The organism is Mesotoga sp. Brook.08.YT.4.2.5.2., assembly GCF_003351125.1.
In the GTDB taxonomy this organism is placed as follows: domain Bacteria; phylum Thermotogota; class Thermotogae; order Petrotogales; family Kosmotogaceae; genus Mesotoga.
On the sequence record NZ_JPGZ01000040.1, the window covers coordinates 115343 to 228320 of the forward strand.

Annotated in this window: 96 protein-coding genes and 3 pseudogenes (1 of these 99 only partly in view); 44 read left to right on the forward strand and 55 right to left on the reverse strand. The window is 44.8% G+C overall.

Annotation, left to right across the window (positions count from 1 at the left end):
- From Q502_RS10815 to Q502_RS10820, 3 genes are all read right to left on the reverse strand, one after another.
- Positions 1 to 273: the 5' portion of a 3'-5' exoribonuclease YhaM family protein gene (locus Q502_RS10815; protein WP_099829848.1), read on the reverse strand. Its footprint begins 765 nt before the window's first position; 273 of the gene's 1038 nt are visible here — the first part of the coding sequence; it begins with the start codon at positions 271 to 273; the stop codon falls past the left edge of the window.
- A gap of 73 nt (positions 274 to 346) precedes the next feature.
- Positions 347 to 478, reverse strand: a complete 132-nt coding sequence (locus tag Q502_RS14845; protein WP_258001940.1) for a hypothetical protein — start codon at positions 476 to 478, stop codon at positions 347 to 349.
- Between the two features lie 14 nt (positions 479 to 492).
- Positions 493 to 1590, reverse strand: coding sequence for a sodium ion-translocating decarboxylase subunit beta (locus Q502_RS10820; protein ID WP_099829849.1), 1098 nt, complete (start codon positions 1588 to 1590; stop codon positions 493 to 495).
- Between the two features lie 216 nt (positions 1591 to 1806).
- On the opposite strand from Q502_RS10820, the gene Q502_RS10825 reads away from it, so the two are divergent.
- From Q502_RS10825 to Q502_RS10855, 7 genes are all read left to right on the forward strand, one after another.
- Complete coding sequence (locus tag Q502_RS10825; protein WP_099829850.1) at positions 1807 to 3138, forward strand: GH1 family beta-glucosidase; 1332 nt, start codon at positions 1807 to 1809, stop codon at positions 3136 to 3138.
- A 136-nt stretch (positions 3139 to 3274) separates the two neighbouring features.
- A complete protein-coding gene (locus Q502_RS10830) occupies positions 3275 to 4135 on the forward strand; it encodes a DegV family protein (protein WP_099829851.1) in 861 nt (286 codons plus the stop codon).
- Between the two features lie 392 nt (positions 4136 to 4527).
- Complete coding sequence (locus Q502_RS10835) at positions 4528 to 5769, forward strand: MFS transporter (RefSeq protein WP_243392317.1); 1242 nt, start codon at positions 4528 to 4530, stop codon at positions 5767 to 5769.
- Between the two features lie 101 nt (positions 5770 to 5870).
- Positions 5871 to 7109 carry a peptidase T gene (pepT, locus tag Q502_RS10840; RefSeq protein ID WP_099829852.1) on the forward strand — a complete coding sequence of 413 codons (1239 nt, stop codon included), beginning with the start codon at positions 5871 to 5873 and terminating at the stop codon, positions 7107 to 7109.
- An 811-nt stretch (positions 7110 to 7920) separates the two neighbouring features.
- Complete coding sequence (locus Q502_RS10845) at positions 7921 to 9573, forward strand: phosphoenolpyruvate carboxykinase (ATP) (protein WP_099829853.1); 1653 nt, start codon at positions 7921 to 7923, stop codon at positions 9571 to 9573.
- A gap of 455 nt (positions 9574 to 10028) precedes the next feature.
- A complete protein-coding gene (locus tag Q502_RS10850; protein ID WP_243392328.1) occupies positions 10029 to 11231 on the forward strand; it encodes an ATP-utilizing protein in 1203 nt (400 codons plus the stop codon).
- Between the two features lie 200 nt (positions 11232 to 11431).
- Positions 11432 to 11866: a hypothetical protein gene (locus tag Q502_RS10855; protein ID WP_099829855.1), complete on the forward strand. Its 435-nt coding sequence runs from the start codon at positions 11432 to 11434 to the stop codon at positions 11864 to 11866.
- On the opposite strand, the gene abc-f is transcribed toward Q502_RS10855, so the two are convergent.
- A complete protein-coding gene (gene abc-f / locus Q502_RS10860; protein WP_099829856.1) occupies positions 11861 to 13678 on the reverse strand; it encodes a ribosomal protection-like ABC-F family protein in 1818 nt (605 codons plus the stop codon). The genes Q502_RS10855 and abc-f overlap by 6 nt on opposite strands.
- A gap of 141 nt (positions 13679 to 13819) precedes the next feature.
- On the opposite strand from abc-f, the gene Q502_RS10865 reads away from it, so the two are divergent.
- From Q502_RS10865 to Q502_RS10885, 6 genes and pseudogenes are all read left to right on the forward strand, one after another.
- Positions 13820 to 14404, forward strand: a complete 585-nt coding sequence (locus Q502_RS10865; RefSeq protein WP_099829857.1) for a hypothetical protein — start codon at positions 13820 to 13822, stop codon at positions 14402 to 14404.
- A 142-nt stretch (positions 14405 to 14546) separates the two neighbouring features.
- Positions 14547 to 15836: a hypothetical protein gene (locus Q502_RS10870; protein ID WP_099829858.1), complete on the forward strand. Its 1290-nt coding sequence runs from the start codon at positions 14547 to 14549 to the stop codon at positions 15834 to 15836.
- 18 nt (positions 15837 to 15854) lie between these two features.
- Positions 15855 to 16339 (forward strand): annotated as a pseudogene (locus tag Q502_RS15120) (SDR family NAD(P)-dependent oxidoreductase).
- An 86-nt stretch (positions 16340 to 16425) separates the two neighbouring features.
- Complete coding sequence (locus Q502_RS15125) at positions 16426 to 16641, forward strand: SDR family oxidoreductase (protein WP_099829861.1); 216 nt, start codon at positions 16426 to 16428, stop codon at positions 16639 to 16641.
- Between the two features lie 3 nt (positions 16642 to 16644).
- Positions 16645 to 18342 (forward strand): DUF4910 domain-containing protein, encoded by a 1698-nt coding sequence (locus tag Q502_RS10880; protein WP_099829863.1) that lies wholly within the window; start codon positions 16645 to 16647, stop codon positions 18340 to 18342.
- Positions 18339 to 19034: a hypothetical protein gene (locus Q502_RS10885; protein ID WP_099829864.1), complete on the forward strand. Its 696-nt coding sequence runs from the start codon at positions 18339 to 18341 to the stop codon at positions 19032 to 19034. Before Q502_RS10880 ends, Q502_RS10885 begins: the two co-directional genes overlap by 4 nt.
- Here the strand turns inward: Q502_RS10885 and xpt are convergent.
- The gene (gene xpt, locus Q502_RS10890; RefSeq protein WP_099829866.1) at positions 19031 to 19636 is read right to left on the reverse strand and encodes a xanthine phosphoribosyltransferase; all 606 of its coding nucleotides are present in this window, start codon (positions 19634 to 19636) and stop codon (positions 19031 to 19033) included. The two genes, Q502_RS10885 and xpt, sit on opposite strands and share 4 nt — an antisense overlap.
- 279 nt (positions 19637 to 19915) lie before the next feature.
- Here xpt and Q502_RS10895 point away from each other — a divergent pair, with 279 nt between their 5' ends.
- Complete coding sequence (locus Q502_RS10895) at positions 19916 to 20437, forward strand: hypothetical protein (protein ID WP_099829867.1); 522 nt, start codon at positions 19916 to 19918, stop codon at positions 20435 to 20437.
- Between the two features lie 26 nt (positions 20438 to 20463).
- Here Q502_RS10895 and Q502_RS10900 read toward each other — a convergent pair whose 3' ends face one another.
- Positions 20464 to 20589 carry a desulfoferrodoxin FeS4 iron-binding domain-containing protein gene (locus Q502_RS10900; RefSeq protein WP_099829869.1) on the reverse strand — a complete coding sequence of 42 codons (126 nt, stop codon included), beginning with the start codon at positions 20587 to 20589 and terminating at the stop codon, positions 20464 to 20466.
- A gap of 72 nt (positions 20590 to 20661) precedes the next feature.
- On the opposite strand from Q502_RS10900, the gene Q502_RS10905 reads away from it, so the two are divergent.
- Complete coding sequence (locus tag Q502_RS10905; protein WP_099829870.1) at positions 20662 to 21096, forward strand: hypothetical protein; 435 nt, start codon at positions 20662 to 20664, stop codon at positions 21094 to 21096.
- Here Q502_RS10905 and Q502_RS10910 read toward each other — a convergent pair whose 3' ends face one another.
- The 6 genes and pseudogenes from Q502_RS10910 to Q502_RS10935 all read right to left on the reverse strand — a co-directional run.
- A complete protein-coding gene (locus tag Q502_RS10910) occupies positions 21097 to 22050 on the reverse strand; it encodes a D-glycerate dehydrogenase (protein ID WP_099829872.1) in 954 nt (317 codons plus the stop codon).
- Positions 22051 to 22110: 60 nt separating this feature from the next.
- Positions 22111 to 24498 (reverse strand): ATP-dependent Clp protease ATP-binding subunit, encoded by a 2388-nt coding sequence (locus tag Q502_RS10915; RefSeq protein ID WP_099829873.1) that lies wholly within the window; start codon positions 24496 to 24498, stop codon positions 22111 to 22113.
- Between the two features lie 56 nt (positions 24499 to 24554).
- Positions 24555 to 25004 (reverse strand): Hsp20/alpha crystallin family protein, encoded by a 450-nt coding sequence (locus tag Q502_RS10920; RefSeq protein ID WP_099829875.1) that lies wholly within the window; start codon positions 25002 to 25004, stop codon positions 24555 to 24557.
- Between the two features lie 37 nt (positions 25005 to 25041).
- Positions 25042 to 26886, reverse strand: coding sequence for a molecular chaperone DnaK (gene dnaK / locus Q502_RS10925; protein ID WP_099829877.1), 1845 nt, complete (start codon positions 26884 to 26886; stop codon positions 25042 to 25044).
- A 241-nt stretch (positions 26887 to 27127) separates the two neighbouring features.
- The gene (locus Q502_RS10930; protein WP_099829879.1) at positions 27128 to 28327 is read right to left on the reverse strand and encodes a threonine synthase; all 1200 of its coding nucleotides are present in this window, start codon (positions 28325 to 28327) and stop codon (positions 27128 to 27130) included.
- Between the two features lie 21 nt (positions 28328 to 28348).
- Positions 28349 to 28633 (reverse strand): annotated as a pseudogene (locus Q502_RS10935) (GNAT family N-acetyltransferase); the annotation flags it as partial.
- 635 nt (positions 28634 to 29268) lie between these two features.
- On the opposite strand from Q502_RS10935, the gene Q502_RS10945 reads away from it, so the two are divergent.
- The 5 genes from Q502_RS10945 (at position 29269) to Q502_RS10965 (ending at position 36574) form a co-directional block, all read left to right on the forward strand.
- A complete protein-coding gene (locus Q502_RS10945) occupies positions 29269 to 29496 on the forward strand; it encodes a hypothetical protein (protein WP_099829884.1) in 228 nt (75 codons plus the stop codon).
- The gene (locus tag Q502_RS10950) at positions 29489 to 30739 is read left to right on the forward strand and encodes a M24 family metallopeptidase (protein WP_099829886.1); all 1251 of its coding nucleotides are present in this window, start codon (positions 29489 to 29491) and stop codon (positions 30737 to 30739) included. The genes Q502_RS10945 and Q502_RS10950 overlap by 8 nt, the downstream gene beginning before the upstream one ends.
- Positions 30740 to 30752: 13 nt before the next feature.
- Positions 30753 to 31433, forward strand: coding sequence for a protease inhibitor I42 family protein (locus tag Q502_RS10955; protein ID WP_243392318.1), 681 nt, complete (start codon positions 30753 to 30755; stop codon positions 31431 to 31433).
- 59 nt (positions 31434 to 31492) lie between these two features.
- Positions 31493 to 33259, forward strand: a complete 1767-nt coding sequence (locus Q502_RS10960; protein ID WP_099829888.1) for a GGDEF domain-containing protein — start codon at positions 31493 to 31495, stop codon at positions 33257 to 33259.
- Between the two features lie 225 nt (positions 33260 to 33484).
- The gene (locus tag Q502_RS10965; RefSeq protein ID WP_099829889.1) at positions 33485 to 36574 is read left to right on the forward strand and encodes a S8 family peptidase; all 3090 of its coding nucleotides are present in this window, start codon (positions 33485 to 33487) and stop codon (positions 36572 to 36574) included.
- Positions 36575 to 37079: 505 nt separating this feature from the next.
- Here Q502_RS10965 and Q502_RS10970 read toward each other — a convergent pair.
- The 14 genes from Q502_RS10970 to Q502_RS11040 form a co-directional block, all read right to left on the reverse strand.
- Complete coding sequence (locus Q502_RS10970; protein WP_102819208.1) at positions 37080 to 39188, reverse strand: VIT domain-containing protein; 2109 nt, start codon at positions 39186 to 39188, stop codon at positions 37080 to 37082.
- Positions 39189 to 39388: 200 nt separating this feature from the next.
- Positions 39389 to 40351 carry an ABC transporter substrate-binding protein gene (locus Q502_RS10975; protein ID WP_099829892.1) on the reverse strand — a complete coding sequence of 321 codons (963 nt, stop codon included), beginning with the start codon at positions 40349 to 40351 and terminating at the stop codon, positions 39389 to 39391.
- A gap of 36 nt (positions 40352 to 40387) precedes the next feature.
- The gene (locus Q502_RS10980) at positions 40388 to 41362 is read right to left on the reverse strand and encodes an ABC transporter permease (protein WP_099829894.1); all 975 of its coding nucleotides are present in this window, start codon (positions 41360 to 41362) and stop codon (positions 40388 to 40390) included.
- Positions 41363 to 42856, reverse strand: a complete 1494-nt coding sequence (locus Q502_RS10985; RefSeq protein WP_099829896.1) for a sugar ABC transporter ATP-binding protein — start codon at positions 42854 to 42856, stop codon at positions 41363 to 41365.
- Positions 42857 to 42867: 11 nt separating this feature from the next.
- A complete protein-coding gene (locus tag Q502_RS10990; protein ID WP_099829897.1) occupies positions 42868 to 43860 on the reverse strand; it encodes a sugar phosphate isomerase/epimerase in 993 nt (330 codons plus the stop codon).
- A 15-nt stretch (positions 43861 to 43875) separates the two neighbouring features.
- Complete coding sequence (locus Q502_RS10995) at positions 43876 to 45039, reverse strand: Gfo/Idh/MocA family protein (RefSeq protein WP_099829899.1); 1164 nt, start codon at positions 45037 to 45039, stop codon at positions 43876 to 43878.
- Positions 45040 to 45482: 443 nt separating this feature from the next.
- Entirely contained in the window at positions 45483 to 46136 is a 654-nt protein-coding gene (locus Q502_RS11000; RefSeq protein ID WP_243392319.1) for an ABC transporter permease, read from the reverse strand.
- A 590-nt stretch (positions 46137 to 46726) separates the two neighbouring features.
- Positions 46727 to 47617 (reverse strand): substrate-binding domain-containing protein, encoded by an 891-nt coding sequence (locus Q502_RS11010; protein ID WP_099829903.1) that lies wholly within the window; start codon positions 47615 to 47617, stop codon positions 46727 to 46729.
- Positions 47618 to 47644: 27 nt separating this feature from the next.
- Positions 47645 to 48610, reverse strand: a complete 966-nt coding sequence (locus tag Q502_RS11015) for an ABC transporter permease (RefSeq protein ID WP_099829905.1) — start codon at positions 48608 to 48610, stop codon at positions 47645 to 47647.
- Between the two features lie 5 nt (positions 48611 to 48615).
- On the reverse strand, positions 48616 to 50109 hold the full coding sequence (locus Q502_RS11020) for a sugar ABC transporter ATP-binding protein (protein ID WP_099829906.1): 1494 nt from the start codon (positions 50107 to 50109) through the stop codon (positions 48616 to 48618).
- A gap of 3 nt (positions 50110 to 50112) precedes the next feature.
- The gene (gene rbsK / locus Q502_RS11025) at positions 50113 to 51057 is read right to left on the reverse strand and encodes a ribokinase (protein ID WP_099829908.1); all 945 of its coding nucleotides are present in this window, start codon (positions 51055 to 51057) and stop codon (positions 50113 to 50115) included.
- The gene (locus Q502_RS11030; protein ID WP_099829910.1) at positions 51050 to 51898 is read right to left on the reverse strand and encodes a BtpA/SgcQ family protein; all 849 of its coding nucleotides are present in this window, start codon (positions 51896 to 51898) and stop codon (positions 51050 to 51052) included. Before Q502_RS11030 ends, rbsK begins: the two co-directional genes overlap by 8 nt.
- A gap of 75 nt (positions 51899 to 51973) precedes the next feature.
- Positions 51974 to 52417, reverse strand: coding sequence for a D-ribose pyranase (gene rbsD, locus Q502_RS11035; protein WP_099829912.1), 444 nt, complete (start codon positions 52415 to 52417; stop codon positions 51974 to 51976).
- Positions 52418 to 52438: 21 nt separating this feature from the next.
- A complete protein-coding gene (locus Q502_RS11040; RefSeq protein WP_099829914.1) occupies positions 52439 to 53452 on the reverse strand; it encodes a LacI family DNA-binding transcriptional regulator in 1014 nt (337 codons plus the stop codon).
- A 381-nt stretch (positions 53453 to 53833) separates the two neighbouring features.
- On the opposite strand from Q502_RS11040, the gene Q502_RS11045 reads away from it, so the two are divergent.
- Together Q502_RS11045 and Q502_RS11050 are read left to right on the forward strand one after the other, a co-directional pair.
- The gene (locus tag Q502_RS11045; RefSeq protein ID WP_099829915.1) at positions 53834 to 54277 is read left to right on the forward strand and encodes a PspC domain-containing protein; all 444 of its coding nucleotides are present in this window, start codon (positions 53834 to 53836) and stop codon (positions 54275 to 54277) included.
- A gap of 4 nt (positions 54278 to 54281) precedes the next feature.
- On the forward strand, positions 54282 to 55154 hold the full coding sequence (locus Q502_RS11050) for a hypothetical protein (protein ID WP_099829917.1): 873 nt from the start codon (positions 54282 to 54284) through the stop codon (positions 55152 to 55154).
- Here Q502_RS11050 and Q502_RS11055 read toward each other — a convergent pair.
- Positions 55146 to 55586 carry a diacylglycerol kinase family protein gene (locus tag Q502_RS11055; RefSeq protein ID WP_243392320.1) on the reverse strand — a complete coding sequence of 147 codons (441 nt, stop codon included), beginning with the start codon at positions 55584 to 55586 and terminating at the stop codon, positions 55146 to 55148. The genes Q502_RS11050 and Q502_RS11055 overlap by 9 nt on opposite strands.
- A gap of 144 nt (positions 55587 to 55730) precedes the next feature.
- Between Q502_RS11055 and Q502_RS11060 the strand changes: the two genes are divergently transcribed.
- Positions 55731 to 57470: an IS1634 family transposase gene (locus Q502_RS11060; RefSeq protein WP_114794158.1), complete on the forward strand. Its 1740-nt coding sequence runs from the start codon at positions 55731 to 55733 to the stop codon at positions 57468 to 57470.
- A 47-nt stretch (positions 57471 to 57517) separates the two neighbouring features.
- On the opposite strand, the gene Q502_RS11065 is transcribed toward Q502_RS11060, so the two are convergent.
- From Q502_RS11065 to Q502_RS11110, 10 genes are read right to left on the reverse strand one after another with little or no spacing between them, the layout of a single operon-like run.
- Positions 57518 to 57994 carry a diacylglycerol kinase family protein gene (locus Q502_RS11065; RefSeq protein WP_099829919.1) on the reverse strand — a complete coding sequence of 159 codons (477 nt, stop codon included), beginning with the start codon at positions 57992 to 57994 and terminating at the stop codon, positions 57518 to 57520.
- Positions 57995 to 58043: 49 nt separating this feature from the next.
- Positions 58044 to 58820 carry an OAM dimerization domain-containing protein gene (locus tag Q502_RS11070; RefSeq protein ID WP_099829921.1) on the reverse strand — a complete coding sequence of 259 codons (777 nt, stop codon included), beginning with the start codon at positions 58818 to 58820 and terminating at the stop codon, positions 58044 to 58046.
- Complete coding sequence (locus Q502_RS11075; protein ID WP_099829923.1) at positions 58813 to 60375, reverse strand: lysine 5,6-aminomutase subunit alpha; 1563 nt, start codon at positions 60373 to 60375, stop codon at positions 58813 to 58815. The genes Q502_RS11070 and Q502_RS11075 overlap by 8 nt, the downstream gene beginning before the upstream one ends.
- Positions 60372 to 61745: a MutS-related protein gene (locus Q502_RS11080; protein WP_099829925.1), complete on the reverse strand. Its 1374-nt coding sequence runs from the start codon at positions 61743 to 61745 to the stop codon at positions 60372 to 60374. Before Q502_RS11080 ends, Q502_RS11075 begins: the two co-directional genes overlap by 4 nt.
- A complete protein-coding gene (locus tag Q502_RS11085; RefSeq protein WP_099829927.1) occupies positions 61742 to 62746 on the reverse strand; it encodes a hypothetical protein in 1005 nt (334 codons plus the stop codon). The genes Q502_RS11080 and Q502_RS11085 overlap by 4 nt, the downstream gene beginning before the upstream one ends.
- A complete protein-coding gene (locus Q502_RS11090; protein WP_099829928.1) occupies positions 62743 to 63153 on the reverse strand; it encodes a MaoC family dehydratase in 411 nt (136 codons plus the stop codon). Before Q502_RS11090 ends, Q502_RS11085 begins: the two co-directional genes overlap by 4 nt.
- Positions 63150 to 64418: a lysine 2,3-aminomutase gene (gene ablA / locus Q502_RS11095; RefSeq protein WP_099829930.1), complete on the reverse strand. Its 1269-nt coding sequence runs from the start codon at positions 64416 to 64418 to the stop codon at positions 63150 to 63152. The genes Q502_RS11090 and ablA overlap by 4 nt, the downstream gene beginning before the upstream one ends.
- A gap of 9 nt (positions 64419 to 64427) precedes the next feature.
- A complete protein-coding gene (locus Q502_RS11100) occupies positions 64428 to 65459 on the reverse strand; it encodes a zinc-binding dehydrogenase (protein ID WP_099829932.1) in 1032 nt (343 codons plus the stop codon).
- Positions 65456 to 66280, reverse strand: a complete 825-nt coding sequence (locus tag Q502_RS11105) for a 3-keto-5-aminohexanoate cleavage protein (protein WP_099829933.1) — start codon at positions 66278 to 66280, stop codon at positions 65456 to 65458. The genes Q502_RS11100 and Q502_RS11105 overlap by 4 nt, the downstream gene beginning before the upstream one ends.
- Positions 66273 to 66653, reverse strand: a complete 381-nt coding sequence (locus Q502_RS11110; RefSeq protein WP_099829992.1) for a hotdog fold domain-containing protein — start codon at positions 66651 to 66653, stop codon at positions 66273 to 66275. Before Q502_RS11110 ends, Q502_RS11105 begins: the two co-directional genes overlap by 8 nt.
- A gap of 233 nt (positions 66654 to 66886) precedes the next feature.
- Here Q502_RS11110 and Q502_RS11115 point away from each other — a divergent pair, with 233 nt between their 5' ends.
- The gene (locus Q502_RS11115; protein WP_243392323.1) at positions 66887 to 67891 is read left to right on the forward strand and encodes a mannose-1-phosphate guanylyltransferase; all 1005 of its coding nucleotides are present in this window, start codon (positions 66887 to 66889) and stop codon (positions 67889 to 67891) included.
- 11 nt (positions 67892 to 67902) lie between these two features.
- Positions 67903 to 69288 carry a dipeptidase PepV gene (pepV, locus tag Q502_RS11120; RefSeq protein WP_099829936.1) on the forward strand — a complete coding sequence of 462 codons (1386 nt, stop codon included), beginning with the start codon at positions 67903 to 67905 and terminating at the stop codon, positions 69286 to 69288.
- Between the two features lie 78 nt (positions 69289 to 69366).
- Here pepV and Q502_RS11125 read toward each other — a convergent pair whose 3' ends face one another.
- The gene (locus Q502_RS11125; RefSeq protein ID WP_099829938.1) at positions 69367 to 70698 is read right to left on the reverse strand and encodes an MATE family efflux transporter; all 1332 of its coding nucleotides are present in this window, start codon (positions 70696 to 70698) and stop codon (positions 69367 to 69369) included.
- Positions 70699 to 70835: 137 nt separating this feature from the next.
- Here Q502_RS11125 and Q502_RS11130 point away from each other — a divergent pair, with 137 nt between their 5' ends.
- From Q502_RS11130 to Q502_RS11155, 6 genes are all read left to right on the forward strand, one after another.
- On the forward strand, positions 70836 to 71279 hold the full coding sequence (locus Q502_RS11130; RefSeq protein ID WP_099829940.1) for a CGGC domain-containing protein: 444 nt from the start codon (positions 70836 to 70838) through the stop codon (positions 71277 to 71279).
- 44 nt (positions 71280 to 71323) lie between these two features.
- Positions 71324 to 71968, forward strand: a complete 645-nt coding sequence (locus Q502_RS11135) for a hypothetical protein (RefSeq protein WP_099829942.1) — start codon at positions 71324 to 71326, stop codon at positions 71966 to 71968.
- A gap of 370 nt (positions 71969 to 72338) precedes the next feature.
- Positions 72339 to 73637 (forward strand): adenylosuccinate lyase, encoded by a 1299-nt coding sequence (purB, locus tag Q502_RS11140; protein ID WP_099829943.1) that lies wholly within the window; start codon positions 72339 to 72341, stop codon positions 73635 to 73637.
- A 4-nt stretch (positions 73638 to 73641) separates the two neighbouring features.
- Positions 73642 to 74895, forward strand: coding sequence for an adenylosuccinate synthase (locus tag Q502_RS11145; protein ID WP_099829945.1), 1254 nt, complete (start codon positions 73642 to 73644; stop codon positions 74893 to 74895).
- 31 nt (positions 74896 to 74926) lie between these two features.
- Complete coding sequence (gene cysS / locus Q502_RS11150; RefSeq protein WP_099829946.1) at positions 74927 to 76315, forward strand: cysteine--tRNA ligase; 1389 nt, start codon at positions 74927 to 74929, stop codon at positions 76313 to 76315.
- A gap of 391 nt (positions 76316 to 76706) precedes the next feature.
- On the forward strand, positions 76707 to 77150 hold the full coding sequence (locus Q502_RS11155) for an OsmC family protein (protein WP_099829948.1): 444 nt from the start codon (positions 76707 to 76709) through the stop codon (positions 77148 to 77150).
- Positions 77151 to 77196: 46 nt separating this feature from the next.
- On the opposite strand, the gene Q502_RS11160 is transcribed toward Q502_RS11155, so the two are convergent.
- From Q502_RS11160 to ggt, 3 genes are all read right to left on the reverse strand, one after another.
- Entirely contained in the window at positions 77197 to 78840 is a 1644-nt protein-coding gene (locus Q502_RS11160; RefSeq protein WP_099829949.1) for a S8 family peptidase, read from the reverse strand.
- A 147-nt stretch (positions 78841 to 78987) separates the two neighbouring features.
- Entirely contained in the window at positions 78988 to 79440 is a 453-nt protein-coding gene (mscL, locus tag Q502_RS11165; protein ID WP_099829951.1) for a large conductance mechanosensitive channel protein MscL, read from the reverse strand.
- Positions 79441 to 79617: 177 nt separating this feature from the next.
- On the reverse strand, positions 79618 to 81300 hold the full coding sequence (gene ggt, locus Q502_RS11170; protein WP_099829952.1) for a gamma-glutamyltransferase: 1683 nt from the start codon (positions 81298 to 81300) through the stop codon (positions 79618 to 79620).
- Positions 81301 to 81461: 161 nt separating this feature from the next.
- On the opposite strand from ggt, the gene nadE reads away from it, so the two are divergent.
- Entirely contained in the window at positions 81462 to 82301 is an 840-nt protein-coding gene (nadE, locus tag Q502_RS11175; protein WP_099829953.1) for an NAD(+) synthase, read from the forward strand.
- Here the strand turns inward: nadE and Q502_RS11180 are convergent.
- From Q502_RS11180 to Q502_RS11190, 3 genes are all read right to left on the reverse strand, one after another.
- On the reverse strand, positions 82270 to 83364 hold the full coding sequence (locus Q502_RS11180) for a hypothetical protein (protein WP_099829954.1): 1095 nt from the start codon (positions 83362 to 83364) through the stop codon (positions 82270 to 82272). The genes nadE and Q502_RS11180 overlap by 32 nt on opposite strands.
- Before the next feature lie 454 nt (positions 83365 to 83818).
- The gene (locus Q502_RS11185; RefSeq protein WP_099829955.1) at positions 83819 to 86266 is read right to left on the reverse strand and encodes a hypothetical protein; all 2448 of its coding nucleotides are present in this window, start codon (positions 86264 to 86266) and stop codon (positions 83819 to 83821) included.
- Between the two features lie 54 nt (positions 86267 to 86320).
- Positions 86321 to 86785 carry a hypothetical protein gene (locus tag Q502_RS11190; protein WP_099829956.1) on the reverse strand — a complete coding sequence of 155 codons (465 nt, stop codon included), beginning with the start codon at positions 86783 to 86785 and terminating at the stop codon, positions 86321 to 86323.
- 134 nt (positions 86786 to 86919) lie between these two features.
- Here Q502_RS11190 and Q502_RS11195 point away from each other — a divergent pair, with 134 nt between their 5' ends.
- The 7 genes from Q502_RS11195 to Q502_RS11225 all read left to right on the forward strand — a co-directional run bounded on the left by Q502_RS11195 (position 86920) and on the right by Q502_RS11225 (position 95342).
- The gene (locus tag Q502_RS11195; protein WP_099829957.1) at positions 86920 to 87771 is read left to right on the forward strand and encodes an aminotransferase class IV; all 852 of its coding nucleotides are present in this window, start codon (positions 86920 to 86922) and stop codon (positions 87769 to 87771) included.
- Between the two features lie 137 nt (positions 87772 to 87908).
- Entirely contained in the window at positions 87909 to 89993 is a 2085-nt protein-coding gene (locus tag Q502_RS11200; RefSeq protein ID WP_099829958.1) for a peptide ABC transporter substrate-binding protein, read from the forward strand.
- 70 nt (positions 89994 to 90063) lie between these two features.
- Positions 90064 to 91440, forward strand: coding sequence for a M14 family zinc carboxypeptidase (locus tag Q502_RS11205; RefSeq protein ID WP_099829959.1), 1377 nt, complete (start codon positions 90064 to 90066; stop codon positions 91438 to 91440).
- Positions 91437 to 92423 (forward strand): ABC transporter permease, encoded by a 987-nt coding sequence (locus Q502_RS11210; protein WP_099829960.1) that lies wholly within the window; start codon positions 91437 to 91439, stop codon positions 92421 to 92423. The genes Q502_RS11205 and Q502_RS11210 overlap by 4 nt, the downstream gene beginning before the upstream one ends.
- 2 nt (positions 92424 to 92425) lie before the next feature.
- The gene (locus Q502_RS11215) at positions 92426 to 93358 is read left to right on the forward strand and encodes an ABC transporter permease (protein ID WP_099829961.1); all 933 of its coding nucleotides are present in this window, start codon (positions 92426 to 92428) and stop codon (positions 93356 to 93358) included.
- 5 nt (positions 93359 to 93363) lie between these two features.
- Complete coding sequence (locus Q502_RS11220; protein WP_099829962.1) at positions 93364 to 94347, forward strand: ABC transporter ATP-binding protein; 984 nt, start codon at positions 93364 to 93366, stop codon at positions 94345 to 94347.
- Complete coding sequence (locus Q502_RS11225; RefSeq protein WP_099829963.1) at positions 94344 to 95342, forward strand: ABC transporter ATP-binding protein; 999 nt, start codon at positions 94344 to 94346, stop codon at positions 95340 to 95342. Before Q502_RS11220 ends, Q502_RS11225 begins: the two co-directional genes overlap by 4 nt.
- A 73-nt stretch (positions 95343 to 95415) precedes the next feature.
- Here the strand turns inward: Q502_RS11225 and Q502_RS11230 are convergent, their stop codons facing one another.
- From Q502_RS11230 to Q502_RS11240, 3 genes are all read right to left on the reverse strand, one after another.
- Positions 95416 to 96696, reverse strand: coding sequence for a DUF3887 domain-containing protein (locus Q502_RS11230; RefSeq protein WP_099829964.1), 1281 nt, complete (start codon positions 96694 to 96696; stop codon positions 95416 to 95418).
- 141 nt (positions 96697 to 96837) lie between these two features.
- Positions 96838 to 98031, reverse strand: a complete 1194-nt coding sequence (locus Q502_RS11235) for an ABC transporter permease (protein ID WP_243392324.1) — start codon at positions 98029 to 98031, stop codon at positions 96838 to 96840.
- The gene (locus Q502_RS11240) at positions 98018 to 98767 is read right to left on the reverse strand and encodes an ABC transporter ATP-binding protein (RefSeq protein ID WP_099829965.1); all 750 of its coding nucleotides are present in this window, start codon (positions 98765 to 98767) and stop codon (positions 98018 to 98020) included. The genes Q502_RS11235 and Q502_RS11240 overlap by 14 nt, the downstream gene beginning before the upstream one ends.
- A 266-nt stretch (positions 98768 to 99033) precedes the next feature.
- Between Q502_RS11240 and Q502_RS11245 the strand changes: the two genes are divergently transcribed.
- The 3 genes from Q502_RS11245 to Q502_RS11255 are packed head-to-tail and all read left to right on the forward strand — an operon-like array spanning position 99034 to position 102421.
- A complete protein-coding gene (locus tag Q502_RS11245; RefSeq protein WP_099829966.1) occupies positions 99034 to 100464 on the forward strand; it encodes a TldD/PmbA family protein in 1431 nt (476 codons plus the stop codon).
- On the forward strand, positions 100464 to 101738 hold the full coding sequence (locus Q502_RS11250) for a metallopeptidase TldD-related protein (RefSeq protein ID WP_099829967.1): 1275 nt from the start codon (positions 100464 to 100466) through the stop codon (positions 101736 to 101738). The genes Q502_RS11245 and Q502_RS11250 overlap by 1 nt, the downstream gene beginning before the upstream one ends.
- 17 nt (positions 101739 to 101755) lie before the next feature.
- Positions 101756 to 102421, forward strand: coding sequence for a nitroreductase family protein (locus Q502_RS11255; protein WP_099829968.1), 666 nt, complete (start codon positions 101756 to 101758; stop codon positions 102419 to 102421).
- A gap of 76 nt (positions 102422 to 102497) precedes the next feature.
- Here Q502_RS11255 and Q502_RS11260 read toward each other — a convergent pair whose 3' ends face one another.
- The 4 genes and pseudogenes from Q502_RS11260 to Q502_RS11285 all read right to left on the reverse strand — a co-directional run bounded on the left by Q502_RS11260 (position 102498) and on the right by Q502_RS11285 (position 106923).
- A complete protein-coding gene (locus Q502_RS11260; RefSeq protein WP_099829969.1) occupies positions 102498 to 104555 on the reverse strand; it encodes a heavy metal translocating P-type ATPase in 2058 nt (685 codons plus the stop codon).
- The gene (locus tag Q502_RS11265) at positions 104536 to 104907 is read right to left on the reverse strand and encodes a metalloregulator ArsR/SmtB family transcription factor (protein WP_099829970.1); all 372 of its coding nucleotides are present in this window, start codon (positions 104905 to 104907) and stop codon (positions 104536 to 104538) included. The genes Q502_RS11260 and Q502_RS11265 overlap by 20 nt, the downstream gene beginning before the upstream one ends.
- Positions 104908 to 104974: 67 nt before the next feature.
- Positions 104975 to 106032 (reverse strand): annotated as a pseudogene (locus tag Q502_RS15130) (PhoPQ-activated protein PqaA family protein).
- A gap of 213 nt (positions 106033 to 106245) precedes the next feature.
- Positions 106246 to 106923 (reverse strand): hypothetical protein, encoded by a 678-nt coding sequence (locus tag Q502_RS11285; RefSeq protein WP_099829973.1) that lies wholly within the window; start codon positions 106921 to 106923, stop codon positions 106246 to 106248.
- Between the two features lie 128 nt (positions 106924 to 107051).
- On the opposite strand from Q502_RS11285, the gene Q502_RS11290 reads away from it, so the two are divergent.
- Positions 107052 to 107711, forward strand: a complete 660-nt coding sequence (locus Q502_RS11290) for an HAD family hydrolase (protein ID WP_099829974.1) — start codon at positions 107052 to 107054, stop codon at positions 107709 to 107711.
- Here the strand turns inward: Q502_RS11290 and ltaE are convergent.
- Complete coding sequence (gene ltaE / locus Q502_RS11295) at positions 107689 to 108726, reverse strand: low-specificity L-threonine aldolase (protein ID WP_099829975.1); 1038 nt, start codon at positions 108724 to 108726, stop codon at positions 107689 to 107691. The two genes, Q502_RS11290 and ltaE, sit on opposite strands and share 23 nt — an antisense overlap.
- Positions 108727 to 109179: 453 nt before the next feature.
- Positions 109180 to 109455, reverse strand: coding sequence for a DUF3795 domain-containing protein (locus tag Q502_RS11300; protein WP_165775364.1), 276 nt, complete (start codon positions 109453 to 109455; stop codon positions 109180 to 109182).
- 98 nt (positions 109456 to 109553) lie between these two features.
- On the opposite strand from Q502_RS11300, the gene Q502_RS11305 reads away from it, so the two are divergent.
- Positions 109554 to 110291 (forward strand): acyl-[acyl-carrier-protein] thioesterase, encoded by a 738-nt coding sequence (locus Q502_RS11305; RefSeq protein ID WP_099829977.1) that lies wholly within the window; start codon positions 109554 to 109556, stop codon positions 110289 to 110291.
- Between the two features lie 22 nt (positions 110292 to 110313).
- On the opposite strand, the gene Q502_RS11310 is transcribed toward Q502_RS11305, so the two are convergent.
- Together Q502_RS11310 and Q502_RS14335 are read right to left on the reverse strand one after the other, a co-directional pair.
- Complete coding sequence (locus tag Q502_RS11310; RefSeq protein ID WP_099829978.1) at positions 110314 to 111408, reverse strand: KamA family radical SAM protein; 1095 nt, start codon at positions 111406 to 111408, stop codon at positions 110314 to 110316.
- 377 nt (positions 111409 to 111785) lie between these two features.
- On the reverse strand, positions 111786 to 112978 hold a 1193-nt coding region (locus Q502_RS14335; protein ID WP_408949746.1), incomplete at its 5' end, for an Ig-like domain-containing protein.

Genomic DNA, 112978 nt, shown 5'->3' on the forward strand with positions numbered 1-112978 from the left:
ATCCATAAGATAGTCAGCAAGGCCCACATTACCTATCACAGGTTCCAAACAGCCCTGTTCACTTATCCATGCCTTTGCATCGATTCTGTTTCTGGAGTCTCCGACAATGCAGTCGTAGTAAGGACCTCTACTTCCTTCGACCCTTTTTGAACTGAAAATGAAGAAAAAGCCCTGCTTCGAGTTGACGAAATTCTCTATTCTGTCGAAGGAAGTATCGTATTTTCTAAGGATTTCGGAAAGCACAGGGTAAGTGCCGTTTTTTCCATCAATCATGGCAACTCTCCTTTTCGTGCTTTTTGAAGTCTCCAGGCGAGGTCTATTGATAAAAGAAACGTGCAGCAGCGACCTATTTCTCATTCCTTCTTGAGGTAGACTTCATTAGCAATTTTATCATTATGAAGAAGGCAATCGTAGCGACAAATATCGTAGGATAACCTTCAAGAAAAATCGCGATGCTCCTAGAGACTGCTTCACTCATTGTCTATGCTCCTTTCATCTTAAAAAGATCGCCAAAACTATGCTGCCGGCTAGAACGGAGCCGATCTGCCCGGCTACGTTCGCGCCTGTTGCGTACATTATTAAGAAGTTGTTTGGGTCTTCTTCGAGTCCCATCTTATGCACAACCCTTGCCGACATAGGAAAAGCCGATATTCCTGCTGCGCCAATCATAGGGTTAATCTTCTGTTTTCTAAATAGGTTGAAAACCTTTGCGAAAATGATTCCACCCATAGTGTCAAGTACGAAAGCAACTAATCCCATTAGAAGAATCAACAGTGTTCTGGAGTTCAGGAATGCGCTGGCCGTCATAGTAGAACCGATGGCGATTCCAAGAAACAAAGTGATGATGTTTGAGAGCTCGTTCTGAGCAGCATTACTCAACTTGTTCAGAACTCCCGATTCTCTTATCAGATTCCCAAACATGAGCATTCCGATCAGAGCTACACTTACAGGGGCGATGATACCGGCAAGAAGCGTAACAAGAATCGGGAAGAGGATCTTAACGTACTTGGGGACTTTTTCGGTTCTATTATCCATTCTTATTCTTCTCTCTTCCTTGGTAGTAAGCAGCTTAATAATGGGTGGTTGAACTACCGGAACAAGAGCCATATAGGAATACGCGGCGACTGAGATCGGCCCAAGCATGTGAATGGCCAATCTGCTTGCGACATAGATTGATGTCGGACCATCCGCGGTCCCGATTATCCCGATAGCGATCGCTTCTCTTATATCAAATCCAAGCAGAGCAGCCACAATTATCGTCAGAAAGATCCCCAATTGGGCAGCCGCTCCATAGAAAAACATGACCGGTTTTTGAAGAAGAGGTCCGAAATCGATCATCGCTCCGATCCCGATGAAGATCAAGGCAGGAAAGAGCTCATTTGCAATTCCAGCTTCGTATAGGATAGTTAGCACTCCATGTTCTCCAATAGCCGATGATCCCGGAATGTTTGTGAGTATTGCTCCGAAACCGATTGGAAGAAGCAACATCGGCTCGTATTCTTTCTTTATCGCTAGATAGATCAGAACTCCGCCAATAGCAAACATTATCAAGTTTTGCGCGGGAATAACGAAATTCGACAGTAGATTCATCAATGCTGCCTCCCAGAAATGAATTCAACTCCTAGCATGGAGAAATCAAGAACCGGCAAATTCGGAACTGCTTTCTTTATCAATACTAATACAAGCCGAAGGCTTTTGATCAGATGGGACAGATTTCCTGGTTCTTACCGACCTCTGATTCTACATGTTGGAATGAGTAATGTGGTAGGATTTGTAAAGTGAGAAGTTGGCTAGGAGGGGATCTCTTTGCGAGCAAGTTTTCCTGAGGACTTTCTTTGGGGTGTTGCAACGGCTTCTTATCAGATTGAGGGCGCAGACCTGCAAGAAGGTAAAGGGCCTTCGATATGGTCGGATTTCACCCATGAACCTGGACGAATAGATTCCGGGGAAAATGGCGATATTGCCTGCGATCACTACCACAGGTACTTGGAAGACATTGAGCTTATGACTAGGCTCGGAGTGAACTCCTACCGATTTTCCATATCCTGGCCAAGAGTGTTTCCTGAAGGCAGAGGACAGATAAACCAGATGGGAATCGATTTCTACGATAGACTGATTGATGAACTTCTTAAGAGGAGTATTCGGCCTGTTGTTACTCTATACCACTGGGATCTCCCTCTTAAACTGCAGAAAAGATTTAAGGGATGGGAGTCCCGAGAAATAAGGCATTACTTTGGCGATTATTCCAGCAGTATGTTCAGCAAATTCGGTGACAGGGTGAAGCTCTGGATAACTTTGAACGAACCGTATTGCTCATCCCACGTCAGTTACCTCTGGGGGGAACACGCACCCGGAAAGAGAGATTTGAGGATTTCACTTTCCGTTGCTCACAACCTTTTGCTTTCTCATGGTGAAGCGGTGAAGCGTTTTAGGGAGGAAGTAAGAGACGGCATGATTGGTCTAACCAATGTATCTGCTTTTGTTGAGCCTGCTAGCGATTCCGGAGCTGATCTTCGAGCGGCAAGACTCTATGATCAATTCGTAAACGGGTGGTTCTTTGAAACCCCAATCACTGGCGAGTATCCTTCCGAACTCTTCTCAAGGTTCGAGATTGCAGGAGTGAGCCCAACTATCGAAGATGAAGATATGGAACTAATATCCACGCCGTTCGACTTTTGGGGTGTGAATTACTATACAAGAAACCTTGTTAGAAGCCAAGAATCAAGCGTGCTTGGCAGCGAAGTTGTTCAGGGAGACCTCCCGAAGACCGAGATGGGATGGGAGATCTACCCAGAAGGTCTAGAAGGTTTTCTATTCAAGGTCTTCAAAGAATACGGAAGGAAACCGATCTATGTTACTGAGAACGGTATCGCAAGCAAAGATGCTTTGGTTGATGGCAACGTTGACGATGGCCCGAGAATTGATTACCTTAGAAAGCACTTTTCAGCTGCTCTTAACGCGATCAAGGGAGGAGTGGATCTTAGGGGCTTTTTTGTCTGGACTATGATGGACAATTTCGAATGGGCACGAGGTTACTCCAAGAGGTTTGGTTTGGTATACGTGGACTTCAAAAACGATCTGAAACGAGTTCCAAAGAAGAGTTTCAACTATTACAGGGATTTCCTTCGGTCTTTGTGAATCAGATTTTGGTAGACATAACTGACTTAGAAACGGTCGTTTCAACGTTTAACTCTTCGAACTGTGAACGCAGCAATCTAGACGCCGGTCTTAAAGAGAGGTATGTAATTAGCTTGTATGACAGGGGGTTTGCCAGATGATTGGAGTTATTGTCGATTCAGGTTGTGATCTTCCTGAACAGATGAAAGCAAGAGATAACGTTAGAGTTGTACCTTTGAAGATAATTCTGGATGGTAAGGAGTACAGAGACAACATCGACATATCCACACCCGATCTGCTTCACTATATGGAAGATAAGTTTCCCAAGACATCTCTTCCAAGACCGTCGGAAATCGGTGAGGCTTTTGACAGCCTTTATGAAAAGGGATTCAAGGAGATGCTTTATATTGGAATATCCAGCGGTCTGAGCGGAACGCTTGGTCAAGTGAAGACTTTTGTCAGAGACTTCTCCGAAAAGCACTCCGATGTGAAGGTCGAGGTAGTCGACTCAAAGAATATTTCGATTGGCTCGGGGCTGCTCGCTATGAAGGGGATAGATATGATTAAGAGTGGTATTGCCTTTGAAAAGGTTGTGAGCGAAATTCACGCTTCTGTAAAGAAATCTAAGGTTTTTTTCTGCATACCTGTTCTGAAGTTTCTAAAGGCTGGAGGACGAATAGGAAAAGTTACTGCAACTATAGGTGATATTCTTGACCTGAAACCCGTAATAACCGTTGGAGAAGATGGAGTCTATCACAGTGTTTCAAAAGAGAGAGGCATGAAGAGAGCCGTCAGAGCTTCTGTGAAGAATCTCTTGAACTTCATTGAAGGCAAGAGGCTTCTGAACATTGCCGCATATACTTCAGATAAGAGTGAAAAGACAATGGAATTCTTTCGAATGGTAATAGAAGAGATTAAGGCTGCAGGAATAGATGATGTGATAACAGGTCAAATTTCTCAGTCTCTTGTGTGTCATACAGGCCCTGGTCTCATAGGTGTTGCAGCGATTATTGAGTAGTAAAAAAGAAAGCCGCCAATTGGCGGCTTAAAAGTCGGGATATTCCAGGGGGTTTCAACATGCACGTCCATTCAACAATATGGGGGGTAATGCGGACTTGCATATAACTTTTAGGTGCTTTGTCTTTTTTAATGACCGGTTGAGCTTTTGAGGTTGCAAGGGTTCTTATCTGTTTGAATTAATTGTACCCAAATTGATCGGGTTTGTCAAGATAGTAGAGTGGAATTATCGGCTTTTAGTTTGTAAACATTTAGTTAATAGGCATCTTCGCGTGTCTTCCAAAGATTTTCTAGTAGACAAAGTGATCTCTCTTGTAGTTGTTTTGCCAGTAAATTGCGATAATAAGCAGTAGCACTGTTTGTATTACTCTACGTCGTCCGGAGATGTATTGATTGGATAAGAATCGGCAGACTAGGATTCTCTCGGTTTTTGAGGGTGCAATATACAATGGGTTCTTCTTGATAACTCAGGGTTTTCTTGGTACAGGGCTTGCACTCGAATTTGGGGCATCTGAACCGGCGATAGCCTTGATTGGCGTTCTTCCTTCGGTTTCCCAGTTCATTCAGCTGCTGGCTCCATCCTTCTTGAGAATTGTCAAGAGCCGAAAGCGGGCGATGATGATCTGCGCTTTCGCAAGCAGGCTGTCTACGGCTTTTATCCCTATCGCGCTTGCTCTTGGAATAAACAGGCAGTCACTTCTGCTGACTATTCTTGCCTTCTTCTCGCTTGCGGCGAGTCTTACCGGAAACTATTGGGTTTCGATTATAAGAGATGTGGCGCCGTTAAAAGGTGCTGCTAGATTCTTGAGCATGAGAAACGTGATATTCACTTTCACGAATATGTTTATAACGTTGTTCTACGCCTTTATCCTTGATTCGGTGCCCGGAAGAATGGGTTTCATTCTGATCACTGCTTTTGGAGTGGCAAGTGCATTAGTCAGCCTCGTGCTCTTGGGGTTTCATAACGATCCTCCCCACGAAATAAGTCATGGTCGAGGTTTGTTCAGGGCCGTCACTAAAGACATAAGGTTCAAGCCGTATTTGAGATTCTACTCCTTCTGGAGCTTCTCAATAGCTATTACCTCGCCCTTTTTCGCTTATCATGAGCTAGTCAACATGAAACTGGATTACTCATTTCTTAGTATACTGAGTGTCTTCAGTTCACTCCTAACAATACTGTTTTACTTGTTGTGGGGAAAGATCGCTGACAAAATCGGGAATCAGGAGGTCCTTGAGTTCGGGGTTCTTGGGGCTTTCCTCAGGACAATCCTGTGGTTGTTTATGGACAACGGGACGGTCTATCTGTTGTATATTGACGCTTTTATCGGGACCGCTTCATGGAGCGCCATAAACCTCTGTTTATTCACCACAAGGCTCGACTTGCTTAGCGGGGTTGATGCCCAGTCTTACTATGCTTTGCTTTCATTCACCAACGGTGCCTCGGCTCTTGTTGGCTCCCTGGTGGGAGGATTTTTCGCTGCATATCTGAACAGGTTCACTTGGATGGTTGGCGGACACAGGTTTTTCGGCATCCAGATCCTGTTCTTCGTTACTTTTGTTCTGAAGCGTCTCTTTGATTTTCTTGAAGGGAGTCAAGACGAGAAAGGTGGTCTCTGTGTCGGGAATGGTTTTTAATTCGGCTGCAGTGTTAGCTAATCGACTTGCGGCAAGACCTAGAGAGCTTATCGAAGTACTAATACATAAGAACAAGGCTAAACAACGGAAGGAGAGAAGAAATGGAAAGAGTGATTGAACGGTTCCTAAGGTATGTATCTGTAGAGACTACCTCAAGTTTTGAATCAGATTCGTTTCCATCAACTGCCAGTCAGCTTGATCTTGCTCATATTCTCAAAACGGAGATGGAGGAAATGGGTCTGAAAGGAGTGACATTGGATGACCACGGATACGTGATGGCGACTTTGCCGTCAAATGCTGGTGATGGACTTCCGGTTTTGGGATTCATAGCCCATATGGACACGAGCCCAGATGTGAGCGGCAAAGATATCAAGCCTTCAATTGTTGATTATGAAGGAGGCAAGATAGTCATTAACAAAGATAAGGATATTTTCATCGATCCCCGGCTCTTTCCTGAGCTCGAAGAGTATGTTGGTGAAAGGCTGATCGTGACAGACGGAACTACTCTGCTAGGAGCAGACGACAAAGCAGGAATTGCGGAGATTCTTTCCGCAATAGAGTACCTCATTTCAAACCCAGAGATCAAGCATGGCGAAATCCGACTAGGATTTACTCCTGACGAGGAAGTGGGAAGGGGAACCGAGTACTTCAATGTAGAGAAATTCGGGGCAGACTATGCTTACACAATTGACGGAGGGGCTTTGGGCGAAATCCAGTACGAAACGTTCAACGCCGCAAATACCGAAGTTGTTGTAAAAGGCAGGAACATTCATCCTGGAAGTGCAAAAGGTAAGATGAAGAACTCGATACTGATAGCATGCGAGTTCAACGATCTGCTGCCTTCAAGTGAAGTACCTGCGGCAACGGAAGGTAGAGAAGGCTTCTTCCATCTGCTCAGTATAAAAGGTTCAGTGGAAGAGACAATTCTGAAGTACATCATTAGGGAGCACAATATGGAGAAGTTCGAACGAAAGAAGAAAATGATTAAGGAAATCGCGGTCTTCTTGAATTCGAAATACGGCGATGATACGGTGACTTTGCAGACAAGAGACTCGTATTACAATATGAAAGAGAAAATCGAAGAAAAGATGTTCCTTGTTGAAATTGCAGAAAGAGCTATGGAGAGTCTTTCAATTCGACCAAGGATTTCACCAGTGAGAGGGGGCACCGATGGCGCGCGTCTCTCTTTCATGGGTCTCCCAACACCGAACATCTTCACCGGAGGTCATAATTTTCACGGAAGATACGAGTATATCCCGGTAAGCTCGATGGAAAAGGCCGTTATGGTAATTGTGAAGATTGCAGAGGTGTTTTCTAGAAGAGAAAATCTGGATAGTTGAAGAAGTGTTCAGTATTTGATATTTCTAACAAACGAGCGATTGTTCCACAAGACAGTGAGAAGCGGCTTTGTTTTGGACGAAATGTCGTGGATAACTAAAGATGGGATTAAGTCATGCCTTTTTTTCTCTCAGGAAATAACAGGCCGCATGGTCTCTTCGAAAACTCTTTACCTGTCTTAGTAAAGTATTGGCAGGAACAATCTCCACTAATCGGTCTGTCAAGCTCTGTACTTCCTTATAGTCTTGACTCTAAGTCTCAAACTTGACTTCCTAAGTTGAGAACTGGCGCTAAAAGGATGGAAATGAATGTAAAATACTCTCTGGTACCAGGGGCTCCTTCTGAAGATAGATTAGAATCGGAAACATAGGGTTCACCAATAACATTAAGAGGGGATCCCCTCGGATGTGAGAAGACAGATTCGCCGATGTACCGGTGCGAATTATATGGAGAGACTACCGGAAAACGCTAGATAACATAGAGATGAATTCCACTGATCTGCTCAAGCGAGTGGCGACTAGAGCAAGAGCAACGAGTTTCTCATGAGCGATTCAGGAATTGTGTAATCTGTCTTCAAAGAGAAGCCGGTAGGTACGGAACTCGTGATCAATAATTGACTACCTTTTCCCATTATAACTGTACATCATTTTTGTGTTCGAGTCTTCCTCAATATACCCCATTCATGCACAATGATGCAAGATTAATCGTGATTCGCACAGTCAACCAGGACTTTGCGAATCCTTCTAGTTGTTGCTAAGGAAATACCTTTGCCGAGGAATCGGCCGATTTTCTCATGGTCTATGGAGGTGAAAAATGTCAACCAGTTCCAGATTCATCAGGGGTGAGATAGGAAAGAATAACCCCCTATTTTCAATGGCTAGAGTAACGATCGAAACTGCTTTCTACGGGAATAACGTGATTCCGGTTTCTTCCCCAAGTGAAGCCTATAAACTGGCTAAGGACTCTCCTGGTACAATTGTGACGGATCTTCATGTCTTCAAACCCGAGAAGGTCGGACTTGAGTGTGACTCGCGAGTTCTGCTTTTCAACGATGGCGCCGTAACAGGCAGGTGTGCTACTGCCCGGAGAATCTTGGGGGAGCCAGGAGTAGATGAAGCGGAATACGGGGCAAAGATTCGGGAGGCAATCTACAATACAAGAAGTAGGAAAATGTATCATGCACAGGCCTATATAGGATTAGCTGAAAACTTCATGGTCAAGGCCCATCTTCTTGTTCCAGAAGCTCACGAGAATCTTATCTATAACTGGCTACTGAACTTCCAGCCAATAAACGAATTCTATAATGGGATGTACGAGACCTCTGAAGGATTCGAAGGTGAGGGAGATATTTTCGTATTCTCCGACCCGGAATGGCAACATCCGGATCATCCGCTGGGACTATCGTTCTTTGATCCAGAACATAATTGCGCGGCAGTTCTTGGAATGAGGTACTTTGGCGAATTCAAGAAAGGTACTCTAACCCTTGCCTGGGGTTGTGCCAACAGGCGCGGATTTGCAGCTTGCCATGGCGGTCAGAAGAGATACAATCTTCAGGACAGAAAATTCGTGGTCGGGTTCTTCGGACTCTCAGGTTCGGGGAAATCGACATTAACGCATGCCAAGCATGGCGGTAAGTATGATGTAACTGTTCTTCATGACGATGCTTTTGTCATTTCCTCTTCAGACGGTTCCTCTGTGGCGCTAGAGCCTTCGTATTTCGATAAGACCTCTGATTATCCCTTGAGCAGTGAAGACAATAAGTATCTTCTATCTGTTCAAAATGTCGGAGCTACTCAAGATGATGAGGGGAGAATAGTCATCGTGACCGAGGATATAAGGAATGGAAATGGTCGTGCAATCAAGTCGAAGCTATGGTCACCCAACAGAGTAGACAGATTTGACGAGCCGGTAGATTCGATAGTATGGCTAATGAAGGATCCTTCGATTCCCCCTGTGGTTAGAGTTGTTGATCCCGTTCTTGCATCAACCATGGGAGCTACCCTTGCGACGAAGAGAACCTCTGCTGAACGCCTTGCGCCAGGCGTGGATCCCAATGCATTGGTAATCGAACCATACGCTAATCCCTTCAGAACCTACCCCCTTTCTGCTGATTTTGACCGTTATCTCGAGCTGTTCACAAGTAGAAGCATCGATTGTTACATTTTCAACACAGGATACTTCCGTGATCTGAAAGTTCCAAAAGACCTTACTCTTCAGATTCTTGAGTTGATAGTGGAGAGGCGGGCCGAGTTTGTTCCCTGGGGTCCGTTCACTGAACTGGAGACGATGAAGATTAAAGGATTCATCCCCGATCTTACTGACGAGAGTTATAAGAAGCTGATAAGAGATAGATTGGTTGACAGACTGAACTTTCTTCGATCCAGAGAAATTGAAAGAGGAGGTTTTGACAAGCTGCCTGCTGAGGCAGCAGAATCGATTTATTCACTTGTTGAGAGATTAAAATAGTCTTGTCTGTTAGTGGAGCCGCCAGAAGGCGGCTCTTTTTACCTTATTCGAATCATAGAGATAAATAAAAAGGATTCCTGACTGGCGTCAGGAATCGAAGGGGGAATTGCTACGAAACGAGGAGTTGTCCGGATTGCGGCTAACTTTGTTATGTGAACGAGTTCATTGTGAATACATAATAAATGAAGTTAACCGTCAACCACTCAAAGAGATTATACAACTTATTTTTAAAGAAATCAAACCGTCTTTATTATGTAAATGGATGTGCAAATTTACATATTTAGGTCTCCGATAACTCCACAGTCTTTCATCAAATTGCCAGTACTGAGCCAGGAGAATTCAGGAAGCGTTATTAGTGAAACACCTTGAATAATGTAATTGTTACGTTCTTAGCATAGTATGATTGTAATTACCTTGTTTTGCTAATCGTCCACGGGAGGTTTCTTACTTTGAGGGTGTTAATTACTGGCGCGAGAATGTGGTATGCGATCAATGCTATCAGACTTCTGGCTAAAAATGGGCATGATGTTTTTGCTGCGGATAGCAGTAAGTTCAGTGGGGGCCTTTATTCGAGGTACTTAAAGGGGAAGTTCGTCTATCCATCGGTCAGCGATGATAGCGAAGGATTTATCAACGAGATTCTGGAAAAGACAGATAAAATGAAGATAGATGTGATATGCCCGACGTTTGAGGAGGGCTTTGTTATAAGCAAGTACCTGCATCTTTTTGAGGGTCGGGTCAAAGTTCTGGTGCCTTCATACGATCACATCAAGCTTCTTCATGACAAATTCACTATGACAGATTACGCGAGGTCACTTGGAATATGTGTTCCTAGAACAGCATTGCTTGGGGAATTTGAGCCTAACGGCAGTTCGTTCCCGCTTATAGTGAAACCGCGTAATCAAAGGTCCGCCGAAGGAATAGTGAGAGTAAGTTCTTCCAAAGAGTTCGAGAAGATATCGAAAGCGCTAGATGGAAAGAGATTTCTTGTTCAGGAGTGGAAGCCGCCTCAACAAATATGTACTACTGGGTTCGCCTACAATGGTAAAATGATAGGAAATGTTATCTACAAGAATGTAAGAGAGTATCCGGAATCCGGAGGGATAGGAACTTGCAGGATCTCCATTGAATGTGATTCGGTCTTGAGAGACGTTGAGAAAATCGTCGGCAACCTCAATTACTCGGGATTCATATCAACGGATTTTCTCTATGATAAGGAAAGAGACGAGTATTATCTGGTTGATGTTAATCCGAGGATGAGTCCCGGACTCTTGGTGGCATATTGTTCGGGAGTAGATATGGTAAAGGCATATATGGACTTGGTGACCGAGAACAGAGCCGAGCAGATTATGTCGCCAGAAGTGGGTAATGGCACTTATACAACTGCATTGGAAATAGGCTGGTTCTTCAGCGTGCTGTTCAAAGGAAAGTTTGGTAAAATGAAAGCCTTCTTCAAGAACAGAAAGAGACTGAGAGACGACTCATGGGACATCCGTGATCCGGCACCGTTCTTTGTGATGCTAATGTCAATGCTTTACACAGCGATTCTTGGGCCTCTTAAGGGTGGCCAGACTAAGAGTTTTTCTCTGGGAGCAACCTGTGATATAGAGAGCCTCTGTGAAGAGGCGGACTCGAATGAAGTGAGGAAAGCCGTTTGACCTTTGATCGATGAAGAGAGCCCTTTGTCCAGTCCTTCTTCTCGATTTGCTGGTAGGAAGGAACCCTGGATCATCGTTATTCCAATATCTGCTATAATGATTTTTGTAGAACAGGCTTGAAAAGTATCCCTTTTCCAGATGCACTTGTTTGTTGTTTTCAGCAAGAAGATCCAGCTAGCAGGTTTTTTGGAGTGATAAGCATGGGAGTGTTCGAAGGTTTTAACAAGACGGTGTTTGTGCTTTCTTATGTTCTCTTGGCGGGTGGTGGACTACTAGTCTCAATCTTCATGACACCTCTGCGAGATCCTAGAACTGAAGCCAGAGTACAGGGTTATCTTTACTCTTTTTGGGAGACTATTAGAATACCGGCAGTGGCTACTTTGTTTGTGATTGTTGGCACTGCCTTATCTATCATACTGATCAGTTCACTGTCGATTATGTGGAGTTTGGTCTTCTTCGGTTCAATCGCCTCTGCCGCGCTCTTTTGGTACAAGGCAGATCGGTTGATAATAAAGGGGGCCAGTGATCCCAGGTCGATGGTAGAGGTCGACAAGAAGAGTTTTCATAGATATCTGATATACTCAGATCTTTGCATATTATTGTCAGCGGTTTCCATCGCGTTCTTGATGTTATGAGGTCTCATCAAGAGTTTCAGAGAGCCTGTCAAGTTCATCATCCAGCATTTCTCTTTCCTGGAGTATTTCTAGAAGTCTTGATTCAATTCTCTCTATGCCAGTATAAAGGTCTTGAAGTTTTTCGTAATCTGTTGAGAAAAGGCCCATCTTTAGCTGTGCCGTTTCCAACTTCCTTGATAGTTCGTTCTCTTCAACTTCCAACTGCTGAAGTCTTTCAAGGACTGACTTTTTCTTGTTGGATAGTCTGCGCCGCTCCTGAAAGGTTAGCCTCGCATATTCGTTGCCCGTAGAATCGATGTTTCTCTGGTTCCTTCTAAGGTATTCTTCAACAGAAGATACCGCCTTTAACTTCTTCCCATCTATCATCAGGAAGTGATCACATACGTTCTGTACGAATTCTCTGTCATGTGACACTAGGATTATGCAACCCTCATACTCTTTCAGAACCTCTTCAAGGCTCTCAATAGACCAGATATCTAGGTTGTTTGTAGGCTCGTCCATCACTAGAACGTTTGGTTTCGATAGAATAAGTTTTGCCAGTGCTAGCTTTGTTCTCTCTCCTCCACTCAAAGATGGAACTGGTTTGAACACATCATCGCCCGGGAAACCGAATCTTCCAATGTACTTCCGCACTTCGTAATCCGGCTGCCCCCGCATCAATTGCCAAATCTCGCTTATCACATCATTAGATGGGTTCAGATCTTCAGTAAGCTGCGACAGGTAGCCCCAGCGAACATTATGACCCCAAGTTATTTGCCCAACGTGCTCCTCAAGATTCTCAGTTATTATCCTCAGCAAGGTTGTCTTCCCACTTCCATTGGGGCCCAAAAGTCCAATCTTGTCCCTCCTGTGCACTTCTGCAGAGGCGCCGTTGAAAAGTTTCTTGCTTCCAAATCCGAACGACAGTCCTTCGATCTTCAAAACTGAGTAGCCGGTTCTGTCTGGCTGAGGGAGTCTGAACTTAGTTGGCCTGATTTCCTCGTCTGGAAGATCTATAGTTTCAAGCTGATCCTTGAGTCTATCTCTTTGCCTCTCCTTATTAACTGCTTGTTTTATGAACTTCTCTTGACCCCAAAGTCTGTATCTTTTTGCAACTGCATCCAGCCTATCAATTTCTCTTGAAAGGTTCTCTCGTGTCCTCAATCCACTCTTAACCATGATCTCTCTGTCAGACTGATATTTGTCATATGTTCCGGCGAAATCCCAGAGAGATCCTCCATTCAGCTCCCAGAATCTGTTTCCAACATTCCTTATCAGATACCTATCGTGAGTGACAACCAGGAGCGCACCTTTATAGCTCTTCAGGAAATCAACCAACCACTCCGTTGATTCAAGATCCAGATGATTAGTTGGCTCGTCTAGCAAGAGAATATCGTGGTCGACAAGAAAGAGCTTTCCAAGTGATATTCTTGTGAGTTCTCCTCCGCTGAAGGTTTCCAAATGTCTTTCCCAATCTTCTTCGTAGAATTCCAAACCTACCAAAATGCTTCTCACTCTTCTATCATAAGAATAAAACTCTTCCGTATCCAGAGGAACATTTGATTTGTCTTGCAGGTAGTACTCCATAAGCGTCATTTTCTCATCGGGAATTCTGCTCTGAATCTGATAACCAATCTTTACGTTTGACGAATGGAAAACCTCTCCTTCAGTTGGAGAAAGCTCTCCTGCTATGATTCTCATTAGGGTGGATTTTCCGCTTCCGTTCTTACCGAGAAGGATAATCTTGTCTCTCTTGTCTATTGAGGTTGAGACTTCATCAAACAGGAAGTCCTGACCATAATCATGTCCCACTTTGCTAAGAGTTAACAGCATATAGCTTCCCTTCTTGTTCTTTGTCAGTCATAATGATACAACATCTCCGGCTGTTTTGAAGTTTGAGCTGTTTCTGGGCGATTATGCTACAGAGACTTGTGTTATCTTTGAATATGCGGTGAAACCGGGTGGTGTATTGATTTGAAACTCTGGTTACCTTTTCTCGTTGTCGTAACGGCTTTTCTGGCAATATCGTATATTTGGGGCTTCAATTTCTTCAGAAGTCCCAGCCAAGTTTTTATTCAGTATGAAAGGGCTATGCTTGATTACACCGCTCAAATTCGTCAGCAGCAGGAAGCCGGTTCTAAGGCAGGTCTCAATGAGAGGGAAATCGCGTTCCTGAGAGAGCTGGCGATAGTTGAGCTTGAGGGTGACATGAAGAGTCTGGTGTTTGATTTCCAAAAAGATTGGCCTTTGATGCAGCGTCACTACATCCAGTACGCGCATCGATCCGGCGACTGGTTCATAGAAGGATTGTCCGGATCGCTATATACTCAAGATGATCCTGAGTACAGTAGTTTTCTTGAACTGTACGAGTTGCAGGACGATCCAGATAGTTATTGCCTCATATTCATCCCTGGATCCTCCGAGAAAAACGTTTTCACGGAGTTCAGCGGTGCGAGGGTTTACTATCTGCAAAGAACGATCTGGGGTTACAGAATTGAATGGAGTAGATCTTTGATTGATCTGATTCTCGATGTGGCTATTTCGTCTGCTTCCGTGTAGCATAGGTAACCCATCGTAAAGAATTCGTTAGCGGAATACCCATAATGAGGAGCCTTTGTGAGAATCTTTCATGTTATCAGGATCTCATTTTCTGGTATCCTTTTATAGAAGCGATTTTATTCAGTTATTGTTGGAGGATATGATGTTCTTGAAGAAGATCAGTCGAAGAATAAAAGATAGGAAGATGTCAAAGATAGAGAGAAGAATAGAGAGATCACAAGGGGACGAAGAGAGGAACAGACTTCTCGCTGAACTGATGAACATGAAAGTAGAAATCGGAGATATAGAAGGTGCTTTTGAAGCTGCGGTTGAGAGACTAAGACTTATCACAAGCGATGAGTCGTTTGAAGACTTCTCGGCCATCTTCAAAAAGTTTGATAGACCTATGAGAACAGCTGCAACCAGATCTTTGATCAGACTTGCCGGAGAATTCGATGAGAAACTATGGGAAAGAGTTATGAGATTCTTCTTCAGCAAGGAGCCTGATCTAGCCATAGATTTGGCAACTGCTTGCTACAGGATTTCTCGAAGAGTCTTTTTTGTGGAGGTTGCTCTCCAGAATATTGAAATGACCGTTGCTTCTGCAAGTCGAGAGAGGCTTTCCAAGATTAAGGAGATGTACATGAACACGATTGCAGAAGTGGGAGAGATTTCGAGAGAGGATCAGCTAGCTATTCTCAAGCGCATCGTAGTCTCCAGTGAACTGACTATAAGAGATGAGCTTCTGTATCTGGAACTTTCTATAATGTATGGTCTCGTCACGTCTTCAGAGGAGGATTTGCGTGAAATCGCTGAGAGAATAGTCGAAAGGTTTGATGGCTGTGGGTATTCTTTTAAAGGAAACGAAGCGTCGTTTCTTATCAGGCTTGATCAAATCCTATCAAGGATAGATCGATTTGAAGACAAGAAAGCTCTGCTTGAAAAGATTAGGCTTCTGGATAAATCTGTTCCAGAAAGTGTTAACGAGATTTGCTCAGATGAATCAAATGATATTGAATTGATCAAGAAAAGAATTTCGGTCTCTGAATCAAGATCCAAAAACAGAAATGCGAGCAGAGAAGACCTTGAGGAGCTCGCCAGGGATTACGAAAGACTTATAGAGATTCTCCAACTACCGGAAGATAAGCTTGTTTATATAAGGAAACTGGGGGTTTTGCTCCGAGACCGTCTTGAAGAACATCATAAGGCTCTTGAAATCTTTGAAAAGGGCTTAAGGTTGAGAGGCGATGATGTGTCTCTCTGGCTTGTTAAGGGAATGACTCTCGAAAAGATCGCAAAAACCGAACGTGAACCCGACAGGGCTTCACTATACTGGAAAATGGCTTACAACCATTATCATGCTATTGCAGAGGCTTTTGAAGAACAAGAGATAAAGCTTGCAGCAATCGAAAAGTGTGCAATGATACAGTCTGAAAGGCTAACCAAGATCTAGCCGGCTATGGGATAAAAAGTGAGCGTCAGGAGGTGCTCTTTGAGGTTCTCGGACAAGGCGGTCTTGATTACCGGCGGTGCTAAAGGGATCGGGAAGGCAATAGCACTTGGCTTTACAGAATCTGGAGCGCTTGTAGTCCTGATGGATATTGACGAATTGGCCGGTAACGACACAGTGCAGACTATTAAAGGGCTTGGAGGTCAGCATTTGTCATTCAAGGAGATGTCTCTTCGGGAAGAGATGTTAGGAGAGCTGTTGATTATGCCGCAGCGCCAACAAGATCGATCAATACGCTAATAAACAATGCAAGTATCGCTTGGACTGGAACGATTCTAGACAGGTCGATAGAAGACTGGAAAAAGGTTCTTGAAGTCAATCTCACTGGCCCTTATATGATGACTAAGTACTGTGTTCCTTATCTGATGAATTCTGAAGCTCCCAGTTTAGTTAACATTGTCTCAACCAGAGCACTAATGTCTGAACAAGACTCAGAACCTTACTAAGCTTCAAAAGGTGGATTACTGGCTCTTACACATTCACTGGCTATTAGTCTTGGACCAAAGATAAGGTAAACGCTATCAGCCCTGGAATGATTGACGTTACAGACAGGGGAGCCAATAGTAGTTCCAGTCTGAGTGAGACCGCTCATAAAAAACATCCTGTGGGTAGAGTAGGCAGACCAAAGGACATAGGGAAAGCGTGCCTTTTCCTGGCAAGTGATGAGTCCTCTTTCATTACGGGTGCCAATCTGATTATTGATGGCGGCATGACTCGGAAGATGGTTTATGTCGAAAAGAGGTGGTGAAAGTTGAACCGAAGACTCGAAGGAGCTAGAGTTAAGTCACTTATTGAGATGCTTTCTGGATATCATAGAGTAAGAGGAAGCAGGGATTACACCAAATCAATGCATGCCGTTATTGATTACCTTCTTCGTGGGGGACTTCCGGAGGAAAGATTCAAGATATTCAGTTACCCGGCAGACGGAGTTACGAGAACGGGAAATACTCTGTCTACTCTTGCATGGGAACCGATATATGGAGAACTGTGGCTGGAAGATCCCGAAAGGGTTTTCATAACTTCGACAGCAGTCACGAAGGTTTCCCTTGTCTCGGGGAGTGGGAGCACAGAAGGCTGGGAAACACTTCCTCTGGTTATCTATGATGGTAAAGGAGACTATTCGAAAAAGGCGGTTTTGGCAAATGATGATCCGGCAAAGGTCTTTCAAAACGCAGTAGTTGAGGGTGGAGCGAGGTGTCTTATCTTATGCCACATGAGGAAGGCTTTTGAGGAAATAGGCCGTAGCCTGGATAGTTTACCTGAAATGACCAACTTTCTGACTATTCCACACGATAGAGAATCCGCAAACAGGAATACAGTTGCGTTTTCTGTGTCGAAGGAGAAATTCGATCTTCTGTCTGAACGCGTAAAAAGGAGCTCTTCACTTGTAAGATTCAGGGCCGAAACGAGACTTACAGAGGGCGAATTAGAGATTCTGCAGATAGACGCTACAGGCTTTAACGAAGGTCCTGAGGTTCTTCTGACTGCTCATCTATGTCACCCCTCTCCTGGGGCCGATGACAATGCGAGCGGTGCGGCTCTCGCTGCAGAGATTGCAAAGGTTCTTAATGACAGCGGATTCCCGTATTCCGTAAAGGTTGCTCTGGTTCCCGAGTATCTAGGTAGTGTTCCGTATGCTCTTCAACTCAAGAATGAGAGCCGTCTCCCTGTTTGCACTATAAACTTCGATATGGTTGGTGCCGATCAGGATAAGACAGGTTCAACCTTCATTCTTTCGAAAGTGCCACCATATCTTCCTCAGAGATGGGGAAGGACTCTTGCTTACAACATAGAAAGGAATATGCCGTCTAGTTCCGGTTATCCATTGAAGAGATTTGGCGAAATCCCATTTATGGCCGGATCTGATCACTGCGTATTCACGACTCTAGGAATTCCTTCTCCGTTTATGGGCCATCTGCCAGATAGATACTACCACTCTGATTTCGACACACCTCGCATGATGGACGAAATGGAGCTGGAATGGGTGGGGTTATCAGCTTTAGAAACTCTCGATCAGCTTGTCCAGCCTGATCCTAATGTGCTTCTAAGTGTTAGGGGCAGAATGATTGGCGAGCTATATCAGATTCTAAACAGAATAGCTGGAAGGGAGGGAAGTGACGATATCTATGATCTTCTCATCTCTAATTTCGAGGGAGATTTACTCAGAAAGATCTTCAGCAATTCAGGCAATCTCCCCTCGTTAAGCCCTCTAGAACCAACATTTGAGAGTTCTCTGGGCCTAGAATGGATTAAGACATTTCCTCAAGAGCTAAAGGAGGAGCTGGCTATAGATTTCGCCAGCATCGCGGATTTTGTGGTAGGGGGAGCTGCCTTGATCGGAGGTAGGGAATCCGTAGAGCTTCTTGCCAGCATTCACTATGATGTGGAAATTGAAAAAGTCAGAGTAATTACCGGCTGGATGATAGATAAGGGGTTGCTTAGATCATGATATCAAGAAGACTCTGTCTTTTCGCCTTCATGGGGCTTATTGCAGTTCTCGGTTGTGCGAAATTTGAACTGAAGGCAGAAAGTGGTTTTGCGATGCCTTGGAATGGATTTCTTGAACAAGCTGGTTCGGGGAAAACGGATCTTCTCGACAGAAGCAACTTTCGCGCGTATTTCATTCCGACTGCAGGATATGAGTTTTTCCAGGATCACCTGATCGAAGTGAGTATTGTGCACTTCTCCGTGAACAGCTCACTCGAAGCAACAGGAACAGAATCACTAATTACTTACGAATCAATGTTTAGGCAAGATGTGCTCTCAGTAACTTACGGATATGCTCTCCCCGTTCTGGATCGTTTTTCTCTTCAACTTGGAGTTCAAGGACGTCTGTTATTCAAGCAGATTGATCTTACGGGTTCAGAGCAATACAGCCGCAAAATGACTGATTTTGGTTTTGGCCCGGCAGCAGATATAAAGTTAAAGATGAATGATCAGGTTTTCGTTGCCTTAGAGGTAGCAACAGGGCTCGGCAAAGGGAACGGCTTTATCGATTTTTATACAGGACTCCACTTTGAAGGCCCGTTTTATTACGTGAGAGCCGGTTCAAGATACTGGTCTTTGACCAATTCTTTCGATGGAGACAGGTTGTTCCTTTCGTTTGTAAGTCTTGGCGCTCAGTTTTGCGCATATTTCTAGGGTTGATTCACAGCAAAAGAAAGTGGATTGAGAGAGGAAATTCTCACAATTCCAAGTACAGGAACGCTGAATTTCTCGAGTAGAGAGCGCCCCTCTTCAAAAGTTTTCTCTATTACTGCCGCGAAGCCTACTAAGGATGCACCAGTTCTTAGAGTAAGCGTTGCAAGAGCCTCAATAGTCTTGCCGCTTGCCAAGAAGTCGTCAACGATTATTACTCTGTCTTCTTTGCCAAGATAATCAAGGGAAACATTTAGTTCCACTACTCCCCCTTTTGTATGAGAAGGAGCCGATTCGCTAAGATAATGTTGCATAGTAATGGGCCTCCTCTTCCGTGCGAAAACAAGCTGAGCTCCCAAATCACAAGCAGCCATTAGAGAGGGAGCTATTCCGGAACTCTCGGCAGTCAATACTTTTGTGACTTCGTAATCTCTGAAAAAGTCAGCTATCAGTTCTCCAGCACTTTTCATAAGTAAAGGGTCAATCTGATGGTTCAGAAAGGAGTCCACTCTCAGTATACCGTTTCCCATAACAGATCCTCTACTTCTTACTGCTTCTTCTAGGGAGGAGACTATCTCTTTTCTGGAAAGATTGGATTTGTTCATCGATCAACCTCCAGCAAGTTTATGGTACTATAATCAACTATTTCTGTATCTGTTTCTTGAAGGAGAAATTCCTTTTGTGTAAGGTATGTTTGGCATGGAACCTTTGCCGGAAAGAAATCGAAGGAGAGTCCTCAAGGAGGTCAAAGAAACCTATGTGTTCAGAGTGTCTTCTATGAGAATTGGGGAGACAAAGATCACTTCAATTTTGCTTAAGTCATTTCTTCCAAGAGTGGACGCAATGTATGATTAATAGTGCAAAACTTTTATGGAGGTGGTGTAGTGAAGCTGAGAATAACCGTACTTTTCATAATCGTGATGATTGTTGCGTCAGTTTCATTTGGGAGCTATTTCAACGCGAACAATATTGGAGGTTCAGTTGTCTATTTTCCATTGCTTCTAGGGATTTTCTCTGTAAATGGCTACTACAGGTTGGGTCTTGAAGTCTTCGGCGGTTCTCAAACCGGCAGTCTTCGATTTACTCCAACAATGCTTTACGCAGGACCTGCCTTGTCATATTCGGGTGCGCTCGGGAAAATCTCAGGTCTCGAAGCGGGTATTGATGGTCGTTTAGTAACTGGGATTGAAAGCCTTTCTTTCAACTTGTTTGGCAGAAGGTACATGGTTTCCATGGGCCTTAGAGGACAGTTTATGTTCTCTTTCTATGAGTCGACAGATAGATTCAAAACAAGACTCTCTCCAGAAACAGGTTTTGTTGATGTGACCAAGATGACAGATAGGTTCAAGTTCTCACTTTTCCTCTGGCCTCTTCCCGTCCTCTTGGGATTCGACATGTATTTTTAGGAGAAGAGCCCCTTATGGGGCTCTTCTTATTTCTGAACAAGCTTCATCGGTTCTCCGCAACAGACGAGTTCTCCTCCGCCGGCTTCTTTCACTTCAACCACGTTTCCGCATATCTCGCATCTGTAAACTTCTCCAACGTTTTTTACTTTCATGATCTCACTCTCCCTTCTGATTAATAAACTTTGCAGACCGATCCACAGTCTGATGAATTGGAGGTGCGGACTATGGAAAGAGTCTTCTTTGCTGTTCTAATGACGATATTTATCATCGCTGCTGCAAGTGCTACGTATCAGGAACCGCAAACTGTTTTTAACACTTATTTGCAAGACGGAACCTTTGTCTATGGCGGTAGTGTGGTGTTGAGCTGGGACGTTGTTGTCAGGAACAGCTCCGTTGTGTTGAGCAATCTAGATCTCTGGATATCAAACAGGGATTCCGGAGCAAGAGTTAGTCTTAAGTCATCACCGTTTATCGATGTCGTCAGTTACAATCTTTACCTTGGAACATCTCCGACTCCGCAGCTTTATGCGACAACGAACTCAAGTACTTACTTCGTAGACAGACTATCTCCAAACACTATATATTACTGGCAAATAGTAGCAGTCGATGCAGCTGGCAACAGATATCATGGTCCGATATGGTACTTCTTGACCAAGTGATCAAACCACAGGGTTAGGTGGCTCCTTTCCTTCAAGAACGGCTGCAACGTTGCGTCCTACAATAATTGCCATCTCTTTTCTTGCTTCACTGGTGGCAGATCCAATATGGGGAAGAAGAACCACGTTGTTCAGTTCTATCAACTCTTGAGGCACATAAGGTTCTTCTTCATATACATCTAGGCCAGCTGCGGCTAGTCTTCCGGTCTTAAGCGCCTTTATCAGTGCGCTTTCATCGATGATCTCACCTCTGGCAGTATTAACTAGAATGGCTCCTGGTTTCATCAATGAGAGCCTCTTCTCGTTCAGCAAGTGATAGGTTTCCTTAGTTAGAGGAGCATGAAGCGACAGAAAATCAGAACTCTTCAGTAACTCTTCAAGACTCATATGCCTTACATTCAATCTCTCTTCTTCTTGAGAAAGAAGTGGTTTTCTGTTGAAATAAAAGACGTTCATTCCGAACACTCTAGCCCTTTTCGCTACAGCTTTTCCAATTCTGCCAAGTCCGATTATGCCCAGATTCTTCCCGGAGAGAGAAGGGCCGGTTAGCAAATCTGGCTTCCATCCAACGAATTTGCGCTCTCTAATGAAACTGTCTCCCTCTACGATTCTTCTGCTGGTTGCCAGAATGAGTGCCATTGTCAAATCTGCAGTGGCATCGGTAAGAACTTCCGGCGTATTGGTGACTCGTACTCCTCTCTTTCTTGCCTCCTCAATATCTATGTTGTTGTACCCGACTGCGTAGTTTGCGATAACCTTTAACTTTGGCAGTGAAGATATGACTTCTGAATCAATCTTGTCCGAGAGAAGAGTTATCAGTGCTGACGCGTCTTTGCCTTCACGAATTATCTCTTCTTTCTTAAGAAATCTGTCTTCAGTGTTTCCATAGATATCATAGCCCTTCAGAAGAAGCATACCTTCATCGGGGATCTTGTAAGTGAAGAAGACTTTGTCCATTGAGCACCTCCTAAGAAGATGATATCATTATTAGTTATTCTCAAAACCCGATAAGTTCACTTACAATGCTTTTTCCGGTCTTATGACAACTTCAGAGGCTCTCAAATCAATTATCACTTTCATTCCTTCAACCAGAGATCCATCGATTATCATATCGGCAATCGGCCCCTCCACAGATTTCTCAATCAACCTTCGAACTGGCCTAGCACCGTATTCTCTGTCATAACCTTCTTTTGCTAGATACCCAAGTGCTTCCTTGCTGATCTCAACAGAAATCTTCTGTTCAGCGAGTCTTTTCTCCATTTCTGCTATCCTCATCTTGACTATGCCTTCCATTGCTTTTTCGTCTAGGGGTCTGAATAGCACTATTGAGTCCAATCTGTTAATGAATTCGGGTCTGAAAGCTCTTCGTAAGATCTCCCCCACAACTGATTTCATTTGGTTCTCATCACTCATTTCAGTTAGTTCCTTAGAGGCCAAGTTACTTGTCATGATTAAGATCGTATTCGAGAATGAGACGGTCTTTCCCTTTCCGTCTGTTAGCCGACCGTCATCCATTATCTGTAGCAGCACGTTGTGAACTTCCTTGTGAGCCTTCTCAACCTCATCAAGAAGCACAACAGAATAAGGTCTCCTTCTTACCGCTTCAGTTAGTTGACCACCTTCTTCGTAGCCTACATAGCCGGGAGGAGCGCCTATAAGTCTGGAAACAGTGTGCTTTTCCATGTATTCGGACATGTCAATCCTGACGATTGCATCTTCGCTACCGAATAGGATGAAGGCAAGTGCCTTTGCAAGTTCCGTCTTTCCTACTCCGGTTGGACCCAGGAACATGAAAGAACCCCATGGCCTATGAGGAGCATTGAGGCCTGCTCTGGCTCGTCTGATTGTTTGAGAGACGACGTTCACTGCTTCTTCCTGATCCATGAACCTTTCATGGATTATTGACTCTAGGTCGCGAAGCTTTTCGCGCTCGGACTGAAGCATCTTTCCAGCCGGAATTCCCGTCCACTGTTCAACTACAGAAGCTACCACAGTTGGTGTTACGGCCTTTCCAAATGACTCATCTGACTCCCATTTCTTTTTCTCTTCGCGAAATTCTCTGCTTTTTCTCTCGGCCTCCGTTTTCAACTCTGCAGCAGCCTGATACTCTCCCTTTTCTGCAAGTGAGGTTATCTGAGAGTCGAGGTCCTTGAGCTGACGGTCAAGAAGTCTTAGTCTTTCCGGCATGTAACCCGTTTGAAGTCTCACAAATGAAGCCGCTTCGTCAACAAGATCTATTGCTTTGTCTGGAAGATAACGGTCAGTTATGTACTTCACGCTAAGGTCGACGGCTGTTTTTAAAGCATCATCTTCGATTTTTATCTCGTGGTGCTTCTCGTAAGTAGATTTCAGTCCTTCAAGAATTCTATAGGTTTCCTCAGGGGTCGGCTGATCGACCATAACAGGCTGAAAACGTCTTTCGAGGGCTCTGTCTTTTTCAATGTACTTTCTGTATTCATCAAGAGTTGTTGCACCGATGCATTGTAGTTCGCCTCTGGCAAGAGCTGGCTTCAAGAGATTTGCAGCATCCATAGATCCCTCGGCTGAGCCAGCTCCTACAACGCTATGTATCTCATCTATGAACAGGATTACTTCACCAGAGAGTTTTCTCACTGAATCGATGATGTCCTTCATTCTCTCTTCGAATTCTCCTCTGAATTTCGTTCCGGCGACCAATCTACCCATATCCAGAGCCAAGACGCTCTTGTTATTCAAGTATTCGGGGACATCGCCACTCACAATACGTTGAGCCAAACCTTCTACAATTGCGGTTTTTCCAACTCCCGGTTCTCCGACGAGCGCGGGATTGTTCTTGGTTTTCCTTCCAACAATCTGTATTACCCTTCTGACTTCATCTTCTCTACCAATAACTGGCATAAGCTTGCCTTCCTTTGCAAGCTGAGTAAGATCGATTGTGAACTTCTTCAAGGAAGAAAGATTCTCATCCTCTTCTGCGCCGCTTTTTGTTCGGCCCTTGAGAATCAATGTGTATATATTATCGAGATTGATCCCGTATTTTGACAGGAGTCTGCTTGCAACAGCAGAGGTCTCCCGCACCATCGCCAGAAGTATATGTTCGGTTCCAGTTTTCGAATCATGCATTCTTCTCGCTTCACTTCGGGCATTCTCGAGGATGTGCCTGGCCTCCGGAGTGATATATATCTGGTTTGTTGACTCTCGGCTACTTCCATAACGGCCGATGACTTCTTCAACATCTTTCTTCAGAGAATCTATGCTGATGTTCTTCCCGTTCAGTATCTCGATGGCGATATTATCCCCGTCTTCGAGCATGGAAAGAAGTATATGTTCCGATGCGAGCTGATTCTGCCTGTATCTCATCAGGATGTCTTGAACATCCATGAGGATTTTTTTTGCCTTCTCGGTGTACTCTTCATAGTTGATCATCACTGCACCTCCAAAAAAAGGGCGCCCGAAAGCGCCCTCTTAGTTTTTCTCTAACGTTAATCGATCTTTACTTGGATAGCTTCTTTCTTGACTTCTTCTTTTTTGGGAAGCTCGAGTTTTAGGACACCGTCTTCGTATTTCGCCTTGACATCATCACTCTTAACGTACTCAGGAAGCCTGAATATTCTCTGGAATGCTCCGCTATATCTCTCGTAGCGGTGGTAGTCTCTTTCTTTTTCCTCTCTTTCAAGCTTCTTCTCGCCTTTGATTGAGAGAACATCATCTTCTACCTTGATTTCGAGTTCATCCTTCTTGATTCCAGGGATGTCCATTTCGATAAAAACTGAGTTATCCTTTTCGTAGATGTCAACTTCCGGACTGAACATCCCAGCTTCTTTCGACTGATCATTCAGACCTCTGAAGGCTTCATTAAAGAGTCTGTCCATCTCTCTTTGAATCTCCTCGAAAGGTCTGAAAACATCACTTCCTCTTCTGATAGCCAACATATTAACACCTCCATTCTTAGGATCTCTATGATTTCTGCTATTTACTGTCTTCCGGCGGTATATACTCGGTACCACTGTCACTATCATTATTATCACCTTCTTGTGGGACTCCGTCTGCAGGAGTTTGAGCCTGGGCTTTCTGGTAAACACTCTGTCCAACTCTCATACTTTCCTTCTGAAGCTGGTCAAATAGCAGCTTTATTCTCTGAATGTTGTCTTCGTTGATCGCGTCCCTCAGGTCCTTCACGAGACCTTCGAGCTTGCCACGATCCTCAGAGGATATCTTGTCGCCGCTCTCACTAAGGAGTTTGTCTATACTATATGCAAGCTGATCGGCTTGATTCTTCAACTCAATTTCCTGTTTCTTTTGTTTGTCCTGTTCTTCGTATTTCTTTGCTTCCTCTACCACTCTCTTTATTTCTTCTTCTGACATCTTCTGTCTTCCACTTACCACCATGGATTGTTCTCTATTGGTTCCCAGGTCTTTTGCGGAGACGTGAACTATTCCATCGCTGTCAATATCGAAAGTCACTTCAATCTGAGGAACTCCTCTAGGAGCGGGAGCGATTCCGGTAAGCTTGAAGCTTCCAAGAGACATGTTGTCTCTTGCCATAGTTCTTTCTCCCTGGTAGACCGCTACCTCCACTTCCGTCTGCCCGTCGGCCGCTGTAGTGAAAACTTTCGATCTCTTGACTGGAACGGTAGAGTTTCTCTCGATGATCGGTTCCATCAAACCGCCCATTACTTCTACTCCTAAAGTCAAAGGAGTGACATCTACGAGCACAAGATCACTTTCTACACTGCCGGACAGTATTCCGCTTTGCAGAGCTGCTCCGATAGCAACGGCCTCATCTGGATTTATGTTCTTGTTCGGGTCTTTGCCGAAGATCGATTTGATGAAACTTTGAACCATTGGAATCCTTGTTGAACCTCCTACAAGAAGCACTTCATCTATCTCTTTCGGAGAGAGTTTTGCATCGCTCATTGCTCTCTCTATCTGCTCTCTGGTGCCTTCCACAAGATCCTTTATCAGAGACTCTAGTGTAGATCTAGTTATCTTCATTTCAAGATGCAATGGTCCATCGGCAGTTGCAGTTATGAAAGGCAAGGAAATCTCCGTTTCAAACTTTGAAGAAAGCTCTATCTTTGCTCTTTCTGCGGCATCCTTAAGCCTCTGGAACGCCTGTTTGTCTTTTCGAAGATCAACGTTGTTCTTCTTTCTGAAGTCTTCCGCTATATGGTCAATCAACCTCTGGTCGAAGTCATCTCCACCGAGGTGGTTGTTGCCCGACGTTGACAAGACTTCGACTACACCGTCACCTATATCCAATACGGAGACGTCGAAGGTTCCTCCACCCAAATCATATACTATGATCTTCTTATCCCCGCGTTTCTTGTCGATTCCGTAAGCTACGGCAGCTGCTGTTGGTTCGTTAATGATCCTCTGGACTTCCAGTCCAGCAATAATACCAGCCTCTTTTGTGGCCTGCCTCTGAGCATCGTTGAAGTATGCGGGACAAGTAATTACCGCCTGTGTTATCTTTCCTCCGAGGTAAGCCTCGGCGTCGGCCTTCATCTTCTTCAGAATGTAAGCGCTTATCTCCTGAGGCGTGTATTCCTTATCATCAATCTTCACCTTGTAGTCGGAACCCATTTTTCGCTTCACAGATCTTACTGTTCTGTCTGCATTTAGTATCGTTTGTCTCTTGGCGGGTTCGCCGACAATGATCTCTCCCGTTTTGCTGAAAGAAACTATCGATGGGGTGGTTCGATTCCCCTCAGCATTGGGAATGACCTCAACGTTACCGTCCGGCTTCACCCACGAAATAACTGAATTTGTAGTTCCAAGGTCAATACCAACTGTGTATTCCTTATTTGCCATCTGATTTCCCTCCTTGCCACCAACTCAACATCTACAAATCTATTATAGGTAAGTGGAGTGCACCTGTCAAGAAGAGATAATCATAATTAAGACATAATATAAGTCTTTGCTAGAGAGGATAGTTTAGATCTAAATAATTACATAATTAAATCGTATAGCGTTCTTAGTATAAGACTGACAATAATCACTGGTTTTTTGGTTGAACTCTGTCCGGGACAAAGCCGGTTGCTAGCCGATCTCCTTACTGGATACAGTTAGGATTCCGTTCTAGGGTTTCTCCAAGAGAGATAAGATCAGTTATTTCTATCTTCGAAGGATGCTTCTCAAGAATTGTGGGGTACTTCAGCCCTGACCCTGTGAGAACTGCAACAACAACAGCTCTCTTCATATTCACTTCTTTTTGCAGTTTGTTCAAAGCTGCGAAAGGCACAGCACTGGCTGGTTGGGCGAAGAGCCCCTTTTCAGCCAGATCTCTTTGAGCTTTAAGGATACTCGCTTCATCTACTGCGACAGTTATTCCATCAGTTTCTCTCAAAATCTTCAGTACTGCGTTCCCGCTTGGAGGGAAAGGATTTTCGATAGCATGAGCGACAGTACAAGGATCGATAAATCGCGAGACGGTTTCAGCCCCTTGTGAAAAGGCCAGATGTATGGGGCAGCATCCCATCGCCTGCGCTACAACAATTCTCGGGAGGGTATTCGAGAATCCAAATTTCTTTAGTTCGCGAAAGCCTTTTTCGATGCCCCTCAAATTGCCTCCAGAACTTGTTGGAACAACAACAAAGTCAGGAACCTTTTCACCTAACTGAAGAAATATCTCGAACGCAATCGTCTTCGAGCCTTCAACCCTCATTGGAACATCTGAATTTGCCATGTAAATCCCGGCTTTCGCGCCAATTTCTACAGACTTGTGGTACAGGTCACCGTAGTCTCCCGTAACCTTGAGGACTCTTGGTCCATATATTGCGATTGGAGCTATTTTCTCTTCTGGAATGGAATCTGAAATCAGGATCGTTGTTCTCAGATTTGCTCTCTTTCCATAGGCGGCGACGGAAGCCCCCATGTTGCCCGTAGAGACTGTGCCGATTTGTCTGTATCCTTGATTTATAGCGTCAAGCGTTGCCAGATAGCTTCCCCGATCCTTAAATGACCAGGTGGGGTTTATCGACTCGTTCTTAACGAACAGTTCCAGTCCATCAAGAGTGGTATTCTCCAGTCTTGTTAGTGGAGTCAATCCTTCTCCCATCGAAAGAAAGTTGTTATCCTTCAGTTCTGGTAAAAGATGAGAAAAGCTCTCCAACATTTCTGATCTTCTGAATTGAAGCTTAATGAGCTTCTGGTTTTCGATTACGATTTCCAGTGGTTCTCCGCACGTGCAGCGGAAGTATTCTTGAGAATACTCTTTTCCGCAAGCAGTGCAGATTAGTGTCGAATGTTTCATCATATCGCCTCTTTCAGAGCCTTATTTCATAGACTGAATACTCTGCCTTTTCTTCGAATCTAGATCCTTAGCAATTGAAATTGATGGCAAGTTTTCGTAGTTGCAGTGCCAGTCAATTATCAGCCCCCTGGACAAGAATTCATTTGTGTATGCCCGTGATACGGCCAAACCAAATCCCCTCTTCCTATACTCTGCGACCATCTCCAAACCAACTTCAACTCTATCATCGGATCTGTAAACACCTATGCACCAGCTTAGTATTACACCAACCCTGACTATCATGTAGCCATCGCTCTTATCAATGAAGGAATCGAGATCTTCTTAGAGTGAATATATCCATCCCTCAACAGCGAGGGAGTTGACCAGTCCTGTCTCAAACGTTCTTTTCGTAATCCTCTGTAGGGAATGATCCATCATGAAACCTGATACATCTCGAGTGTCTAGTTGACGCAACTGAAAGAGCTATCTTTTTATCTTTTTTCTGGGATTCATTAACCCAAGAAGATCTCCAAGTCTCTCAAAAAAATCAGTAGCTGAATAGACGTTCAGTGAAGGTATCCCTCTCGCTTTTGCTTCGGGGATTAGCGTTTCAGAGAAGAACTCAAGAAGTATCGAATCTGCAGCCCCGACAATATACCCTCCAATTAGTACAGTATCACAGCAGTTCCATACAACAGCCAATTGTGGCTAGTCGGGGTTATCAGTGTAGACCGCTCCCCGCGTGTTTTGATGGAGGATCGAAAGATATGCGAGGTTTTGAGCGAGCTCTCCGAAAAGGTAATCAAGACTCTGAAATCTTCCTGGTTCGGTCTGAAAAAGCAATTCCTTCTCCTTTCATTCACGGCTTTTCTATTCTACTCCGTATCTTTCCTGCAACGCAAGAGAGCACAGTTCTTTGTTTTGCGAATCATAAATGATAGATTATCTCAGGAGGTGTTATATTGGAGGTCAAGGGATTTGTCGAAGTCAACGGTATTACTTACAAACTCATTAGCCGACAGAAAAGCGCACACAAGAAACTGAGGATAAGAAGCAAAGGACCAATGGGCATCCGTCTAGTTACTGAAGAGAGTTTTCTAAAGGAGAATGATGAGTTTCTCAAAAAGCTTCTTAAGAACTCAGAGATAGATATCCCGATAGGCAAAGATGATGGAGATATTGATGAATAGTTCTGCAGATCAATATAAAGAGATTTGCGAGAATATGCCCTCGGAAGAACAACGGATTGTTGAGTACAACGAAATCCTGCAATATAGATTGAACAGTGTTTTGCCAGGACTTCTCGAAGAAGAGGAATTTGATGCCTGGATGGTAATAGGAAGGGAGAATAATGAAGACCCGATAATCAAGACACTCCTTCCCGGTTCGTTCAATGGGGCAAGCAGAGTAACCGCGTTCCTGTTCACGAAGGAAGAGAGATTCGTGCTGTCTCCTTACGGAAGTCGAATGGAGGAGTTCTATCAATGCGCTTGGACAATTGAGGAAGGAGATGTCTTCAAATCAATAGCTAAGCTTCTGAGAGATTTGAAGATAAGAACACTCGGTCTGAACTTTTCAGAGGATTTCGCGTTGGCCGACGGAATTACTCATTCGCTTTTCGAGTCTCTAAGACAGAAGTTTGACGATCATATACATCTCGTGAGCGCCGAGAGAATCGCTGTAAATTGGTTGCAAACAAGGAGTGAGAGGGAGATTGAAGTCTACAGAAAGCTCGACAGGATTGCACACACAATAATTGGTAACGCCTTCTCTAGAGAGAATATCATTCCGGGGGTTACAACTACCAGAGATATCGAAATTCGACTGAAAAAACTCGCATCGAATCTCGGTTTGAGAACCTGGTTTGGCCCGGATGTAGACCTTCAAAGGCGTGGCGCAGAAGATCCCAGAAAGATCGGAGTGATTGAGGGGGGAGATCTCCTTCACTGTGACTTCGGTTTTATTTACAGTGGTCTCGCGACGGATACCCAGCAGATGTTTTATCTGAAGAGCGATGAAGAGAACGATCTGCCGGAAGGGCTAGATGATGTGATAAGGAAGACAAACGAAGTTCAGGATATTCTGGCACGGAATTTCATAGAAGGTATAAGCGGAAACGAGTTGCTAAGCATCTCCTTAAGAGATGCAAAGGAAAGGGGTTTGGACGCGACAATCTACTCTCACCCTGTAGGGTATCACGGCCATGGGGCCGGACCGACCATCGGTCTATGGAATAATCAGGAGAAGATCCCGGGTACAGGAGATCTCAAGATCAGGAATTCGACTTGTTTTGCTATGGAGCTGAACTGCCGGTCTCCTTTGCTCTCTTGGGATGACCAGCCGGTCTACGGATTCCTTGAAGAAACGGTCGCTTTCAGGAACAACAAGATCGACTATCTAGATGGAAGGCAGGAAGAACTATTCATTTTATAGGAGGTGAGAATTCGTGAAAAGAATTCTTGTTATTATCTGTATTGTTGCCTTGACTACTGTGCTGGGGTTGTCGAATGAGCTGGTGAAGTCTTCAAACACAATGATGGTATCTCAACTGGCCGCTCTTGAGATCCAGGAGAACCCGTCAACGGGTTATCTCTGGCATATTTCCGCGGAACCGTCAGGTGTGCTTAGAAACTTTCTTGAAGAGCATAACGCACCGAGTCTTATGCCCGGGGCTCCTTCTGTAAAAGGTTGGATAATGACCGCGGCAAAGGAAGGAAAGACGCTGATCACGCTAAAACTCTTCAGAGAGTGGGAAGGAGAAAAGCAATCGGTAGACTTCAGGGCGTTAACCGTCGATGTCTCTGGGGAAGGAAAAGGGCAAGTTGATCTGAAGCTTCTCATGAACGAAGTGAATATCGGCTCAACCTTCACCATCACTCTAGAAGAGAATGCGAGCACAGGGTACACATGGCATTATGAGATACTCGGAGATGGAGTTAGGGAAGTCGCAAAAGATGTAGTGACAGACACTAGCGGAAAGGTCGGGGCTCCCTCGAGAGTTACCTGGACCTTCCAGGCGGTTGATGAGGGTAACACCTCGATCGTTTTTCGATACTTCCGTGAGTGGGAAGGTGCGAAGTCTTCGATAGACTTTGAAGCGTATAATGTCGCCGTGCAGCAGAATTGAGCTTTCTTGACTGATAGGGTTATTTAATGAATGTATAATGCTAATGAGGTGATAGCGAATTGAACATTTCGGGAAGCAAGCTGCAGGTATATCTTACTTCAGCGGCGATTCTTGTCATATCTGTAATTGTCTTTTCCCTGCATTCGATTGAGCCGGTTAAGTTACTGGCGATATTGAGTGAGATGGTTGTAATCGGAGCTTTACTTGTCGCAGCCTACCTTCTTGGAAGCAAGGAGCTTCATCGGGGGATTCCTGTCGGCCTTATCCTGTTATCGTTGTCAACGTATTTCGATCTAGTTGAAGCACTAACCGGGATGGCAGCCTACGAATTCATTTCATTGGGACTGCTGGCTGCGGGCTTCCCAATCCTTCTAGTTAACGTTATCTACCACTTAAGGGAGCGTAAGAAGAGAATCTCCGAATTCACCGCCGTTGTAAACAATTCGCTTGATGGAATACTTATTCTCGATCTATCAGATAGGATTCTGCTTACTAATAGAACCGCATGTGCTCTACTGGGATACAAGGAAGAAGATCTTGTGAACCGGGCTTTTTTCGGTTTTCTCTCTGAGAGAAGTGAGAAAGCTTACAAAGAAGCGAAAACATCTCTGTTTGCTGGTCAAAACGCTGCTTCGTTTTCAGGTGAATTGATTACTTCCGATACGTCTAGATTAAATGCGGAAATCAATCTAGTGATAGGAAGAGATTCAAAGGAGGATCCTGATTCGATAGTTCTTACCTTTAAGGACGTTACTCATCTTAGAAAGATTGAGTCCGCTCTGAGTGAGCAAAGCAAGTTCCAAAGAGTTCTTAATGAGTTAATCACAGAGGTACTTGAAAGCGATTTCGACGAAAAGACCTACAAGTACTTTCTTATGAAGTGTGTGAAAGCCTTTCCAAGAGCAGATGCAGCTGCCTTTCTTCTCAAGCAAGATGACGGACGTTTTCACTTTGTTGCCACATACAACTATGACTTTGAAGAATTGAAGTCAGTTTCCTTCAGTACAGAAGAACTAATCCAGAAAGGAAGTGATAAGGTAGTTGTTATAAAGGACTACAGTGTTGACTACCGAATGGAAAATGAACGGCTCAAAAGGATAATTAATGGAGGAAGGCTGCGAGAAATAATGAGTACTCTATCTATCCCGATAAAGATCGATGACGAAGTGAAAATGTATTTCAACCTCGACAGTTTTAATTCGCCGACTGCTTTTGACGACGAGGAGATAATTAGCACTGCAATAGGGTTCGGAAAGGCGATCTCGGTTCTTCTGTTGAGAATTCAGACTGTCAATGAACTCAGAAGGCAAAGGGAGCTAATGGAAAGACTATCAATGGAAGATCACCTAACAGGCCTTCCGAATCGCAGAGCCTTCTTTGACTGTGCAATGAGGCAAATAGAGCTCTCAAAAAGGAATGGGGAAGAAATGGCTATCCTGTATCTCGATCTCAATGACTTCAAAGGAGTTAACGATACTCTTGGCCATGACTTCGGTGACGCTCTTCTTAAAAGCATTGGGAAACGTCTAAGTTCGATCTGCCGTAAAAGTGACTTAACTGCAAGAATGGGTGGCGATGAATTCGTGTACATTCTGCCTTCAACGGGAACAGAAGGGGCCATAAAGGCTGAAGCAAAAGTGCATGAAGCCTTTGATGAGCCCTTTTCTGTAAAGGGAAGACGTGTAAAGCTAACTGCCAGTGTGGGTATCGCAGTATATCCAGAAAACGGCAAGACAATAAGAGAACTGCTGATTGTTGCCGATGAAAAGATGTACAAAAAAAAAGAGAGCCTGTCTAAAGAAATAAAGAAAGCAACGATAGTTTGATAAACCATGCTCTGTCAGTTAAACGCAGCTTTCAATCGCTTTCATAACGACTTCCGGTTGGCAATACTCTGCTTCGTCCTAAGAGTGGAATTGGCTGCTATATATAGCATGATTCATGCTAGGATTGTTTGTCGGAGCTAACACATTGTCAAGCAATTCCTAACCTGAAGCCCTCATATACACTTGATTATGCGAAATGTTTCCTTCCATCGCGAGGAGGTATCTATGAAGATCAAGTTTTTTGCTCTTATAACCTTATCCGCAACACTGATCATTATGCTTGCGGGGTGTCCGACCCCTACCAAATTCACATTGACTGTCACGACTGCGCCGGAAACCGGACTGAGCATCAGCATAGCTGGCATAAGTTATGACTCACCTAAGACGGTTACTCTCAATGGCGGCACTTCAACGGATATTGGCGTTACCGCTCTTCAAGAGAAAGATAGATCGGGTCAGGTAGCAGGAACGGATACTAGTTTCACTTTTGTTCAGTGGAGCGATACGGTCACCAGCAACCCGAGAACTATAACCCTCAATTCCGATATGACTTACACGGCAGAGATGAAGGTCGATTACAAAGTGACAACATCGACCAGTCCAGCAGGCGGAGACGTTGCTGGCGCAGGATGGTACACTGCGGGGACGGTTAAGAATTTCACCGCACCAATAAGAGCAGGTTATACATTCAGCCATTGGCTTGTAAATGGGACAAACTCGGGTTCCTCGATGACTCTTGGCGTTACAATTAACGAGCCTAAGAACGTTGTTGCCGTTTACACTGCAAATCAAGTTCCGTGTAATTTGACTGTCACCACCTCTCCAGATCTGGCACTTGACATAAGAATCGACGGGACGCTTTTTACTTCACCCAAAGGAATGATTGTGAACAGTGGAACAACGAAGCAGATCTCGGCAGTGACTCCACAGCAGAAGGACATATCACCCTGGCTTACGGGAATAGACTCGAGATACGTATTCAGTAGCTGGAATGATGGCAATGCTTCGAATCCCAGAAATGTGACGGTCAACTCTGATATTACATATACTGCAGAAATGGACACCGAGTATCGCATCACCGTTGATTCCTCACCATCAGAAGTCGCTGAAGTTGCCGATTTCTGGACAGAAAGAGGCACTGAATGGCTGTTCGACTTCAGCGGCGATGTCGGCCCTTACAACTTCAGCCATTGGTATGTCAATGGCCAAGATGTAGGAAGTGCACGTCCTCTAGAGTTATATTTGGACAAACCGTATCATGTTACTGCAGTTTTTGCGGAGCAGCAGCTGCAATACACTCTTACGGTTACTACATCTCCGGAAACCGGATTGAACATCAGCATTGGTGGTACTAACTACACTTCGCCGAAGACAGTGACTCTCAACAGCGGAACTTCAAGAGCCATCGAAGTTACTTCCCCTCAAGAGAAAGATAAATCAGCTCAAGTGACAGGAACTGATACCCGCTTCACCTTCATACAGTGGAGCGACACGAATACTAACAACCCAAGAACGATTACCTTGAACTCAGATATGACCTATACCGCAGAGATGAAAGTAGAGTACAAAGTCACAACGGATACAAACCCGGCAGGCGGAACCATAGAAGGTGCAGGGTGGTATATCGCGGGCACAGTGAAGAACTTCACCGCACCAACAAGAGCTGGTTACACCTTCTCTCACTGGGTAATAAACGGAGCGAACATGGGAGATGCGAACCCCATAACTGTTAACGTCAATTCTCCCAAGAACGTTATTGCACACTACAATGCAGAAACCACGACGAAGAATATCTTTGGAACCGTTACCCCGTATACGGGAAACATAAAGACAGCGGACCTGAATGAGATGGAGATACTCTCCAATACGGAAATAAGAACGACGAACGACAAACCGGAATACATCGAGAATGAATATCTATTGAAGGTAGAATCATTCAAGGAAGCTGAGGGATCATTCTCCGCCGCCTCTCTTCCCGAGATACAGTTAATTGACAGAATAGAAGACTACTACAGTGAACTGAAATACTTGCACGTAAGAACGACTGCTAGCGAAGAGGAGCTGAGAGGATTGCAAGGGGTTGTCCAGGTTTCTAGAAACAGCACTTTCTATGCGCTTGAGACAACACCGAATGATACTTACTACTCGCTACAGTGGAACTACCCGCTGATCAATTTACCTCGAGCTTGGGACTACACGGTTGGCTCCAGGAGTGTGGTTGTTGCGGTAATCGATTCGGGATTCAGCACGAGTCATCCCGATCTTGCAGGAATTTTTGAGTCCGGTTATAACTTTATAGACAACAACACTAATGTCTCGGAACCGAACACTTCCGAAGACAGCCATGGAACTCACGTCGTTGGAACGATAGCCGCTCTTACAAACAATGGTAAAGGCGTATCTGGAGTTACCTGGGGAGGATTTGGAATCACCTTGATCCCGATCAGGGGAATCAAAGATGCAGCAGCTCTTATGAACAGCATAATCTACGCAGTCGATCATGGGGCGAAGGTCATTAATATGAGTCTTGGAGGAGCTTCAGACAGCCCGGCCGTATATGATGCTGTGAAATACGCGGCCAGAAATGGAGTAGTTATGGTCGCAGCTTCTGGAAACAATGGAGACGGTAATATACTTTATCCTGCCCGCTATCCAGAAACTATTGCTGTTGGAGCGATATGGGAAGACGAAGGCACAATCAAGATATCTCCTTACTCATGTTATGGGTCTGAGCTTGACGTTGTGGCACCGGGAGGATATATGAGATCAGGCACCGATCCAAACGGAATATACAGCACCGGATGGACTCCTTTGGGCAACACCTATATGTATATGCAGGGAACATCGATGGCCACACCACATGTAACTGGCTTAGTTGCTCTTCTTATGGGAGCCGGGTTGACCGATCCCGATGATATCAGAAGTGTGTTGCGCAATACTGCAGTTGATCTTGGAACACCGGGCAGAGACTACTACTACGGCTGGGGACTAATAGACGCGGAAGCGGCTCTCGATGCCATTACCTCGCCGCAGGAGTTCAAAGTCTTCTTGAGAAATCCGTCAACTGGCACCAATATTACCAGCACCAACCTATCTGACTCAGGTGCATACCATTTCAGTGACGTAAGCAATTCTCAGGTCGAAATCTTCGCCTGGAGGGATATGGACGAAAGCGGAACGATTGACACTGGAGATCTTCTTGGATATTACAACTATTCAGGCGGCAAACCCAATCTAAACAACGCTCAGACGATAACTCTCTCCGGTGGCGACAACTGGATTGACTTCCAGTTCGCCCCGATAATTGGAGATTGATCCGGTAGAAACGATGAATCTTGCAGGCATCTGATTCAAGGGCCTCACAGTTAAAATAACTGAATGAACGAAGCAAATTGAAAAGGAACGCAACCTCTGCGTTCCTTTTCTCTTTTATAAATCTTTCTATCTATTTTTCGTGACAGGCTCGGTTTCTTGAACTCTTTTAACCGCAAAACCTACAGATGCTAAACTTCAAAAGCCGATGATAGAAGTACGGAGACCGTGAGAATTTATTTGATAAAGAAAGTGAGGCTTAGTAGCTGAGGACGAAGGCCGTTCGCCCTCCCTAAAAAGAGAAAATCTCGACATAATACTTTCTCATCCTCTCGTTTAATACTTCGTCTAAACAGTGTTCAGATGACATTGTGTAAGCAACGGCTCTGATCCGAACAAAAAAACTTATGGGTAATAATAACTAAAACCCGGTCAAAAGGAACGCAGTTGTCTTGCGTTCCTTCTAACTAACACGGTCTTTTTGAGGGTTTCTATTAGAAAACAATGCCTAATTCAGGATTTCGTCCAGCTCTTCAACGCTCTCTATTCCTTTGTCTGAGATCTCAAAAAGCATTCCATTGAAGATGAACTTGACTCTTTCTCCAAGGGCGAAGACCTTTGCAACCCATTCGCTTCTATCAGCCAATTCAAAATAAGCTTTGCTGTAAGCAACAAGGCTTATCGGTTCAAGTGTCTTGACCTCTTCGTCGTCCTGAACCCATATTCCTTTTTCGAGAGCAAATCCGACACTGTCTACAAATTTGTAGTCAGAGGCTCCGCTTCCGACAAACTGGTCTTGCTCCATCTCGGCAACAGACTTTGCAGCCATTACGGCATCTACAGCGGGGGAGGCGCTGAACCCGCCCCTGTCTCCCAGGGTAGAGGTCTGTATTCTTTCAGGGGCAATCAGGTAGGAGGTGAACTCGTTAATTATGTTGAATTTCTTTGAAAGAGCGATAATCTCTTGTTTCACTTCTTCTTTTGCCGCTATAGAGAGAGAGGAATCATACCTGTAGATATTTGCAAGATGAGCAATTCTCTTCTGTGCCCAGATCTTTGCAATAAATGGGTTGTCAGGATTCTTTGAAACTCTGAATAGATACTCGTATCTGTATCTCTCTAATCCTCTTGTTCCTTCTACGATTACTTTCAGATCGCCCTCTTCAAAGTAAATGCCGGAGAGTCTTAGAGCCTGTCCGGAGAATAGAGAATGCGGGCCGGTCGGAAGAACCTTCGCAACCTCCGATCCTTCGATAGATATAGTCACATTCTCTAGAGCCGGCGTCTCGATCGTCCTGTAAAGATCGGTAACCTTTCCTTCAATGTTTTCACCTTCAACAATGTAACTTACCCTTCCAGCGTTTTCCTGAACCAGTCTGTCCAAAAGTTCAGCGACAACGCCCGTTCCTACTCCAAAAGAAAACAGGTGTACATTTCTGGCTCTTGCCTCGGGAGTTGCATCGTTGATTATCTTCCCCGTGTCCGTAATTCCTTCGGTGGGAGCTCCATCTGTGAGAAAGAGGAGCACTTTGAACCTTCCCTGGTCGTCTTTGCTAAACATGTCTATGCTCGTTTGAAGAGCGTCATAGATATTTGTCATGCCATCTGCCTGAATGCGCCTTACATTCTCTATCCAGACAGCCCTTTCCGATGCATCGAGCAATCCTCCCGTGAGATTGTGGACATGGCCATCGAAAGTCACAATCGCAAAGCGGTCGCCAGAGCGAAGCATCTGAAGGACCTGCTCCAGAGCTCTTTTTGCCTGCTCCATCTTCTCGCCGTACATCGAGCCGGAAATGTCGAGAACGAAGACAACATCCTTGGGAATGATTGTTTCTTCTTTCAGTCTAGGAATAATTGTAAGAAGGAAGTATCCTTCATTCATGGCATCATCCCAGTGGGTGGCAAGGGATGAAGGTATCTCGTCTTCCGATGATGTGAGAACCAAAGCTACGTCTGAACCTGGCACGAAATCGGTTGCGCTAAAGATATAATCCCTGCCCGACGCACTTTCCATCTCTCTGAACGGGTGAGTCGGCGAATAGACCTCTGCAATCTCAAACGGGACCGAAACTCTGATGTTGACAGCTCCTATCGGAGCAGAGAGAAAGCTATCAATCTTTAAAGGATAGATCATCGAATAAGAATTAGAAGAAATCTCGAGAGGCTGACTGTATTGGATCAGGAACTGGCGTTTCTCTCCCGGTTCAAAGGGATATATGCTCATTCGGATCAGTTGAGTTCCAACGTACTCGAGCAATGCAGGGTCTTTCATTTTTGCGACAATTTCCTGATAGATTTCTCGGGCCTGATCTGCCGGCAGTACTTCTCCCTTAAGAACTTGATCCCCTATCTTCATAGTGAAGTCGCTAATCACGGCCGAAGATGGTATTGGGAAGAGATACACCGCTTCAAGCAATCTCATGGATTTGTTCTCAAATTCCTCCTCGATAATCACAGTTGCAATTCCGTCTTCGACTTTTATATGAACATTGTGAGAGTTCATAACAAACCCGCCTAGACCCCTTTCAATTGGATACGGTGGAACCACTACTCCGTTTGAAAAGACAGTTGCACCAGCCAAAACGAAAAGAACCATTGCCCCAAAACCCTTCATTCTATCGCCCCCTCTTTCTCCTTACTACATATGACATGAGAGAGGGCTACAAAGTTTGCTACATCAATGCGATTCAATATATGAGAATTCATAAATAGCTTATTATTGGCTCAAAAGAGATTTGACAATGCCTTTTGTCTTTACCAACAAAAAACCCGGAGATCAAAGATCTCCGGGAATATCTTGCTGACCCAAAAAATCTAGAATATCGAATCAGGTTCGTAGTAGAGTTCAGCGTTTTCAGCTGTAATAAGCTCTGCGGCGAGAATTATCTTAGAAGGAATCTGCTGCTGGTAGAATCCTTCCAGTGGATGGCCCCTCATTGCGAATACAGCCATCGAAATACCGGTAGCGATCATTGACGGCGGATATGTAACATCTGCTTTCACGAGAGGGTCATTGTCGATGATCTTCTTTATCATTTCCTTTGATCCGGCGCCACCGAGGAAGAGCTTGATATCATTTCTTCCTGACTCCCTGTAGGCTTGAAGAACTCCAACGAGAACGTCGTCATCCTGTGCCCAAACGGCGTCGATCTTTGGGTATTTCTGGAGATAGTTTTCCATGATTTCCAGTCCGCGGGCTGTATCCCAGTAAGCGGGCTGGGAATCGAGAATTCTTATGTCTGGATACTTAGCCATTACTTCATTAAATGCGTCGACTCTTTCGCTGTTTATTACACATGGAATGCCTTCAAGAACCACTATATCGCCTTTGTAATCAAGAGCTTCTGCCATCCACTCGGCGGAGACCCTTCCAAGTCCCGGGTTATCGCCGGCAACGTACACGTTTTCGACAGGCTTGGTGAGACCTCTGTCGACGGAGACAATAAATACCCCGCTGTTGTACGCTTTCTCAACTATCGGCGTGAGTGGTTCGGAGTCATGAGCAAGAATTACAAGAGCATCGATGCCCTTTACCATGAGGTCTTCAACATCTCCAACCTGTTTCGCGGGTGAATCGGCAGTGACTAGGAAGAACTCAACATCGGGATCCTTTTCGTTCCAGTCCTTTATTGCCCTCTGTGCCCACCATACTATTCCACCTGTCCAGCCGTGATCTGCACTCGGGATGGCGACACCAATCTTAATCTTCTCGGCAGCCATTGCAAAAGCCGAGAGTACAAACACTACAAGGATCATGAGAACTAATGCCTTTTTCACAAAAAACACCTCCTATTTCCTTTGGCCCCAACGGGGTTATTGAGCTCTCTTTCTCTGTATCAAGACCGCGCCAATTATTACTACTCCCTTGACCGTTCCTTGCAGATACGGTGAGACTCCCAGCATGTTCAGCATGTTGTTTATTATTCCGAGAGTGATCGCTCCGATTACGGTTCCAAAAATCGAACCCGAACCACCTGTCATAGGTGTTCCGCCGATTATGACTGCTGCAATGGCATCAAGTTCATAATTGAGACCGCCGTTAGTGGAACTCATAGAATTCAATCTGGCCGAGAGAAAGACAGCGGAGAATCCTACGGTTATTCCGACTGCTACGTATGACATGAATCTCGTTAGATTTACCTTTATTGCAGAATACTTTGCGACTTTCGGATTGGAGCCTACAGCACAAAGGTACCTACCATAACGTGTCTTATTGAGTATTATGGCAAAGACCACCGCAAGACTTATGAAAACGATAACCGGGTTCGGAATTCCTAGAATTCTCCCCATTCCAAGATCCGGGAAGAGCCTACTCTGCGATCTGAATACACCGGCACTTCCTATATACAACGCCATCGATCTGAATATGGCCATGGTACCTAGAGTAGCAATGAAAGGTGCTATCTTGCCAAGGGTGACCATCAATCCGTTAAGAGCTCCAAGTCCAGCACCGAAACCCAGCCCGATGAGAAGGGCAAAGAATATGGCCCATGGTTCCCCGCTTGCACCAAACACTCCCAGAAGCCAGTTCAGTGCAAGGATAACAATTCCACCGACCAGTGCAACCATCGAGCCGACCGAAAGATCGATTCCTCCCGAAATTATAACAAAGGTCATACCTAGCGCTATGATTCCAGTATAAGAAACCTGCCTCAAAATATTTAGAAGATTCTGAGTCTGAAGAAAATACGGGCTGGCGAAAGCGGATATCACGAACAGAATCGCAAGAGCTATTAACGGACCAAACTTCTCGTATTCGAATCGTCTACGGACATTCTCTCTTGCCATCTAAGCAACCCCCTTGAGTCCAGTGGCGTGAAGCATTATCTCCTCTTCATTGATATGTTCTCCTTCAAGGATTCCCATAATCCTCCCTTCTCTCATAACGATCACGCGATTACACATGCCCATGATTTCTTCAAGTTCAGAGGAGATCAGAATACAGGATACACCTTCCCTAACTAGCTCGTTTATGAATCTGTATATTTCTCTCTTCGCGTTAACGTCAATTCCTCTTGTGGGTTCGTCAAAGATGAATATTTCGGGCTCCGGATCGAGGGATTTGGCGAGAGACACTTTCTGCTGATTACCACCGCTGAAGAACTCCAGCCTCGTCTTCAGAGATGCTGCCCTGATGTTGAACTTGTCAACGTACTTCTTTGTCTTTTCCTTCTCCAACTTGTTGTTGATAAGTATCTTAGAGTAGGAAGGCAGTGAAATGAGGGTGGTGTTCTTTATCATGTCGAACGAAGTGAGGATTCCGCTTCCCTGGCGGTCTTCAGACAAGTAAGCTATTTTGTTCTTCACGGCATCGATAGGAGATCTAATCTCGACTGATTTTCCGTTGATGCTGATCTTGCCGGAGTCTTTCTTTCTGATGCCAATGATCGTCTCGGCAAGCTCAGTCCTTCCGGCGCCCACCAGACCAGCAAAGCCGAGAATCTCACCTTTGCGAAGGCCGAAGGAAATGTCTTCCAGAAGGCCATGCAAAGATAGACCCTCAACTTCAAAGACAATCTCTTCAGAGGGTGAAACCTTCTCGGGAAAGACCTGGCTCAGTTCACGACCAACCATCCTCCTCGCCATTTCTTCTTCATCTGCCTCGTCAGCTTGACTGATGCTAATCGTCTTTCCATCTCTCAGAACCATAACCCTATCGCAGATCTCTTTGACTTCCTTAAGTTTGTGAGATATGTAGATGATCGTGACACCGCTTTCTTTAAGATTTCTCATTAGGTCAAAGAGGGTCTCGATCTCATTTAGAGTTAAGACTGTTGTCGGTTCATCCATTATCAATAGCTTAGAATTAAAAGCAATTGCCTTTGCTATTTCAACCATCTGCTTTTGGGCTACGCTTAGCCTTTCAATCTTTTCCTCGGGATGTATTGATTTCTTGAGTTCCTCCAGAAGCGAGACAGTCCTCTTCTTCATCTCTCTCTTGTTAAGAAAGCCCTTACGAGTAATTTCGCTGCCTAGAAAGATATTTTCGTAGACGTTGAGTTCGTTGATCAGATTGAATTCCTGTGGAATCATGGAGATGCCTATCGCTTTTGCATGCAAGGGGTCCTTGATATCTACTTCATTATCCTCAAAGAAGACCTTTCCCTCTGTGGGTGTGTAGATTCCACTGAGAATCTTGACAAGCGTAGACTTACCGGCGCCATTTTCTCCGATTATCCCAAAGATTTCTCCCTTGTTTATCTCGATGTCTATATTGTCGAGAACTCTGACTCCTGAGAATTCCTTTGAAATTCCTTGGGTCTTTATTAGGGCATCACCCATTAGGTCACTCCTCAACTTCTCATTGCATCGTCAAAAGCGACGTTTGAAGGCTCAAAGTCAACTTTTCTCACAAAATCGGCTGCTTCTTTCGCTCCGAACTCTCTTTCCATTCCGCTGTCTTCCCATTCTACTGATAAGGGGCCGCTATAACCTATGTTATTCAGTTCTCTAATTATCTCTTCAAAATCAACGTCACCGTGACCGAGCGACCTGAAGTTCCATCCGCGTCTAGTGTCACCGAAGGTCATCATTGATCCTAAAATTCCGGCTTTGCCGTCGAGGGTCACTGCGGCGTCCTTCATGTGTACATGATAGATTCTTTCAGCGAAGTCCCTTACGAAAAGGTGGGGTTTGACTCCCTGCCAGATGAGGTGGCTTGGATCGAAATTGAACCCGAGCGTTTTTCTGTAATTGAATACTTCCAGCAACCTCTTGGCAGTGTAATAATCGAATGCAATCTCAGTGGGATGAACTTCGAGAGCGAAGGTAATTCCTTCGGCGTCAAACTTATCGAAAATCGGCGTCCAGAGATCAACTATCTCTTGATAAGCATCTTCCACCATTTTCTCCGTTGTCTGGGGGAATGAATACCAGAACTTCCATACGGGAGAACCCGTAAAGCCGGTCACTGTGTAACAGCCCATGTTCTTCGCGGCCGTTGGTGCGTACATCATTTGCTCGATACCCCATGCTCGAATCTTTTCCGGACTTCCTCCACAGCTTGCCGGTGCGAAGCCGTCGAGTCTGACATCGTACAGATCACCTACACATTGCCCCATTAGGTGTGCTCCGATGGCCCAGCACTTCAGATTGTGTCTTTCGAGGATTCGCCTTCTTTCATCGACGTACTTTGGGTCCTTCGCAGCCATTTCGAGATTCATATGATCGCCCCAACATGCTATCTCCAAACCATCATATCCCCATGAACTGGCCTTTTCACAGATTTCTTCGAAAGTGAGATCGGCCCACTGGCCTGTAAATAATGTAACTGGTCTTTTTCCCATGTCAAAACCTCCTGACTACAGATCTACCCAGACGCTTCCCTTCTGGGAGCTCTCGACTGCTTTTCCAATGAATCTAACTCCTGCCAGACCGTCCTCTACTGTGGGGAAGTCGGCGTCAGACAGATCTTCCCCATTTTTCTTTTTTATAAGAGTCGTTGCGAAATTCCTGTATATGTTCGCAAAAGCTTCGTAGTAACCTTCTGGATGTCCCGCAGGTATTCTGGAGACGTTTGCCGCAGACGGGAGCATGTAACCTCCGCCTCTTGAGAGTATCTGAACCGGCCCTCCTACATATGCCACCTTCAGGTAGTTTGGATTCTCCTGTTCCCATTCGATTGAACCTTTGCTTCCGAATATCCTTATCTTCAGGCCGTTGTCATGTCCTACTGCAACCTGTGATGCCCAGAAGACTCCTCTAGCCCCGTTGTCGAACCTGACGAGAATCTCTGCGTTGTCATCCAAAGTTCTTCCGGGAACAAATGAGTCCAGACTGGCACAGATGGACTTGAGCTTCAACCCCGTAATATAAGAAACAGTGTTTTCAATGTGACTGCCAATATCACCGACACAGTTCGACTTTCCCGTCTGAGAAGGATCTGTTCTCCAGGAAGCCTGCATATTACCAGTATCTTCCAACCTTGTTGCCAGCCAGTCCTGAGCATATTCTCCCATAACGACTCTAATCTCGCCGATTTCCCCTCTCTGTATCATCTCTCTTGCGTGTTTGACCATAGCGTTTCCCGAGTAGGCATATGCTACAGCAAAGAGAAGCTTCTTCTCTTGAGCTAATCTTGAGAGTTCCTCAGCTTCCGACTCATCCACAGTAAGAGGTTTCTCGCAAACAACATTTATATTTGCTTCAAGAAACCTCTTTGCAATAGGATAATGAGTGACGTTTGGAGTGCATATGCTTACGAAATCTATACAGTCTTCTCTGGAGGACTCCCTTTCGGCCATTTCTTCGTAGTCTTTGTATACTCTGTCGTCAGTAACTCCAAGCTTTTTCGCAGTCCTGATGGTGTCTTCGTAATCAATCGAGAAGCAGCCAGCTACAAGTTGTGCGAGACCGTCCATCGCTATTGCCTTTCTGTGAACGTCGCCAATGAAAGATCCCTCGCCACCGCCTACCATGCCATATCTTAACTGACCCGCTGAGGAGACTTCTTTGCCTTCAATCATTTTACTCACCTCTCGTCTATATTGAATCTCACCGATGTAGTACGAAGAAAAGGGCGAATTTCCCCTATTCTCTAAAATTATAGCTAAAATGGAACTCAATTCTTGCATGATAATTTGGCAAAGTAACGGGAGGAAAACGGAAGGATTTTGTGAGAAACAGCATTGGATTCCACTATTTTCACTATACGGAGGATAATCATCCCAGATCGTTACTGGAGCGCTTACAAGAGTGTCGTAACAATAACCGATAGTTGCCTTTAATTTTTTGCCCCATAAAAATATTTATCTGATGGAAATAGGGAGGCGTGGAAATGCCCCGCCTCAGTTTTGATAAGTCTGGAGCCCCCCTTTTATCTTGCTCTTTATTAAAAGGAATAATATAGCTGTCGTTAGACAGGTCCACAAAATCTGGAAAGCAAAACCGCTCCATTTTGAGCTCAGGTTCAGAATATCCCGTAACGCCACGAATGACCAGCAAGTAGGAGACCAGAAGAAACCCATTGCGCTCCCTCTGGAAGTATGAAAACTAGCATCACAGGCATAAGCAATAGCCAGCCACTGATCTTCAACTTTTCAATGCCGCTCATCTGAGAGGATGAAACTACACCGATGAGAAAGCCGACAACTACTCCGATTATCGAGCTCACAGCGCTAACTATTATCAGCTTCAGATAGTCGATGCCGGGGATATCGAATATCAAAGTCGCAACGAGCGCATGGAATAGAGGTATCACAATTCCCATGACACTTCTGCCAAAAATTAGTTCGTTCTTTGTGATAGGAGTTACCATGAGAGCCCTCATAGCTCCGGACTCTTTCTCTTCTATTATGTTGAATCCGATAACCATACCACCAAGAACAAAAGAAATAATGACTACAAAGCTGAAACCGAATACCGTAATCAGAGGAACGAGTCTTACTCTATCGCTCTCCTCCACTTCGAGTGATTTCCATACATCGAATTGAATTCCCGACAAAATAAGTTTCGCAGCTTCTTCGATTTCCTTCGATTTGTTTCCTTGAAGAACGAGGTTATATGATTTTCCGTCATGATATAGGCCGATAACATCGCTCTTGCCTCCGACTCTTTCTTTCAATTCAGCTTCAGATACAGCGAATTTAATATCTCCGAACTTCTTTAAGGTCTCTGCAGCCTCCTGACTTTGTCACCAAAAATGACGAAAGAGTAACAACGGTCTTTGAAACTCGCCCGATATTTCATTGGACTGAAAAAAGAATCCGGGGACATTTTGTGTTGTGCTTTCTGGCTTTTCTAATGGAACGCTCATTGGAGATTAAAGCAAAAAAGAATGGGATTGATGCATCTCCTCAAAAACTGAAGGAATCTCTCAAATCACTACAGGTGATGGGTTTTTCTACAAATCATAAGGACTATTTTTTGAAGACAAGGGGGGATCCGCTTGGGAATAGGTTGGTGAGGCTCTTTAGAATTAAGCCTCCCAACAATGTGACGGAACAATCTGAACTCGTTCTTTGATTTAGATAAGATTCAAGTCGCTTCTGTTCGTGGTGGCAATTTGGCATTTTTTTGTTGTAACTTTTGCGCTATGACTGATTTTGCACTCCCTGTCGTGACAAAGTCAAGTTACTTGTCAATCGCAATATATGAATAATCACTGGGGAAAAAAGAGAGCGGCATCTCACCGCTCTCCAAGGAAATTGCAGCTTACTCAAGAACGTCAATAGTTATTAATTTCAATGGAATGATAACCTTTGGTTCGACGCTTGCACCGTTGATGATTCTCTGAGCCGCAATCACTGCCATTTCCATCTGCAGGTAGGGCTGCTGCTGAACTGTTGCAATCATTTCTCCAGCCTTAATTGCAGCAATTGCATCGTCAGTCGCATCGATTCCGACGATCTTGATTTCATTCAGCCTTCCTGCGGCAATCGCCGATCTTACAGCACCCAGAGCCATTTCGTCATTGTGGGCGTAAATTCCATCCAGAACAGGGTTCCCCTGTAGAATGTCGTCAGCGACTCTCGCGCCTTCTTCCCTTGAGTAATTTGCTGTCAGTGATGCGACGACTTCAATACCGGGGTACTTCTTCATCTCGTCCATGAAACCGGCTTGCCTGTCTACTGACGAGGGCGCACCGGGAATTCCCTCAAGAATCGCAACTCTGCCTTTTCCGTCAAGAGCCTCTGCCATGGCGACTGCGGCCAGCATTCCGGCTTCTTTATTATCAATATCAAGATGCTGCGCCACAACTCCTCCATTCGAAGGTCTTGTAACTGTAATTACCGGGATTCCGGCTGCATTTGCTTCAAGAACTGCCGAGACTATTGCATCTGAATCAACTGGATTGATGATAAGTACATCAACCTTTCTCGTTATTAGATCCTGAATCTGAGCGAATTGAGTTTCCGGTTTGTCCTGTGCGTCTAGAACGATCAGTTTCAACCCAAGTTCACTTGCCTTTGCCTCTCCACCCTCTTTCATGGTTACGAAAAAGGGATTCGCCAGCGTGGAAACTGAGAATCCAATGGTCTTGGCCGCAAGGCCAGTTAGTGCCAGCAATCCAACCATCAAAATTACCAAAAGCATTCGTTTCATGTTACCCCTCCTTTTTGATAGGTAATCTTAATCACTACGTTTTGCCAGTACGGCAACGAGTATTATGACTCCTTTAACGATTTGCTGAAAGAACGATGAAACTCCAACTAGATTCATTCCATTATCAATAACACCTATTACCATGGCTCCCAGGAGTGTGCCCAACACGGTTCCCACTCCTCCTGAAAGGGAGGCTCCGCCAAGTATCACCGCAGCGATGACATTCATCTCAAGCCCTTCTGCAGCGTTCGGTTGCGCCGATAGCAATCTGGAAGTTATGAGAATGCCACCAAGGGCGCTCGTGAGGCCGGAAATTGCGAAAGCAAGCACCCTGTACTTCTTGACAGGAATTGCTGATAACCTGGCAGCTTCTTTGTTAGCTCCGATCGATTTAACATATATACCATGTTTGGTTTTGTTCAGTACAAAGAAGGCAAGAGCGAAGACCCCGGCGGCAATAATCGTTGATACCGGCACTGGACCGAGATAACCAGCGCCCATTATACCGAAATTAACCGGCAATCTAGATATTGGTTTTCCTCCCGTCCACACTAGCGCTACTCCTCGCGCAATTCCCATCATTGCAAGCGTTACTATGAAGGATTGAACTCTTCCGTAGACGGTGAGAACGCCATTTGTAAGCCCTATACCGATTCCCATAGCCAATCCCGCAATCATAGCAATAAATATTGAGCCCGTAGCGGTCAGAACTGCTGCGGTTGCAACTCCTACCAATGCTGCGGAAGAACCTACAGAAAGATCTATCTCTCCAGTTAGGATGACGAAGGTCATTCCGATGGCGACTATTAAGGTTATCGACACCTGCCTGGTTATATTGAGCAGATTTCTGGAATTGAAGAAGAAGGGAGATATCACTGAGAAGACTACCATCAGGATCACAAGAATTAGAATCAGTCCCAACTCTCCTTTGAGCAACTTCAGAAATTTTGCCCAAAACGCAGATCTATCCGTTTTCTCGATATTCTTTTCCATCTGCCCTAACCTCCAAGTGCCAGTGTCAATAACTGCTCTGTTGACGATTCTTTACCGACTAACTCACCTACTATTTCACCCTTTCTTATAACAAGTATTCGATCACAGATCGCACTCATCTCCCTGAACTCAGAAGACATTATTAGAATTCCCGTGCCGCGGTCGGCAAGATAATTTATCAGAGAATAGATCTCAGTCTTTGCGCCAATATCGATTCCGCGGGTCGGTTCATCTAGAATCAGGATATCGGGTTCACCGCATAGCCACTTCCCAATAACTACTTTCTGTTGATTACCGCCGGAAAGATTTTGGACTGCCATCTTTATGTCTAGCGGACGCACTCTCAACTTTTCACATGTATCCTTTGCGAGCTGCGATTTCTTCTTGTTGGAAACTACCCCTTTGGTAATGGCAAGATCGATATTTGCAACACAGATATTGTGCTCTACGTTAAGCCTTAGAAAAAGGCCTTGGCCCTTTCGATCCTCAGGGATGAAGGAAATGCCGTGTTTCTTTGCATCATCAGGCGACTTCAGACTTACTGCCTTGCCACCGATCGAAATATCGCCCTGCACAGAACTGTCGGCTCCGAAGAGTCCAAGTGCTAGCTCACTCTTTCCAGAGCCAATTATTCCAGTAATTCCCAGTATCTCGCCCTTTCTTAGAGAGAAATTGATTGGCGCAAACATCTTTTCTGTTCTGAACTCTCTCACTTCAAAGAGCTTCTCTTCTGATGAAGTCCCTTCTCGAACGGGGAACTCCTCTTTGAGCGTTCTTCCCAGCATTGATTTTACAAGCGTTTTCAGATCTACCGAACGAATGTCGAATGTTCCAGCGTTCTGGCCGTCTCTTAATACAGTCGCCCTATCACAAACGCGAAAAACCTCATCTAGGTGGTGAGATATGTAGATCATGTTTACTTCTTTCTTCTTCAGGTCATCCATGATTTTGAAGAGTGTGTCAATTTCCGCTCTGCTCATACCGGTTGTGGGTTCATCCAAAAGAAGAATATTCGCATTGATAGAGAGAGCTTTGATGATTTCTATTATCCTTTTCTGGCCAAGTCCCAAATCGCCCACAAAAGCACTCGGATCCACAGCAATTGCAAAGGAGGAAAGATACTTTGCCGCTTTATCCAGAAGCTCTCTCTTTTTGATGGAGCCAAAGAAAGACTTTGTTGGCTCGTGGCCAAGGAAAATGTTTTCAGCAACCGTAAGAGAGTCCACCAGACTAAGCTCCTGATATATTGCGCCGATTCCTTTGTGCCTAGCATCGACAGGGTCTTCGATCGTCACACTTTTCCCTCTCACTTGAATCGATCCGGAATCCATTTTGTGGACACCGGTAAGGATTTTGATTAACGTTGATTTTCCGGCGCCGTTCTCCCCAAGAAGCGCGTGAACTTCGCCCTCGGCAAGTTCGAAACTTACATCTTTCAGTGCGTGTATACCTCCAAAAGATTTATGGATTCCTTCGAGCTTCAGCACAGTTTCAGGCACTTCTTACACCCGCTTTCCTAGCAAATCCCGTACGCTCTCTGACGAAGGGATAGAAGTCTGAGCACCGGAAATTGTTGTACTTAACGCTCCAGCTGCATTTGCCCATGCTAGAGACTGTCTCAGGCTTTCACCTTTTGAAAGGGCTGCCGCCAGCGCTCCGGAAAAAACATCTCCTGCAGCAGTAGTATCAACGCAGTTAACTTTGAAGGGATCGAGCTCTATAAAGCAGTCTTCATCGAGGCCCACGATGCCCTTTTCGCCCAGAGTAACTATCGGTAATCTGAAACCCAGCAGCCTAAGTTTCTCAAGAGCATCACGTGCCGACTCTTTATCACGTACTTCTATACCGGTGAGTATCCTCGCCTCCGTTTCGTTTGGTTTTATGAGATGAACCAAAGATGCAATGGAATCGGGAAATCCCTGTCTTGGGGCAGGCGCAGGATCGACAATGGTAAACATGCCTTTCTCGTGAGCCATTTCTATTGCCCTGTAGATAGTCTCTTCTGCTATCTCCATGGTTAGCAAAAGAATTCTTCCCGATTGGAAGAGATCCGAGTTCCTCTCTACATCAGCGGGAGAGAGTAATGCGTTGCTGCCTGGAGTGAATGAAATCGAGTTCTGGCCCTTCTTATCAACTCGTATCATTGCTATTCCGGCTGTTCTTTCGGGATCTCTGAGAATTCTGGAAGTGTCGACTCCCTTTTCACTCATCAAATTAACCAACTCTACGCTGAATCTGTCACCGCCGAGTTTAGTGAACATCTGAACCTTGGCGCCATTCATTGCAGCCGCGACCGCCTGATTGCCACCTTTACCGCCCGGATAGGTACTGAAGTTGTCCGTAAGAACTGTCTCACCTGGCTCTGGAAGGCTGTCCATTACCATAACAAGATCCATATTCATACTTCCCATGCACAGAATCTCTCCGTTGAAGTCGAAATCAACCATCTTTAGCCTCCCTTCGAAGAGGCTCGACACTTTTCATGAACTTCTTCACTCTGTCGGGATCCACAGGATTCTTCCAGTTGTTGTCTTTCTTGAAGTAACTGCCAACAATCGCTCCATCAGAAAATTTCAGCAACTCACTCGCATTATCTTCCGTTAGGCCGCTACCGATTATTACGGGGACGCGAACGGTATCGCTGAATCTCCTTACTTTCCCAGCATCGGGTGCTTGTCCTGTTTCAAATCCAGTAACTATTAGTACTTCTGCGCCTTCAGACTCTGCATCGTGGGCCTGTTCCTCCACACTTCTGTCCGAAATGATGAAATGGCTTCCATGCTTGACATTGACGTCGCACATGAACTTGACGTCTTCTGCGCCGAGGAGTTTTCTGTATCTAGCGAGTTCTGCCCCGATACCTTCTGTCAAACCGGCGTGAGAAACATATGCATTCACCCATTCGAAGACTCTTATCCATCTGGCTCCTGCTGCAACAGCCGCTGCAAGCGAAACCTTCCCTCCATTGAGATGGCAGTTCACTCCCACTGGAATTCTGACGGCTTCCCGAACCTTCTGAGTCGCCACTGCCAGGGCTGCCGAGGTTTCATGACCGATCTTCTCACCCTTGAGATAAGGGAAGTCCCAGATATTCTCTATTTGAAGTCCGTCGACACCGCAATCCTCCATGGTTCTTGCCTCTTCAACGGCGATCTTGAGTATCTCCTTCATTCCAAACCTGGCAGAATCATATCTTGGCGAACCTGGGAGGGGACGCAGGTGTATCATTCCTATAATGGGTTTATCGATTTCGAATATTTCTTCAAGAACTTCCTTGTTTCTTTTCACAATTACCACCTCTTTGTCTTTCGGCGCAACTGCAGAACAGTATCCTTGATCGATGAATAGAGAAAATATCGATATCTAGAAATCTACTCCGGAAACGAGTATGATGTTCGCGTAGGGAGTGAACTCTCCTGTCTTCACAAATACTTTGACTTCTTTGCCTTGGAGACTGCCATTTAGAACTAGATCCTTAAATTCTGGATGAGGTATATTCTCCTCTACAATGTCGTTCCCCTTGTTCTTGATTTGCGAAACAATTTCCTTCAGTTGTGAATAGATTTCGGGGCTTACCGATTTAGTTTCGTCAGCGATAATTACCTTCTCGATTTCAAGTTCCTCGAGTACGACCTTAACGACATCTACGAACCTGGGGAGATCCCTTCCTACCGATACATCGATGCAGATTGTGTTTTCGTGCCTTGGGAATGGAAACCCTCTGTCTGTAATAACTAACATGTCGCCGTGGCCAAGTCTTGCCACTTCTCTTGCAAGATCGTTGTGAAGAATACCCTTTGTCTTCATTCCTTCACCTCCATTGATTTGTCATATTTCAGTTGATTCCCTCACTATAAGCTGTGAATCCAGCTCTATCTTTCTCGTGTGGACATCTTCACCACTCTGCTTCTTCATTATCTTCTCAAGAAGCAACTTCATTGCTGCCCTTCCGGCTTCATACTTCGGCTGATTCACAGTCGTCATCGCCGGGATTACTAGTGACGAGTAAAGAACATTGTCAAACCCCGCGATGGAGATATCTATCGGAATCTTTAAACCATGCTGTTTTGCTGCCTCGATTGCCCCCCACGCCATCATGTCATTCCCGGCAAAAATAGCAGTAGGTCTGTTCTTAAGTTTCAATATTTTCTGCTTCATTATCTTGAATCCGTCTTCATATTTGAAGCTACCGTAATAGATTCTTATATCTCCTTTGCGTATTCCATCTCTCTCGAGCTCGCTGCAGAATCCCTGAAGCCTTCTTACTGCGCTGGGCACATCACTTGGCCCTGCTATGCAGGCGAATCTATTGTGGCCTTTGTTTAGTAAGTGTCTGGCTAATTGAGCAGAACCTTTGAAATTATTCGTGTAGATTACGTCAATTAGTGGATTCTCGATTGTGAGATGCCTGTCAAGAATCACCATGGGCATTCCATCTGAGAGATCTGCTAGAAGCCCCTCTTCCATTCTGGGTGCAACATTGATCACACCATCAACTCCGTGGCCAAGGAAGGAAATCAACGTCTCTTCTTCTCTGTAACTCTTTCCGTCGCTGTTGCAAAGAAACATCTGATAATCGTGATCGAGGGCAATGCTTTCCACGCCTCTCGCAATTTCTGCGAAGTACGGATTAGTTATATCTGGAACCAGAAGTCCAACCAGGAATGACTTTCGAATTTTCAGACTTCTGGCAATTTTACTTGGTCTGTACTGAAGGGCGTTTATGGATTCAAGGACAGCGCTTTTCAGTTCAGGACTCACGAACTTCTTCCCAGATATTACATTTGATACTGTCGCGACCGATACTCCAGCATGTTTGGCAACATCTTTCATATTAGCCATTTCATGGACCCTCACTCGATTTCTAGTTAAACGTTTAGTTAATCGTTTAACTAGAGTGTATCATCCATGAACTTGTATTCAAAACCCAGCTATGTTTGAATGAAAGCAGTTATCTTTGAAGGAGGGTGATTAAAATAGTTTTGCTAAGAAAATCGCAAGTATTCAAAGTGAAGCCTGCTTATTTCTGACCAGTGGGAGCTGGCGCCATGACTGGATAATCTGAATGTTTGTCTTTCCAGAAGCGAAAAACTATTCACACGAAAACTGTTCGAAATCGCATTGGCTTAGTGTTTGTTGTTTGTGGAAATTGATCAGATTGTATTATGATGTATGAGTTTTTTGTAGTATTATTGCACAGAAGTCATCGTGGGAGGTGGTTATGTGAGCTTAGAGAAGAGGCTTTACAAGTCGAGAAAGGACAAAGTGATAGACGGTCTAGCTGCAGGAATAGGGGAGTATTTAGGAATCGATCCGGTGATTGTAAGATTGGTCTTTGTTGCACTTGTTTTTGCAGGTGGAGCCGGTTTGCTGATTTATATCATCGGCATGTTCATAGTGCCGAGGGCTCCAATCAACAAAGAGAACAATGTTGTGATAATGGATGAGGAGGGTAAGCCGATAGAAGAGGGAGAGAAAGAGGCGCTTTCGGATGACAAAAGCAAGCTGATTATTGCTGGGCTTCTCATTGTTTTTGGCATAGCACTCTTGTTAGGGTCATTCACTCCCTGGAACATTTTCAGCGGGATATTCTGGAAGTTTGTTATTGGAATAGTATTGATAGCAGGTGGAGGGTTCGTAATCTATAAGTCCGTAAGCAGGAGCTGATTATATGAGAATTGCAATGGGATTGATTTTCGTCTTGGTTGGTGTCTTGCTGATCTTTGGATTGTTCACTGGAGACACACTTCTCAATGCCCTGGTCAATCTCGCAAATTACTGGCCGATTATTCTTGTCCTGGTCGGGTTAAGCATTCTTTCAAGCGTAAAGGCCCTTCGCTGGATCAGATACGTTAATGTCCTGCTTATTGTCGCTTTTGTGCTGTTCATATTCTTTTGGCCCTCGCCATTTCTCTCGGGCGAGAAAGCCGTTAGGAATTCTGTGACACTTGAGGCTTCTGAGTCTTCCAGAAGCATTGAGATTTTACTCAACCTTGCGATGGCTAACATTACTGTTGAATCATTGATGGAAGATGTAGCGTCTTCAACGTTTGCGGTAGTCGAATATTCAGTTCGAGGCACCGATCTCAGGATTGAAGAGGATAGTACGCAGCTATCTCAAAGGTTTGTGATAAGACCTGATTCAAACGTCTCTTGGCTTGGAACAAGTACCGTAGTGATTAAGCTGAACCCAGATTATAACTATGTGCTCAAGTTTGACAGCGCGGTAATGAATGGCAGGTTCAATCTGGCTGAGCTGAAAGTTGACGAACTGAAGTTGAGCGGGGCTGTTATTAAGACAAAATTGATTATACCTGAAGTGGGCCCCTCAAATACTAAAGTCAATGCTGCCATTATCAACTCAGAGATTATTATCCCAGACGGTATTAGGTCTATTCTGAAAGCTAATGCTGCCATACGGAATATTAGAACAGATCTGTCATATACCGGAGACAAAGAGTATGTGTTTGAGGGTTCAACATTTGATTTCAGCTCATATCTTACTTTTGACAGTGCAATAATGAATCTGAGAGTCCTACGCTGAAGCCAGTTTTAGAGCTTTGTCGCAAATGGAGATTTCCATGGGCAGGGTTCCGACAACCTCCCCATCCATCTGAATAATTACATCTCTGTCGCTTATGACAGAAATAGATCTGGCGTTTCTGTAGCTTACTGTATCCACGACTAGATGTTCGCCGCGATAGATCTTCGGGAAGTGGTACAGAAGACGGAGCTTTGACATCTTTGAGACACCAACTATGTCCATGAGCCCATCATCTACAAGCGCTTTGGGGGCGATTCTCATTCCTCCTCCAAAGTAGTTTCCGTTTGCCATAGTAAGAAAAAAGAATCTGTCCGAGAACTTTTCTCCGTCAATGGTGAAACTTAGCGGATAAGTTCTCGAAGTGATGAATTCGATCAGAAAGGAAAGCAGGTATGCCATCTTTCCACTGGTCTTGAATCTCGATTTGTTCATTCTGTTAGTCTGAAGTTCCCCGACAGGAAATTAATGAGACTCTTTCCCAGAGAGAAAAAAGGCACAAGAATGTTGTGAAAGTGTAGACAGTAAATGGTCAATTTACAATTGACTTCGCTCGTTTCTTTGTGCTATGATTCTGTTATGAATTACAAACCTAAAGGCCTTTATTTAGCTAAGATTGTGAGTAAGTACAAGGACAGAGAATACTTCACTTATCTTCTGAGAAGAAGCTATCGAGAAGATGGTAAGGTGAAACAGCAAACCATTGCCAACCTTACTGAATTGCCAGAAGTTACTAGAGAGTTAGTCAAAGAGAGTCTCCAGGGGAGAGTCTTTCTTCCATCCGAAGAGGCAATTGAGATTACTCGGTCGAGAGCTCATGGTAATGTTGCGGTTATAAGTAAGGTAATGGAGGATCTAGGTATTTCCGAATTGCTTTCTTCTCGAAGGAGTAGAGAAAGCGATCTAATAGAGGCGATGATAGTTGCAAGGATAATAAACCCTCAGACGAAGCTTTCCACAATACGCTGGTGGGATAATACCACTATTCCCGAAGAGTTCTCAGTGGAAGATGCGGACGAAGATGAGTTATATACTGCTCTGGACTGGTTGCTCCAGAGGCAAGAGACGATAGAAAGGAAACTTGCGCAGAGACACTTAAGAGAAGGAAGTCTTGTTCTTTACGATGTCTCTTCGAGTTACTATGAAGGGAGTCATTGTAAGCTTGCGAGTTATGGTTATAACAGAGACAAGAAGAAGGGAAAGAAACAGATAGTCTATGGACTCATGACGGATTCTAAAGGTATACCAATATCCATACAGGTATATCCGGGATGTACGAGTGACACTAAAACGATAGGGGAACAGGTAGACAAGGTAAAGGAAGAGTTCAAAGTAGAAAGGTTCGTCGTGGTCGGAGACAGAGGGATGTTAACGCAGGGGCAGATAGACAGATTGAAGGCTCTCGGTGGAGTTGACTGGATTAGTGCCTTTAGAGGGCCTACAATTAAGAGTCTCTTTGAAAATGGGTATTTACAGCTGAGCTTATTTGACGAGAGAGACCTTCTTGAGATAGACTCACCCGATTATCCTGGGGAGAGGTTAATAGTCTGCAGGAATCCCTTTCTTGCAGAAGAGAGAAGGAGAACGAGAGAAGACTTACTCAGGGTGACTGAAGAAAACCTGAACAAACTCTTGAGAAGGATCGCTTCAGGAAGGTTGAGAGAGGCGGGGAAGATAGGGCAGGCACTGGGAAGGATAGAGAACAGGTACAAGATGGCCAAGCATTTCATTTTCAAGATAGAGGATGGGAAGTTCGATTACAGGAGAAATGAAGAAAGTATAGCCTTTGAAGCTTCTCTTGATGGATTTTATATAATCCGAACCAGTGTAGAGAAAGAGAAGTTGACTGCAGAAGAAGTGGTGTACAGCTACAAGAGTCTATCCAGAGTTGAGAGGGCATTCAGGACGCTAAAGGGAGTGGATCTGAAGATACGGCCAATACACCACTGGCTTGAGAAAAGAGTGAGGGCTCACATATTTCTCTGCATGCTAGCGTATTATGTTGAATGGCATTTGAGGGAGTTATGGAAGAGCATGATCTTCACTGACGAATATACCGATAGAGAACATGTACTACAGGCTATTAGATCCAAAAGCGCACTTGAGAAGACGAGGAAGAAGAAGCTGAGTGACGGGACACCGGTACACAGCTTTCAGACTCTTCTATCTGAAATGAGTACGATTGTCTGTAACGATGCCAGGGTACCTGCGGTACCGGAGATACCTTCATTCACGATAATAACAACTCCCAACGAGGTACAGAGAAAAGCTCTTGAACTTGTCGGATTGAAACAACTCAGCAAACGTAGACAGAAATAATCACTTCATTTCTCTGAAATCCTTTCAGATAGCTATTTCTTGCTTGCTCAGTTCGGGAACTTCAGGTTAGTGATTGCCGCATCGAAACCTGCTCCAACAACGTTTACTGCATATCTAGTTGAATTAGTGCCGTTGAAATCTTTGAAGTTTACCCTTAGCAGGTCGATCTCGCGAATTCTCTTTCCAGATGCTATTTTCACCATTTCTCTGTAGTCTTGTTCAAGGTTTATGGCTCTCGCGAGATCATTCCCTGAGCCAACGGCGACTATGCCGATAGAAGCTCCCGAATTGCCAGCTTTCATTCCGTTTATGACCTCATTCAGAGTCCCGTCTCCGCCAACACTTATTATTCTCTCGTAGCCGCTGTTAAGAGCCACAAACTGCAGAGCATCACCTATACCCGTCGTTATGTGTAGGTCATAATCACCAAGTTTTTCGCGAATCAGTTCGGAGATGTAGCTTTCAAACTCACGGCCTGCTTGACCATGACTGGCATTTGGATTAACTACTACGAGCGTATTCAAAACACCTTACCTCCGCTTAAGCTACGATGGTAGATTCTATCACAAGTTATCAGACCACAGACTCGAGTTTGTGGACAATGAAACTTGCTACATCTTCAGCAAAAGTGCCTGGCCCGAATCCCGCATCGTATCCCAATTCCTTTGCCAGTTCATGAGTTATTCTTGCTCCACCTGCCACCAAAACGATCTTCTTCCTAATGTTTTCCGCTTCAAGAAGCTCCACAAGGGCAGTCATATTCTTCAGATGAACGTTCTTGGCAGTTACAGTTTGAGATACCAGAATAGCATCGGCATTTAGTTCAATTGCCCTTGCTACCAACTCCTCGTTTTGGACCTGGCTACCTAGATTGTGAGCATCTATGTTCCTGTATCGTTCCAACCCATAGTGACCTGCAAAGCCTTTCATATTCATTATTGCGTCAATGCCAACAGTGTGAGCGTCCGTTCCTGTGCTAGCTCCAACCACAACTACCTTTCTCCCTATCCGCTCTTCAATGAACCTGTCGATCTCCTCCATAGACAGTTTCTCCATTGCTATCTTGGGAACTCTAATAGAAGTGTAGTCAACTGAATGGGAGGATTCTCCGTATGCTACAAAAAAAGTGAATCCGGTCGTCATCTCTCTTGAAAATGAGATCTGAGGATTTTTTAGGCCCATCTTTCGCATCAATAATCTGGCAGCCTCATCGGCCTCGGGACCTCCAGGTAGAGGAAGAGTAAAGCTGAGCTGAACTTTGCCGTCGTTCATCGTGTCTCCGTAGGGAGTGATCCTGGTGAGATCTACTGCAGCAGGAAGTTCATTCTTTTTGTATGAGTTTTTATCCATCATAACTCCCTCCAAGCATCTTCTCGATAAATGGATTCCTGTAGCTGTTTCCCTTTTTTTCGACTCCCTCCAGTCCTTTTCCGCCGTGGAGTGATCGCTTTATGTTTGCAAAAGTCCCCTTCTCTAGTGTCTCAAACAAACCTACTGATTGAATTTCCTTCAGTAGATCCACGGCTTCATCTAACACTCTGGAAGCTCTTTCCTGGATTATGCCATCTTCTTTGAATACTATCTCATCACTAAGATTTCGCAGGTTATTGAATATGTACCGTGCGTTTTCAATTGCAAGGTACCTGTCGCTCATGAAGGGAGTGTGAATCGCTTCAGTAAGCATTCCAAGGAGTTGAATGCCTTGATTAGTCATGATGGAAATCACATTGAAAAGAGTATCCTGAGCGTAACCCATGAAGATGTTTCCTGTCATGAACTTTGTAGGAGGCATGTATTTCAGTGGCGCCTTCGGAAATATCTCCCGGCTCATCTGCGCTTGAGCAAGTTCGTACAGGAAGCCGTTTTCTATTGAGGGATCCATTTCAAAAGCGTGCCCAAGACCCATCTGTTCCTCGGGAATACCTGCCATTAATGCCAGCCTTTCGTTTATGAACTGGGAAGCCAGTACCGTGTGGGCTTCTTCATAGGCATCGGCAGTAGTCAGGTAGTTATCTTCACCGGTGTTGATTATTACTCCGGCGAATCCATTAATGACCCTTGAAAAGTATTGGTCGATTATGGTCCTCTTCATGTTTATGTCTCTGAACAAGATACCGTAAAGGGCATCGTTCAGCATGACATCAAGTCTTTCAATAGCTCCCATTGCCGCAATTTCCGGCATGCAAAGTCCGGAGCAATAATTACAGAGCCTGATATATCTTCCTACTTCTTCTCCAACTTCATCAAGCGCAGACCGCATTATTCTGAAATTCTCTTGAGTGGCGTATGTTCCACCGAAACCTTCCGTTGTCGGTCCAAAGGGGACATAATCCAGAAGGCTCTGCCCCGTCGATCTGATTACTGCTACTATGTCGGCGCCTTGCCTTGCTGCCGCCCTTGCTTGAACCACATCCTCATAAATGTTTCCAGTTGCTACTATCACATAGAGATAAGGTTTCTTGCCTTCACCCAGTTCCTGTATAAGAGAGTCGCGCTTAACTCGATTCAAGCGAATCTTCTCAACTGTCTCTTCCACTAAACCGTCGATAGCTCCAAAGACTTCGACTTCAGGTCGGTAACCGAGACTTCTCAGGTCAAGTCTGCCATGTGAGATCTCCTCAGCAATTCTCTGTGGAGAGAGACCGGTTACGAGTATGGCATTGCCTATTGCGTATGCTGCGCCTTCGCTTAATAGGTTCGCGGATTTGAGGTGATCGACAACTACGTTTGACATTGGAACACCGTACTCATCGACTCCATCTATCCCGAGAAGCCTACATATTGCTCTCTCTACACTAACTGTAGTATGTTCGTTGACGAAATTGTGCACTGCATCAGCTATCTTTCGAGAGTAATTCCGCGCTTCTTCTACTTTATTCCAGTCTAAGTTCAGTTTTCCTTTCATTCACAGCCTCCCACGATATTGCCTTTTATCAGCTCTATGAATTTTTTGTCAAGTCCCATAATACGGGCGATTGCAATAGCCTCCTTCGGAAAGATTACTTTGTCCCTCATTTCTATAAGTGAGTGGTCAACGTAGTAAGAAATCTCCCTGTCTCTTTCGGTTTCAATTCTGTGGTGATCAACACCTTTAATCATAAATAACTGGGCGGAGTTGATTTGGAGTGCCTCCTCGTAATGAGATGTGAAAATGGAGCGGCACTTGGGGTTGCGACCGAGATAATCGGCAGAGGCTATCAAGAAAGCGGGACCTTCAACAGGATTAGTGCTCCGACCGATCTCGTCGAACAGGAACAGGCCCGCGATTTCCGCTTGAACTATCTCGATTGCTTCTTTCAGGTGTTGAATTTCTCCCGCAAACGACGACAGACCATCGGTGAAAGACTGTTTGTCCCCGCTGAAATAAACCACCGACTCGTACACGGGAATAAAAGCTTTATTTGCAGGAACAAAGAGACCGTACTGAAACATTGTTTGAAGAAGAGCGACACTCCTGAGAAGAACGGATTTCCCGGTCATGTTACCGCCAACGATGACAACCTTTCGTCCAAAGTTTGCTGAAAATGGCTGGAACTCCTTCCCCTTTTTTCTGAGGCTCTCGGATATCTCTGGATTGAAGAGGTCTTCGAACTCATACTCTCCAGAAGAGATTTCTGGTTTCCTCAAGCCTAGCTTCTTATTCAGATCGGTGAGAGCGATTACTAGGTCTATGTTTCCGGTCTTGTTAATCGCTTCCTCGAGGACGTCACGATACTCTCTTAGTCTATCCGAAAGATCGGCTCTCACCCTCCTCTCAATCTCGAAGTTCTTCTGAACAAGTTCATCAAGACTCTTGGTATGTTCTCCACCTATTCGCTGTAACCTGTGAAGCTCCTCCCTAACCTCACCGAGTGCATCGTCGAAGTTATTGGAGATATAGAAGCTCTCTGTTTGGGAATTATCAGGGTCTAGAATTGAAAATACGGGCGAAAGGCATGGGAGTTGCATCCATGAGCCGCAAGTGCCTAGTTCTTCCCTAAGCTTTTCGCACCAGTAAGTGAAGCTCTTGATTTCAAAGAGCTCTATATCCTCAAGCAAATTTCCACCGGAGAGGTTTGAGATTGTCCCCCTAACATCCCGGATCCTTGATAAAATTCGCTTAAGTGAAGGTACGATCTCTTCCTTCTTGAGAATCTCCTCTTGCCTTCTGTGAATTTCTTCTATTGACTTTCTGGTGGTAAGAAAGGTGAGGTTGCGCAGCGCCTCTCTTCCAATAGGTGTTATTGGCTCAATGAGAGAGATTATGTATTCAAATCCGCAGTCAAGGTATTTCAATTTGCCGTCTCCTCCAGAACATCGATTACGGGAACACTGACAAACTTCTCCAGGGCTTCTACAAGCTCTCTTGACTTGACACTGAAACCTGTTGGCGAATAAGGGTTCACCGTTACCGCGATGAGATTGGCTGGATAAACAACTTCAAGTCTTCCTCCGGATCTTTCGTACTTCACGAGAGTCTGTTCGTCAACGAAAATACATGAAAAATCTCTAATTACTACTCTCGTTCCGGGTTCTGCAAGACGAAGCAAAACGGAAGATGTCAGTGATCCGTTTATGTAGATTGTTTTCCCCACAGTATCTGTGCTTGAGTACGATGCTGTCAAGGATGAGGAGGATAGTCTTTCAAAGACCCCATTATCATCTATCCATACACCGATCTCGAGGGGGAGTAGGCGATTTCGGAGCTCTCTTTCTGCACCGGGAAGAGAGATCAGCTTCACCGCAAAACGTGTCTTTCTTACTAATTCTTCTAAGTTCATCGACAGAGCGGCACCGGTTGCAAGGATTAATCCGTCCGATATTCGTGGAGCTCCGGGGCTAAGTCTCGATGTAGAACCATCTATAAGAACCTTATCACAGCCATAGGATTTCAACGTCTTTACAGTTTCGCACAGATAGTCCAGAATAGATGGCCCCGAAATTATTACTTCGCCAGCAGTCTCTGCTCTTGCGAAGACCGTTCTGCCGAGAGGGGATCTGTAATCCCTCAGGTCTAACACAGTGGCGGAAAACCGTCGGTTGTGGAAGTCCTTCTCGGATGTTGCGAAATAAGTGCCTTTACTGACATTGATCTCGGGCTTTTTATTCAGGAAAATCTGGTCTATCTTCTCACCTTCAAGTCCCGTTGATGTCAGTCCAACAGAGACTCCCTCTTTTCTAAACTCTCTCAACAGCCGATTAAGTACGACCGTCTTACCGGTGTTCTTTTCCAGGCCGATCACGGATACTGTTTCAATTCCATCGGTTAATTCTATGACGCTGATGGGAGGTCTCATTCTCCAGTGAAGAGCAGCAATGCTTCGCCGTCAACTGCCTTCTCTCCATTGCTCTTCTCGACAGTTGTACCAACCAGTAGTCTCTTTTTCTCTTCGTTTTTCTCGAGGATTTCGATAGTGATCTTCACTTCCTCTTCCAAAAAGATTGGCTTCAAGAACTTGACTTCTTGTTTCATGTAGATAGAACCCGGTCCAGGAAAGTCATTTCCAAGGATGGCCGAGATGATTCCTACAGAAAGCATCCCGTGAGCTATCCTCCTTCCAAAACGTGTGTTTTTCGCGAATTCTTCGTCAGTATGAACAGGATTCTTGTCGCCAGTCAACTCGGCAAATGAATCTACCATAGCTGTTGTGATCACTCTCTTTGTAGAGAAACTTTTGCCTTCATAGAAATCTCGAAATCTCATTTCTTCACCTTCTTTTCTTTCCACTTCTTAATTCTTTCTCTTCTCTGAAGGGTCGTGGGTTCGAAACTCATGGAATTTCCATAAAGAAGGTCGGAGACACCCGTAAACTCGTATTTCTCTTTATAGAGACTGTCATCAACGTCGCTGGAAGTATCCTCCGGCTCATGATACGTGGTGATTACTCCTTCATAATTTCTTAGAACGACTACTCTATCTGACTCGGAGATGTTGTACTGGGGCATCACTCTAATCTTACCGCCTCCGCCAGGGGCATCGACCACGAACGTTGGAACGCATAGTCCCGAAGTATTTCCAATCAAAGACTCCATGATTCCTATTCCTTTCCTTATGGAAGTTCTGAAATGGCCGATGCCTTGTGAGAGGTCACACTGATATATGTAATAGGGTCTAACTCGTATTTTGACAAGCTGGTGTACGAGCTCCATCATTATGTAGGGGGAATCATTCACTCCTCGAAGGAGAACGGATTGATTTCCCAACGGTATTCCTGCATCAGCGAGCATTTCGCATGCTCTCGTAGAATCGGGAGTGATCTCCAGTGGATGGTTGAAATGAGTGTTAATCCAAATCGGGTGGTATTTTCTCAGCATTTCTACAAGTTCGGGAGTCACTCGTTGGGGAAGAACGACAGGTGTCCTGGTGCCAATTCTGATTATCTCCACGTGGCGGATCTTTCTCAGCTCGCTAAGAATGTACTCGAGATATTCGTCTCCTACAAGCAATGCATCTCCTCCGGAGAGCAGCACATCTCTTACCTCTGGGGTTTGCCTAATGTATTCAAGTGCATCGTCAATTTCCTTTCTCGTTCTTGGCTTATCGAGTTGACCGGCAAATCTTCGTCGTGTACAATGCCTACAGTACATCGAGCACTGGTCTGTAATTAGAAAGAGGACCCTGTCGGGATATCTGTGAGTGAGTCCCGAAACCGGAGAGTCTTCATCTTCATGAAGTGGGTCAATCATATCCCATCTGTCGATTCTCAGTTCCTTGTCCGTGGGAACTGCCTGCCTTCTTATCGGGCATCTTTGATTGATTGGGTCCATGAGAGTTGCATAGTACGGTGTAATTGACATTCGAAGTGTTCTAAGGCACTCGGCAATTCCGAGGGCCTCTTCTTCGGTGATCTCAATGATCTGCCTCAGACCTTCAACCGACTTCACTCTGTTGGCAACCTGCCAGCGCCAGTCACTCCATTGAGCAGTAGTAACCTCTTTCCACATTGGAATTTCCCTGTAATCTCGCATTGCTCCACCTCAAATGTATAGCTTCTGAAAAAGCCTTCTAATACTGTCTGATTCTCTCAAAATGTCCAACGCAAGCTCATCGTGGCCTTTGGTGTACCCGTTCCCGATGATCATGGTAATATCCTTCCCGACACCTTCTGCTCCTAGGGCCGCTCTGGTAAAGGAGGTGGCCATGCTGAAGAAATAAACTATGCCTTCGTTTTTGGTAACGAGTATCGAGCTCATCTCAGTGTTGGGAACATTCACATTGTTTACTACCACATCACAGAGCTTACCTGCTGTCAGTTCGTGAATCTTATTGTAAACTTCAAGAGGCTTTGTTGCATCTGCAATAACTACCTCATGGGCAAGGTTAAGCTCTCGGATCCTCTTCGCATTTTCTTCAGAATATTCTACTACAATCACTTTTCCTGAGTCACCGCATTTCTTCATCGCTTGGTAGCAACATAACACTCCGGATTTTCCGCCACCCCCAAGTATTGCTACACTCATACCACGCTGCACAAGCTTGTCGACTTGCGCCGGAGCTCCCGCAACGTCCAGAACTGCAAGGGCCATCTTAGCGGGAATATCTGATGGCAGTTTTGCGTATATCCCACTCTCAAACAGTATAGCCTTCCCTTCGACATCCACCTGATCTTTTTCGAGATGCACCTTCAGAATCCTCTCGATTTTCAGCGGCGTCAAGGATAGCGAAACAAGTGAGGCAATTCTGTCGCCAACTTCTAATTTACGGTCTTTAAGGGCTTCTCCTATCCGCGAGACTCGACCAATTAGCATTCCTCCTGAGCCTGTAACTGGATTCTGAAGCTTCCCCCTATTGTTGACTATATCGATTATCATGGCAGCGATTCCCAATTCATCGTCTTTGCAAGCTTCTCTCATCTGGGTGAAACTAGCGGAGTCAACGTTAAGGGTTTCCACATCAACGGAGATTTCATTGTCATAAAGATCCTCTGAGTTGTCAATTTTTCTCGCTGCTTGAGGGAGAAATCCGAGCGGCTCAATAACTCTATGGCTCCCAAATGGGCATCCCTTCATTTATCTTTCCTCCTAATTCCAAGTATTTCTCTTGCTTCGTTAGGAGCTGCTATGTCTCTGCCCAACTCTTTTGCGATTCTCACTACTCTCTCCACCAGCTGAGCGTTAGAAACCGCAAGCTCTCCCCTTCTATAGTAGATATTGTCTTCAAATCCCACTCTAACATGTCCTCCCATCAGGATGGCAACTGTTGCCAAAGGGAGCTCATACCTACCAATTCCTGCTGCGGTCCAGGTACTGTCAGTCGGTATATTGTTAACCATGTGAATCAGGTCTTCGATATTCCCTGGGCAGGCACCCGGAACACCAAGAACAAAGTCAAAGTGTATTGGGCTTCTTAACAGTCCTTTTTTTTGCAAACGTAGAGCATTTTCTATCATGCCTCTTTCAAATACCTCTATCTCAGGCTTTATTCCTTTCTCTTTCATCTCCAGAGCGAAATACTCCATTGTTTTCTCTGAATTGAAGAAGACATCATCTCCAAAGTTGCACGTTCCGGCAGAGAGGGTCGCCATCTCCGGATTGATCTCAAGAGGTTGAGATCTCTCTTCCACTTTATGCCATACTGCTCCACCGGTGGATGGCTGGAATATCAGATCGCACTTGCTTCTGATTCTTTCCATGATTTCTCTATAGATTTCACGATCTTGTGTGGGCTTTCCAGACGAGTCTCTTGCGTGAACGTGGACAATGCTCGCTCCTGAGAGAAAACAATCGTATGCTGCCTCCGAGATTTCTTCAGGAGAAACCGGTAGCGCCGGTTGTTGTTTTTTCGTGACTTCTGCACCGGTAAGAGCTGCAGTGATTATCAACTTATCCATCGTTTTTCCTCTGCTTGTTCTTGGGTACTACGCATGTACCACTAGCTCTGCATACTAGGACAGGTTCAGAAAGGCTCTCAGCCGCGGAATCATTGATATCAGGTCTTGCCTGAGCAACTTTGAAGGCTTGAAATGTCATCTTTCTAGAGGTGTTGCCTCTAGAGACAATTTCCCCTGTTGCTTCAATGTAATCCCCTGCGTAGACGGGAGCGAGAAACTCAACGTTATCATAGGCTTTGAAAAGCCCTTCATCGCCATCGCTTTTAATCAAGAGCTCAGTAGCCACGTCTCCGAACATCTGAAGGATTCTTGCTCCATCAACAAGGTTTCCCCCGTAATGAGCATCATGAAGACTCATTCTCACTCTAACCATCGTCTTTTCCAAAACAACACCTCCTTCATTTATTTTGCCTTCAAACTGTAACTTTATCAAAGCTCGCCGGCGCTAATTAGAAGCGTACAGGGTCGAACAATACTTTCTATGTCTCTCTTTCTATTCTGTTATACACGATTTTTCCGAAAAATTACCTCTCCGCCTTTGCCGGGTAAAGCTCTACCTTTCTGGTATGCTATAGATATCGGATCTATCGGGAAGGAGAGATGTGCATGGTCAAGACTCTAATAATGGCTGGGGGAATAGGGGAAAGGCTTTGGCCTGTTAGCGTAAAAAAAAGACCCAAGCAATTTCACAAGTTTGGGTCAAACAAAACGATGATTGAAGAGACTATCGAAAGAATGGAGGAGCTTACCGACGAGACAATCATAATTACTACAAGAGAGCAATATCCTCTTATGCAGTACTATCTGCCTCTCTTCCCGAGTGAAAATGTGATTTTCGAGCCGATGAGAAGAAACACTGCTCCCGCCATCGCTCTCGGGAGCAGTAGGTTTTCTCCCGAAGACACTATGGTTATTGTTCCCGCAGATCACGTAATAAGAGATAAAGAGAATTTTCTGAAGACGTTAAGGACGGCGATCAGATTTGCTGAGTCTCACGAATCGCTTGTTACTATAGGAATAACTCCCACACATCCCTACACAGGCTATGGATACATAGAGAGGGGGAATGTGGTTGATGAAAACGATGAGGTCTATGCGGTGAAGAAGTTCCACGAAAAGCCTGACTACGAGACTGCTCAGCAGTATTTTCGGTCAGGCAGGTTTCTTTGGAATTCGGGGATGTTTGTTTGGAGGAAGAGCGTTTTTGATTCAGAGCTCTCAGAGAACTTCCCCGATCTATTTTCTGTAATCTGCGAGATCAAAGACAGGCCCGAAGAAATCGAAGAGATCTATGAGAGACTTCCGAAGATTTCGATTGACTACGGTCTAATGGAAAGGTCTTCTAGAGTTGTTACTGTGCAGGGGAATTTCTACTGGAATGACATAGGGTCCTGGGATGCGGTTTATGATTTGCTAATTAAAGACAAGAACGGGAACGCAATTGAAGGAGAATTCTCAACAAGAGAGGTGAAAAACTGTTTGCTGATCAATCACACACAGAAGAAGCTGGCAATATCCGGCATTGATGGCTATATTTTGGTGGCGAGTAGTGAGGGAACTCTATTATGCAAAAGAGGAGAGTCACAGGAAATAAAAGAGATAATAGTGTAAGGAGGAGAAAAGTGGATAGAAAACTTGACGAAATTGTGATTTCCCTGAAGGAGGAACTGGTAAGATCAATATCCGATTCAATTAAAATCAAGTCGGTTCAGGATACTCCGGTGGATGGCGGTCCCTTTGGCAAAGGAGTAAGGGATTCGCTTGATCAAACTATCAAGCTGGCGCAGAAGCTAGGCTTTGAGGCAAGGAACGCCGATGGGTATGTAGGCATAGTAGATTATGGATTGGGCGAGACTTTCGGTGTTCTTGGTCACCTTGATGTAGTTCCAGAAGGAGAAGGTTGGGAAGTTCCACCTTACAGCGGCCTGGTGAAGGACGGAGAGATCTGGGGAAGAGGAACTCAGGATGACAAAGGCCCTATGATTGCAGCACTTTATGCTCTCAAGGCAGTAAAGAACTATGTTAAGAAGCCCTCCAAGAGGATTAGGCTGATTTTCGGAACAAACGAAGAAACTGGCTGGGAGTGTATGAAGTACTATGTCAAGCACGAAGAAATCCCAGATTTTTCTGTGACACCCGATGCCGCTTTTCCTGTGATTTTTGCGGAGAAAGGAATAGTGAATTACGGGATTTCAGCACCTGCCATCAGTAGAGAGAAAGGGCTGGTAATCGAGAACTTGACTGCCGGAGAAGCACCAAACATGGTTGCTTCGTCAGCAAAGGTAGTTCTCAGGGGTGCAGACGACGAGATTCTAGAGAAAATTCGCTCCTTCTCACCGAAAAATAATACTAAACTAGAGATAAATAAGTCGGATAGAAGAGTTGAGATTTCGATAACGGGAGTCTCCGCTCACGGATCCACCCCAAATAAAGGGCAGAGCGCATTGGCAGCTCTGGTAGATCTTCTCGCGGAGCTTCCTCTGGAAGATTCTGAGATGAAGAGGCTTTTGAGTACAATAAGAAACAAGATTGGTTACGAATTCTATGGCGAATCGTTAGGAATTTCCGGAAGGGATTCGATGTCTGGAGAATTGACTCTCAATATGGGAACTCTCAGGCTTCAAGCCGGAGTCCTGAAGCTTGTAATTAATATCAGATACCCCGTTTTCTTCAATGAAGCAATGATAAGATCGCAGATTGAAGAGGTTTTCAATGGATTCCGGGTCGAAAGCTTTCATCACCAGAAGCCGCTTTATGTATCTCCCGAATCGGAATTGGTAAAGATGTGCAGAGAAGTATATAAGGAAGTGACGGGAAATGATGAAGAACCGATAGCTATTGGTGGAGGAACATATGCCCGGGCAGTGCCAAATGCCGTGGCTTTCGGAGCTTTGTTGCCCGGAAACGTTGAACTGGCCCATCAGCCAAATGAAAGGATATCGATTGAAGATGTTCTTCTTGTGGCAAGAATTTACGCTCAGCTATTCCTTAGGTTTTTGCAGACCTGAGTAAGAAGCAGCTTGCGTGACAAGTCAATCAAGGGCCGAAGAAATTGTTACTCGGCCTTTTTTTGATCCCGGATGCTGCTAATCAACAACGTTTTTCAGCCACTTCCATGTCAAAGTCCTTCTGACTCCCAGAATTGCCTTGAAGAGTTCTTCAATCATCATCGCGACGTAGACGAGAGTGAGCGGCCATTTCAGTACCAGTCCGGTGACGGCCACAAGAGGAATTCCCACTCCCCAAAGCGATGCAATCTCGATGATCATAGCTGCTCTGGTGTCTCCTCCGCTTCGGAGAACTCCAACGATGTTCACTGCATTAAACATTTTGATTGGCTGGGAGATGCCCACAATGATAATTATGGTTAGGACAATATTCTTGAGTCCCTGATCTATATTGTAGAAATTCACGATGATCCTCGAAAGCAGAATGATGATGAGGCCGGTTGCCACTGCGGTCATCACAGTAAGCTGAAGCAGCTTCTTTGCGTTATACTTTGCCTGAGTGAAGTTATTTCTTCCCAGTTCTGCTCCTACCATGACAACTGTCGCTGAAGCTAATCCGCCAAAAATGACGAACCCGAAGTTTTCGATGGTGCTGGATATATTCCTGGCAGCTATAAACTCAGTACCCATTCTTGCCATAACAAGCGAGTACATTGTAATGCCCAGGCTCCACAAAAACTCATTTACTATCACTGGAGTAGCATATTTCATAAGCCTTTTGAAAAAAGGAGCTTCGAACTTGAAGGCGAATTTAGAAAGCCTTACAGGGGTTTTCCTTCGCAAGACAATATTGACAAAAATCACGAACTCCACAAATCTTGACAGGAGAGTTGCTAGTGATGCTCCATAAACACCTAGAGGTTGGATCGGTCCAAAACCAAAAATCAGCACGTAGTTCACCACTGTATTGATCGACAGAGCGACAAGACTTACATACATAGGGATTCTGGCTTTTTCCACTGTTCTCAAAGCCATCGCGATAATAAAAGAAAATGATGTCAGGAACGTTGAAAAGGCTACTGGCCTTGCATATGTCGCGCCGGTTCTTATTACTTCAGTATCGGTAGTGAAGATCATTAATACTCTTTCGGGGAAAAAGAACAACAGCACAAAGAATACAACGGCGGCTCCCATGGTAATGTAGAGAATGTGCCCGAGCGTCTTCTCGATGTTCTTTTCGTCTCTTTTTCCCCAGTACTGCGAAACGAATATTCCGGCTCCGCTAGAAACTCCAAAGGTGAGAATATTGAGAATAAAGACCACCTGATTCACCAGACCCACGGAAGCTATTGCGGTTGTGCCTAATTGTCCAATCATAAGGTTGTCAATGAGATTGAGGCCGGTAGATATTAGATTTTGAAGTGTTATAGGTATCGCAATGGAAAGCATTCGCCTAGTGAAATCCTTCATATCGACCTCCAAAAATTGAACCGTTGAATTATACAGCTATTTCTCGAGATAGGCAATAGTACGACCGAAGAAGCAAAAGCACCATAAGTTGCTATAATGATGATAATAAGTATTTCGCATTATAAAGGGGTGTCTCTGTGAAGAAAATCGGAATAATCATTTGTGGTCGGTATCAGAGTTGTGGGGGAGGGAAATGTCTCAGAGCAATGAGAGAACATGTGGGTGGTTTTTCCATTTATCCTGATGAAGAAGAACTGGTTCTTGTCGGTTATTCTTATTGTGGAGGCTGTCCGGGGGGAAATGTAGAATACGTGCCTCAAGAAATGATCAAGAACGGAGCCGAAGTAATTCATCTCGCAACTGGAATGGTGGTGGGTTATCCACCTTGTCCACGACTAAGTCAATTCAAGGAGTTCATTGAGAGTTACTATGAGATTCCAGTCGTGATTGGGACTCATCCCATACCAATGAAATATCTCACCGCCCACGAGAAGCTTTCATTCTGGGAGAAATCAGACATGTATGAAAAAGCGGAACACCTGATGAAAGAGGATAGGGAGATAATGAAGGCGTATGACTGATCCGGAATCTCCCGATCTTGTCGGGCCTGAAACCGGGGGAAGAGATGATTAGTGAGAAAAGAATCTCTCAGTATATTCGAAGCGCACTGAGCACTATCAGTGCCGACAGAGAATCGAAAGAGAAAATTAGAAGAGAAATGAACTACGATATCCAAAACAAGGTCTTCGACAGCGGTAAAGGGGATCCTTTTGAAGTGCTGGGAAACCCCGCTTCGTATGCCAGAGAATTTATAGAAGAGAGGAAATCGACTTACCCTCAGGTTCGCACGAGGTTTTCTCGGACTTGCGGTATCGGAGGCCACGCCGGTTATGAATTTATTTCTAAGGCAACTGTTTTAGGCCTGCCTTTCATCCACATTAATACGCGTCCGTTTGGAGTTGCAAAAGGCATCATTGCAGTCGTGAATGTGGCAATCGGAGTGTTGGCCATTGGTGGAGTTTCAATCGGACTTTTCAGCTTTGGAGGGGTAGCGCTTTCTCTTCAGCTTTCTCTGGGTGGATTGTCTGCCAGTCTTTTCTCTACATTTGGCGGATTGGCAACTGCGTTGTATCTAGCAGGCGGGGGCCTTGCGGTTTCTTATGATTTTGCAGTGGGAGGAGCAGCTATTGCCAGAAACTACGCGATAGGAGGCTTTACATCTGCAAGAGTGGCTATTGGAGGAGAGGCTAGAGGTGTAACTGCAATATAAGAGCAGAGTGGAGTTGGGGATTACCTTCTCAGATTGCCAAGAACGGCCGACCAGATAATTGACTTTGTGATCTCAAAAGGTGAAGAAGTCAGCGCCGTATTTGAATGGGCCGTTAGGCTGATTTATTGACTCTTAGAGACGGCCCCCCCATTAGAAGCTTCACTTTCCTATCTCATTCTGAGTTGGTTCTTCGGATATGATAACCAGTCTGCTTTTGTCAAATCCCGGCAGAAGCCAGACGGACGCGGTTCCCAATTCTCTTCATATCTGTTCCGATTTGACCATAACCTTTTTCATTGGAATGACACATATGAAAAACAATGGCAGACGGTTTGATGTAAACTATTATCTGTTGGATGGGAGGTAGACTATGATAGAGAGATATGCGCTTTCCCCCCTAAAAGAACTTTGGGAACTGGAAGCCCAGTATGAGAGATGGCTCGAAGTGGAACTGGCCGTCGTCAATGCCTATGAGAAGACAGGGCGAATTCCTCAAGGAACACTTGAAAAGATGAAGTCCGCAGCAAGAATTGATTTGGAAGCGATTGCCGAAATTGAAAAGCAAGTAGATCACGATGTCATTGCTTTCATAAAGTTCGTGACACAGGGAATGGGGGATGAAGCCCGTTATTTCCATCTTGGATTAACATCATCCGATGTTGTGGACACTGCCCTTTCGCTTGCCGTTAGAGAGTCCGGGCGCCTTATTGTCGGGTCTCTGGAACAGCTCTCGAGAGCACTGAAAGAAAAAGCAGTTGCCTATAAAGATGTAGTATGTATGGGTAGGACTCACGGCATACATGCTGAACCCACTTCGTTTGGGCTGAAGTTTCTATCGTTCTTTGTTGAAATAGAGAGGGCGATCCTTCGCTTGAACGTAGCTATAGATGGTTGCTCAGTTGGGAAACTGAGTGGAGCCGTTGGAAACTACGCTAATATTTTGCCGGAGATCGAGAGTATTGCTCTGGGCGAGCTCGGTCTGAGGCCGACCGCTGTTTCCTCCCAGATCATCCCGAGGGATATACACGCCGAGTTTCTTTCGGCGCTGGCAATTACGGCCTCTTCAATAGAGAGAATGGCTGTGGAGTTCAGGCATCTCCAGAGAACAGAGGTCCTGGAAGTTCAAGAGCCATTTAAGAAGGGGCAGAGAGGTTCTTCCGCTATGCCTCACAAAAAGAATCCCATTATATGTGAAAGGCTCACCGGTATGGCGCGTTTGATAAGAAGTTACGCAGGTGCTTCACTAGAAGATATCGCCCTTTGGCATGAAAGGGACATCTCCCATTCCAGTGTAGAGAGAGTAATCCTGCCGGATGCGACACTGCTTCTGTATTATATGGCTGAGAAGTCTGTTTATCTTGTGAGCAATCTTGTTATCTATCCCGAAAGAATGAGAGAAAACTTCAAGGCCTCCAGAAACCTTGTTTTCTCCCAGAGGGTCATGTTGGCCTTGATCGAAAAGGGCATGTCGAGAGAGGAAGCTTACCGGTTGGTACAGGAGTTATCAATGGATTGCTGGAACGGCAATCTTGATTTCAAACAGTTGGTTCTGACTAATCAAGTGATCACAGGGCTCATGAATTCAGAAGAGATTGGAAGACTTTTCAATCCTGATTATTTTTTGAGAAACGTTAATTGCGTATTTGAGAGAGTTCTTAATGGAGGTTGACCGAGTGAAGAAACTGGCCGTTGTTGGAGCCCAATGGGGCGATGAAGGAAAAGGAAAGGTTGTCAATTACTTTTCCAGGGATTTTGAGTGGATAGTAAGGTTTTCCGGTGGCGCAAATGCCGGTCATACGATCTATGTTGGGGATAAAAAGTATGTGAATCATCTTTTGCCCTCGATAAATCCTGTGATTGATTCAAAGGGCTTTCTTGGTGCAGGGATGGTAATAGATGTCGGGCAGTTGATTGAGGAACTGAAAATCCTGGAAAGAGATTTCCCGGGCATCTCCAGTAGATTCTATCTTGATCCCGAAGCCTTTATCGTTCTTCCCTGGCACAAAGAGGAAGACCTTTTGCTTGAGAAGATGCGCAAGGTACCGATCGGCACAACGGGAAGAGGTATAGGACCCGCTTATACCGACAAGGCATCGAGAGAGGGGCTGAAGCTCTTCGTCCTCTTTGACGAGGCACTCTTGAGACAAAGACTCGAAGCGATATATCACATGAAGAGAAGCAAGTATAACAGGGATTTCGCTGTCTCTATAGAGGAAATGTTGGTCTATCTGCAAGGTTTTAGAGCTGAGCTTGAAAGGCTCAGCGTCAATTTCACAAGTGCGGTAGATATGTATAGAGTCTTCAGGAGTACTTCCGTCTTGTTTGAAGGAGCTCAGGGTGTTCTTCTGGACCTGGATTTTGGCACATATCCCTTTGTGACATCCGGGGCGTGTATGGCTCATGGAGTATCCTCGGTAGGTTTCTCTACTTTTGAACTAGACGGTGTCTACGGGGTTCTCAAAGCTTACACAACTCGGGTAGGAGCCGGCCCCTTTCCGACAGAAGAGGCCTCCGGGGTAGGTGAGCTACTGCGGGAAAGAGGAAAGGAATTCGGCGCAACAACAGGTAGAGCACGAAGGATAGGCTGGCTGGATCTTCCCGCTCTTAGATATGCAAAAATCAGGTCTGGTCTAACGGGCCTCGTTATTACGAAAGGAGACGTACTGAACGGACTGGATGAAGTGAAAGTCTGTGTGGCGTATGATGTCGATGGAGTCGTAAAGGAATTGCCTTCCACTTCGTATGATTTCTTCAGAGCAAAACCAATTTACGAAACTGTTAGTGGATGGCCCGTTACTGATCACATAAACTTCCTGAAGTACATGACTTTTATCGAAAGAGAAACGGGTGTCGAGATTGACTACATCTCATATGGGCCGAAAACTGAAGAGATGAAAACCAGGAACGATCTTATAATGAACATATAGCCCGGTTTTGGGGAAGGAGGGAAGGCAGAGAATGGAAATACTACTCACGAACACGATGTCACGAAGAAAGGAAGTCTTCAAGCCGTTAAGGGAAGGCGAGGTGGGCATATATACTTGTGGACTCACTGTTTATAACTTCGCTCACATTGGTAACCTGAGGGCGTACGTCTTTGCCGACACCCTCAAAAGGATGTTTCTTTTCAACGGGTACAAGGTCAATCATGTCATGAATATTACTGATGTGGGCCACTTGACCGGAGACGAGGATGAAGGCGAGGACAAGATGGAAGCCGGTGCAAGACGCGAGGGGAAAACCGTCTGGGAGATAGTGGACTTCTATACCGAGGCTTTCTTCGACGATCTGAAGAGATTGCGCATCATCTTCCCAACTGTCACATGTAGGGCAACCAGGCACATAGACGACATGATTGACATGATACGCAAGATAGAATCTAACGGATACACATATGTCGCTGGTGGAAACGTATATTTCGACACTTCGAAACTGCCGGACTATGGAAAGCTGGCAAGGCTTAAGCTTGACGAGGACAATACGCGTTCTAGAGTGGAAAGCGATCCCTATAAAAGAAACCCCTTTGATTTCGTCCTGTGGTTTACTCGATACAAGTACGATAGCCATGCAATGCAGTGGGACTCTCCGTGGGGCAGAGGTTTTCCGGGATGGCATATCGAGTGTTCTGCGATGTCTTCGAAGTACCTCGGTGAAAGATTCGACATCCATACGGGCGGCATAGACCATATTCCAATTCATCACACAAACGAGATTGCCCAGAGCGAGGCCGCTTTCGGTCATGAATGGGTTAATTACTGGCTCCATTCTGAATTCCTCGTCATCGGCGAGGGGGAGAAGATGTCCAAATCCTTGGGCAACTTCATTACTTTGCAGACGCTGATCGACAAGGGTTACGATCCTGCAGAGTATCGATACTACCTTCTGGGAGCTCACTATAAGAAGCAGCTGGCTTTCACACTCGAGGCTCTCGATGGAGCGAAAAGCGCCATGAAGAGGCTTACAACTAAGATAGGAGAATTGAAGGGATCAGAAGCACCTGTTAGTAAACTCAATTCAGTGCTTCTGAATGAATTTCATGAAGCAATAAACGACGATCTGAATACACCCAGGGCACTCGCTGTTTTGTGGAAGGTAGTAGACAGCGAGGATCTCCGTCCTGGCGAAAAGCTCTCATTGATCAACGAATTCGACAGAGTTCTTGGACTAGGTCTTTCCGAAATCGAAACTGAGGTAATTCCCGAAGAAGTAGAAGAGCTTGCAAACCAGAGAGATCAGGCTCGAAGGGGCAAGGACTGGAAGAAAGCAGATGAACTGAGGAAACTGATTTCTGAAAAGGGATATGAAGTTCTAGACGAAAGAGACGGATACAAAATAAGAAAGAAGTGAATCGCAGCGAATACCGGTAGATGAAGAGTTTTCCGTGAATTCAACGCTTCTCGATGTCACGTTTGCAGTAGGATCTTGGCCTAAGATCTGTCTTCAAGCAGAGTTTTTTGACTTGTGAAGAAGATTTTTATTACAGGTTCGGTTTTCTTCATGGTTTTCGCTTCAAACAACGATCTGTCCATCCGTACCATATCGTACGATATCAATACTTCAGTTTATGAACTCAGAACCAATAGGTAAATGACAAAGGACTTCTGTTCATTGCCTTTCTGAAGACTTGGTCCGCCATTATTGCGGGTATTTAACTGATAATTTATATCGGCTTAACTGAGAAGAATCTCCATGCTGTTAGAATATTTGTGAAAGATATAACAAATTAGGAGGTATTTGTATGCCAGATGCGAATTTCAGAGTGAGAGCAGTTTCGGAAAGTCCGACGCGAGTTGCCGTAAAGGCAAGGAATTTTACTATGATAGTTGATGAGCCACCAAATCTCGGTGGTGACGATAAGGGTGCCAATCCTGTCGAGTATGTTTTGGCCGCATTGGCCGGCTGTTTGAATGTAGTCGGACATCTTGTAGCAAATGAGATGGGCTTTCAAATAGACAAGCTGGAGATCGATGTTTATGGCCCGCTGAACCCGGCCAGATTGTTTGGCAAATCGTATGAAGACAGAGCGGGTTACAAGGAGATAACCGCAGAGATGAAGTTTGATACCGACGCAGATGAAGAGACGCTAAAGAAATGGGTCGAGGCTGTGGAGGACCGTTGCCCAGTCACTGACAACCTGGGAAATTCTACACCGGTAAGGGTGGTTGCAAAAGAGCTTACATAGGTCTGATAAATCTGAAAGGGCTCCTTCAGAGGAGCCCTTTCAGATTCTAATAACCGGACGATTCGTTGACCGGAAAGAACTGGACCGGAGTCTCGAGCTCATTATGCCCGCTGCTGAAAAAAGATAGAGTCACGGCGTTCTCAATTTCCGGGTGCCAGGTTGTAGTTGCACTGGAGCCAGAGAAGCCGTAATAGCCCAGGAGGTCGCCTTTGTCGATCTCTTTGTTTCCATTGAAATCTCTCCAGACCCTTATTTTGATGTAATTTTCCGTGAGTCCGCTTACGTAAAATGAACCGTCTGCCTCAACTTCGGCTTCCTTCAGAACCTCACCCGAAGTGGAGAGGATTTGGACCAAGAGAGGTCTCCGCTCTTCGTCGAAATTTAGAGCATCGCATGCCTGAATAAGGCCGTATCCATAGTACTGATCCCATCCCGGATCTCCCAGATCAAGGGCCGTTTCCCGAAGGATCTTCCTGATGATCTCTTCGCCAGAAGAATCTCTGCCTGCGTAACCTTGTGCCATCAAGAGAGCCGCAAGCCCCGTTACATGTGGCGCCGCCATCGAAGTGCCAGACATAGCGGAATAAGTGTTTCCCTCGCCAAACGAGTATCCCGTGCTCAATATCTGTGAGGATGACGAACCTCCCGGAGCGACAAAGTCAAGATGTTCTCCGTAGTTCGAATAGCTTGCCCTTTGCATCGTATTGTCGACTGCGCCTACTGATAGTACTTCTTCGTAGGAAGCCGGATAATATGGCCTTGAGGAATAGTAATTGCCTGAGGCAGCTATCATCAAGACTTCATTTTCCGATGCGTATTGGATGGCTGCTGCAACAACCGGAGAGTCCGGTCCTGCAAGGCTCATGTTTATAATCTTTGCTCCGTGATCAACCGCGAAGATGATGCTTCTAGCGAGTATGTCATCAGTGGTTTTTCCTTCTTCGAAAATTTTGATTGGCATAATTGTGCGGTGCTCTCCCCATGTAATCCCCGAAACCCCGAGAGAATTGTTTGTTCTTGCAGCAATCGTACCTGTAACATGGGTTCCATGGGATTTAACGGGATCGTAATCTGTAGGGTCATCATCACCGTTTATTAGATCGTATCCCGGAAGAAAGACACCTTCTAAATCCGGATGATCCAGCCTAGCGCCCGAGTCAATAACAGCTACAACAACCGTTGACGATCCCCTTGCAATTGTCCAGGCTTGAGGCATCTGAATCATCGGGTAGTTCCACTGATAGGGATACAACGGATCGTTGGGGACACTCTCCTCGGATTGAAGAGTGAAAATCTTTTCCGGCTCGATTGATTTAACTCCTTCAATGCCATACAACGAAGATGGATCGTTTGTTTTCACAACTGCATAGCCAAGAGACCCATCTCTTGAATAGAACTCATCAAGAATCTCTAGTCCAGAAACGCCTGAGATTATTCCTGAATTAAACCCTCTATCAAATAGGACAACAAATTGATTACTCAGGAAACCCTGCTCAATGTCTTTAGCGGAAAACGTGGGAGAATATGCCGCAGTTCTTTGAAAATTATCGATAACTGGAGTTTCTGGAAAGTAAGGAATGACCTGACCTGAAAGAGAGTAATAAACCTCGGGTTTGATGCATCCCGTTAGCGAAAAACAAAGAACAATAAAAAGCGTAATCAAGAGCGCGAAAAATTTCCTAAGCAGCATCTGAACCTCCGGATCTAGATAGAAAGATTGTACCATCATCTCTGAAGCATTGTATTCATTTGACAAATCGATTTAGATAACAACCACGAATGGAAACACGCAAACAAAAAAAAGCGGCCGCTAGGCCGCTTTTTGCTAATTATTATCTCAAGTTTTCTTTCCAAGTTCAGATGTACAGTTAGGACACCTCACTGCATCGATAGGAATCGATGTGTGACAGAAAGGACAGGTCTTGGTTGTTGGTGCAGCCGGAGCCTCTTCTTTCTTCAGTCTGTCCCGCATTTTGTTGATTGCTCTTATAATCAAGAAGATAACAAAAGCGAGAATAATGAAATTAATAATCGCGTTGATGAAAAGACCGATGTTTATAGTTGCTGCACCGGCCGCTTTTGCCTCTGCGAGTGTTGCATAAGATTCCCCTGATATGTTTATGAATAGGTTGCTTAAATCAATGCCGCCTGTGAATAGACCGAGAATTGGCATCAGTATGTCGTCTACAAGAGATCTCACAATTACTTGAAACGCACCACCGATTATGATACCAACAGCAAGATCAATGACGCTGCCGCGACTGATAAACTTCTTGAACTCTTTCCACACACCACTCACCCCCTCTACTGTGAAGTTATGGAAACATTATAATCTGGTTTAATTCCAAAAGCAAAGTCCAAAACACTCTTAATAAGCGGTTCGTTTTGATCTACTCACCAACACCATTATTAAAATTAGACTCTGCATTGCTTTCGATTGAGCTTCAGAGATCTCCAAAACATCATCTCAATAAGCGACAGCCTGCCCGTCTCTTCTGGGATCGGCTCCTCCAAATAGTATTCCAATATCTCTGTTGAACAAGACGGCATGAACCCCACCGAAGTAGGGATCATAGTCGTTTCTTACAGTTATGTCATGCCCCATTTCGATTAGCCTATTGTAAGCGTTAATTGATATCCTTCCTTCTATGGACATCGGGCCAGTCTGTGTCCTAAATACTCTGGGTGCGAGAATTGCTTGCTGTACAGTCATTCCGTGGTCAATGATGTTGCTTATCGTTTGAGCCACAGTAGTGATAATCCGTGTACCTCCTGGCGCGCCGATAGCCATATATGGTTCACCTTCAGGATCAATAACCAGAGTAGGACTCATGCTACTGAGAGGTCGTTTGCCAGGTTCGACTGAGTTTGCTGAGCCGGGGGTTTTTACGAAGTCGTCCATGTGATTATTGAGAATAATTCCTGTTGTCGGTACAACAACGCCGGAACCAAAGAAGTAATTTATGGATTTTGTAATAGCAACCATGTTTCCTTCTCTGTCCATAACAGAAAGATGAGTAGTGCTTCCGCTTTCGAACTTCCAGGGGTCACCGGGCTCGACGGATTCAAGTGGAATGCGCTTATCGATTTTCTCAGCAAGGATCCTAGCATAATCTTTCGAAGTTAGTCCCTCGAGAGGAACATTTACAAAGTCAGTATCTGCCATGTATTTTGATCTATCTGCAAAAATCAGTTTCATTGCCTCCGACCAGATGTGGATCGTCTCGGCTGTGTTGTCTCCCATCGATCCGACATCGAAATTTTCCATAATATTTAGGAGTTCAATCACATGAGTTCCTCCAGAGCTGGCAGGTGGAACTGACAGAATAGTGTAACCTCGATACGTGCCAACAACTGGTTTGCGAACCTTCACTTCATAATTTGCAAGATCATCCATTGTCATTACTCCGCCGCGTTTCTGAACTTCGGCCACAATCTTCTCGGCAATTTCCCCAGAATATATCGCATCTTTCCCGTTCTCTACGATAGATCTTAGCGTATCGGCCAAGTCCTTTAGTACAATAGTCTCACCCACTTCATAAGGAATACCTCCATACTTCAAATAGAGGTCTACGCCATTTTCCATCATCATTATCTTCTCGTAGTTATCGCTAATAATTGAAAAAAGGTTAACTGTTACGGGGATTCCCTTCTCGGCCCAGTCTATGGCCGGCTGAATTACTTCTTCTCGAGAGAGCGTTCCGTAGTTTTCAAGAGCGTACAACAGGCCAGCGACTTCACCTGGAACCCCGACGGCCTTTCCTCCGATGACGCTCTCATAGTTTACTGGGCGATTATTCTCGTCAAGATTGAAAAAAGTGGGGCTTGTAGCGTTCGGTGCAGTTTCTCTGAAATCAATAACTACTGCTTCGTCCATATCGGCCAGCTTAATTATCATGAATCCTCCGCCGCCAATTCCAGAAGCATTAGGTTCCAGAACTCCTATCGCAAATGCCGTAGCTATCGCAGCGTCTACCGCATTCCCTCCCATCTCGAGAATTCTAACGCCTACTTCTGAGGCTTCGGGTTTTGCGGCCGCAACAACTCCATTTCTTCCCTCTGCATCCCTTCCATAAAGGTTAAGAGGGTTCGATGCCAGGACGGTCCCAGCGATTAGTATTGATACAAGAAGAAACATGGTTTTTCTCATTTTTCTCTCCTCCTTAAACATGAGATTACCTTAACGTATAAGTCTAGCATTTCTGGCAACTGAAATTTCTTCGATGTCAGACTTTCCAATGGGTTCTTTGTGTTGAACATTCAGTTTTCAAGAACGGAGGATTAGTCTAGTATAATCTTATTGGTGATCGTATGCGAGAAATTGTCGATTTTATAAGAACGACTGTTTTGAAGTGGGGCTATCGAGGGGCTGTGATAGGAATAAGCGGAGGAATAGACTCCGCGGTGGTAGGTAAGCTAGCCGTAGATGCCCTAGGTAATAGAAACGTATTTGGCCTTCTAATGCCCGAACGCGACTCTTCGAAGGATACCCTGGAGGATTCGAAGCTCGTAGCGCACTTCCTGGGAATAGACTTCAAAATCAAGAACATAAGTTCGATTCTCCGTGCTGTTGGTTGCTATAGACTTCAACCGCCGGCCCTTTTAATACCTCAGTCGGTTAAGGAAAGGTATGTAAGGGATAAGTGGCAGCAGCTTTCTTCAGACCCTTTCCTTGACGACCTGGCCGACAGGGGCAGTGAAGAATTCAAAAGGGGACTGGCTTTCTATAGAGCTAAGCACAGAGTCAGGATGGTTTCGTTGTATTTGGAAGCTGAGAAAAGGGGTTACGCTGTACTTGGCACGACAAACAAGACCGAATGGCTTTGCGGACTTTATGTGAAGTGGGGAGATGATTCAAGCGACATTGAGCCAATCAAGCATCTGTTCAAAACTGAGGTCATTAGCCTTGCTAGAGAATTGGGAATTCCGGAGAGGATCATAGAGAAGCCGCCGAGTCCTGACCTTATTCCTGGTGTTACCGATGAGACTGCTTTTGGGATGTCTTTTACTGAGCTTGATGAGGCACTCATAAAGATAGAAGCCGGAGAAAAACTAAACCCTCACGACAAGAAGGCCGTGAGGATCATGGAAATAGTGAAAGCGGCCGAACACAGACAGTTCAGAAATCTGTCTGTTTTTCAGCAGAAGTGAAGGTCTCTAGACCGTTACTCCACGAAATACTTATCAGATTAATCGCCACTCTTTCCAGCTGATGATCAGCAAATTCCGGAAAGTCGGTGAAATCATGCTTTTTTGCTTCCCCGGGTCCTACGCTTAGGCCCTCTAGCTCCTTCTCAGCAACGTAAAGCTCCTTGCCCATAGGATCAAGCAGTCTGAAAGATATATGGACTCCCTTAACCGTCCCAAGGTCTGAATTATTTTTTATCCTCAGAACAACTCCCTTCTTCTTGCTGAAGGTTCCGACCTTCTCTATGCTTGATTGAACCACGACTTCACGATGGAGAGAGTCGGTAGTCTTTCGATCCCCGGCCAGGTACAGGTCTGCAGATTCTGGAATGCTTTCTTCCAGATCCAGAGAGGATACTGGTATTTCCTCACCGAGCGGTTCAGGCAGCGATTCATTCTTAGTTTCAAAACTCTCTAGAGATTTGTACAGCTGATAAAGATCCCACAAGTTGTCGTTGAAGACTCTGTGCTTTTTCAATTCATTAACAATAATCTCCGTACTGAATGAATCTAAACTAACCTTTGAGTTCTCCTTGCGGATCTTTGCGCCGTCTTGTCCGAAGAAAACTCCAGAAAGAACAAACCATTCGTCAGGTAGCGGAAAGACGAATCTTCCCAAATGCTCTTCCTTTGAAGAAAACTCTATTGTGTTAACAATAATTGGAACCACATAATCTGTATCTCTCTTTGCGGGAATCATCGATGCCTCGTTGTCCGATACGACTCTAATAGTCTTGCCTAAAGTTCTCGATTCGAATGCCCAGAGCGATACCGAGTCTTCGTAAAGTTTGTCGCCAACGACTTTGATTCCATGTAGTTTAACTGAACTTAAGTCCAGCTTGCTCTTGGTTAGAGAGAATCTCGAAGCTTCCATTTTCACTTCGATAACGGCCATTAATCGGTCTCTGTATTTGGCAAAGACTGGATCGGAAGGAAATGTAAAAGTTATTCCGTCATGCTTTGATTCTTCAATAAACACTGAGCCTGAAGCACTTATAAGAAAAGCCGAGTACTCAATAGTCTTCATGTTGTTTCCCCCTTTCTCTTTGTTATCTCCGATAACAGCATTATACCTCATACGGTTGTTGTGGTTTAAGCAAAGTCGACTGGCGGGCAAGTTTTAAGTTCCTTTAACAAGTAGGATAACATAATGATTTTGAATCCCCATCATCGAAAGATTCAGTTTTACGAAAAGAATGCCAGGGTGTAACTAGCTCTTTGGCCCACGCTCCTCTTGCTTTATTCACTTCTGATTTGTGACTACATGAGATCTCGGTCAACGGTACAGATATAGTGCTCCCGAATAAAAATGTTTCAGGTTCTTTGCTCCCAACAAAGGTTGTGGGTATTGTGGAAAACAGGTGCAGGTGCATGCAAGTTTCTATGAGAATGTTAGAGACACCTATATGAAGAAGAGGGGGAGGATCCCCCCTCTTTGATTACTCTTAATGCAAAGTCCTGACTGAAGCGCGAAACCTCTTTCAGGGCCTGGTCTCTAATCCTAAGTAGAGTCCCAATCGAGAATTGCTGTATTGAATGCCAATCTTTGGGAAAAGATCTCCGAGACCGATAGTTGAACCGACATTTACAAATAGATACATAGCAGAATGATCTAGATTAGTGTTTGATCCATTTACCTCAATTCCGACTCCCATCTCTTTTAGAAAGAAGAGTGGACTCCATCCCCAGTTGATCCGATATAGTAGTTGGGCTCCATTGATATACCAGTAGAAGTCTTCGTAGAAACCCACTCCAAGACCGACAGACGTTCCCAAGGTTGGAGAGAATGTTGCATCAAGAGCAAGCAACGGTGTTATCTTTCCATTTGAGAGTCTTATGCCCGGTTCTAGGGAAATCGAGAAGAGATTTCCGTTTAGACTCAACGGGACGGAAGTCGTTATTCCACCCGATGTGTCCAGTCCAATGTAAGCATGCGATCTGAATCTTGTGGAAGGATTGAGAGGCAACTGGAACAGCTCAGAAGAGAGGCCGGCGCTTGCAATAGGAGCTTCGGGAACGCCCAGATTGACAGTAAGAATTGCATTGACCCCTTCAAATACCTGCCCACTGTACTCGGCAGTTAGGGAAAGCTTGTTGGTTCCGAATGTGAACGATGGCATTAGCGTCATAGAGTGGTTAGAATCATGGGACAGGTGAAGAGTTAAAAAGCCCAAAGAAAAGTGCTCGCCATCGTACGATACAAGAGGCGCTCTCAAAATTGGATTCAAGAAGTGAAGGAAGGTTTTCTTAAGATAATTGCCTTCTGTGTAGTCCGCCGCTGCAGGGTCGAAGTCGTCGGGTTCAACTTCTTTGACAACGTATGGGCTACTCTGTAGATCAAAGGTAAATATCGACATTCCTTTCTCTTGTCTGGAATGTCCAAATCCATATACAGTAGAATCGAGCACGACGGCCTTTTCGAGATTGGCTCCCTCGGTAAGTCTGAAAACCTCACCTGATTCAACATCTACGGAAAAGGCATCCATGAACCCCTCTTCGTAGGAGGAGGTAAAGATTATTTGCCCATTGTTATAGTCGATACCCCTTCCTTTGAGATATGGATCTTGTAGAATGATCTTGAATTCACCTTCGGTAAATTTAGCGATCGCTCCGTTGATACCGTCCTTCGAGAGGAGCATTATCAAACTACCGTCTTCGAGTGCTATTATGTCCTTGATCAACCACGGGATTGTTGTTAGCTGCATTTCTTCGAAGTAGATTGTTGAAAATCCAGTCTTCGTGTCATAAAGCGCTTTTATCAGTCTTCCATTGTAGATATCAAAGGCAGTTACCATGCCCTTGTCCAGAAGCCTAACTGAGAGAGGAGGTCTGTACGACCAGATCTCTCTAAGAGTTGTGCTTCTCTCAGTGACTGAAGTCATCAGGTAGATGTTACCTTCGCGCCATTTAAGGGTAATTGCTCCAAAGTCAGAGAGTCTTCTAGAAAAACCTCCATCAACATACTCTTCAATTCCTCTTTCAACTGCCCCATTCCATGAACTTGCTTCTCCAAAAACAGAATAAGAGAAAATGACGCCGTTTTCCGTCTTGGTCATGTCAAGTATCTGTCCATTCTTGATCGTCTTGACTTCGTTCAATGTTCCGTAGTCTGCGGCTTCAGATTCCACTTCTTCTTTCCAGTCATCATAAAGCACGTCTAGCGTTTCGTCAAATGCGATTCTTGAGGCGTTGATTACCCCTATGACAGGCATTCTCCCCGAAACTTCTTTGTGAAACTCCTTCACAGATTCTATTCCGAACCTTCTGACGAGATAATCATAGAAACTGGCAATGTAGTTGTAATAGAGAGCTCCTCCGCGGTAGTCCTCACGCGAAACGGACAGAGCGTAGTCCAGGCCAGCGAAGGAGTCGGCCTTCATATTCTGATATGTCATCTCTTTCCCCCACAATGGGTTGTTCAATCTTCCCTCGGAGAAGTAATTAGAGGATTCGGCGAACAAGGTCACTCCTTCAATAAATGGTGAGAACATCTGCGGCGAAAAGAGTTCCGTTCCTAAAAGCACTCTAGAAATGAACGCAGGCACACCTGTTGTGTAAGTCAGGTGGGCGATATGAGTGAATTCATGCATCAACAACTGTCTATACAAATTCGACACATTCATTCTCGTTGAGAGTATTGTGTCGGCAGGCCACACAAAGATCTGAATAGTCTTGTGGTTTTGAGCCTGAGCGATACCGTTCGTATTTGCCCCGAAATCTTTCAGAACGATGTTTATTCTTCCGGGGTCGTTGCCCACCAGTTCAACGACTTTCGGTCTTATAGATTCAAAGACATTACCTACATGGATAGCGATCTCCTCGAACCCCTTACGGTAGTAGATATCAGCATTTGGAAATTCAAGAACTTTGTTGGCCAGCGAAGTGACTGCGATTAGAGCCACAGCTGCCAATAGTATCGTTTTTCTCATGGCATACCTCCTGCCTCAGACCATAGGTGAATGAGTTTACCCGTGAACGACACGTTATACTCCAAACGTGTCCCTAAAAAAACGCTTAGTTTCCCTTACGTTTAGGTATGTCCTGAAGGTCAATTTCATTTTTCCGCCTGTCCAGACTATCTTCATCACGGTACTGTCTGTGTTAGCACCTCCTGATGAAGAGTCCATAGTACTGGAGACCTTGACTTTTTTCAGTGAGTCTTTCGGAATGAAGAGATTACCAGGTGTTTCGTTCAAAATCTCTTCTCTTGTCTTCTCGTTGTATCTGTCAAGCAAAGAAGAACCCGCAGACATCACAGATGCCATCTTTTTGAAGAACCCTTCGTTTCTTTCTTCGGAGGCTTCCTTTGCCTTCTTAACGGCTTCATTTGTTATTGATTTAGTCAACTGCACCAACAAGAGTCCCTCTGGAATTACAATAACATCGTACACCTTACTTCCAAAAAGTCCCGAAGAGCCTCCAGGAAAAAGTGCCAAAACGTTGTCCATTTAGAAAACCTCCAAATGAAAGGTCTGCTTACGGTTCCGTTATATTCTATCATTGATGTGCTGTCTTACCGCAAACTAATAGTCTGTTGATGCATAATGGTGTTATGAACGAAGTGAAGCTGGAGGAGGCACTTATGTGGGCATTTTACGATGGCGAATTTGTTCAAGAAAAGGGTAAGCATGTTCAACTGGAGAATAGGGGACTCACTTTTGCGGACGGTCTCTTTGAGGTTGTAAGGACAATCAAAGGCAGGATATTATTCTTCGAAGATCACTTCACGAGGATGATTAAGAGCGCTGCTTTCTTCAACATGGAGATTCCGTTCACTTCGAAAGAGACAAAGGAGTTTGCATCGGAACTAATCAGAAGAAATGCAATTGAAGACGGGGAACTCTATATACAACTTACAAGAGGAACAGATCTTCACAGAGAACACAGATTTCCTTCAGAGAAAACCCCAAGCACGTTCTTTATGCTTGCACTTCCATTGAGAAGAATTGATGCAGAGAACTGGAAGAATGGAGTTAAGCTCTTCACCTATCCAGATCTAAGACACAAGCTATGTGAGCACAAGACGATAAATCTGCTGCCCAACGTTCTTGCCAAGAACTTCGCCTATAGCAACGGAGGCTACGAAGCTTTGATGTTTAGAGACTTTGAAGGCAAGAAAGTTGCCACAGAAGGTGGCAGTTCGAATTACTTTCTTGTGAAGAACGGTGTTTTTTTCACTCCAGAAATCGATAACATTCTCCCGGGCATAACGCGGGGAAAAGTGATCGACCTCATTAAGAAACTGGATTATCAGGTTGTCGAAAAACCGGTTACCGTAGATGAATTTCTTGAGGCTGAGGAAGTCTTTCTCGTAAGCACAGTCTCCAGGGTGATGCCTGTCAGAGCGATAGACCAAGTCTGTTTCAGCGTTTGTGGTGATTATACTAGACAGATAATGCAGTCTTACGAAGATCTCTTCTTCTCTTCCAGGTGAATGATTTGGTATTAACTTGTGTTGGAAGGTAAACAATACGTATAAATCTTCCCTGTTTTGGGAAATCTTCTCTGTGACTGGTATATAATTACATAAATTTTCCGTGTTCCAAATAATCTTTCTTGGAGGTGTGCGGGATGAAAAAGCTCCTGGTTTTCTTTCTAATTATTCTCTTCTCAGCGTTCTTGTTGGGACAGGTTCTCCCGGAAGAGGCGATTCCTGTAATCGAATCAAAAGGAATCATGTCTTCAGTCGATGAATCACCGTTAACTTATTCAGAATTCAGGAATGCAGTTGAAAAGGCCTTTCCCGGCAAGGGAAATCTGATCTCCGGAGCAGGAGAGGTCTTGAGAGCAGACTTCGCCGTTGCGATGGTTGAGGTTCTCGGTCTGAAGTCTGAAGCTCAGTCCTACGATGAGATTTGCACCACAGCAATTGACGAGTGGGACGCTCCGGTGGAGGCATGGGGAGCCCTCACTGTTGCTTACAGGAGCAATCACCAACTTCTCGATTTCCGATATGGCCACTTGATCGAGGCCAGCTCACCCATCACAAGGGAAGAGGCTGCCATTTCGATCTACATGGCTATGAATCCTCCAGTTAGGGGCGGAATGGCAACGACTGCGGTTACTGCCGATGCTCCTGGTTTCAACACCTTGTTCACTTCTTCCGGACTGACATGGACGATCTGCAATATCATTGGCGATGGAATAACCGGAACAGACAAGGACGGATTCTACTTTCCGAGAATGGTCAAGAGAATGCCAAGTCTAGAAAACGGGCTGATGGTAATAAACGAAGACGGTTCACTTACGATAACTTACGAGTTAAGAAAGGGAATGAAGTGGCACGATGGAGAGCCAGTGACTGCCCATGATGCGAAGTTCCAGTGGGAAGTTATGAACAGCGGCGCCCCGGTTACGACGAACTACTTCGAGAGGTCAGTATCCGAAGTCAATGTAATTGACGACTATACATACTCTATTACCCTTCCTGAACCCCTAAGTAATGCCGAGCTGGGGTCTTCCGTCTATGCCTATTATTTCGGCTGGTTCCAGCTGCCAGAACATGTCTACAGAACAAGCTTCGAAGCAGCAAAAGCAAGCGGAAACTGGGATCGTTTTGTTGAAGAAGCTACGAAGAATCCTATTATGACAGGACCCTACAAGTTCAAAGAATATGCTGAAGGTCAGTATGTGATAATGGAAGCTTTTGATGACTATTATATGGGTAGGCCGAACATCGACCAGCTGGTAATGAGAATCATTCCTGACATGGACGTTGTTTTTGCTTCCACACTAAATGGAGAAATCGATTTCGGTAGGTACACTCTCTCCCTCAAACAGTCGGTACAGCTGGAGAATCAACGGGCAGACATGTTCAACGTTTTCTATACACCAAACATTGCTTACGATAATCTGAACTTGAATCTAAGGGATCCCGAGGATACAACAAAACCCCATCCGATCTTTGGAGATAAGAGGGTAAGGCAGGCCGTTCTCTATGGTATAAACAGAGAGCAGATAAGCAATGTAGTATACGCCGGACTGGCCGAAGTGGTGGATACCTGGATTACTGATCTTCATCAGATGAGAGAAGCACTTAAGGCGCCAGATGTTAAACATTACGAATACAATCCCGCAAAGGCCAAAGCACTGCTTGAAGAGGCTGGCTGGAAGCTCAACAACAGAGGTATCTATGAGAAAGACGGTAAAACCTTGAAGTTCAAGCTTTCTCTTGCTTCGGGAAGTGGAGATTATCAGATGATGGCACAGATTATCCAGGGCATGCTGAAACAGGTCGGAATGGACGTCGAGATCGATGTGAAGCCTGCTCTCGTTATATGGACAGAAGCTTTCCCTTACGGAAACTATGATGCTTTGCTTTCCGGCTGGGGTTATGGTGTCAGCGACGAAGCAGCCAATTACTGGACCACAGATCAGATACCTTCTGACGAGAACTACTGGGGAGGAATGAACTATACCGGTTGGGCAAACGCTGAAAACGATGAGATAATTAACGCGGCCGCAAAGGAGCTTGATCCAGAGAGGAAACAGGCTCTCTATGAAAGGCATTTCGCGCTCTGGACGGATGAACTCCCCGTTCTGCCGTTAGTAGTTGCACCGACACCTCATTTTGCAAAGAAGTACATCAAGAGTTTCAACTCTGGATATGATAATGGACTCGGCTGGATAATCCAGAACTGGTACATAGATAGATAATTGGCTTCTTTGGGGGAGAAGATGAGCTTCTCCCCCATGTTTTCTTACATCATCTTTCGGAGGTTTCGACATGAAGTTCAGAGAACTTATCGATGCAGTCCCCGACTACAAGGAGTTCTTCACAGTCGAGGAAATGAACCATAGATCGTTCGAACTCGCAAAGAAGTATCCAGACAAAGTCAAGATATATGAGGCAGGAAGATCACGTGCCGGAAATCCAATCTATGTTCTGGAAATTGGTAAAGGTAAAAAGAACGCACTTCTGTTCGGCTGTCCTCATCCAAACGAGCCGATAGGTGCAATGATGCTGGATTTCCTGAGTGAGAAGCTTGCAAGCGATGACGCTTTTCGCGATGGATTAGACTTCACCTGGCATCTGATAAAGGTAATTGACGTCGATGGCACAAAGCTGAATGAGGGGTGGTTCAAAGACTCTTCTTCAATAAGAAAGTATGCAGGCAACTTCTACAGACCGCCGGGCCACGAACAGGTTGAATGGACCTTCCCTGTTGATTACAAAACTCTGCATTTCCACTCGCCATTGCCGGAGACAGAAGTGCTTATGAAGCTTATTGAAGAGAAGAAGCCCGATTTCATGTACTCTCTTCACAATTCCGGGTTTGGAGGGGTCTATTATTATGTGAGCGACGCAGTTCCAGAACTCCATGAAACTTTCAGGAAACTTCCAGGTTTGTTTGGTTTGCCCCTTGCTCTTGGAGAGCCGGAAGCGCCTTTTTTGGAGCAGCTCGAACCTGCTATTTTCAAGCTTTTCGGAATGGCTCAAGAGTATGATTATCTAAAGAAGAATCTTGGTCCAAACAAAGACCCAGCAGACGTCATCAAAGCCGGTACTAGTTCTGATGATTTTGCTTCATCCGTGGCCGATACGTTTTCCTTGGTTTGTGAGATGCCATACTATTATGATGCAAGGGTCGAAGACATGTCTGAAGCAGAGATTACGAGGAAGGAAGCGCAGAGATTCAACTATCAGAGGTCCGTCGAGAATTTTGAGTTTGTGAGCGAAGTGTTGAAAGCGCTTGAACCTTACGTTATAGACAGAAAGTCGCCGTTCTACAGAGTCTTCAAGAATGTTCTTGAAACCTACCCAGATCAACTTCAAGCGCAGAAGAATTGGATTGAAAATGACCAGTCTCTGGAGAGAAAGGCAAGTATGGCAGAGGTCTTTGATAATAAGATTGTCAGCCAGTTCTATCAATCATTGATGCTAGGGATGCTAAAAAGATTGGTCAGGGAGAATGATGACGGATCGGAGAAGCTGTCGGCAATCTCCAAGATGGCAGATGAGGCATTTGAGAGGAAAATGGAGTATCTTGAAGAGAATCTAAACTACACTACAATCCCCATAAAGAGTCTTGTCAGTGTTCAGCTGATTGCAGGTTTGAATGTTGCCGATTATATTCAGAGAAGGGAAAGCCGGATATCGTGAAAGTATATTTCCTGAAGAGGTTTCTCGAACTTATCCCGGTCTTCTTTGCAATATCGATCATAATATTTGTGATAATGAACTCCATGCCGGGAGATCCTCTCCTCCAGATGAGAATGCAGAATCCTCGGGCAATGGCCAACGATCCTCAGAGGATGAAGGAACTAAGGGAGTATTATCGCCTTGATGATCCTCTTCCGGTGAAATACTTCTCATGGCTGAAGAGTGTTATGATTGGCGACCTGGGATATTCGAGCATGTACAAGACTCCGGTAATAGACCTCATTTTTTCACGGCTACCGAATACTTTAATCCTTACTATCACCGCATGGTTGATTGGGCTGGTAGTAGCTCTTCCTATTGGGATACTTTCGGCAGTAAAGAAATATTCTGTTTTCGATTACTCAACGACTGTATTTGCTTTTGTGGGAATCTCTTTGCCTGGATTCTGGTTTGCTTTGATCGCGATAATAATTTTCAGCGTTGGTCTCGGTTGGTTTCCCGTTTCCGGTATGTCAACCTATGGGGTCACAGGTACTTGGAATGTCTTTGTTGACAGACTGAGACATCTCGTACTTCCCGCCTTTGTTCTAGGTTTGGTACAGGTTGCTTCTTGGGTAAGGTATATAAGAACGTCTCTGCTGGAAGTTCTTGATCAGGATTATGTTAGAACTGCGTATGCGAAAGGGGTTCCCGATAGAAAGGTCATCATCAAGCACGCTCTTAAGAATGCTATGATACCGATTATCACCATAATCGCCCTAGACATTCCGTATTTCTTCGGCGGAGCATTGATCATTGAAACGGTCTTCTCCTGGCCGGGAATGGGGAGACTTATGTACAACGCGGTTATTTCAAGCGATTACAATCTGGCGATCAGTTGTCTGATGTTCCTAGCGATTGTAACCCTAATATCGAATCTGGTTGCCGATTTACTGTATGTGTTGGTCGATCCAAGAATCAGAATGGGCAGAAAGGGAGCTTAGCTATGCGAAAATTCTTCTATAAAAGGAAACTTGACGAAATCGAGGAGAAGGCGCGCCCGATCCATATAAACAGTTACAGGCAGTTGGTATGGGCAAAGTTCAAGAGTCATAAACTTGCCGTGTTAGGTGCCGTGATGCTCGTTGCAGTTGTTATATTCACTCTGATAGGTCCGCTCTTCATCGATGTGGGCTACGAGGACATGGATTTCTCTAACCTCTTTTCTCCGCCGTTTACAGAAGGTCATTTATTCGGAACAGATGAACTGGGACATGATGTGCTTGTTAGAGTAATGTATGGAGGAAGAATATCTCTATTCGTGGGTTTCGCCTCTGCAGTCATAACCACTCTCATTGGAACTGCCGTAGGTTTGTTTTCAGGCTTCTATGGAGGACTGGTAGATAGATTCCTGATGAGATTTGTAGATGTGATGCTTTCTATTCCTATGTTTCCAATTCTAATCACCCTTACACTTGTCTTTGGCTCCGGGATATCTAATATCATTCTAGTGTTAACGGTCTTCGGCTGGATGGGTGTTTCCAGGTTGGTCAGGGGACTGGTTTTATCGATAAGAGAGACCGAGTATGTTATGTCGGCCAAAGCTATGGGGGTCAGAAATGTGAGAATCATTCTCAGACACGTTCTGCCAAACGTAGTACCAATTGTAATTGTCTCTGCAACATTGAACATGTCTTACGCGATTCTCGCCGAGTCGTCCCTTAGCTATCTTGGGCTTGGCATACAGCCTCCCATGCCGTCATGGGGTAATATGCTTCAGAGAGCCATGAACTATATTCTTGGCACAACTACTGGGGTAAATCCATGGTGGCTTACCGTATTCCCGGGATTCTTCATATTCATCACAGTACTGAACGTGAACTTTCTTGGAGATGGACTTAGAGATGCTCTGGATCCGAAATTTGTGAGTGAGAGTTGAAAAGCATGGAAAGAATACTCGAAGTTGACAACTTGAAGATTTCCTTTAAAACCCAGCTTGGAAGGATAACACCTCTAGACGGGGTCTCCTTTAGTCTATCAAAGGGAGAGACTCTCGGGATCGTGGGAGAATCTGGCTGTGGCAAGACAATCACAGCTTTCTCAATAATGAGGTTGCTCCCAAAGAACTCCTTTCTCGGTGAAGACACAAGAATTGCTTTCAGAGGGAAGGACATTTCGACGCTCGGCAAGGAAGAGCTTCAGAGGATTAGAGGCAAGTCGATATCTATGGTATTTCAGGAACCCATGACCTCATTGAATCCCCTCTACACGATCGGATGGCAGATTTCCGAAGTATATAGACTGCACGAAGGTCTTAGTGAGGAGGAGGCAATGACGAGGAGCGTGGAAATGCTCCGGCTTGTTGGGATTCCAGAGCCTAAGAAGAGAGTCACGGAATTTCCTCATCAACTGTCTGGAGGAATGAGGCAGAGAGTAATGATTGCTATGGCGCTCGCCTGCAGCCCGGAGGTGCTCATTGCCGACGAACCAACTACAGCGCTTGACGTAACCATTCAAGCCCAGGTTTTGGAGCTAATGAACGAGCTGAAGGATAAGTTCAGCACAGCCACGATAATCATTACGCACGATCTGGGAGTAATTGCCGAAATGTGTGATCGAGTTCTTGTGATGTATGCCGGTCAGATTGTAGAGAGCGGTGGGATATTCGATATCTTTGACAGTCCAATGCATCCCTACACAAAGGGGCTGATCAACTCGATACCGAAGATAGAAATTTCCAAGAAAGAACAGAGAAAACTGAATGTTATAAGTGGTTATGTTCCGCATCCTTCAAGCTTTCCTGAAGGATGTAGATTCAGGCCCCGGTGCTCGGTGGCATTTGATAGGTGCCTGGAAAAACCTCCTCTGATCGATTTTGAGAACGGGCATTCAGTTCGTTGCTGGCTTTTCGAAAGGAATGATCGATGATGTTATCTCCAATGGTAGAAATCAAGAATCTGAAGAAGTGGTTTCCTATAAAGAGCGGTTTCAGAAAAAAATCGCATCTTAAGGCTGTAGACGGCGTGGATCTGCACATATTCAAAGGTGAGACTTTAGGACTTGTCGGAGAATCGGGTTGTGGAAAGACTACAATAGGAAGAACTCTAATAAAAATCTACCAGCCTACAGATGGAGAGTTTCTTTACAGAGGGGGAGGTTCCACGGATGACAACGTAGATATCTTCTCTCTTTCCGAATCGAAAATGAGACCCTTCAGGAAAGAGATACAGATGGTCTTTCAAGATCCATATGCATCTCTCAATCCGCGAATGACAGTACATGACATAATTGCGGAAGGATTGAGAGTACACTCCGTTGGCAAGAGTAAAGAAGAGAGAAAGTCTATGATATCCGATATCCTTGAAAAGGTAGGTCTGAGGCCAGAGTATATGTATCGTTACCCCCACGAGTTCTCCGGAGGGCAGCGACAGAGAATAGGAATAGCCAGATCGATGATCCTGAATCCTGCTCTTGTCATTTGCGACGAGCCTGTTTCAGCGCTTGATGTATCTGTCCAGGCACAGGTTATAAACCTTCTTGAAGATCTAAAACATGAGTTCGAGCTGACTTACCTATTCATTGCACACGACCTCGCGGTAGTAAAGCACATTTGTGACAGGATTTCGGTTATGTACCTGGGAAAGATAGTGGAAACCGCGGAGACAGACGAGCTTTTCAATAATGCGCTTCATCCCTACACTCGCGGACTGCTTTCTTCTATCCCCGTGCCGAATCCTCATTTGAGAAAGACTGGAAAGAGAGAGATAGTGAAAGGAGACATACCTTCACCTGTCGATCCGCCCGATACATGCAGATTTGTAAAGAGATGTCCGAAAGCCTTCGACAGATGCGGTAAAGAAAGCCCGTCGCTTAAAGAAGCAAGTGACGGTCATTTTGTTTCGTGTTTTCTTTATGGTGAATGAGGATTGCCGTGAGCAGCCTATCAAAGTTTCTATGGGCCTAAATGCTCGATTGCGGAAACACCATGAGCGTTCCTTAGTCGAAGATGTATATCCAGGAGAACATTGTGTCGATGAGTTGTCTGTCGACATGTCTGAACTCATAGTAGTGATCGGGTGTTGACAAGCCATCTCTTACAGGCATGAAATAGTGGTCCAGACCGGGTAATAACTGGAAATAGACGTTGATTCGTGTCCAGAGTGCATTCATAAACATTATGTAGTCCTGAACGGTTGACTCGAAATCTGCATCACCCTGGACTATTAGGACCGGTATTTCCAATTCCCTTATGGTCTCAATATGATTCATTCTGTCAAGTTCATAGTAGTAGCCGGCCGTTGCCGCAAGAACAGGAGTACCTGGGGGTAATTTGCCATCTAGCGCGGCCTGCAAGTAATCTGTAAGAAGTTGTGTCTGCTGCCCTCTATCTGTTTCGTAAATCGATGCAAAGTACTTCTGCTTATCGATTATTACTTGAAGCTCTCTTCTGGCCGGGGTGGCAAGAAGAATAATCCCATCAACTCTAGGGTCTCTGGCGGCGATTACTGGGGCAACTCTGCCTCCGAGTCCGTGCCCAGCAAGAAATATTGATGAAACTGACGGTATTCTCGACGCAGCGGTTATTGCACTGACGACATCCTCAATCACTTCTGTTTCGATGCTAGGAGGGGTTTGAGATAGCCGCTCTCCGAATACAAAGGATCTCTTATCATACCTCAGAACGGCCACACCTTGAGTCGCCAGTCCCCAGGCTATCTGCCTGAATGGTTTGTTCGGCCCAATTGTAGAATCTCTGTCCATAGCTCCCGAATCATGTATGAGAATCACAAGTGGATACTTGTCAATCTCTTTGGGAACGGTAATTACTGCGGGAAGCCGGTATCTTCCCTCGCCAATTGTTATTTCAAACTCATCAAACTTGCTTGTATCGATATACTCGGCTATACTTCCCGGTTGAAGAGTCGGTTGAATTACAAAAGTGTCGACCTTTCCCTGATCATCAATTACTACGTTGAAATCTATAAATCCTCTCTCGAACTGAGCGTGAAAGATGAAGACCGTGAAACCTCTTATCTCGCTCCTCTCTGTCGAGAAGACAAAAAGATAGTTTCCGTACTCGTCTCTTAGCTGCTGGAATTCTCTTTCCATTTCTTCAACATTGTACAGACCTTTTGCCCGCACGCTCTGCATTTCGTATGCAAGATAATAGTTGCCACGCAACAACAACTGAAGGTACCTATCGGCCAGTACCTCAGACCCAAGGAGTAATGTGAAAGCTAAAAAAGCTGCAATTCCTGATGAAATTATCCTTTTCAACCCTGGCTTCTCCTAAAATAAGATTCCAACATTTTCGTTTCTAACTCAATGATAAACCAACAGCCCTCAATTGATGAAATTAAAACGGAGGGCGTTTGCCCTCCATTTACAATAATCAGGCTACTTCATACCAAAGGCATCTCAAGAACCTGAACTATCCATTATCTTTTCGCTGTTGAAGACCTTTGTCAAGAAGTATATGAACAGAGATATGTAAGCCAGATTACTCAACAACATTAGCACAAATCTCGTCATCACAAAGTTAGCAGTAATAATATCCTTCATTACGAAGATGGAGTTTACAAGCGGGATGAAGTAAAGCAGGAGGTTATCGGGTGACTCCATCTGCATAGTTGCAACTCCCAGTACTATTGCGATAATATATATGGGCATCACATAACCGCTTCCCTCTTTCATGTTTCTTGCTAAGGAGCCAAGGAGAACAATTAAGGCGGCTGCGAGCCCAGACATTGTCACCAGTGTAATGAAGAGACCAAAGAGAGTTGTGGCTGACAGGGATGAGAAATTGAGCTCACCAGCCCCAAATGCAGGTCCTCCAACTCTAAAAGCGATTATCAGGCCGATGAAGGTGAATATGCTGTTCAAGATCGCAATAGTCATTACATACAGAATCTTCCCTGCAGCAATTGATGATCTCGACACCTGATTAACAAGCAGGACAGGCATGCTTCCCCTCTCTTTTTCGCCCGCAGTTGTGTCGAGGCCTATATTCATGGATCCGGCGAAGATGTAAATGAGCAGCAAGTACGGGATCAATGTGGCCAGCAGCTCTGTTCCCTGAGATTCTTCCGGCGCAACATCTCTTTTCTCTACACTTACTAGATTGAGATCTTCGAGTGTCAATCCATGTTCGAGAAGCTTCTCCGAAAGAAGTAGAGATGAATATGACAATAGGGCATTCTGAACTATTTGAGCCCCATACGAAGAACCTCTTGAAGTCGAATTATAGAAGAGACGCGCATCCAACTTCTCTCCACCACGAACTCTTTCCGCGGCATCTGCGGGAAACTCTACCATGATTGAGTTTTCCTGGTTTCTGACCGATTCTTCGCTAAGATTTTCGTCAATTTCAAATGAAATCATCTGGTCAAGAAAACTCAGGAACCTCCCATCGGGTAAATTAACTATCTTCAGCTTGTAGACTGTTTTTTCGTAGGTTTTGGCTTGGGATGAAGAAACTGTGTTCATTACGAGGAAGATCACTGGCATGATCAACATCGGCAAAATAAGAACTGCGAAGACAGTTCGGGCGTCCTTGAATATATTCTTGAGTTCCTTTCGAAAGATAATTAGAGCATCCCTAAACAATCTCAATCACCCCTTCTCTGTCGGCAATCTTAAAGAACACGTCTTCAAGATTGTCTTCGCCAAACTTCTCATAAAGCCCTTCAAGAGTGTCGTCTTCAACTAGCCTGCCCTTGAAGACAATTCCAACTCTATTACATAGCTTTTCGGCAACAGACATGATGTGAGTGGAGATTATTATCGTCTTTCCCTGGTCGCGGTAGTCTTTGAGAAAGTCGGTGACTGTTCTTGCCGTAAGGATGTCCAGACCGTTTGTGGGTTCATCAAAGATTATTACTTCGGGATTATGAATAAGACTCACTGCGATAGCAGCCTTTTGCTTCATTCCTGTAGAGAGCTTCCCGATTCTCTTGTCAAGGAAGTCATTCATATCCAGATATTCTGATAATTCCTTTGTCCGTCTAGAGATATCTGTGTCCCTCATATGACTGAGTTCGCCGTAGAATTTAAGCAGTTCCTTTGGTGTAAGGTTTCCCGATAGTTTCATATCGCTTGTAAGGAAGCCGATTCTCTTACGAACTTCTGTGGGTTGAACTACGCAGTCGAATCCCATTACGCTTGTCTTTCCTCTGTCTGGCTTGAGAAGAGTTGAGATAATTCTGAGGGTTGTAGTCTTTCCGGCACCATTTGGCCCTAGAAGGCCATAAATGCTCTTTGGCTCGGCGGAAAAGCTCAACGAATCGACTGCTACGACCTTTTTTCTTCGACTTTCGAAAGTCTTTGTGATTTTCTCAACCTTGACCATTTTTTGCCTCCTAAAAACGTTTGTTCCAGGGTGTAGAATAGCATTCTGTTGTTAATGTGAAGTGAAGAAATAAGAATCGCAAAAAAATATTTCATTATAGCGTGGATATGGATTAATTATATTCACAACGGAATTCAATTATTTCAATCCTTGATAAATTATAGTATAATTTGTCATAAGAAACGTGCTTGGAAATCTTAGTGTCGACTCTTCGGAGAAGGCTTGCTTAGTGATGAACAAAATACCATTGCATTAGGAGGTTCTAGATGAAGGTAGAAGATTCAAGATATCTAAACGATAAACGGGACTTGATGAAAAAACTTTTGCGTTCTCTGGAACGTGACTTTCCTTACGTTTCAGTTCTCGGCACGGATGTCAGGGGTAAACAGTACCAGGTGATGACAACTGGGATTAGCGTGAACGATTCGAGATGGTCCGAAAGAGGGTTCGTGCTCAGGATTCATGATGGAAGAGGTTACTTTGAATTCTCGTTTAATCAAATGGGGAATCAATCAATTGAGGAAATTGTCAAGTATGTCAAGAGAAAGCTTTCTGCGTTCAGGAAAAGTATGAATGAGAAAAGTCTAGATGCTTCAGCAGTATCGATGCTCGAAGAAGAGGAATCAAAACTCTGTTTCAATGACGAAGTTGGAATTCTTCCGGGTTCTCTTTCGGCAGGAGAGATAATCGATAGACTTTCTTCTTTTAAGGATACGGCTCACGAACTCTCCAATGAAGTAATAACTGTAATGGCCCTCATGGAAAACGTGCAAGTGAGTAAGCTCTTCATTTCTTCCAGGAAGGAGCTCTCACAATCCTACATCTGGTCTCAAGGTTATTTGCACGTCGTTGCCAGAAGAAACAAGAAGACCAAGTATAGTATGAAAGGTTTTTCGGGACTGAAGGGTCTGGAGGTTCTAGACGAGATGGAAGCGTTCGTCGGAAAAGTCGTCGAGAATGCTCGACTTCTGCTCTCGGCCGAGAGAATAGATCCAGGTGAGTACGATGTAATTTGCTCGCCCGATGTTGCGGGACTGATTGCTCACGAAGCTTTCGGACACGGAGTCGAAATGGACATGTTTGTGAAGGGGAGGGCAAAGGCCGTCGAGTATCTGGGAAAGCAGGTTGCGTCTGAGTTAGTTACGATGCATGACGGAGCGGCCGGTGTAAGAGAGGTTTCATCTTACGCTTTTGATGATGAAGGCAGTCTGGCAAAGGACACGGTGATAATAGAAAAGGGAATTCTCAAGAGGGGAATTTCAGATTTGATTTCTGCATCTGTTCTTGGAACTGAGCCGACCGGCAACGGTAAGAGGGAATCGTTTGAGAGAAAAGCATATGCACGCATGACGAACACATATTTCTCTCCGGGAAAAGATGATCTAAAAGATATGATCGAATCAATAGATTATGGTTTTCTTCTTGAGGACTATTACAGTGGAATGGAGGATCCCAAAAACTGGGGGATTCAGTGTGTCATAGCCTACGGACGCGAGATCAATAAAGGCCAGTTTACAGGTCGCATAGTATCTCCAGTAATGATGACAGGATATGTACCTTCATTGCTGAAGTCGATTTCCATGGTATCTGGAGATTTCAAGCTCTCAGGAACGGGAGCCTGCGGTAAAGGTCACAAGGAGTTCGCTAAAGTCTCTGCGGGCGGACCATATATTAAGGCAAAAGCGAGGTTGGGATAATGATAGAGACGATTGTAAAGAACCTTGAAGCAAATTCAGTAGATGCATGGAGAATAAGGGAAGAGAACATTGAGAGTGAAGAGTATTTCTTTGTAGGGAACAAAGCAGATCTTGGAAGGGCGAAAAAGGTAAAGAAGTATGAAGTAACTGTCTACCGTGATTTTGAAGAGGGCGAAAAGAAATACAGGGGAAGCTCGACGGTTACTGTAAACCCGGGAACAACGGTTGAGGAAATCGTCCAGTCAATACAGGAGGCCTTTTTTGCTGCAGGTTTCGTTAAGAATCCCTGGTATCCAATGGCACCGGGATTTTCACGGAGATTCGAAACAGCCGAACATGACCTTCACGATCTTTCAAGAGATGCGATCGGAGCAATCTTTTACAATGAAAAACCGTCCAATTCATGGTTGAATTCTGTTGAGATTTTTGTGACGAGAAACGGGTACCACATTCTCAACTCTGAAGGTCTCGATGTGACTTTTTCAAAATATAGAACATACATCGAAAGCATTGTAAGTTCTTCTGGCAGAGAGGAAGTTGAGCTGTACGATCAGTTTCTCCTTGCGCTTCCCGATGTTGAACGTATAAGGGAAAGGATTTCCAGGCTACTTCTGATGGTCTGTGAAAGGGCTAATGCTGTTCCTACGCCAACTTTAGACAGGATACCGGTAGTACTTACGGGAGAGCCGGCGAAAGAGGTAATGAGATACTATTTGAAACAGGCAAATGCACGTCTTAAGTATGACAGGATATCCGAAGTTGAACCTGGAGACTCTGTTCAGTCAGGAGAATCGGGAGATAAGATAGCGCTTGAAGTCGTACCGGAACTTGAAGGTTCATACTTCAGCCTTCCTGTTGACAATGATGGTTTTCTCATTGAGAAGAGGACGGTTATCGAAAATGGGATCTTGAAGGATTACTGGGGTGACATCAAATATTCCCACTACCTGGGAATCGAACCAACAGGTGCTGTTCTGAACTTCTCGGTTGGTCGTGGCAGTCTCAGCATTGACGAGATGCGAAAAGTTGATCATCTGGAGGTTACTAATTTTTCGGCAGTTGACGTTGATGAAACAACGGGTGATTTCGGAGGAGAGATCAGATTAGGCTGGTATTTCGATGGTTCGGAGAGAATCGCGGTGTCGGGAGGTTCAGTAACCGGTAATCTAAGAGAACTTGATTCAATCTATCTGTCGAAAGAGACAGAACTGGACGGAGATTACTATGGACCGATCTCGATAGCAGTAGAGGGGTTGAAGATTTCGGGTGAGTAGTTTTTGCGAAGGTGCACATGATTATTGAGACAATAAGAATGAGGCATTCAACGAGGAAGTTCCTCAGTTACGACCTGTCTGCTGAGGAGAAGGAAAGGCTAATGAACTTCTTCAGGGAGCTTCCTACTCTTCATTCTTTGCACCTGAAATGGACCCTTAGAGATCTAAACAAAGGATCGGGTGTTATATTTGCACCGTGTCCCGAAAAGCCGAACTGCCTTGTGGAATACGGATTCCAGGGAGAGATCATTGTTCTGGAAGTGACCAAGATGGGATTAGGCAGTTGCTGGAATGCCGGGATTAGAGAGGAAGGCTCTCCTGCTGGGATTATCCTTGGTAAGGAAGATTCAGGGAAGGTAACTTTAAACGATGTCCTTACCGGAATGGGGAGAAGGAAGGAGTTGAAATCTCTTGTCGAGGGACCGTTGCCCAAAGATGAGAGGTTGCTTCAAATATTGGAATCATGCAGACTTGCCCCTTCTTCGATGAATAGGCAACCCTGGAGATTCAACGTTCAGAATGGCGATCTATACATCTGGACAAAAGGCAACGTGATTGGAGGGGGTCACTGGATAGATCTTGGGATTGTGCTTTCACATGCATACATCACTGCGCTTGAGTTCTTCTCGAAGGTTTCGATAGAAAAAGCTGCCAGAGACAAATACAGAGTGATCATGAGTTAGCGGCTAGTTGTTGCTTCGTTCTGAAACTTTGACTTCCTGCAGACATCGGATTGCGAAAAGAAAAGGTTCTTCTCGTTCATTCTCTAAGTAGTCTTAGAGAGTTCATAACAGCTACAAGAGTTACTCCGACATCTGCAAATACAGCCCCCCACATGTTCAAGAGACCCAGAGCGCCAAGGCAGATGAAAAGGATTTTTATTCCCAAAGAGATTACGATGTTTTGGATAGCTATGGTATTTGTCAGTCTTGAAAGCTCTATCGCTCTCGCGACTTTTGTGAGGGAGTCACTTGAGAGAACTACGTCTGCTGTCTCTATCGTTGCATCTGCTCCAGAATTTCCGATAGCGATCCCAACGTCAGCTCTAGCGATTACCGGGGCGTCGTTTATGCCATCGCCAACGAAAGCTGCATGTTTCCCTCTTCTCAAAGCCGATTCCACAATGTTCATTTTTTCCTCGGGGGTTGCTCCAAAAACGAAACCATCAAGCTCGAGGCTGGTGGACACAGAGGCCGCGGCATCGTAGTGGTCACCGGTAAGCATCACTATCTCCTTGATCCCAAGTTTTCTCAATCTAGCCAGGGCTTCTGACGAATCGTCCTTAAGAGCATCTGACAACTCAAACACTCCCTCAATGCTGCTATCTATTACCATAAACAGCTTGTTGGATCCATTGTCTCCCTTGTACTCGATTCCAAGATCCTCTAGGAGGCGATAGTTGCCGACACTGATTTCCTTGCCGTCGACTTCGGCTTTGACGCCCTTCCCAGCTATCTCTGAGTAGTTGGAAACGCTCTTGTAACTGGGAATCTCAGAGACCAACCTAACGAAACGATCTGCAATAGGATGAGTAGAATAGCTCTCAATAAGAGCTGCATATTCCAGCAACTCTCTTTCACTGTATTGGCCAACTTTTTCCATTCTAGTGATTTCTGGTTTTCCTTTAGTAAGTGTCCCCGTCTTGTCAAAAAAGATCGAGTCTACTTTTCCTAGAGACTCAAGATAGTTGCTTCCTTTGAAGAGTATTCCTTCTCTCGAAGCCTTTCCGATTCCTATGAAGTAGCTTAATGGCACGGATATTACCAGAGCGCATGGACATGAGATTACAAGGAGTATTAGCGCTCTGTGAAGCCACTCAGATATCGTACCTCCCAAAAGCAAAGGCGGGAAGATGGCGACAGATGCTGCAATCAATATTACAAACGGAGTATAGATTCTTGAGAATCTTGTGATGAAACGCTCCTTGCTCGACTTTCTCAGAGTTCCTTCTTCTACCAATTCAAGCATTCTGCTTGTATATGACTTCTCAAGAGTAGCTGAAGCTACAACTTCTATCACACCGGACTTATTGAGTGTTCCTGCGATAACAGCGTCTCCTTCACCGACCAAAACAGGATCGCTTTCTCCCGTAAGAAGCGATTTGTCGAGTGAAGTGCTTCCTGAGTCTATTACTCCATCGATAGGGATCCTGTCACCAACTCTCACAATGAATCTGTCGCCGGGCCTAATCTCTCTTGCAGGTACTGTCTTCAACACTCCATCTACCATTTGAACAACTTCATCAGCTCGAAAATCAATGAGTTCTTTCACCGATCTCCTAGACTTCCGCAAAGCCAGCGATTCCAGAAGCTCGCCAAGACTGTAGAAGATCATTACTGCCACTGCCTCTGGCAGTTCGTGAATCAGAAATGCACCCAGGGTCGCCACAGTCATCAGGAAATTCTCATCGAAAAAGTCTCCCCTCAGAAGGTTCTTCAGGGCCCTCAAGAAAGTATTGCCACCGGCGACGAGATAAGCGATCACAAACAGACCATATTCGAGAAACTCTCTGTCTCCGTGAAGAATTGTGGACAAAGCGATCGCAATTAGAAGCAGAGCTGTTGAAACAATCAGTCTTGTCAGTTCCACAACGGGAAAGTCTCTCACAATCTTGGAGTGTTCTAGCAGTGAGAGTTCTGGATCTTGTTCCTTTATTATCTCATTCAGCTCGTCCAGTGAGTGATTATTCTCACCATATATAACAACAGTTGCAGAAGAGAAATCAATCTTTGCATTAATCCCTGATCGTTCAAGCCGGTCTTCAATTTTGACTGCGCATTTAGGGCAATCTAGACCTTCAATTCTGTACTTCATCATCCGACTCAACCTCAACCAATTCGTCAAAGTGCTCTTTTGCGATCTTTATCAGATCAATAACGTGATGGTCGCCTAAAGAGTATAGGACTGATTTCCCTTCTCTTCTACTCGTTACGAGTCTGAATGACCTAAGTAGCTTGAGATGATGAGAGATTGTTGGTAATGTTAATCCAAGAATTTCTGCAAGATCACATGTGCATAAGTCGGCGTTTGAAAGGAGGAAGACGATCTTTGTTCTGGTCTCATCGGAAACAACCCTAAAAAGCTCCGAAAGACCTGAGACTTCTTCCGCAGACTTTCTGTATCTCTCTTTGTCGACGTGGATTTCTCGACTTGGGCAAAGGGTGCTCACCAAAAACCCCCTTAACGATTAGATGGTTATCTAATCGATTATACTTCTTTTGGCTGCACTGGTCAAGTTATTTGCCCAATACTCTCGCAGGCGTTGAAATAAGAAGCCCCTTACCACCAAAAGTGAAAACACCCTCAACGTAATAGACTGTCGGTTGTTCAAACGAGAATTCAATTGCCTGGTTATCTTCGATAACCTTGAAGTCAAACTCTGATCTTTTGAAGTCGCCTTCAGGAGAAGAAGATGTGAAGATTCTTAGTTCCTTCAGCTCTGAGTCCCCTCTCTCGACTGTCGGGATGAACTTTGTGGAACTCCCGGATCGTTCTTCTGAAATGCTCAATGAAGGGAGAATCTCTCCCGCATTGAGATTATGGATCATCGAACTGATTGCTTGGGTTACCGTAAAGACTTCGTATTCATGTCCTGCGTTCGCAGCGTAAACCATGGAAGAATAGCCTGATAGTTTGTCTTTGTACAACCTTGAAGCGTCTATTGGCCAGTAGGGATCGTTAGTTCCAATAACAATAAGTTTCGGGATATCGAGTTCAGAACGATAGGTGAAGGGATCTATGTACTCAAGCAAATCTCTCTTTGTCGGATCATCTAAATTATCTAGGATTCCACTTTCAACATATTCTCTTATTGAGGGACTAAAGCTTCCCCAGAACTCGAGCTGATGTTCCATTTTGCAGCGACATTCAGATTATCAAACGTGATGGGAACGATTCCTGTAACTCTCTTATCCATGGCAGCGGTGAGCCAGCAAGTCCATCCCCGTTTAGACCCGCCTGTCAAGATGAAGCCGTCTACAGTGTCTCCGTTATCCCTCGCATAGTTATCTAGGAGACTCATGGAAATGATGGTCGATTGAACCACAGGTAAGAGAGCGGGCCAACTGTAGTCACCGGTCTCAATGCATTAGGAGAATGAGTAACTCAATAACCAATCCTCCCTAAGGCCACCAAAGAGGGGTTGGTTTGGAATATCAAATAGGACTGCAACATATGTTCGGTTTTGAAGTGCCAGCAATCTAAATAGGGAGAGTTCTTCCTGAGAATACTTGAAATTCCCTGCGATGAATACTACCGCAACATTAGATTTCACGCTGGGCGGTCTAATAATCATTAGGTGGTTCTGCCACTGAATATCCTGTCATAAAACGGAATCGAATCGAATTGTTTCAATCTCTATCAGTCCTTGCGAGGGTGTATCTACAACATGTGAGTTTGCTTCTTGGAGGGTTGAAGGAAGAGCGTGTGTTTGGAGAAAAGCATTTATTGTGACTCCTGAAAGTGCAGTTGCAGCAATCAAAATTGACGAAATGACATAATCCTCATATCAATCACTCAATACCTTTTCCAGAATATTGGTAACTACTCTTAGCCTATCAATCACATCATCCGGTGCAACGATCCTTATCGCTTCATTTGAAGCAATAAACATTATCAGGTCCCCAAATCGGAAGAAGCGATAAGTTTGAAGCTTACTGTCAAGTTCAAAGGTAACCTCTTTGAATTCAGCCTCGCGGGGAACCACTCTGTTCCACAGCATTGGCTCCTCAACGTAGTGTATGCTGGAGACTCTTGCTGTCTCAACTGTGTCGGTCCTTATGATACATAGATGTCCATCTTCGTGTATTCCGTAGAATACCTCGTGCCTCTGGTCAAAGCAAGCAGGATGGAATAAGAATTCACTTCCCCCTCTAAGAACTAGCCTCACCGCTTTCTTCCGCTCGACTGCTTTCAGTAAAGTGAAGCTCACCCGATCCTCAGCTATCATCTGTGATTTCATGCTGTCTTCGAAGAGAGAAGGAAGGCGGTAAGACTCAGAGTAGAAGTATTTCCCTCTTTTTCTAGAGTACTTGAGTGGTGCTCCCAGGTTTATTCTCAAGTATCTGAAGTCCCTTAATGCCTGCCGGCTTGAGATTCCGAACTTCTGAGTATACTCTTTCATGGAGGCTTTGTCGTTGGTTGACAGGCGGTTGTGAAGCCAGATAATTCTCATTTCTCTAGACATGTCTGCCACCTCCGGTAGCTCGGATGAAGCCTGCCATCTTCGCAGAACCGTATTTGAAGATGATAGAATTGCATTAGTATTATACAGAATTGAATAGACTAAATCCAGAAGAGAGCAATGGAGAGCGTATGATTAGAGGGATCATTTTCGATCTGTTCGGCACTATTGTAAGTAATAGAAGGCTTTTCAGACCAATTTGCTCGAAAATGGCAGAAGACGTTGAAGTTCAATCGGAAGAGATAGAAAGAGACTTTGTCAGTCTATACAGAAGGTACTTCAATGACTGTCATAAGATGCCGTTTCAACCTGAGAGATACTACTACTATCTCCTTATAGCGGATCTCATCGACAAGTACAAGTTGCCGGGAGATATGGAATCATACTGTAATTACATGTATGATTCTTTTTCAGAACTGCCGGTTTATCCCGATTCAAGGGTCTTGAAGAGGATCTGCAAGGACTATAAAGTTGCAATTCTGACGAATGCCGATGACGTCTTTGTCAGAAAAGTGGTTGAGAGAAATAGAATCCCTCATCATGTGCTATTGACTTCCGAAACGGCAAGATCATATAAGCCTTCAGAAGTGATTTTCAACGAGGTTCTTCTAATGTTGAAACTTGCCCGGAACGAGGTTTTGTTCGTTGGCGACAGCATACAGGTCGACATGCTTGGAGCCGCCGGAGCTGGAATTAAGGGTATACTTATTGATCGCTCAAAGTCTTATTTTGATTACGCACCCAGAATCGAAAGTTTGGAGGATTTGCCTAGTTTGCTAAGGCAGTATTGAGAGCAGATTCGAATTCTGTCAGGACTCTGTCGATATCATCGCGCGAGACATTCAGATTCGTCACAAAGCGCCACTCTCCACCTTCTGGGGGATTTATCTTAATACCTTTATCCAGCAGTGTTGCTACTATAGGTTGTGAACTGACTTTCTTCGTGATTCTGAAGAAGACCATGTTTATATCCAGCCTTTCATTGAAGACATCCACATTTGGGATCTTCGAAAGGCCTTCGGCGAGATACTTCGCATTACAATGGTCGATTGAAAGACGATCTGTCATCCCTTCTAGAGCATATATTCCTGCTGCCGCGATGATTCCGACCTGGCGCATCGCTCCTCCCATAATCTTTCTTCCCTTTCTTGCTTTGGCAATGAACTCCTTGGTCCCGGCTAGCATTGAACCAATCGGCGCCCCAAGTCCTTTCGATAGGCAGAACATTACCGAATCGGAATTTGCGGCGATTTCTGCCGGGCTAACCCCTGAGGCGATTGCAGCGTTGAAAATCCTCGCTCCGTCTAGATGGAGGGGGACATTTCTCGCTCTTGCCAATTCGTAGACTTCACTCATATACTTTAGAGGGAGTGTTATACCGCTTGAGTGCGCGTTTTCAAGGCAAATGAGGCCGGTTCTAGGATAATGAAGGTCTTCTGATCTGATCGCTTTCCTTATTCTCTCCACAGAGGGCATCCCATCGTCACAATCAAGGGTTCTCATTTGAACGCCCGCTATGACCGCAGAAGCACCTGCTTCGTGAACTATTATATGATTTGAGGCCGGGATTATTACTTCATCACCCCTGAGCGTGTGAGTAAGAATTGAGAGCTGATTTCCAAAAGTTCCGGAGGGTACAAAGAGAGAGGCCTCCTTTTTGAGAATACTTGCTGCTATCTCTTCAAGCTTGTTTACTGTCGGGTCGTCTCCGTAAACATCGTCTCCTACTTCGGCGTTGGCCATCATCCGGCGCATTTCCTCTCCTGGAACTGTAACTGTATCACTTCTAATATCGATCAGCTTCACGACAGCACCTCCAAAGGTTTGTTATGAAAACAATTATAAACCAAAATCACGATATTGAAAAAAAGCCGGATCTGATGATCCGGACTATATGGGGTTCCTATCTAAGGGGGATAGGGGGGTTATAAACTATAATTATTCTAATTTGTTTTTGTTAATATCACTTTGTGTTAATGGGGCAACATTATGCAGGATGAATTACTTATTGCTTAATACCTGATCGAGATATTAACCTAGCGCTGTCTGAAATCAATGGCTGTAGCTACACTATATAGGTGCTTATAGAAATGACACTGCAAAATGCAGTAGATAGATGTTACGCTAGAAGAAAGATATTCTCGAGAAAAAGAAAAATCGCGGTTCCGGCAAAGCCTTCATATCTTGCCTGCTCTTCACTGTTCTCGAAATGTTCTCTGTGTACCTTATCTAGCCTTCTTCTTGCGCCGGGTAGGGTTCTTAGAAACCTATCAAGTGTCTCGCAAGGGTAGCGATCGGATTCTCCACAATTTGAAATAGCCCTTTTTTCACAACAGATCTTGAAGGGCAACCTTCGCACAGTCTGAAATGCACATCACCGTGGCAACCGCTGCAGTTGATATCCATGAAGTTGAGGTCGAATCCGAAATCTTTTGACCATCTACTTGCCGTTTCCCTTCTCATTGAATCATCGTTGGCTAGAGTGGCTCTGTATGTGTCGCACTTAGTGCAGTCGATCCCGCAGAATGCTATCATATTCATACCACCACCTGAACCTGCGACAATCAATAGCGTCTACTCATGAGTAGAGCATAGCATTATGAGAGAAAAAGACAAATCTATGGAGGTAGAACTTGAAACCAATAGTAACCGAAGAGGTTTACAAAGTGAGATACTACGAGCTGAAGAACGATTGGAAGGCCTCAATTTCTGCTATTATGGATTATTTTAACGACATAGTCACTCTTCAGACAGTTGAGATCGGTCACGGCGTGGAGGTTATGAGTAAGGGCGAATATGCCTGGCTTCTGCTTCGTTGGGATATTGCAGTTAGCAGGTATCCAGATTTCATGGAGAGCGTGGTTGTCAGGACTACCCCGCATTCAATGGACAGGTTCTATGCTTATAGGCGTTTCGAGATATTCGACAATTCAGGGCTACGTATTGTTGAGGCAAATTCGCAGTGGATCTTGATCGATCAGAATCGACGAAGACCTGTTCGAATTGGAGAAGAGCTCTACAGAAGATATGGTATTGACGAGGGTTTTCACCGACCACTTTCTTTCCCTAAGATCTCTGTGTTTGAGTCAAAGGGAGAAATGACTACTCTGAGAGTTCGAAAGTCAGATCTAGACACTAATGGTCATTCGAATAACGTATCGTATGTCAAATGGCTTATGGAAGCGATTCCGGAAGAATTTGATGGCAAGACACTTCGAAGACTTACTATTGAGTACCGGCATGAATCTAGAAAAGAGGATGAGGTTCTTGTGGACGGGGTATTTCAAAATAAAAGTAGTTTCGTTGAGGGCCTTCATAGAATCAGCAAGCGTGAAAAGCTTCTGACGCTAGCCAGAACAGAGTGGATATGAAGGACGGTGTGTGCCGTCCTTCTTAAACAAGAGTATCTGGATCTACGTAGTCTTCCAGCCAATAGGCATCAGGATTTCTATCGAAAGCCATAAAGAGATCGTATCTTCTGGGATCTGCGGCTCTATGGTACTTCATATATATTTTGTTTTCATCAAGACCTACATATTCAATCTTTCCCGTTGCATGAGACATAACAAATCGAGCTCTCTTGGCAAGGCCCGAGACACCGTCTATCGACTTCTTGAAGATTTCGTAACCTCTTTCGGCAGGGACTGCGTAGGTGTGATTGCCTTTTGTAGGTCTGCACTGGAATACATAATAAGGGGGAATCCCAATGAACGAGAGCTTCTTGAATAGATCTGTCATGACCTCAACGCTGTCGTTCACTCCTCTTATCATAGGTGTTTGGTTGCATATTACCGCTCCGGCATCCCTCAAAATGTTTAGGCCCTTTACCGCTTGATCTGTCAGTTCTCTCGGGTGGTTAAAGTGGGCCATTATATAGATTCTCTTCTGTGGAGTACTGTACTTACTGATCATTTCTGGCAGATCGGGATCGTTTATTATCCTATAAGGATTGAATGCAACCATTTTACTCCCGAACCTTATTATGCCCACGTGATCTATTTCTCTTAGCTGTCTCACAATGTCACCGAGTTTTTCTGTGGATAGTATTAGTGAGTCTCCTCCTGTGAGAAGAACATTTGTAATCTCTCTGTGTTTCCTAATATACTCTATTCCTGGCCTGACGTCATTCACTACCTCTTTGTTGTCTGTCGAAAAGAGTCTCTTTCTAAAGCAGAACCTGCAAAAGCTTCCACAGACCTTCGAAACAAGGAGCAAAGCAGTATCTGTGTACTTGTGTTCCGTTCCAGGGGCTACAGCATACTTGTGCTCCTGAGAAGCATCCAAATCCCCCCACTCGTCGAGTTCTTCAAGATCGGGAACGATTATCCTCTTTATTGGGTCGTGAGGATTATTCCAGTCAATAAGTCCCAGATAATAGTCGTTGGCCCTAAAGGGATAGACTTCCGTAACCCTTCTTATTTCTCTTATCCGTTCTTCACAAAGGCCCTCGATTTTGTCAACACTTGTGAGGTATTTAGGACTATGCAAATTCACCACTCCTTACATTTGGATTTAGTTACACTAGAACACTTCTCTTCTGAATCGAGAAGGATCACAAAAAACCAGATTCCCGGACAACTGGACTACTCAACGTTAACCATGAAGCTACACTTATCCTAGAGGAACACGAAGAATCAATGATATTAATCATACGAGTAAGCCAGCTTCGCACTCAAGAAACATGAGTCTGTGCACAAATAACGATAAATTATAACACATGAACTACTCTGCCTCGCTTAGATCGACGCATGATCTTGTTATGGATCTTCAAATGAGCTTTACAAGACCATACACCTAGGGGGTATAGAGAGAAGTGAAAAGCCCCTCCGGAAAGAGGGGCTAGTATTGGTGAAATATCGGGAGTTCTATTCGGTCACTAGAATGATATTTCCCATGTAATCGCCTGCAGGAGAGTATATCTTTCTGTTGAGTTGAGAATCAACATCATCAAATACCGCAGTACCGATTAAAGTATCTCCCGATTCGTTGACCGCGAAGAAGTGAATCTCATTGAAGTCGAAGATCCAGTCTGTTTGAATTACTGACTGTCTTTCCCGAGACAGAATCTCGTGCTGACCAGCAACGATTCTTACCAAATCACTATCAACTGAGCGAAGTGCATATGAGATTATCGTTACCTTTTCTGAGGTTTCAACCATAACTGTGAATCGATTCTCTGTTTTCATTCCCTTTTCGTCCATGACTTCCAGGAGGACCTCATTCTTTCCGATATCTTTTCTGGTGGGAATGAATGAATACCTCCCTTCAACTACTTCGCCAGGTCCCGACAAAAGTCTGAATTCAAGATTATCGCCATCTGGATCGCTCGCGAACTCTCTAAGGTATAAAGAATACTCGCTTCCTACCTCCGCGATGCCGTCTGGTATGAATAGATCTGCTGGTCTGTTCTTGTCTCTCACGTCTATTCTAATAAGAAGGCTATCCGACAAACCGAGGCTGTCGTATGCAGTGACAGTGGCGAGTTTCTGCCCCTGGTCGTTGTAGCCGGGAGAGAATACATAACTGGACTCCTCTATTCTTCCATAACCTTCCATCTCAAACTCAAGATCATCTCCATCGGGATCGAAAAAGAGACTGCTCAGGTCCAGGTTAAGGGTGAATGTCTCCATAATCGTTGTATTCAGCGAAGGGATGACCTTGACAGGGGCTCTGTTCACGTTCTCAACGTCCACGGTAAATGTGCCGATGCTTTCGAGTCCCTTGCTGTCTCTGGCAAGCAATTTGACTTCATGAGTGCCTTCTGAGTCGAAATCGGGAGAGTAAAGATAGTGACCATCTTCGATCGCGCCGGGTCCTTCAACGATTTCGAAATCCAAATCATCTCCATCGGGGTCGAAAACGAAAGCCCTGAGATATATCCTTAAGGTCTCACCCTCTTTAACTCCCCAATCTGGTATAGATACTGTTGGCGGTCTGTTGACGTCTATAACAGCTATGTTTATGGGTAGCGAAAGGCTACCTCCCTTACCGTCTGAAGCGGTTATGATTACGCTCTTCTGTCCGGCTTCGCTGTGGTTGGGGGAGTACGAGTAATAAC

What these genes read in the sequence shown, in the direction of transcription:
- Q502_RS11050 (WP_099829917.1), top strand. Translation starts at nt 54,282, where the DNA reads ATGAGAATTGCAATGGGATTGATTTTCGTCTTGGTTGGTGTCTTGCTG.
- Q502_RS11040 (WP_099829914.1), bottom strand. Translation starts at nt 53,452, where the DNA reads ATGGCTAATATGAAAGATGTTGCCAAACATGCTGGAGTATCGGTCGCG.
- Q502_RS11195 (WP_099829957.1), top strand. Translation starts at nt 86,920, where the DNA reads ATGTGGGCATTTTACGATGGCGAATTTGTTCAAGAAAAGGGTAAGCAT.
- Q502_RS10845 (WP_099829853.1), top strand. Translation starts at nt 7,921, where the DNA reads ATGTCAACCAGTTCCAGATTCATCAGGGGTGAGATAGGAAAGAATAAC.
- Q502_RS10900 (WP_099829869.1), bottom strand. Translation starts at nt 20,589, where the DNA reads ATGAAAGTAAAAAACGTTGGAGAAGTTTACAGATGCGAGATATGCGGA.
- Q502_RS11290 (WP_099829974.1), top strand. Translation starts at nt 107,052, where the DNA reads ATGATTAGAGGGATCATTTTCGATCTGTTCGGCACTATTGTAAGTAAT.
- Q502_RS10985 (WP_099829896.1), bottom strand. Translation starts at nt 42,856, where the DNA reads ATGGGTGATGCCCTAATAAAGACCCAAGGAATTTCAAAGGAATTCTCA.
- Q502_RS11115 (WP_243392323.1), top strand. Translation starts at nt 66,887, where the DNA reads ATGGTCAAGACTCTAATAATGGCTGGGGGAATAGGGGAAAGGCTTTGG.
- Q502_RS11135 (WP_099829942.1), top strand. Translation starts at nt 71,324, where the DNA reads ATGATTAGTGAGAAAAGAATCTCTCAGTATATTCGAAGCGCACTGAGC.
- Q502_RS10905 (WP_099829870.1), top strand. Translation starts at nt 20,662, where the DNA reads ATGGAAAGAGTCTTCTTTGCTGTTCTAATGACGATATTTATCATCGCT.
- Q502_RS11215 (WP_099829961.1), top strand. Translation starts at nt 92,426, where the DNA reads ATGCGAAAATTCTTCTATAAAAGGAAACTTGACGAAATCGAGGAGAAG.
- Q502_RS11255 (WP_099829968.1), top strand. Translation starts at nt 101,756, where the DNA reads ATGATTATTGAGACAATAAGAATGAGGCATTCAACGAGGAAGTTCCTC.
- Q502_RS11015 (WP_099829905.1), bottom strand. Translation starts at nt 48,610, where the DNA reads ATGGAAAAGAATATCGAGAAAACGGATAGATCTGCGTTTTGGGCAAAA.
- nadE (WP_099829953.1), top strand. Translation starts at nt 81,462, where the DNA reads ATGCGAGAAATTGTCGATTTTATAAGAACGACTGTTTTGAAGTGGGGC.
- Q502_RS10980 (WP_099829894.1), bottom strand. Translation starts at nt 41,362, where the DNA reads ATGGCAAGAGAGAATGTCCGTAGACGATTCGAATACGAGAAGTTTGGT.
- Q502_RS11190 (WP_099829956.1), bottom strand. Translation starts at nt 86,785, where the DNA reads ATGGACAACGTTTTGGCACTTTTTCCTGGAGGCTCTTCGGGACTTTTT.
- Q502_RS11240 (WP_099829965.1), bottom strand. Translation starts at nt 98,767, where the DNA reads ATGGTCAAGGTTGAGAAAATCACAAAGACTTTCGAAAGTCGAAGAAAA.
- Q502_RS11260 (WP_099829969.1), bottom strand. Translation starts at nt 104,555, where the DNA reads ATGATGAAGTACAGAATTGAAGGTCTAGATTGCCCTAAATGCGCAGTC.
- Q502_RS11125 (WP_099829938.1), bottom strand. Translation starts at nt 70,698, where the DNA reads ATGAAGGATTTCACTAGGCGAATGCTTTCCATTGCGATACCTATAACA.
- pepT (WP_099829852.1), top strand. Translation starts at nt 5,871, where the DNA reads ATGGAAAGAGTGATTGAACGGTTCCTAAGGTATGTATCTGTAGAGACT.
- Q502_RS10885 (WP_099829864.1), top strand. Translation starts at nt 18,339, where the DNA reads ATGATATCAAGAAGACTCTGTCTTTTCGCCTTCATGGGGCTTATTGCA.
- Q502_RS10965 (WP_099829889.1), top strand. Translation starts at nt 33,485, where the DNA reads ATGAAGATCAAGTTTTTTGCTCTTATAACCTTATCCGCAACACTGATC.
- Q502_RS15125 (WP_099829861.1), top strand. Translation starts at nt 16,426, where the DNA reads ATGATTGACGTTACAGACAGGGGAGCCAATAGTAGTTCCAGTCTGAGT.
- rbsD (WP_099829912.1), bottom strand. Translation starts at nt 52,417, where the DNA reads ATGAAGACAAAGGGTATTCTTCACAACGATCTTGCAAGAGAAGTGGCA.
- Q502_RS10990 (WP_099829897.1), bottom strand. Translation starts at nt 43,860, where the DNA reads ATGGGAAAAAGACCAGTTACATTATTTACAGGCCAGTGGGCCGATCTC.
- Q502_RS11055 (WP_243392320.1), bottom strand. Translation starts at nt 55,586, where the DNA reads ATGAACAAATCGAGATTCAAGACCAGTGGAAAGATGGCATACCTGCTT.
- Q502_RS11100 (WP_099829932.1), bottom strand. Translation starts at nt 65,459, where the DNA reads ATGAAGGGATGCCCATTTGGGAGCCATAGAGTTATTGAGCCGCTCGGA.
- Q502_RS11250 (WP_099829967.1), top strand. Translation starts at nt 100,464, where the DNA reads ATGATAGAGACGATTGTAAAGAACCTTGAAGCAAATTCAGTAGATGCA.
- Q502_RS11155 (WP_099829948.1), top strand. Translation starts at nt 76,707, where the DNA reads ATGCCAGATGCGAATTTCAGAGTGAGAGCAGTTTCGGAAAGTCCGACG.
- Q502_RS11245 (WP_099829966.1), top strand. Translation starts at nt 99,034, where the DNA reads ATGAAGGTAGAAGATTCAAGATATCTAAACGATAAACGGGACTTGATG.
- ggt (WP_099829952.1), bottom strand. Translation starts at nt 81,300, where the DNA reads ATGAGAAAAACCATGTTTCTTCTTGTATCAATACTAATCGCTGGGACC.
- Q502_RS11300 (WP_165775364.1), bottom strand. Translation starts at nt 109,455, where the DNA reads ATGATAGCATTCTGCGGGATCGACTGCACTAAGTGCGACACATACAGA.
- Q502_RS10915 (WP_099829873.1), bottom strand. Translation starts at nt 24,498, where the DNA reads ATGATCAACTATGAAGAGTACACCGAGAAGGCAAAAAAAATCCTCATG.
- Q502_RS11220 (WP_099829962.1), top strand. Translation starts at nt 93,364, where the DNA reads ATGGAAAGAATACTCGAAGTTGACAACTTGAAGATTTCCTTTAAAACC.
- Q502_RS11285 (WP_099829973.1), bottom strand. Translation starts at nt 106,923, where the DNA reads ATGTCTAGAGAAATGAGAATTATCTGGCTTCACAACCGCCTGTCAACC.
- Q502_RS11110 (WP_099829992.1), bottom strand. Translation starts at nt 66,653, where the DNA reads ATGGTTAGAGTGAGAATGAGTCTTCATGATGCTCATTACGGGGGAAAC.
- Q502_RS10830 (WP_099829851.1), top strand. Translation starts at nt 3,275, where the DNA reads ATGATTGGAGTTATTGTCGATTCAGGTTGTGATCTTCCTGAACAGATG.
- abc-f (WP_099829856.1), bottom strand. Translation starts at nt 13,678, where the DNA reads ATGCTGTTAACTCTTAGCAAAGTGGGACATGATTATGGTCAGGACTTC.
- Q502_RS10930 (WP_099829879.1), bottom strand. Translation starts at nt 28,327, where the DNA reads ATGAAACATTCGACACTAATCTGCACTGCTTGCGGAAAAGAGTATTCT.
- Q502_RS11225 (WP_099829963.1), top strand. Translation starts at nt 94,344, where the DNA reads ATGATGTTATCTCCAATGGTAGAAATCAAGAATCTGAAGAAGTGGTTT.
- Q502_RS11010 (WP_099829903.1), bottom strand. Translation starts at nt 47,617, where the DNA reads ATGAAACGAATGCTTTTGGTAATTTTGATGGTTGGATTGCTGGCACTA.
- ablA (WP_099829930.1), bottom strand. Translation starts at nt 64,418, where the DNA reads ATGCGAGATTACAGGGAAATTCCAATGTGGAAAGAGGTTACTACTGCT.
- purB (WP_099829943.1), top strand. Translation starts at nt 72,339, where the DNA reads ATGATAGAGAGATATGCGCTTTCCCCCCTAAAAGAACTTTGGGAACTG.
- Q502_RS11205 (WP_099829959.1), top strand. Translation starts at nt 90,064, where the DNA reads ATGAAGTTCAGAGAACTTATCGATGCAGTCCCCGACTACAAGGAGTTC.
- Q502_RS11160 (WP_099829949.1), bottom strand. Translation starts at nt 78,840, where the DNA reads ATGCTGCTTAGGAAATTTTTCGCGCTCTTGATTACGCTTTTTATTGTT.
- dnaK (WP_099829877.1), bottom strand. Translation starts at nt 26,886, where the DNA reads ATGGCAAATAAGGAATACACAGTTGGTATTGACCTTGGAACTACAAAT.
- Q502_RS10970 (WP_102819208.1), bottom strand. Translation starts at nt 39,188, where the DNA reads ATGAAGGGTTTTGGGGCAATGGTTCTTTTCGTTTTGGCTGGTGCAACT.
- Q502_RS11085 (WP_099829927.1), bottom strand. Translation starts at nt 62,746, where the DNA reads ATGAGACCTCCCATCAGCGTCATAGAATTAACCGATGGAATTGAAACA.
- rbsK (WP_099829908.1), bottom strand. Translation starts at nt 51,057, where the DNA reads ATGGTTGATTTCGACTTCAACGGAGAGATTCTGTGCATGGGAAGTATG.
- Q502_RS11185 (WP_099829955.1), bottom strand. Translation starts at nt 86,266, where the DNA reads ATGAGAAAAACGATACTATTGGCAGCTGTGGCTCTAATCGCAGTCACT.
- Q502_RS10920 (WP_099829875.1), bottom strand. Translation starts at nt 25,004, where the DNA reads ATGTTGGCTATCAGAAGAGGAAGTGATGTTTTCAGACCTTTCGAGGAG.
- Q502_RS10995 (WP_099829899.1), bottom strand. Translation starts at nt 45,039, where the DNA reads ATGATTGAAGGCAAAGAAGTCTCCTCAGCGGGTCAGTTAAGATATGGC.
- Q502_RS10855 (WP_099829855.1), top strand. Translation starts at nt 11,432, where the DNA reads ATGGGAGTGTTCGAAGGTTTTAACAAGACGGTGTTTGTGCTTTCTTAT.
- Q502_RS10820 (WP_099829849.1), bottom strand. Translation starts at nt 1,590, where the DNA reads ATGAATCTACTGTCGAATTTCGTTATTCCCGCGCAAAACTTGATAATG.
- Q502_RS11200 (WP_099829958.1), top strand. Translation starts at nt 87,909, where the DNA reads ATGAAAAAGCTCCTGGTTTTCTTTCTAATTATTCTCTTCTCAGCGTTC.
- xpt (WP_099829866.1), bottom strand. Translation starts at nt 19,636, where the DNA reads ATGAACAAATCCAATCTTTCCAGAAAAGAGATAGTCTCCTCCCTAGAA.
- Q502_RS11180 (WP_099829954.1), bottom strand. Translation starts at nt 83,364, where the DNA reads ATGAAGACTATTGAGTACTCGGCTTTTCTTATAAGTGCTTCAGGCTCA.
- Q502_RS11105 (WP_099829933.1), bottom strand. Translation starts at nt 66,280, where the DNA reads ATGGATAAGTTGATAATCACTGCAGCTCTTACCGGTGCAGAAGTCACG.
- Q502_RS10870 (WP_099829858.1), top strand. Translation starts at nt 14,547, where the DNA reads ATGTTCTTGAAGAAGATCAGTCGAAGAATAAAAGATAGGAAGATGTCA.
- Q502_RS11070 (WP_099829921.1), bottom strand. Translation starts at nt 58,820, where the DNA reads ATGGATAAAAACTCATACAAAAAGAATGAACTTCCTGCTGCAGTAGAT.
- Q502_RS11075 (WP_099829923.1), bottom strand. Translation starts at nt 60,375, where the DNA reads ATGAAAGGAAAACTGAACTTAGACTGGAATAAAGTAGAAGAAGCGCGG.
- Q502_RS11090 (WP_099829928.1), bottom strand. Translation starts at nt 63,153, where the DNA reads ATGAGATTTCGAGATTTCTATGAAGGCAAAAGTTTCTCTACAAAGAGA.
- Q502_RS10910 (WP_099829872.1), bottom strand. Translation starts at nt 22,050, where the DNA reads ATGGACAAAGTCTTCTTCACTTACAAGATCCCCGATGAAGGTATGCTT.
- Q502_RS11060 (WP_114794158.1), top strand. Translation starts at nt 55,731, where the DNA reads ATGAATTACAAACCTAAAGGCCTTTATTTAGCTAAGATTGTGAGTAAG.
- Q502_RS14845 (WP_258001940.1), bottom strand. Translation starts at nt 478, where the DNA reads ATGAGTGAAGCAGTCTCTAGGAGCATCGCGATTTTTCTTGAAGGTTAT.
- cysS (WP_099829946.1), top strand. Translation starts at nt 74,927, where the DNA reads ATGGAAATACTACTCACGAACACGATGTCACGAAGAAAGGAAGTCTTC.
- Q502_RS10950 (WP_099829886.1), top strand. Translation starts at nt 29,489, where the DNA reads ATGAATAGTTCTGCAGATCAATATAAAGAGATTTGCGAGAATATGCCC.